This window comes from Mycobacteroides sp. LB1, assembly GCF_013449725.1.
Classification (GTDB): Bacteria; Actinomycetota; Actinomycetes; order Mycobacteriales; family Mycobacteriaceae; genus Mycobacterium.
Genome location: NZ_JACCFF010000001.1, coordinates 1,995,431 through 2,110,773, shown reverse-complemented (window position 1 = coordinate 2,110,773; position 115,343 = coordinate 1,995,431). Strand labels below are relative to the sequence as shown.

Sequence of the window (115,343 nt, the reverse complement as noted above, 5' to 3'; positions counted from 1 at the left end):
CGTCGTTCGATGACCTGACCGCCAAAACGCCGCTGAAATACCGGTTGGCGTACACCGCGGATCTGGAAGCCACCTTCACGCCGGTCTTCAAGCTGATGCTCGACCATGACGACACCCTGTTCGCGCCGGGAGACGATCGCGTCGCCTCGTTGTTCCTGTGGCATTTCGTCGAGGAGGTCGAACACCGAAGCTCGGCGCTGATCATCTACGACGCGGTGGCCGACGATCCCTGGTACCGAATGCGCATGGCTCCGTCGATCTTCAAACATGTGTGGGCGGTGCTGCGCATCGCGTGTGAAGGGTTCAACAAGCATGTTCCCCTCGAAGACCGCAAGGTAGACGCCCTGTCGATGTTCGGCATGCAGGCCCGCAAAAAGGCGTTGCTGCAACGCCTCCCGTTTGGAGATGCGCCCAATGACGGGCCCGTCGAGAACGCATTCAGCCACCTGCCGGTGCGAGAGGTGATAGTCGCGCTGTCGGGCGCGGTGCGCAGTCAGATCCCTGGGCACAATCCGGAACATGAGAAGCTGCCCGTCCTGGCCGACGAGTGGTTCGCGCGCTATGAGGCCGGGTACGAAGTCACCCAGTGGTACACGGCCAATCAATCAGCACAGGTGGGAGTCTGAGCATGTCTGATCTGTGTGCACCGACATTCGCCGATCTCGCGTCCCGCCTTGGGTTCTCTTGTGACACAGCGGGAGGGCTCGTCGCGTTTCGCAGTCCGTTCTCTCTAGAGAACTGGACGCTGCCTGTCCTGGAGCTGACCGTGATCGCCGGTGCCGTTTTGGCGCTGGTGTACGCGATCGTCCGGCTGCGCCGCCACAATGATCCGACGAACATCGTGGTCTGGTTCGGGGCGATCGCCTATCTGTTGATCATCGAACCGCCGCTGTACTTTCCCGGGCCGTTCGGCATCAGCGAGCATGTCGACACGATGTTCGCGCACAACGTATTTACCGTGGACTTTCTTTGGGGCCGGTTGCCGCTGTACATCATCGCGATCTACCCGATGATGGCCACCGTGGCCTTCGAGATCGTGCGGACGCTGGGAGTCTTCCGCCGCTACGGAGTCCTGGTAGGGGCGACCTGTGTCGGCCTGGTACACCACGTGTTCTATGAGATCTTCGACCATCTCGGACCGCAATTGCAATGGTGGGAATGGACTCTGGACAACCCGATGAACAAGCCGTTCTTCGACTCGGTGCCGATGGGCAGTGTGGTCGTCTTCGCCGCGCTGTGGCCGATGTCGCTGGCATTCTGTGTGCAGCTGTTCGTCGGCCGCCAGGTCGATGATGGCCGCACCTTCAGCGGTGGCCAACTGCTCTGGCGCACAGTCGTTATCGGTGTAATGGCTTCGATCGGAACCGCAGTCTTGCCACTGCCCGCCACCATCGCGGGGGCCGTATCGGGTAGCACCACCGCGGTCGGTGTCGTCTATGCGCTGGAGCTGATCGCCGTGGTGGCGGTGGCTGCACCCGTACTCATCAAACAATGGCTCGGTGTTCGCCGTGGCGGCACGGACGGTTACACCACCCATCCGGCCATCCTCATCTACGCCGCGATCTACCTGGCGGTGATGACGGTGCTGTGGGCGACCGCACTGTCCGACTACTTCGGCGCGACGAATGGACTTACCTCCAACGGCGATCCGATCGGAAGTCTCTGGTACACCGTCCTGTGTCTCGTTGTCGCGACGGCGAGTGTGGGGGCGGCAGCCGGCGTTGTCGCCCGCACCCGCCATGTGTCTGAAACAGTCACGGTTACTTCATAAGTTCCGTGCCGACGAGGAGATCCTCGATGACGGAGCTACGGAACTCGCCGGTGGCCTCGGTTCCGTCGATGTTCATCAGTAGTACGACTGCACGGCTATGGTCCGCGCTGAGCACGCCCGCATGCGGTCCTGGACCCTCGATTCGAACTCGCGGCGCCAATCCTCGAATGACCGGTCGGCCGCACGGCGCCCGCACCCCGAGAGCGCGTCGGGGATAAGTAGCGCGGTCAGACCCACCTTGAGCATGGTGCGCCGCGTGAAGGGCACCATCAGGAGTCCTTCACGGTGAGCACGGTGTGTGGCGGCAGCTGTAGGGACATGTAGTAGTGCTCACATCTTGATCGACGGCAGCAGCCTCGTCAGATTCCACAGTTGATTGCGCCGAGCCGACAGACTCGTGATCAGGAGCCCACCCAGCGCGATACAGAGCAGTGTGATTGCCGCCTGCCACAACCGGCCATCGATACCACCCAAGATCAGCTGACGTAACCCGTTGACCCCGTACGTCATCGGGTCGTACTTGTGAAGGATCTGGAACGGTTTCGAGGTGGTTTCCACGGGGTACATGCCGCCGGCACTCACTAGCTGCAGCATGAGCAGCGCCATGATGAGGACGCGACCCACTGCCGGGCCGACGAGCGCGTTGATGGCCTGCGTCGCGGCGACGAAAGCGAACGAGATCAGCACCATGAACGCCAGCATGGCGACGGGATGTGCGGCCTGCATTCCGAGGCCGAACCGCACCACGCAGTACAGGATGACCGCCTGGAAGATTCCGATCACGGCGGCGGGTAGATAGCTGGACAGCGCCACCCGTAGGGGCAGCACCTCCGCGGCGATCGCGCGGGTTTGCAGGGGCCGCAAGATCATCCACAGCACCAATGCTCCGAAGAACAACGCGAGCGTGAGGAAGAACGGTGCCATGCCGGTCCCGAAGTTTGGTGCGGCATTCTCGTGTGAGGTCTCCAAATGGACGGGGCCGCCGATGGTATCGGCGATGGCGTCCTTTTGTTGAGTGCTCCAGTGGGGCGCCTGCCTGGCCCCGTCGGCGAGCTTGGTCGCCAATTCGGCCGACCCGGATCGCAGTTGCGCGGTACCCGATTTCAGTTGTTGCGCACCGTCATCCATTTGGGCGATACCGCTGGCCAGTTGCGCGTTTCCGGTGGCGAGCTGCTGCGCCCCGCTACGCATCTGGGTGAGCTTGTTGGTGAGGTCCTGCCCCTTACCGCCGACGCGGTCCAGCGCGGATCGCAGTGGGCTACCGGGGCCCAGCGTCTCCGTCATCGCGATGGCCGCATTCTCCGCGTCGGTGAGCTGCTGACGGATCTGTGGCGAGAACTGATGCCCGCGAAGCTGGTCCTGAATATCGCGCAGGGTGTTCGCGGCCGGATCTTGGCGTGCCGCAAGCTGATCGATGACGGACGTGAGCGAGTTCGCGGCGGTGTCCTGTGCCTTTGAGATGCCATTGATCTGGTCGTTGGCCTGCCGGAGTGCCTCCGTCCCCTGCTGTAGTTTGTCGGTGCTTCCGCCGATTGTCGCGACCGCCTTGGTCACCGTCAGTAAGGGATCGGTGGCCTGGTTGATGCCGTCGGACAGCTGCTTGGCGCCGGTGGCCAATTGCGCGGACCCGGGCCGGGCCGTGTGCAGCCCGGTGGCCAGCTGCCCCGCGCCGTCGTCAACCTTGGCCGCGCCATCGGCTAGTTGTTGGGCACCGTCGGCTGCCTGTTGGATACCCGCACCCGACGAAACCACCACGGAAAGAACCTGATTAACGGCCTGGCCGGAGATCCGCGTCGAAACGGCGTTGAGCACCTGGTCGATGGCGGTGCGGCCGATACTCGACGAGATGTAGTTGTTTGCGTCGTTGTAGACGGCGACCAAGTTGGCCTGTTTCGGTTGTCCGGTCAGCGGTGACGCGATGGCCTCGCTGAAATCGGGAGGCAACTCCAACATGAAGTAGTACGTGCCGTGGTCCACCCCGTTGCGTGCCTCGTCGAGGTTGACGACGTGCCAGTCCATGCTGCCGTCGGCGGTGAGGCTCTTGGAGATCTCCTCGCCGATGTTCACCTGTTGGCCGGAGACGACGGCGCCCTTATCGGCGTTGACCAGTGCCACGGGCATCTTGTTGACGTGGCCGAAGGGATCCCAATACGCCCACAGGTACAGCGCGCCGTACACCAACGGCAGCAGCATGAGCACCACGATGGCGGCGCGGGTCATTCGGCTACGGCCGAAACGCTTGATCTCCGAACCGAATGCAAGTCCAGCGAGCATGGTCATTCCTTCCCGGTCAATATCCGGTGATCGTGCAAGTCGTGGATGGGTGCGTCGGTGCCCAGCGGGTTGGTCACCCCGACGATGACGGTGCGTTGTTCGGCGATGATGCCCAGCCGTTCCACGGCCGTCGTGCGCCGCAGGTTGTCCCGGACCTGTTCGAGGTCCCCCACAACGAGGATCGGGCGCTCCGAGAGCAGCGCCAACGTGATCCTCAGCAGGAACAGCTCGAGATCGGAGAGTTCGACGATGTAGGTGCCTCCCGACGGTGGCGGGAGCTCACCGAACACCTCGGCCAGTTTGTCGCGTCCGGTGTCGGCCGGGACTCGCGAGAACCACGGTGCCAGCCAGCGGACCTGTTCGGCGAGCACGGTCTGGACGGTCACGGTCTCTTCCAGCTCGTCGATATCGGCGAACGCGGCGATGGCGCAGTGCCGGCGAATCGCACGGGGGTCGGTGTCGCCCATCACGGTGACGGTGCCGTGGCTGGGCTTGAGCCGGCCGGCCAGTGCCAGCAGCAGCGTGTGCTGTCCGGGTCCGCCGGGCATTTGGATGGCGTGAAACCCGGACGTGAGCTCCAGATCGATATCGGCGAAGAGCGGTCCGTGCTCGCCGTCCACACCCAACCCGGCAGCGGTGATGAGCGCCGGGGTGGTCTCCGTCTCCTCGCCCGGCTTCTCGGGTAGGGCGATATCCGATTCGTCCGGCGTGGTGCCCGGTTCGTCCTGTGCGTCCATGGGTTGCTCGTTTCAGATCGCGGACTGACGCGTCTATTCGATCAAACACCAGGCTGCCAGGGGAAATCAGTGTGACGTCGCATATTCACGCCGTCAGGAGTGATGCCTCCGGGTTCCCCTGGTCACAGCCGGCGGGCACATTCAGTCGTTCGCAGGCGAGAAAGGGTCCCCGTCGAAGCGTTCGAGGGTTACGAACTCGTCGATGTTGTTGCGTCTCAGCCTGGTCAGTTGCTTGACCGGCTTGCCGATGGGTAGCACCGCGGCCACCGCATACGTATCGGGAATGCCCAGCAGTTCACGCACTTTGGGCTCCTGTGCCACGGCCATCGTGGTGAGGGTTCCGCCGAAGCCCTCCGCGCGCGCGGCCAGCAGAATGTTCCAGACCAGCGGATAGATCGACGCTCCGCTGATCACGCCGACACGATCCAGATCCTGATCAGCCGCGGCGACGAGACGCAGGTCCAGGCATACGACAAGGACCACGGACGCGGTGCGCAGCGGTTCGACGACCGACTCGGGGACCGTGGTCGCCGCGATGGTCTCCGGGGCAACCTGTGTGGGGATGACCGGATTCCACGGTGTCTCACCCGCCGTGATCTGTGCGTAGTAGCGCTGCGCGCCCGGCTTGGTCGCCTCGGCGAGAGCCTCACGCGTCCCGTGGTCTCGGACCACGATGATGTGACCTGCCTGTCGGTTGCCCCCGCTCGGTGCGAACCGCGCGTTGTCCAGGATGCGGTCTAAGACCTTGTCGGGCAGTGGTTCCCCGGTGAACTCGCGTGCCGCGAATGTCGTGCGCATGACGTCGTAGAGCTCCATGTCGTCACACTAGTCAGCGCGATGGGTTCAGACGCCGCTTGATCTCGTTCTGGAATGACACGATGACACCGCGGACCGCCGATTCGGTGACGACCACCGGGGTGAGCACCGACTCGGCGAGGCCGACGATGCGCTCGACGCGGGTCATGACGTTCTCCATCCGCTCGACGACGAGCATCATCCGTGGCGTGAGTTCACCGATGACGCCGAGTGTCTCGTTCATATCGACGAGAACAGCGGACATATCGGTCAGCACGGTGTCGAGTTGTTCCATGGTGACGTCGGCGTTCAGCGCCGCTCGGGCGAGCTTCTGGATGCGCTCACGCCCCGTGCGAGAGCCGGGTTGGCTGCCTTTTTCCTGGGTGTCGTCGACCGCCACGGCGCCAGTATTACAGGTGGGAACGCTTACTCGTGGTGATGTTCCAGCAGATCTGCCTGATTGATTCTGTACCGCGGCATACTCAACCACCTGCGTGTCTGCTCGTGGGCGCGGCCGATCAGCTCAGCCGAATGAGAGAAATCCGCCGGTGAGGTACGGACCGGGCATAGCGGCGGGACCACCCGTAGGTCGACTGTGCTCTCGAACCGGATGACATCGGTCGTCAGTCGTTGATTGATGGCGAGAGTCAGCGCATGAAGCACCATAGCCATTGCCCCCCTTGGGGGTTCGGATAGTGCGCACGCATATCCGGTGGGCAGCACCCAGATTTCGGTGGCGCCCAATGCGACGGCGTGCGAGAGCGGGGTGTTGTTGACGATGCCGCCGTCCATGAGATCTCGTCCGTCGATCGTGACTGGTGGCAGGATCGCCGGAACCGCGGCGCTGGCCGCGATGGCGTCGATCGGGTTACCACGGGACAGCAGCACGTCCTGTCCGGTCAGCACGTCGGTGGCGACGACGTGCAGCGGGGTGGGAGCGTCTTCGAGCCTGGCGAACCGCAAGTGTGTCCGCAGCAGCCGGCGTAAACCCGAGTCCGACACCAGGCTGCGGCGACGGCCTATAAACCCCAGGAACCCCGTCGACAGACTGGTGGGGAAGACATCGTTGCGGGATAGCGCTCGCCATACCGCCGCCAGTGCGTCGATACCGTCGGTGTCGGACCGCGCGGCTACCCAGCCGCCGTTGAGGGCACCCACCGAAGTTCCGACGATCAGGTCGGGGCGGATACCGGCCTCGGCCATCGCCAGCAGCATCCCCACTTGGATGGACCCGAGGCTGGCGCCACCGGACAACACGAACGCCGTTGTCATGAAACGACACTAGCGAGCTGAAGCGGCACGCTTGCCGAGGCTCTCGCACCGGAACATCTGAAAAGTCGTTCTGGACAGGTGTCTGGTTTTCCGGGACAGTAGACGCGGTAAGCGTGTCAGTCTGGAGCGGCCACGGGCGGCTAATTCCGTCGAAACTGCTGACAAATCGGCATTCAGTCTCACTGTGGGCTCGATTCGGCGTCGGCTAGTTGGCTAGACACCTGTCTATTTGGAGGTTGATGTGACCAGCGATCGTGTTGTGGTGACCGGCGCGTTCGGGTTGGTCGGGTCTGCTGTGGTGGCGGTTCTCGCGGCACAGGGTTACGCGGTGGTTGCCACGGACCTGCGCACCCCGGCGAACCTCGCAAGTGCACAGGGTCTTCCGCCCGAGGTGCAGGTTCGGTGGGCGGACCTCACGTCCGCCACGGAGGTTACGTCGTTGGTCGCGTCCACTACGCCCGCCGCGATTGTTCACCTGGCCGCGTTGATTCCGCCGTTCTGTTACGCGAATCGGCCGTTGGCGCAGGCGGTCAATGTCGAGGCGACGGGTTCCCTGCTCGCTGCGGCCGCGGACCTGGCGTCGCCACCGCGGTTCGTCCTAGCCTCCAGCGTTGCCGTGTACGGCGCCCGGAACCGATATCGCGACCAGGGATTGCTCACCGCGGGCACACCGGTCAATCCGAGCGACCTGTACGGCGCCCACAAGGTAGCGGCGGAAAACCTCGTGAAGTCCTCGAGTCTCGAATGGGTAGTGCTCCGGCTCGGTGGGGTGCTTACGGCTGCTCCTCGTTGGAGCATCGATCCCAACCTGCTGCGATTCGAAGCAGTACTTCCGTCGGACGGGCGGATCCAGACCGTCGATGTGCGCGACGTCGCGCGTGCCTTCTGTGCCGCGATCACGACAAGCCACGTAGATGAGGTCTTCCTCATCGGCGGTGACAGTTCCCATCGCACCACGCAGTCGGCCGTCGCAGCGGAAACGGCCGCGGCCATGGGGCTTGCCGGCGGCATTCCGATAGGACGACCGGGCGATCCCGACGATGACCGCAGCTGGTTCGTCACCGATTGGATGGATACCGGACGCTCCCAGCAGGTCCTCGACTTCCAGAGGCATGCGTTGCCTGCGATGCACGCCGAGACCAGCGCCGCGGTGGGGTGGAGGCGCGGGCCGCTGCGGCTGGCAGCGCCCATCGTGCGGACCGTGCTCAAAACCCAGTCGCCGTACCGCGGGATGGGTGGGCGGTTCGCCGATCCTTGGCGCGCGATCGAACGGTGTTGGGGCGATCCGCAATACTGAGGCGATGCGAAAGGTCGATGGATGAGTGACATTGAGCGGCTCGTTACCAGCGGAACTTTTGAGCTCGACGGCGGCAGTTGGGAAGTCGAGAACAACATTTGGCTGGTCGGCGACGGCGACGACGTGGTGGTCTTCGACGCCGCTCATTCGGCTCAGCCGATCATCGAGGCGGTAGGCGGCCGCAACGTGATCGCGGTGGTGTGCACTCATGGTCACAATGACCACATCACCGTCGCCCCCGAGTTGGGCCAGGCTCTGGATGCGCCGGTGCTACTACACCCGGCAGATGACATGCTGTGGCGAATGACGCACCCGGACAAGGAGTTCCGAAGTGTCGAGGATGACGTGGTGCTGAGGGTGGGCGGTCTGGAACTGCACGTCCTGCACACACCGGGACATTCCCCGGGCTCGGTGTGCTGGTACGCGCCCGACCTGCGTGCGGTGTTCTCAGGCGATACCCTTTTTCAGGGTGGACCGGGTGCCACCGGCAGGTCGTTCTCCGATTTCCCGACGATTCTGCAGTCTATTTCGGGACGGCTCGGGCCGCTGCCCGCAGACACGGTGGTCTACACCGGGCATGGTGACACGACCACTGTCGGCGACGAAATCGTGCACTACGACGATTGGGTGGCGCGCGGCCACTAGCGCGCGGCGGTGCGGAATCGGTCGCGATAGGTCTTCGGTGAGACGCCCAGCTCGTTGATGAAGACCCGACGCAGCGTTTCGGGGCTCCCGAACCCGGCGATCCGTGCGGCTTCGGCGACCGTGCTTCCCGCGTCCAGGGCGCCGCGGGCTGCATCGATTCGAACGATCTCCACGTATCGTGCTGGGGTAGAACCTAATTCAGTGTGAAAGAGCCGAGTGAGCTGGCGGGTGCTCAGCGCCGCCCGCGAGGCGAGCTTGGCGACGCTGTGATCGGCGGCGGGGTCGGCGGCTATCGCGTCGGTTGCCGGACGAAGCGTGGAACCGGCGGGCGGTGCGGATTCCACAAGGACGGAGAACTGGGACTGGCCACCCGCGCGTTTGAGATAGACGACCAGCGACCGCGCTACCTCCCGGACGATGTCTGATCCGTAGTCATCCTCCACCAATGCCAGCGCCAAGTCGATACCCGCGGACACCCCGGCAGAGGTGAAAACATTTGCGTCCCTGACGAAGATTGCGTCGGGATCGACGGTGACGTTCGGGTATGCGCGTTGCAGCAGACCCGCGTGACGCCAGTGGGTCGTGGCACGACGACGATCGAGCACGCCGGCCTGAGCCAACAGGAAGGCTCCCGTACAGATGGACGCGATCCGACGGCAGCGCAAGGGAATCCGGGCTAAGGCGGCTACGAGCTCGGGGTCGAGTGGTCGGCCGATCAGCACATCCCCACCGGCCACCAGCACGGTGTCCGCGGACTCGATCGAGTCGATTGTCGCAGTTACCGTGAAGGATGATCCGATGGACGTCGCCACGTCACGGCCATCGACCGAAGCGACCACCAGTCGATAGTGCGCGCCGAATCGGTTGGCCTCCGCGAACACTTCGGCAGGCCCGGCCAGGTCGAGCAGCTTCATGCCGTCGAACACCACGATGGTGACGAGCCGCTCATCGGTCATGCTCTCAGGATCGCAGATGCGCGCCCGAACACATGTCCGGATCTGTGGGATGGACGGCGGATACGCACCTCTCGCCAAACTGCTGGTGCGCCACAGACTCGGGAGTGACCGAGTTCCCAGGAAAGAGGAAACGCCATGACTGAGATTGCCGGAATCGAGATCCCCGATAGCCCGCTGGTCCGGGAGATCACCGAGTACATCCGCGATACCGAGGACGATCTGCTGTTCCACCACTCTCGCCGGGTGTACCTCTTCGGCGCGCTGCAGGGGCAGCGCCGCGGTGTGAAACCCGATCTGGAGCTGCTGTACGCCGGCGCAATGTTCCACGACATCGGGCTCACCGACGCATACCGACAGTCCGACCTGCGGTTCGAGGTCGACGGCGCGAATGCCGCCCGCGACTTTTTGACCGAACGCGGAGTGAGCGCCGAGGACGCCCAGAACGTGTGGCTGGCCATCGCGCTGCACACCACGCCCGGGGTTCCCGAATTCCTCAGCCCGGAGGTGGCTCTGGTGACGGCAGGTGTCGAGACGGACGTGGTTGGTATTGAGCGGAATGCGCTGTCTGCCACAGATTTAGATTCGGTGACTGCCGCTCATCCGCGTCCCGACTTTAAGAACAGGATTCTGAAGGCCTTCTTCGAGGGCAATCGGCATCGGCCGCGCAGCACGTTCGGCAACATGAACGCCGATGTGCTCGCGCATTTCGACCCGTCATTCATACGGGATGATCTAGTGGAGCTGATCCGAGCCAACAGCTGGCCGGAGTAGATCAGCGCCTAGAAGGGCGGTGGGTCTTTGGCGGCGAGTGTGGCCAGGGCTGCTTCGCGTTGTAATCGTTCTTGGTGGTTCAGGTTTCGTTCTGCCTGACGCCGACATGCACGTTCCTGTTTTCGGGTGCGCTGGCGGGTAAGGGTGGGGAAGAGGAACCAGCTGGCGGGGCTGGTGGCATAGGTGTGCCCCGTGGGCGCCTTCCACACCACGGTGCCGTCGGGTTCTTGGACCTCGGTCCAGTTGCCGAAGGTCTTCAGGAGATGGTGCTTGCGGCACAACGCCTTCAGATTGGAGCCGGTGGTGAGCCCACCGGAGGCCCAGGGCACGGTGTGGTCGATATCGGTGCGGTCGGCGGCGGCTTCGCAGCCGGGGAATCGGCACAGCTGGTCGCGGGAGCGCACGAAGGCAGCCAGCCCGCTAGAGGGGCGGTATCCGGCGCTGCGGGAATCGGTGAGCGTGCGAGTGCGGCCACCGACGGCCGCGGCACGGGCGTGCTCGGCGGCTAGCACCCCGAAGCCCGGAACATGTGCCGGTACATCATCATGGCCGTCGAGGGTGGATTGATTGACGACCACGTTGACGAGGACCGCGACATCGGCGACATCGCGGCCGGCGCAGTCGGGACGTCCACAGGTGCAGCGCATCTGGTCAAGGCCGCGAGTCAATGCGCCTACGGCATCGGCTCGGCGCTGGGCCTTAGTACGTGGGTCTGCCGGGCACACGCTGTCGGCTAAAAGATCGAGGCGCTTGTCCAGTGCCACGGCGTGGGTGGCCTGCAAGGTGCCCCAGATTTCGGCGACCGGTTCTCCGTTACCGAGGGGGCGGATCTCGACATGCCGGCCCTCGTTGGCGGACTTGCTGCGCCGTACAGCGTCCCGATCGAAGCGAAGCACCAGCGCATCCAGCGCCGTGATGATGCGTTTGTGTGACCAGCGTGCCCAGCGGGGCAGGGCCTGGACGATGGCAGCATCTACTTCAGCCACCACCGCATCGTCGTCGACGAGTTCGGTGCGATTGACGATCAACGCGACCGTTCGAAAGTCGAGATCGCCAGCGGCGAAGCGTTCGGCGACTGCTCTGAGCCGGTGCCGCAGAACCTGGGCGTAACGCATCTGGCTGGAGGCCAATGCCTGCGTGATGCCCTGAGCCGCGGCAATTTCGGCGGCAACCCGATCCCAGCGATCAAACGGGTGACGGTCACGCTCGTCGGGCTTGTCGAGGTCAGCGTGCCGGTCTACCAGCACACCGATCGCGTCCAGTCGCCGGGCACACGCCTGCGCCTCGGCACGCTGTGCCGACGTGACCACGTCGATCAGATCTGCGTCAGGCAACGAATCGAACACGTGTTTGAATGTAGCGGAGTTCCCTGTACCGCACCTGGCGCAGGACCATCGTTGTGGATAGATCGCGGATTGTGGATAAGCCGCAGGGCCAGGTGCCGGTGGCGGGCTAGTTGGTGTTCGCGTATGCGTCGAGAGCGGTAGCGGCACAACGGCGCCCGACCTCGATGACCTCAGTGGCACGATGAAAGTCGAGACTGCGGCTGACACTGCGGGGCACCTCGATAAGGACATCCGGCGGGTGTGCCGCGAGCTGCATGCGGGCAAGTGCCGACTGCATGACCTCGATGGTCCGGTTCATCACTTCGAAGCTCGTCAGTTTGGCGGCGGGATCTGGTTGGCCGGCTGCCTCGGTGTCATCGGTTTCGAAGAGCGCCGAGGTGCTCCGCAACAGTCGGTTCAACCACTCTGTCGTCACGCGCGGTTCACGAGGCTCGGGGTCAAGGGGCGGCGCCGGAGTGCGTAATTCGTCGCCTCCGCTGAGGCTTACCGCCACCCGCAGCTCGGCGTGTACCCCGGCCAGGGGTGCCACCGCCATCAGGTCCAGAACGCCGCCGTCTGCCAGCACTCGGCCGTCGAGCACGTGCGGAGAGATCATCCCGGGAATCGCGATAGAAGCACGGATTGCGGAGGACAACGACCCGCGCTGTAGCCATACCGATTTTCCGGCGATCAAGTCGGTCGCGACGGCGGTGAACGGGATCGGCAGGTCTTCGATCGCGACGTCGCCGAGCAGCTCGCGCACCACGTCGAGGATCTTCTCGGCGCGGAAGAAGCCGGGGCTGGTCCATGTCGGGTCCAACAGCCGGAGCACCGCACGCTGGGTCAGCGACGTTGCCCACGAGGTGAATTCGTCGAGTGCTCCGGCCGCTTCCAGGCCGCCCACCAGTGCACCCATTGACGAGCCCGAGATCCCGGAGATCTGGAACCCGCGCTCGTGCAACTCTTGGATCACACCGATATGGGCATAGCCGCGTGCGCCGCCGGCGCCCAGCGCCAGCGCGATCTTGGTGCCGGGCGTGTTTGCACCCACCTCGTCAGTCATCGACTCAATCTTTGCAAGAGCGAGGCCAGGTATCCAGGTGAGGTGCGCGACACCCGGCTATTGGCGAGCGTGGGGGTCGAATGCGTTGAGCGTCGCGACCACTTCGTCGTAGTCACCGCGCGCCTCGCCGTAGCGTAGGAACTTCACCCGCTCTACCTGAATCTCGGCGGCATCGGGCTGGGTCTCCAGCAGGCTAACCACTTCGTTGACGAAGTCCTTCAGGGGCATCGCGAAGCCACTGTCTTGCTGTCCCGGCATGAGGTCTGTGCGAACCGCAGGTGGCTGGAGTTCCTTGACCGTGACCCGGGTGTCCGCGAGCTGCAGCCGGATCGACTCACTGAGCATGTGGATCGCGGCTTTGGACGCGTTATAGCTGGGTGTGACCTTCAGCGGCGCGAAAGCCAACCCGGACGACACCGTGATGATGGTGGCTTCGGGTTGTGCCTGTAGGTGCTCGATGAAATTGGCGATCAAGCGAATCGGACCGAGCACGTTCGTGGTGACGATTTCCTCGGCCGACTGAAGGAACGACTCTGGGTGATGCCAGTCCTCGACGCGCATGATCCCGGCCATCGCGATAAGGACATTCACGTTGGGATGGTCGGCGAGTACCTGTTGTGCAGCGGTGCGAATGCTCGCCGGATCGGCGATGTCGATCTGGACGGCCGAGATGCCGGGGTACTCAGCGCTGATTTGCTCCAATAGCTCGGTGCGGCGGCCGCCGACTATCACGGTATTTCCTTTGGCCTGCAAGGCCAGGGCGAGTTCCAGACCGATCCCGCTGGTGGCTCCTGGGATGAACACTGTGTTACCCGAAATTTTCATCAGCGACCCTTCGATTGATGATGTGTACGGATCGTACATATACCGTAATGTACGGTACGTACACATAGTTGGCAAGGAGTGCGAGACGATGATGACTGCGGCAGGGGATGAGGTGAAGCAGCCGCGGCGAGGGCGTCGGCCGGCCGACGAGGTGCGCGAGGAAGTGCTTCAGGCCGCGGGCGACCTGCTATTCGCCGAGGGGATGAACGGATTCACCATCGACAAGGTCGCTGCCCTTTCCGGTGCCAGCAAGATGACGATCTACAAGTGGTGGCCATCCAAAGGGGCTCTTGCGCTCGACGGTTACTTCCGAAAGGTCGAACCGGAGTTGGAGTTCCCCGACACCGGGGAGATCGAGCGTGACCTCCGGACCCAACTGCGCGCTTTCCTTGGCATCATTCGGAACACTGTTGGGGGCGGAATCATCGGCGAACTCATTGGTCAGGCCCAAGTGGATCCGGAACTCAAAGCGGCCTTTCTGCAACGGTATTCAGGTCCCCGTCGAGCTCTCGCGGTGACGGCGATACGTCGGGCACAGGACCGCGGCCAGCTTGGTGCGAACGTGGACCCGGAGGTCGTCGTGGACCAACTGTGGGGCGCGTGCTACCACCGGCTACTGATACCCGACCAGCCGCTGACAGAGGATTTTGTGGACGCCGCGTTGAACAACCTGTTCGGTGGGATCAGAGCCTGAGATGTGCGGTTCGGGAATAAGCCCGGCAGATCCGCGGGTTTGACGCGGTATGCCACGTCAGTTCACCGAAGCCGAACGCCAGGAATTTCTCGCGGACAAGCACATCGCTGTGCTGTCAGTTGCCGCCGGTGATCGTCCGCCGGCCAGCGTGCCGATCTGGTACGACTACGCGCCCGGTGGAAACATCCGAGTCAACACCAGCGCAGGGAACCGCAAGGCGCGTCTTATCGAGGAGGCCGGGGCGGTGACTTTGACGGTGCAGCGTGAAGAGCTGCCGTACCAGTACGTAGTCGTCGAAGGCACCGTCGTTGACACAGCGCGGCCGGCTCCTTCAGACGCTCGCGAGGCCATCGCCATCCGCTATTTCGGCGAAGAGGCCGGGCGAGAGTTCGCGAGCGCCTATGACGATGCCGACACGGTCCTGTTCACGATTCGCCCAGACCGTTGGTTCACCGCGGACTTCGCGGGCGACTTCTAGGTAGGGCCTGACGGCCAGAGTCACCGTGTTATGCCAGGGCGAGGAACAGTTTCTCGAGTTCAGCCTCGGTCATGGGTGCGGTGTCTCCGTTGCGATCGGCGGTAATGCATTCCCGCAGGCCGGTGGCGACGATTTTGAATCCGGCGCGGTCGAGCGCTCGTGATACGGCAGCCAGCTGAGTCACGACGTCTTTGCAGTCGCGCCCGTTTTCGATCATGTTGATCACGCCGCCCAGCTGGCCCTGGGCCCGGCGCAGTCTGCTGAGGATGGCAGTGATGCTGTCTTGATCGTCGATCATGTATCTACCTTTCGAGGGCGCCTAGCTACTAGCACTATACCCTCCTGGGTATATGGCATGCCGTCTGCTGTGCCCGGCCGCCGTCCCGGGCGCTTGCGGACTTTCAGCGGCCACCAGAACCATGGGCCGAGCAGCCCGGCAATGGACGGGGTCATCAGTGAGCGCACGATGAGTGTGTCGAACAGTAGGCCCAAGCCGATGGTGCTTCCGGCTTGGCCGATCGAGCTCAAATCGCTTGCAGCCATGGACATCATGGTGAATGCGAATACCAGTCCTGCGGACGTGACGACTCCGCCGGTTTCTCCCATTGAGCGGATGATGCCGGTCTTGAGTCCCGCACCGATCTCTTCCTGGAATCGCGATACGAGCAGCAGGTTGTAGTCCGAGCCCACGGCTAGCAGGATGATCAGTCCGAAGACGGGTGCGATCCAGTTGAGTTCGAGACCGAAAATGTGTTGCCACACCAGCACCGAGAGACCGAATGCGGCGCCGAGAGACAGCAGCACGGTGCCGACGATCACCAGCGAGGCGACCAGTGCCCGGGTGATGATCATCATCACGGCGAAAATCAGTGTCAGGGCCGCGATTCCGACGATCAGAAGGTCGTAGCGAGAACCGGATTGGATGTCGCGGTAGATCGCGGCGGTACCGGTGAGGTAGAACTTGGCGTCGGTCAGGGTCGTTCCCTTGACGGCTTGATGGGCGGCCTCCAATTCCGGCGTGACCGAGGAGATTCCGGCTGGGGTGGCCGGGTCCTTGTCGTGGGTGATGATGAAGCGCGCGGCTTTGCCGTCGGGGGATAGGAATAGCTTCAGGCCGCGCTGAAAGTCGGCATTCTGGAATGCTTCTGGCGGTAGATAGAAGTAGTCGCCGCTTCGGGAGGCGTCGAAGGCTTGCCCCATCGCGCCGGCGGTGTCGGTCATCTGAGCCATCTGCGTCACCAGGTTCGAGAAGCTGCTGTGCATCGTGAGCAGGGACCCACGCATGGACTTGGCCACGGCGATGATCGGTGGGAACTGCGCGCTCATTTGAGGAATGACCGCGTCGACGTTTCCGACGTCCGCGGTCAGTGCGCGCATCTGATCGCTGAACTTATCGACGCCGTCGAGAGCATCGAACACCGACCTTGTGGCCGAACATGCTGGGATATCGAAACAGTGCTGTTCCCAGTAGGAATAGTTGCGCAGCGGCCGCATCACGTCGTCGAAGTCGGCCAGATGGTCCCGAATTTCGTCCAGCGTTGCCTTCGCCTCTGTCATATCGCCGGTCATGCGGTGGGTCGCGTTGCCTATCTGGCCAAGCAGGGCCTGCATGCGCTCCATGGAGCCGATCGTGGCGCCGAGATCTTCGCTCATGGTGAGAATGTCAGCTGTGCGGTCCTTCATGAATTGAAGGTTTTGTTGGATGGGAATCGACTGGGCGCTGATCTGAAACGGTATCGACGTATGCTCGATCGGACCGCCCAAGGGGCGGGTGATGCTTTGCACCATCGCGATTCCCGGCGAACGGAACACGTCCTTGGCGATCTTGTCGAGGATGATCATGTCCCCGGTGTTGCGCATGTCGTGGTCGCTCTCGATCATCAGTATATCGGGATTCATTGTGGCGGCGCTGAAATGGCGCTCCGCGGCCGCATACCCAACGTTGGACGGTAAGTCGTCGGGTATGTAGAAGCGATCGTTGTAGCTGACCTTCATGGTTGGCATGATGGCGATACCGATGAGCGCGATTGCCAACGAGGCCGCGAACACTGCGCCGGGCCAGCGCACCGTGGCGGTGCCGATACGCCGCCACCGGCGGACCTTCACAGTCCGTCTGGGGTCGAGCAGCCTGAACCGGCTTGCGAGCGCGACGACGGCGGGCGCAGCGGTTAATGCGCCGGCGACAACGACGAGCAGCCCCAGTGCGGACGGGACGCCCAGTGCCTTGAAGTAGGACAGCCGCGCAAGATGCAAACACAACGTGGCCCCGGCGATTGTCAGACCTGAGCCCAGGATGATGTGGAAGGTGCCCCGGAACATCGTGTAGTACGCCGCTTCCCGATCTTGGCCGGCTTGGCGCGCCTCCTGGTAGCGACCGATGAGAAAGATGGCGTAGTCGGTGCCGGCTGCGATCGCTAACGACGACAACATGGCCACCACGAATGTCGAGAATCCCAGTAGGTCGTAGTTCCCGAGAATCGCGACAACACCTCTGGCGGTGCCCATCTCAAAGCCGACCATGACCAAAACCAGCAACATAGTGCTGACGGAACGGTAGGTGATGAGGAGCATGATCATGATGACGGCGCCGGTCACGCCCATCATGATGAGCATGCTCTTATCAGCGGCATCGTTCATATCCGTGGTTAGCGCTGCAGGGCCGGTGACGTAGACCTCGAGGCCCGGCGGCGGGGAGGAGTTGTCCACGATTTCGCGGACCGCTGCCACTGACTTGTTGCCTAGCGTGCTGCCCTGGTCACCGGCCAGATTGAGCTGCACGTAAGCGGCTTTACCGTCGCGGCTCTGGACACCGGAAGCCGTCAGTGGGTCACCCCATACGTTTTGGACGTGCTGCACGTGGCTGGTGTCTGCCCGCAGCGCGCGCACCAAGTTGTCGTAGTAGCGGTGGGCCTGTTCGCCGAGCGGGTTGTCGCTTTCCAGCACGATCATCGCGATGCTGTCGGAGTCGGATTCGTGATACTTCTGGCCGATGTGTTTAGCCGCGATCATCGCCGGCGCATCGTGCGGCGACATAGTGACCGCATGCTCTCTTGCTACTGACTCGATCGGTGGCACAAGCAGATTCACTGCCACGGTCAGTATCAGCCAGCCCAGCACAATGGGGACTGCGAATCTGCGGATAAGTCGCATGAAGGCCGGACGTTCTTGAGCGGAAGGGTTCATGCGGCTTTCACCAGACAGGAGGTCTGGGCGCGGTGCCCCTCCGTGGACTGCTCATCTTTGATTTGTCCGTTCACGGTGATCCGACACCCTATGGCGGCGCTATTGCCTTGCGCCACAACGCTGGCGATCACTGCCGGTACGGTAGTTTCGATCGTGTACGTCCAGGGCAAGCTAGTGAAATCAGCCAGTTGCGGCTGAGCGTTTTTGTCCAGGTAGCTCACCGCACCCGTGGTGCCGCTGGGACCGTAGATCTCGTATCGCACCTGCTTGATCGTGGATGACGCGAGTGGTTCTGCGCTGCTGCCAGTGGTCGAAAATATCGGTTCGGAGCCGAATGTGCCGCGCAGGTGATTCACGGCGATCACGCCGAGACCAACCGCGCACGCAACAACTATCGGGACCCATGCCCGCTTCAGCGCGGTAACTATCGACGTGCGCATACGGCCACCTTCCTGCTGTAGATCAAAACGTTTGTGGACAACGACATCCGCCCTCTTGACCTGCGCCGTGTGACCGCGGGCTGCCCGGGTGAGCCAATCGCGGGGCCGAGCCCCATTCAATAAATACCATACCCCCTACGGTATATTTCAGCGTCCCTCCTTCCTGAATCCGACTCCTTATATACCGTAGGGGGTATGGTATAAAGGGAATCGCAATGGACCTGGGGCCGACACCGTTGTGATCGCGGTTCTTGATGCCGGCCCCGTTCGAAAGTGATTGGAGATGCCCCATGTCCACAGATAACGTTGCTGCGCAAGGCGATACGTTCGACGTAAGGATATGGCTCGACCCGGTGTGCCCATTCTCTTGGAATACCGCGCGGTGGCTGGATACGGTCGCGGGTCAGTCCGGCCTGTCGGTCGATTGGCAGCTGATGAATCTGGCTATGTTGAATGAGGGCAGGGAGCTGCCGCCCGCACAGCAGGCACGCATGGATGACTCGCGGCAGGTGGGTCGGCTGATGGCCGGCGTCCATCGCGAGCTGGGCCAGCGGGGCCTGCACACCGCGTATTTCACCTTCGGCGAGCTGTATTTCGATGAGTTGGTGCCCGTCGGCACCAATCTGGTCGACCGGGTGCTGGCAGCAGTCGCGCCCCTGCGGACATCACGCGAATCGTTATCGGACACCTCCCTCGACTCCCCGGTCCGTTCCTCTCACGAGGCCGGGCAGCGGGCGTTGGGAGATGTTGGCGGCAGCCCGCTGTTGCAGGTGAAGGGCCGCACGTTCTTCGGCCCCGTCTTGACGGCGTTGCCGGAGCACAGCAACGCGCGAGCGCTCTTTGACGCGATTACCGTGCTTGCGTGGGTGCCGGAGTTCACGCAGCTGCAGCGTCCGCGCCCGGCGCACTAGGGGCCGGTCATGTGCCATGCAATGAAGTGCCCCGTCTGTTCAAAGACCACGTGGTCTGGCTGTGGCCACCACGTCCAATCCGTGAAAAACAAAGTCCCCGAGGACCAATGGTGTGGCGGACACGGCACACCACCATCTGCTCCTGTCTACAGGGGCCTGTTCAGGAAGAGGTCGCGCAGAATATGAAGAAGATTGTCATCCTGGGTGCCGGAATCGGCGGCCTGAGCGTGATCAACGAAATACGCCAGTCCGGCGTACCGCTCGATGATCTCGACATCACGGTTGTGGACGAGGACTTCTCACACTTCCTGGGATTCACCCTGCCCTGGGTCATGCGGGGTTGGCGCGACGCGGCGAGTGTGCCGATTCGGCCCAGCGCTGAGGCATTGGCGGGGATAAACACCGTCACGGGCTCTGTCACCGGCATCGATCCCAACGCGAGGACCGTAACGCTGTTGGACTCGTCGACGCTGCACTTTGACGCCCTGGTAATCGCCACGGGCGCCCGCAATGCCCTGGACCAGGTTCCCGGGTTGAGCGAAGTAGCTGCCCGGGGTGACGCGGTGCACTACTACAGCGTTGCCGCTGCTGATACTGCCCGTCTCGCACTGGAGAACTTCTCGGGAAACAAGCTTGTATTCCTGGTGACATCACAGCCCTACCGCTGTCCGGTGGCTCCCTATGAGGGAGCCCTGCTTGCCTCGGACTTCTTGAACGACAAGGACATACGATCGGGTGTCGAGATCAGCGTCTACACCCCCGAGAAACACCCCATGCCCTCGGCGGGGCCCCATGCGGGTCCGCAGCTGGTGCAGTTACTGAGGGACAATGACATCGCCTTCTACGGTGAACGCACCGCCGAACGCGTTGATCCGGACGGGAAGGCTGTCGTGTTCAGTGACGGGACCTCAGTGAGCTTCGATCTGCTGGTGTTCGTGCCGCCGCACGTGCCGTCGGTCACCATCGACGGGCCGGGGTGGATCGTCGTCGATGCCGCGACCATGCAAACCCCATACGAGGGGATATGGGCAATCGGTGACACCGCATCGGTGACATCGCCCTCCGGAAGGCCCCTGCCGAAGGCCGCGATCTTCGCCAAGAACGGCGCAAAGGCCGCTGCCGAAAACGTACTGCACTATCTCGGTAGGTCGGACCGGGCTGCAGCGCTCTCTGGAATTGGGTACTGCTACATCGATACGGGCCGGCACCGCGCGGCTCAGGGCAAGGGCGACTTCTTCGCCTTGCCGCACCCGGCAATCACGCTCACCGAACCTTCCACTGGCCAGCATCACGATAAGCGGGTTGAGGAAGCCGAATGGCGTGGCATGTGGGAGTCGCGTTCCAGTGCTTGATATCTCGTGCGAGTCCAACCCGGATTTATGCTCGCGTAAGGTGGGAAGGCGTGACCGCGCCCAGTAAGAACGCCACACCGGAGACCACTGAGGAATTCTCTGAGCGCCTCACATCGGCCATAGATAACGCCGGGTTGGTGTTGTTGATGAGTATCGGCCACCAGACCGGCTTGCTGGATGCCATGGCCGCGTCGCCGTGCTCGACGAGCAGCCAGATTGCAGATGCCGCCGGTCTCGACGAACGATACGTTCGCGAATGGCTGGCCGGGATGACCGTCGCGCGGGTCGCGGACTATGACCCGATTACCTCGACGTACACGCTGCCGAGCCATCGCGCCGCAGCGCTGACCCGTGAGGCCGGCTTGGGCAATCTGGCTCGCTTGGCCCAGTACGTGCCGCTACTGAGCGAGGTCGAACAGAAGATCCTCGGCTGCTTCCGCACGGGAGGCGGCCTGCAGTACAGCGACTATCCGCGATTTCACGAGGTGATGGCCGAACGCAGCCGCGAGGTTTTCGATAGCGCCCTGATCCAGACTGTGCTGCCCTTGGTTGACGGGCTGCCCGGACGCCTGAGGAACGGGATGGATGTCGCCGATTTCGGTTGCGGCAGTGGATATGCCCTCAATCTGATGGCGCAGGCATTTCCCGCCAGCCGGTTCACGGGTATCGATTTTTCGGACGAGGCGATCGCTACCGGGGCTGCCGAGGCCGCCCGACGTGGACTGGCGAATGCGACGTTCACGAGTGCCGACGCGGCCACCTTGGATGCGTCCGCATCCTATGACCTCATCACGGCCTTCGACACGATCCATGACCAGGCTCGCCCGGCCGACGTGCTCGCGAACGTTCACCGCGCACTGCGCCCGGGCGGGACCCTGCTGATGGCCGATATCAAGGCTTCCAGCCGACTGGAAGACAACGTCGGCGTCGCCATGAGCACCTACCGCTACACCGTGTCCCTAACCCATTGCATGCCGGTGTCGCTCGCTCTGGAAGGTGCGGGGCTGGGGACCATGTGGGGTAGGCAGCTGGCCGAGTCGATGCTGGCCGATGCAGGATTCGCCGACGTAACGGTCCGTGAGATCGAGTCGGACTCGTCCAACTATTACTACATCGCCAGAAAATGATCGCGACAGCGGCTGCGGGTTCGGTAGCGTTCCGTCGGCGCAGAATTCGCAAAGACTCCCGCCGAGTCCTGGCCGGTGTCGTTCTCGTGCTTGTTGGTGTCCTAATCTCGTTGTCTCTCGTCCATTGCCCCAAAGGCATTGCGGCACTGACTAAGACGGCATCTCCGCAGAGCAGTCAGGTGCGCAGCGGTCCGCTGGCCGCACCCGGTACAGACACCGTCGGCGAGGGTAAGGCGAGTGCCGGGCAGGCGGGTGGCACGTGCGCGAACGCAGATGTCGTTGTATCTGACGGTGCTGGACACGGTGCCCGGCCGCTGATGGCAGCGCCGACGGCCGCTATCGCGTTCGCCGACCCGCCCGGCCTAGGCGTTATCGACGGCACACGGCGCCCACCCGGAAATGTGAATCCTCTCGGAGCGCCGGACGGCAGCTCACTGCTGTACCGCCTCAACGTGATCCGGCGCTGAGCCCAGGCACTGGCGCTGCCCCGTCGCTTCCCGGGGCAGCGCATGCGCCTGTCATCAGCTGGAACCAATCCGCAGATTTGAGGTCGATTCCCATGACTAACGACATTTCCGTGAACACCAAAGACAGCAGCGGCAGCTGGCGCGATGGCGCCGGGCTGGTCGTGCTTCCCATCCGGCTTGTGGTCGGCTGGACCTATTTCTCCGCGTTCTGGAGAAGAGTCGCACTCGAGAACAAGTTGGACCCAGATGTCCCAGGCTATGTAGGGGAGAAGTTCAATCATTTCCTTCCGCAGGCCCTCGGCATCAAGCCCGCCATCGCCTTCCTGGTCGAGCACCCAGACCTTCTGAAGTGGGCGATGCTCATTTTCACTGTGGTGGAAGGCATCACGGGGTTGTGCGTGATGGTGGGGTTTTTCACCCGGACGATGAGCGTCAGTGTCTTTCTGCTCGCACTGGGAATCCTGCTGGGCTCGGGCTGGCTGGGCACCACCTGTCTAGATGAATGGCAGATCGGCATTCTCGGCATCGCCTCGGGGTTGGTGCTGTTTCTGGCCGGTGGCGGGGTGTACTCGGCCGACCACTACGCGGCGGTGCGCAATTTCCCGTTCACACGGCGGCGATGGTTCACCTGGCTGGCATCCGGCCCTCTCGATATTCACCGCCGTGTGGTGCTCGGCGGTGCCATCGCGATTTTCGCGATCGCGCTGTTCACCAACCAGTACTTCCACGGAGGGCTGTACGGACCGTTGCACAACAAATCGGTGGCACCGGTCATCGAGATATCGAATGCGTACTTATCCGATCAGAGCCTGCGGTTCACGGTGTATCGGACCGAGGGTGTCGATGTCTACGGATCATTCCTCGTGGGCGTCACGGTCACCGAAAGTGAGACCGGCCGGGCGATTGTCGATCTACAGGCGGATCAGCTGAGCAGGCTGTCCGCGCACTCCATCACCAATCGTCACATCGCGGCGGTGAAAACCGGCGCGCACGGCGTGATCGTGCCGCTCGGAGCCAAGGCGGAGTTGCACATCGAGGGCCAGCACACACGGATCGATCCGCGTCACCACTACACCCTGGCGCTCATCGATGTCAGCGGAGCCGTGTGGGAGCACGCAGTGCGGATCGGCAGCTGACTACCAGACCCGTATCCAGTCGACGAGCATCTCCGCGGGGTAGGTGCCGCCGCGCGGGTCGCCACCGCCGGATCCGGCCACCGCCAGATTCAGCACGGGAAAGACTCGATGGCCGGGATTGTTGAACGGCCAGTCCGCCAGGGAGTTGGCCGCGACCTCGAAGTATGGGGCGGCGCCGTCCGTGTAGTCCCGCCAGAAGCGAATCCCCTTGTCATCCCACTGGGTGCGCCAGGTGTGCCAGGCGTTGTCCAGGGACAGGTTGTGGGTCTTCCATTCCGAGCCGTTTGCCTTGGCGTGCACGGTGGTTGCGGCCGGCCAGCTGCCATTGCCATACCACTCGACGATGTCGATCTCACCGTCTTGGTCGCTGCCGAGCCAGAACGCGGGCCACGCGCCTGGGGTCAGGCAGTTGAACTTAATGCGCGCTTCCCAGGTGTAGCCGATACCGAGTTCTGTCGTGCTGTAGATCTTGCCGCCGTAGTAGGTGTTGCCTTCTTTTGCGGCCTTGATGACCAGATTCGAGTTGCCATCGAGGAAGACACTTTTGCGATCGTCACGGTATTGGCCGACATTTTCGGGAAGCTCCCAAAAAGTCGGGTCCTTCATGGACTCGCGAGCCTTCGAGATTGCCCACTTGGATCCGTCGGGCGCCGACCCGGCTGGGCCGTCGAACTCGTCGACGAAGACGTACTTGCCGGTGGGGGGTGCCGCGGGAGGCCGGTTGGGCGGGTTCTGTGGCAATTGTGGGCTGGCGGGCTGCGCCCACGCCTCCGGCATAGAAACCGCTGCCGCCAACATGCCAAGTCCTGAGAACGCCATCATGCGGCGCCGATCCATGTTCACCATCGACGCCGACGATAACAGGATTCGCCCGAAGCGGTCCGGGTGCGCAGAGGCCGCCGCTAAGGGTGGGTGCGCAGCGAGTCGCGGTCAGGCGCCAACATTGCCGAGGTCAGGCCTCGGGTGGCTAGATCACCCGGGATGGGGTTGCCTGTCGCCAAGGCCGCCCCCACCCGGGCAAGAGTCGGCGCCATCTGGATGCCGAACCCGCCTTGGGCGGCGCACCAGAAGAAGCCCTCGACGTCCGGGTCTTCGCCCACGACGGGCGTGCGATCGGCGGTGAAGGAACGCAGCCCCGCCCAGGCCGAGTTCACTGTCCGGATATCCAGAGTGGTCGCCGTGTTGATCATCTCGATGGCCCGCGCGATCTCCAGCTCATCGGGTCGGGGGTCTCCTGGTTGTTGGAGTGTTTCGTCGGCCGGTGAGCAGAGAAATTGGGCACCGTCGGGTTTGAAGTAGAAGGTGTCCGAGGCGTCCAAGGTCATGGGAAGTGAGCCGCCGGATGCCTCCTGAGGAGCGGGCACCATGAAGGCGGTGCGTCGCAGGGGCTGAATCCCGACCGGTCGCGCGCCCAGGGCTTGTGCGAGATCGTCGCACCACGCGCCCGCCGCATTGACGACGGTTGACGCTTGGAAGGTGCGACCCGCCGAGTCGTGCAGTGCCCATCTGTTGTGGCTGCGGGTACCGCTCACGATTCCGGCCGACTTCACGATTGTGCCGCCGCGCCTTCGTAAACCGCGTACATAACCTTGGTGCAGCCCATGGACGTCGAGCTCCATCGGAGTGTGATCAAGCACTGCCACTCGTGTGTGCCCAGGGCGCAGGAGGGGATTGATCTGCTCGGCGGCAGCGCCATCGAGCAGCTCGGTGTGACTCTGCTGGTGACTGTCCCGCTGGTACAGCGTCCGCAGCGCTTCCTCGTGTGCCTCATCGGCGATGATCAACAGCGATAAGGGCTTCGTGAGTGGACCGTCGAAACCCTCTCGCGGAGCAGTGAAAAAGTCGCGGCCGGCCGCCGTCAACATCCGGATGACGGGATTTCCGTAGTTCTCGATAAAGGTGGCCGCCGAGCGGCCCGTGGTGTGGAAGGCGAGGGTCGATTCCCGTTCCAGTAGTGCAACGGTGTGGTGCTCGGCCAGCTCGTAGGCGATCGATGCACCCGATATTCCGCCCCCGACGACGATGACGTCGACAGAGAGTTCGGCATCGATGGATTGGCTCACATGTTCGAGGGTAGGTCTTTGATATCGCCGTATTGTCGGACTGAGTCGCAGAAACACGCATAGGGGGAGGCCGGATGACGATCACGCTGCCCGACAACTGGGCCGACACCTTGGGTGATTTGGCCGACTTCTACCGCGATCTGCATCAGCATCCGGAGCTGTCATTTCAAGAACATCGAACCGCGCAAAAGGTCCAGGAGGCCGTCGCGCCGCTCGGGCTAGAGGTGACACCGCGTATCGGTGGTACCGGAGTGGTTGCCGTGCTGCGCAATGGATCTGGCCCGGTTGTCTGGTTGCGGGCCGACTTCGACGCGCTTCCGGTGCAGGAGCAGACGGGCCTCCCTTACGCGAGTACGGCCCGCGCCACGAACCCCGATGGCAGGGACGTTCCCGTGATGCATGCGTGTGGGCACGATATGCACACCACCGTGTTGGTGGGCACTCTTCGGTTGCTGCACGAGCTCAAGGAGGCCTGGTCGGGGACGGTGGTCGCGGTCTTCCAGCCCGCCGAGGAAGTCGGCGGCGGCGCAAACGCGATGATCGCCGACGGCATCCTCGATCGGTTCCCCAAGCCCGAGATCGTCCTTGGCCAGCACGTCGGTCCGCTACCGGCGGGGATGATCGCGTACAAGACGGGTACGGCACTCGCCGCCTCGGACTCGCTCAAGATGCAGCTGTTCGGGCGGGGTGGCCATGGCTCGCAACCGGAATCGACAATCGATCCGGTGGTGATGGCGTCGAACGTGGTGCAGCGGTTGCAGACCATTGTTTCGCGCGAACTGTCCCCGTTCGAGCCCGCTGTGGTCACCGTCGGCTACCTGCACGCCGGGGCGAAGGACAACATCATCCCCGACGACGCGGAGCTCGGTATCAACGTCCGCACCTTCAACGAGGACGTCCGGAGCAAGGCGTTGGCGTCCATCGCGCGGATCGCTCAGGCCGAATCGACCGCCTCGGGTGCCGACAAGGAACCGACGGTTACCTCGATGCACACCTTCCCGGTCACCGTCGTGGACGATGCGGTGATGCGCGCGATCGCCGCCGTGTTCCGTGAGCATTTTGGTGCCGACCGGGTGGTGGAGTCGCCCAACCCGCTTGCCGGGAGCGAGGATGTCGGAATTTTCGGAACCACCGCCGGGGTGCCCACCGCATTCTGGTTCTGGGGTGGGTACGAGCAGCAGCGCTTCGAAGCCGCTGCGGCGGCCGGAAAGCCGGTGCCGTCCAATCATTCTCCGGAGTTCGCGCCGGTGCTGGAGCCCACGCTGAGTACGGGGATCGAGGCACTCACCGTGGCGGCGTTGTCACGGCTTAAGCCGTAGCACCTCGTATCACCGCGGAATTTTGTTGAGCCAGTTGGATTCTCCATCGACAGGTTGACCGCCGATGACAACCATGGGGACGCCGGATTTGGGGAAGGCCCGCAGCAGCGGCAGGTTGTTCGCCGCGATGACGCGGGCGTCAAAGGGGATCGGCAGACCGACTCTGATCAGATCCTGCGCGCCCTGAGGTGCGTTCACACGGCCGGCCAGCTCTGCCAGCTGGTCGTTACTCAGATCCGAGTCGCCTTCCTCCTCCGGCTGCTGATCCTTCGCATAGATCTGCTGGATGAAGCGCCAGGTGGTGTCACTCGACCGCGTCTGATCGGCAACCACAAAGCTGGCATAGATCGCACGGCTGTCGTAAGTGCCACTGGCCGAATACTTATCGAGAAAGTCGACAAATCGGAGATTGATATGCAGCTTGCCGGACTCGATACGGCGCCCGATCTCCTCTCCTTGGTCTTGAACCATCTTCCCGCTATAGGGGCAGAGCGGATCTAAATAGAGGTCAATCTGCCCGGGAGCCGCGGGGTCGCCGAGGGCGAGGACATCCCCGGCCGGCGCCGCGTCGGCCGCATGGGCCAACCCGACGTTGGGACCCCAGACCAGGACGGCGGCGAGTAGACCGATGATCGTTGCGAATCGCTTCACTGCATGCACCGCTCCATCATGGCGTAAGCGGCTACACCTTCCGGTTCTCGGACTTGATCAGCCAGGCCAGCTTCTCCAGACCGTCGATGAGCTGATGCAGGATGTCGGCAGTGGTGGGGTCCTCGTCATCGACTCCGTCATGCACCGCGCGCAGGGTGTTCACCGCGGCGTAGGTGCGGGTGGTGATCAGGTCGACGATGTCACCGGTGCTGTGCTCGTAGGGCGGGAATTCCGGCAGGGTGGTGCTGGCGGCCACGGTGTCTGAACGGCCGTCGGGCAGTCCGTCGAGCGCGCGCATCCGCTCGGCGATGGTGTCGCTGGACTCACGGGCGAAGTCGACGAGCTCGTCGAGCTGCAGGTGCAGATCGCGGAAGTTGCTTCCCACGACATTCCAGTGGGCCTGTTTGCCTTGCAGATGAAGTTCGATCAGGTCGACCAGGACCTGCTGAAGGCTCGCGCTCAGCGCCGGTGAGGCCTGGAAATGTGTGATATCGGTTTCGGGTGTGCGGGCTGAAGTACTCATGCTTACTACAATCCCACCTAATTTGGATCTATTCCAGATTGGGTGCAGAAGCTCACACGTCGATTCGCGAGCCCATGACGACCGTGCGATCCCGGGGGAGACCGAAGTACTCGGCCGCGTCAGCGGTGATATGCGATGTCGCAAGGAACAGCTGCTTGCGCCACCGAGCCATCGTCGGCGCCGTGCCTTTCTGCAGCTCCAGTTTTGAGAGGAAGTAGGTGGCTTCGTCGATCGGGATCGGTTGTCCCTCGGTCTGCTCGGGGTCGAGTAGCTGCAGTGCGTGGGGGACGTTGGGTGTTTCCATGTACCCGAATCGTGCCGTGACGTGGATGATCCCGTCTTCGGCGTAGCCGAGATTGTCGATGGTCGTCCGCTCGGCGTCCTCCACGCGGGGAACCGGGGATGTCTCGATCGAGAGAATGACCACGTGCTCATGCAGTACGTGGTTGTGCTCGACGTTGGCCCGCATCGCCAGCGGCGTGGTGTCCTTGCTCCGGTTGAGGAACACCGCGGTTCCGGGTACGCGCACCACGCGCGCCGTGTCCTCGTTGAGCTGGTCGACGAACTCCCGCAGCGGACCCTCGGCCTGCTCACGGGCGGGGGTCACGATGGTGCGGCCGCGCTCCCAGGTTCTCATCACGGTGAATGCGATCAATGCGATCAAGAGCGGCAGCCACGCGCCATGAACCAGCTTGGTCATGTTCGCCGCCAGGAACAGCAGATCCACGGTCAACAGCGTGCCCGCGCCAAGGAGTAGCAGCCAGAGCGGGGTGTTCCAGCGAATGCGGGCGACGTAGAAGAACAGCAGGGTCGTGATGGTGATGGTGCCGGTCACCGCCATACCGAAGGCGTACGCCAATGCGGCCGAGGTTTGGAATGCGAAGACCAGCGTCAGCACGGAAACCATCAGCACCCAGTTGATCCACGGCACGTAGATCTGGCCGATCGTCGATTCCGAGGTGTGGGCTATCCGCAGCCGTGGCAGGTAGCCGAGTTGTACGGCCTGCGATGCCACCGAATAGGCGCCGGTGATCACCGATTGGGACGCGATCACCGTCGCCGCCGTGGCGAGCAGCACCATCGGCAAGCGGGCCCACTCGGGTGTCAACAGGAAGAACGGCGCGGTGATGGCGGATTGATCACCGAGGATCAGGGCGCCCTGGCCGAAGTAGCTCAGGGTCAGCGCGGGGAGCGCAAGGCCGAGCCAGCCGTAGGTAATGGCCTTGCGTCCGAAGTGACCCATATCGGCGTACAGCGCCTCGGCTCCGGTCACCGAGAGCACCACTGCCGCAAGTGCGAAAAAGGCGATGTGAAAGTGCCCGACCATGAAACCGACTGCATAGGTAGGCGAGAGCGCCTTGAGGATCTCCGGATGTTTGACGATGCCGGTTACCCCACAAGCACCGATCGCCGTGAACCACGCGATCATGACCGGCCCGAAGAACCGCCCTATCAAGGCGGTGCCGTGGCGTTGCACCAGGAACAGCCCGATGATGATCACCGCGGTGATGGGAACGATCCACGCTTCGAGATCTGGCTGAATGACCTTCACGCCCTCGACCGCCGACAGCACCGAGATGGCGGGGGTGATCATGCTGTCGCCGAAAAACAGGGCGGCGCCGAAGAGTCCGACACCTGCCAGCACCAGGGCGGCCCGACGGCCTTGTTTCCCACCCCATCGTGTCAACAGCGTGATGAGCGCCATGATGCCGCCCTCACCGTCATTATCGGCGCGCATCACCAGGGTGACGTACGTGAACGTCACGATAGCCATCACCGACCAAAAGATCAGCGACACAATGCCATACACGTTATCCGTGCTGACTGGTACGGGATGTGGGTCAGCCGGATTGAATACCGTCTGAATGGTGTAGATCGGGCTGGTCCCGATATCTCCGAACACCACCCCCAACGCTCCGACGACGACCGCCAGGCGCACGGTGTTGGCCAGTCCGGCGGGGCTGTGTGGTGACGCGGTCGCAGAGTCTTGTTGCACGGTGCGGTTCTCGTTTCTGCATCGCCCAACGCGGCATCCGGTGTGGCTGGTTGTGGCAGCCAGATATTAGCCCGAGCTTGGGCCGGCGGCCCGCTCATAAGCGGCGGTCAATTCGGCGAGTACACCGTTGACGGGTTGAGATTGCCTGTCCAGATGTGTGGTGCGTAGGTCGTCCATGAACCGCTCCCAGAGGGGCGGCCCTCCCGCGGCCAAGAGTTCGGCGCGTACCGACAGTTCCCGCGAGGCGGGCAACCACTGTGCACCCCAGGCGCCGAGGTGTGCCATCAACGGGACAAGCTGAATCGCGGCCTCGGTGAGGTGGTACTCCACCTTTTGGAGGTGGGTGGGGTCGTCGTCGCGGGTGAGCAGCCCGGCGCCGACCAGCTTGGCCAGCCGGCTGGCGAGCGTGTTCGACGCGATGCCTTCTTCCGAGGCGGAGAGCAGTTCGCGAAAATGGGTATTGCCACTAAACATAATGTCGCGCAGGACGATAAGGCTCCACCTGTCTCCCAGCAGCTCCATCGTCAGGTTGATGGGACAGCCCGACTTGCCCGGTGCCACGGGCAGCCGATCCGTGTCAACTGGTTGCGTCATGCAATCAGTCTAGGGTAGCTTTCAAAACCGATTGCAGATTGCAATCGGAAGGGATTTCGGAATGACTCAGCGCGTCCGCGTCCAGTGCTTCAGTGTCACCGCCGATGGCTTCGGTGCGGGAGAAGGTCAATCCGAGGAACGGCCCTTTGGGCACGCAGATCCGTCGCAGCTCATGTCATGGGCCGGAGCCACTGCCAGCTGGGTCAATCGCACCGATGCGGGCGGCACCCGCGGGCTCGATGACTACTTCACCCGGGACTGGGCGCGAAACATCGGGGCAGAGATCATGGGGCGCAACAAATTCGGTCCAGTGCGTGGTCCGTGGCAGAACCATGACTGGCAAGGCTGGTGGGGTAGTGAGCCCCCCTTCCGGACCCCGGTGTTCGTGCTTACCCACCACGAACGTCCTTCGTTCACCCTGGGCGACACTACCTTTCACTTCCTCAATGTCTCGCCGCACGAGGCGTTGGCACGTGCCTTCGAGGCCGCCGACGGGAAGGATGTGAGGATCGGCGGTGGTGTCGCCACGGTCCGCGCGTTTCTTGATGCGGGCCTCGTTGACACCATGCACGTGGCGGTCGCCCCGGTGGAGATCGGACGCGGTGAGCGGTTGTGGGACAGTCCCGACGAGCTCACCGACCGCTTCCACCTGGAGAAAATTCCCAGCACGAGCGGCGTTGTGCACCATCTGTTCTGGCGCCGCTGATATCACTACGGCGCGTTGGAACGCCAGCTAGGGTGTTGCCCGCTGGCGGTCGACTGAATGCCTACCCGCGGTGGCTCTGTCCTGGGCCGCGCGCTGTTTAGCCTTGTACATCTCTGCGTCGGCGGTGATCAGCAGATGGTGCACAACCGTCTCCAATGTGGGGGAATGTGCGGTGATGGTGGGAGGCATCGGTATCCAGGCCCCGCCCATGCTGGAGGTGACCGTCGGAAAATCGTCGTTCATGGCGAGGGCTTCGGAGACCATCCGCGGAATTCCGAGATGCACCGGCGGGTAAACGATTGCAACAAAGGCGAATTCGTCGCCCCCTAGGCGGGCAAGCAGGGTGTCCAGCCCGGCAACGGTGAACAACCGTTGTGCCGTTCGCCTGAGTACCTCGTCGCCGATGTGGTGGCCGTACGTGTCGTTGATCGCCTTGAACTCATCGAGATCGATGACCACCGCGACGACGATCTTGTTTTCGGTTGACCTCGGCCATGCTGCGCAGGCCTCCTGCAGGCCGCGCCGGTTGAGTACACCCGTGAGGGGGTCATGCCGGACCAGGTGATCGCGGGTTGCGATATACCTGGTCAATTGCCTTTTGCCTGTATACACCACCCAGCCGGCGGTGACGGCCGCCAGCGCGATCGTCACAACCGCGATGACAAGTTCGGGGTAGGACATGTCCCCGCGCGGTACCGCGCCGCCGACGGTAACCACGAACCCAGCCGTCAGCACCATTGACTGGAACTGCATGGCGCGGCGTCCGTGCACCAGGAAGACGTATCCGCTGACCGCCACGAGCCAGGCCATCTTGACGAAGGCGACTCCAGAGCTGGTCACCACAAGCAGCCCTATCGTGATCGCCGCATCGCAATACAGCACCCACGCGAGTGACTGGGGGTACGTCACCGGCCTCCGCATGGCAAACCGCACGCCCCACGCGAACGTGGGTAGCGATACGGCCAGACAGAGCATCGGGATGGTCGACATCCCCTCGAAAGCCAGCGTGATCGCGGCTGCTCCGATGGCGATGGAGCCGACCGCGGTCAACAGGGCGAGGGCTCGACGCACCCGGGCTTGTTCGAGGATGCGGATGTTTGTCTCGAAGATCTGGCTGCCCGAGGGCCGCGCGTAGCCGTACATCACCGGTGCGGTGTCCTTGTCATCGAACACTCCGATCAAGATTCTGGTGTCTGGGGTGACCACATCTGTCCTGGCGAACATAGCGCCTAGCGCCCCCACGCCGCAGCTTTGGGGGCCACGGGTCAGCCGAACCTCTACGCAGCACGCAGCCGGTGTGTGCTGGCGATAATCGCGTCGCACAGCGCCTGCTCGGGTTCTGATAGCACGCTGCGGCGGCGTAGCAGCACGAATTCCAGCTCGCCCAGGTCGGGTAGGCCGTTGTCGGCGACGGTGACAAGTCCTGCGGGCAGTAGTGATTCGGCGTGCGCCACCACACCCATACCTGCCAGTGCCGCCGCCCGCAGCCCCAGCTGGCTGTCACTGACGCAGGCGATTCGCCACGTGCGACCCTCGCGCTCCAGCGCTCGCAGCGCCGCATGCCGGGTCAGACTCGGCGGCGGGTAGGTGACGATCGGGACCGGGTCGCGCACGTCCAACGTGCCGGGCCGTCCCGCCCACACCAGCCTGTCGCGCCAGAGCAGTTCCCCGTGCTTCTCTCCGGGGAGACGCTTGGCCACCATCAGGTCCAATTCGCCTGCCGCCATGCGGTTTTTGAGGTACTCACTCAGCCCGACGATGAGTTCGAGGTCCACGCCCGGATGCGAATTCTGAAACTCGACGAGGACATCGGGCAGCTGGCGGGCAACCAGGTCATCGGAGGCGCCGAGCCGGATGAGCCCGGTGAGCTGAGAATGCGCGAAGTACCGATCGGCCTGCGCGTGGGCGTCCAGGATGGCGCGGGCGAAGCCGATCATCGCGGCGCCGTCGGCGGTCAACGCCAGATTGCGGGTATCGCGCCGGAACAGCTCCCGTCCGATGGATTGCTCCAGCCGCGCGATATGCCCGCTCACCGTGGACTGGCGCAGCCCGAGTATCCGTCCGGCCGCGGTGAACCCACCGGCGCGTTCGACCGTCAGGAACGTCCGAAGCTGCTCGGGGTCCAACATATCAATCACGATACTCGTTGAGAGATATCACTTCTATCGGCTTTCGTAATCAGTATCGGGCTCATTACGGTGGCGGGGTGAGGTGGCTGGCGAAACTGCGCATCGATGGATTCCTGCTGGGGTTGTTCGCGGCCATGGGCGTCGGCCTGCTGATCCCCGCGCGCGGCGGTGCCGCCGACGTTCTCGACTGGGCCACCAAGATCGCCATCGCGGTGCTGTTCTTCCTGTACGGAACACGACTCGAACCGCGCGAAGCGCTCGAGGGTCTACGCCATTGGCGGCTGCACACCACGGTGCTGGCCGCGACCTACGTGCTGTTCCCGTTACTCGGGCTGGCCATGAAGTTGTTGGTGCCCTCGGTGCTGACAAACGACCTCTACACCGGTGTGCTCTACCTGTGCCTGCTGCCGTCTACGGTGCAGTCCTCGATAGCGTTCACGTCCATTGCCCGAGGCAACGTGGCGGCCGCGGTGGTGAGCGCCTCGGTGTCTAACATGTTGGGCGTCTTCATAACTCCCTTGCTGATCGTGCTGCTGATGCAAACCACGGGGGAGGCTACCGTCTCACCCACCGCGATCCTGGAGATCGTGGTGCAGCTGCTGGTGCCCTTCGTCGCCGGTCAGCTCTTGCGGCCCAAGCTGTATCGGGTGCTCTCACACACGACGCTCACCAAGGTGGTCGATCGTGGTTCGGTCTATCTCGTGGTCTACGCGGCCTTTAGCGCCGGGATGGTCGAACACGTCTGGCAGGGCATGGAGATCTCCCGGCTGATGGCGGTGGTCGCGGTCAGCATCGTGCTGCTGGCGGTGGTACTGGGCGTCACGGCAGGAGTCGCGCGGCTGTTTCGTTTCGACAGGGCCGATCGCATCGTCGTGATCTTCTGCGGATCCAAGAAGAGTCTGGCAACTGGGCTGCCCATGGCCACGGTGCTGTTCGCCGGACATCCGGTGGGCCTGATCGTGCTGCCGCTGATGATCTTCCACCAGATTCAGCTGATCACTTGCGCCGCGCTTGCCGGGCGGTGGGGGCGAGCCGCCGAGGCAGCCGAAACCGCGGAGGTTCCGGCGGGCGCCCGGCCGTAAGCAGGCACCGCCTGGATGTCTGTGGCCTGCTTTAGAGTTCGTCGTGTGATGCTGCGACGGTGGAGACGTAAGGCGGTTCGTGCTCGGCGTCGCCTGTCGCGCGCGTTGATCGCACTCGCCGTCGTGGTGCTCGCCGGGCCGGTCCTCGTGATGGTCATCTGGCCGGCCGTCGTCGTGTATCGGAACACGGGTGACGCGCTGCTCGCCGCGTTGGCGCAGGTGGCCTATCTGGCGGCACCTTATGCCGTGTATGTGCTGCTGCGGGCCGCGGGATGGGGTCTGAGAGGTCTCGCGGACGCCGCCGCCCGTCGTCGGTATGATGCCCGATTGCATAGGTACACAACACTATCCGGACTAGCCGAGGTCGACGAGATGTCCGGCGTTGATTTCGAGACGTTCGTCGCGGCCCGCATGTATGGTGCCGGCTGGCATATCGAGACCACACCGGCAACCGGCGATTACGGTGTTGACCTGATAGCCACCAGTCGGCGTGATGTCGTTGCCGTGCAATGCAAGCGCTACTCCAAGACGGTGGGCGTCAAAGCCGTTCAAGAGGTGGTAGCGGGCGCAGTGCACTACGGCTGCCCGCGCACCATGGTGGTTAGCAATCAGGACTTCTCCCGCCAGGCGTATGCACTCGCGGCGAGCAGCAACTGCGAGCTCATCGGACGCGATCGGCTACCAGGGTGGCTGAACCAGCGCTGAGGCGCCTCTTTGAACGGCGCACGGCCCAGACGGCGACCAGCAGCGCCACCCCCAAAAGTGGGTAGCCCATGGCGATACGTGCGAAGGCCAACCATCCGACAGCGTCCTCGGTGTACAGCCATTCCTGCACAACAAATCTGGATAGGAAGACGGCCGCGATGGACAGGGTTGCCACCGCGTAGGCGAATCGCGACGGCCTGTCGTCGCGCCAGCGCTGCCCGCTGCCGGTGAGGCCGTGCCAGAGCACCCCGGCGAGCGGCCAACCCACCAGCACCGACGCCAGGAACACCACCGCGGCAAGGAGGTTAGTCCAAATGCCCATGAGGAAGAAGCCCTTGGCTGACCCGATCTGATAGGCGATTACCGCCGAGATCGCCACCCCGAACAGCCCGGAGACGGCAGGCTGCAGCGGCTGGTTGCGTAACCATCGCCACGCGGCGATCGCCAGCGCGGTGGCCACGGATATCCAGATCGCACCGGACAGGCCAAAGGTGCTGTTGCCCAAAGCAAACGCGACGCTGGGAAGCCCGGCATAGACCAGTCCGGACAGACCTCCGGCCTGTTCGAGCACTGTGGGCCTGCGTCCGGAGGTCTCGGTCACGTCACCCGCCGTCCACCCAGATGCCGGCCCAGGAACCGCTCCGTCGCCCGGAACAGATCGATCTGGTTCTCGGGATTGAGGAAGCCGTGGCCCTCGTCCTCCTTGACCATGTACTCGACGTCCACCCCGCGGGCGCGCAACGCTGCGACGATATTGTCGGACTCGGCCTGCACCACACGTACATCGTTGGCGCCCTGCACAACCAGCAGAGGTGTGCGTATCTGGTCCACCCGGGTGATGGGTGAGCGGGCCAACATATCGGCTTCCTGCTCGGGGTCGGCGGGATCGCCGACGTACAGGTACCAGTTGTTGGTCAGGTTCGGTCGCACGAATGGCGGGAGGGTCCGCATGAAGTTAGCGAGATTGGAGATCCCCACATAGTCGATGGCGGCTGCGAAGACGTCCGGAGTGAAGGTGACTCCGACGAGCGCGGAGTATCCGCCGTACGAGCCGCCGAAGATCGCGACTCGGCTCGGATCCGCGTAGCCCTGTTTGACGGCCCAGTCGACGGCATCGATGAGGTCGTCGTGCATCTTGCCGGCGAACTCGCCGATGGCGGCCTTCGTGAATGCCGTGCCGTACCCGGTGGATCCACGGAAGTTAACCTGCAACACGGCATATCCGCGGTTGGCCAGGAACTGCACCGACGGATCGAATCCCCAGCTGTCGCGGTGCCATGGACCGCCGTGGACCAGCAGCACCAGCGGCAGCCCGGCGGGTTCCACACCGACCGGCAGCGTCAGATATGAATGCAGACTCAAGCCGTCACGCGACGGGATGGTCACCGGAGTCATCGGTGCCAACGAGGCGGGGTTCAAGTGTGGATACGGTCGGAACAATTGTCGGCTCTCACCGGTGGTGTGGTCGTAGAAGTACGTGACGCCGGGATCCCGATCATGCGCGAAGCTGACCACCCAGCGTTGGCCGTTTTCGTCGGACGAGATCTCGCCCAGATCACCGTCCGACAACCCTGTCAGCTTGTCCAATACGGCGGCAAAGGACGGATCAAGCGCCCGGATCACCTGGCGTTCGCCGAGGTACCGGACTCCCAGCAGCTCACCGGTCTTCCGATGACGAATCAGGGCCGGCGCCAGGCCGAGCGCCGCCGAGAGGTCGAAGGCGGGGTGGCTATCGACTTCGGTCTCGTCGCCGGTGGCCAGATCGAGCCGAACCAGACGTGTGTGGTCGGAGTCGCGACTGGAACCCAGCCATAGCCCGGTGCCATCCGGTGTCATCTGGGTCGGGTGCATGCCCACCGGATAGTCCGCGCCGTTGTAGACGGCTAGGGATTCCAGCGCCCCGGACTTGAATCGAGAGAACTCGATGTTCCCCTCAGATGTCAGCGATTGCGTGAACACCCCGTGATCCGGGCTGCAGAACCAGGCCATCACGCCACCGGGATTCTCGGCCAGCATGGTGAGCTCACCGGACGCGATATCGAGCTCGTAGAGGTCGATTTGGTCGATCTTGCGGTGATTCAGCTGGATGAATGCTTTGCCGGGACGACCGTGGGGCTGCTCCAGTCCCAGCAGTCGCACCCCCGGAAACGGCGTCAGATCAACGGCCGGCCCGTCGGGGTCATCCAGGTCCACTCGGTACAGATGCCAGTTCTCGTCGCCGCCCGAGTCCTGCACGTACAGCAGCCAGCGCGGATCATCGGCCCAGAAAAAGCCGGTGACGCTTCGGGTTTCGTCGCGGGTGACGCAGTGTGCGTCGTCTGTGCTGTCACTGCCGACGGCTTGCACCCATACGTTGAGACGGTTCTTCCGCGGTGCCAGGTATGCGATCTTGGTTCCGTCCGGAGAGATCGATGCGGATGCGCGGCTGGGTGGATCGAAGAATTCTTCGACCTTGATGAGCTCGGAGAGTGCCATGCATCCAGGAAAGACTGTGCCGCTACGGCATACTCAAGGGATTCCGGAGTGAGGTGGGTCACGGTCAGCCAGGGCCGGGGTTGACCGTGCCGTAGCGGCATGGTGTCGAGTGGGGTTATGTCAGCGGATGTAGGAGGAGTGACGGTGGGCTGGAGCACTCGAGAGCTCGCCGAGCTCGCCGGCACGAGCCTGCGCACGGTGCGTCATTATCACGATATTGGCCTGCTCGACGAGCCCGAACGCCGTTCTAACGGTTACAAGAGCTACGGCGTTGCGCACCTGGTGCGGGTCCTGCAAATCAAACGCCTTGCCGGACTCGGTCTTTCCCTGCAACAGATCGCCGACATGGACGTGGCCAACGAGGATCCGCACGTAGCGCTGCGCGCTCTCGACACCGAGCTGGCGGCCACCATCGAGCGTCTCCGGCGGGTTCGCGCGGAAATTGGACAGATTCTTTCCAGTGCCGCGGTGGCGGATCTTCCGCCCGAGTTCGCCTCTGCCGCAGTCAATATGGAGCTGTCCGAGACAGACCGCTCAATGGCCTATGTCATGTCGCGGCTCCTCGGGCCGGAGGGGCTGCGGGTGTACATCGGCATGTTCCTGGATCAGCAGGACCGTGACCTCGACCGTGAGCTTGAAGATCTCCCCGCCGATGCCGATGAGCCGACGCGCGCCGACCTCGCCGCACGACTAGCTGTGCAGGCCCGCAGGCTGTACACCGAACACCCCGGAATGCTGGCATCAACGGCAGACGCGCCGCGTGGCCAGCAGTTCGTCGAACGCACCATTGCCCAAGCGCTGCTTGATCTTTTCAATCCGGCGCAGCTCGACGTACTGGTTCGGGTGGGTGTGGCGGTGAAGTCCTCCTGAGCGGTTCAGCCCGGATGTCAGGAGCTGGGTTGGGGGATGTTGCAGTGCGCGACTGTCGGATTGACCCCGGCGTAATTGAGCGGCCCGGCGATAACGGTCAACGCAATGGTTCCCGCGCTGGCACAGGTTTGCGGGCTATCGGTGAAATACCCGCGTTGAGCGACGGCGATTGCCCCGATTATCAGCCACACGGCCAGGAGCAGTCCGGCATAGCGCATGGTTTTCTCCTCAGTAGTAGTGGGAACGGCCGCCAATGGCGTGCCCCATGCGGCCCGCGACCATCAGGACCAGCCCGATGACCAGGAGTACGACCCCAATGGTCCACAAAAGCCCGATATTGAGTAGGAATCCGGCGGCCAGCAGTATGACGCCGAGGATGATCATGGCGCTCACCTAGTTTCAGTGCAGACGTGTACGCGGGTGGGTTGCTTACGCTGTCAACATTACGCCGCGCGGCGCACTTCAGGGAGTGGTTCGCGATACACGGGGAACCGCAGGGGCGTATTCCCGCGCTAGGGAGCCTAGCGGCGGTTCGCATGACGGCCTGGCCCGCTAAACGACGTAACTGCTGAATGGGCGGTGGTGCGTCCGCGAAGGAGGGTGCGATCGAGGGGGTTGTTGAGTGATTCGGTGTTGCCGCGCCAGCCGGCTGTCTCGACGTTTCGTTTGAGGCCGAAAGCATTGCCGACGTTGACCGATGACTGGACAGTCGGATCAGCCGAGCTGGGGAGCTCGGCTGATGGCAGGGGCCGAAAGTGGCAAGGTGATGGCAACAGACTTCGATCTGCACTCGCTGGTTCGGGTCACGGAAACACCTGATCCGGCCCAAGCAGTCCCGGAGTGGACGTCGCTTCAGAAACTGGGTTTCCGAATGCTTCTCACCATTGGTGGCGGGATGCTGCTGATCACTGGTGCTGTCATTCTGGTGGCCACGGTGTACGCCATTGTGGGGAGCGCCAATGTGGGCTCTTACCCACTTGAACCGGTGATCTGGCTGCTTGCGCAGATCGGCAGCTATCTGACTCGAGGTCGCGGTGTCGAGATCGCCGTGTCGGCCGGCTCAGACATGTTGTGGACATGGTGCTTTCATCTCGGTTGGATTGTGGTGGCGCTGCTGATCACCGCGTTATGGACCGGCATGGATCGGCGGCGCCGCAACTATCGGAGTCTGGCCGCGTCGCTGATTGTGTTCGCGCGCTTCGGGTTGGCGTTGGCGATGATTCTGTACGGGGTGTGCAAGGTGATTCCCGTCCAGATGGGGTACATGGCGCTGCCGGATCACCAGCTGCAGTTGGTGGGCGATACCAGCCTGTTCCATACGCTGTGGGGTTTCATGGGCGCCTCCGAGCCGTACTCGGTCGTTACCGGGCTGGTTGAAGCGGTGTCGGGAGTGCTGCTGTTGTGGAATCGTACGTGGCTGCTCGGGGCGCTCGGGTCGGTGATTGCCATGGCACAAGTGTTTCTGCTGAACATGTCCTACGACGTGCCGGTCAAGCTGGTTTCCGGCGAATTATTGTTCGTGGCAATCGGTATCACGTCGCCGTATTGGTCCAACATGGCGCGCGTCGTGCTCAATCGGGGTGAGACTCGCCCGATTGTGCTCTGGTCGCCACTCGGGGCGAGTAGACCCTGGTTGCGGCGAACCGGCGTGGTCGCCAAGTTTGGCGTCGCTGCGATGGTGCTGGCGTTCGCCGTGGTGCAGGGCGCGATGGGATACACCGTCTATCACACCCCGACCTCAACTCTCGACGGGGTTTGGCGCGCAACGTCATTCACCGTCGACGGGCGCGAAGTAATGTTAAACGGGAGGAGCCCGCGGCCGTGGACCAATGTGGCGATCACCGACCGCAACAAGGTGCCCGAAGCCGGCGTGGTCCGGTTTGTTGGCCAGACGCCGGAGGGTTACACCACCAGGTGGCTGCTCAAGATCGACGGGGATCGCCTCGAGTTACGCAAGCGAGAGTCGGATTCGGCCCAGGTTGTGCTACGCGCGCACCAGCCGGACAAGGACCGGCTGGTGTTGGCGGGCGAGTTGGACGGCAGGCAGATCGAGGGCACATTCGAGCGCCGGTTCATGGAACGCAGCAGAGCGGGTTTCCGGCTCATCAGCCCGCCGATGCCGGTGGATTCGTTACGGTAGTCCTCGACGTCGTGAACCTGGCCCTGCACTGTCGATCCGCAGCGTAATTCACGGATCCCTTACCGAAGATGTTTGAGTGCGGCATTCGCGGCATGCACACCGCACATTCCGTGTGCGCCCGGACCGGGGGGAGTGGCCGCGGAGCAGATATACATGCCCGGGGTGCCCAAACTGTAGGGTCCCAGTGAAATCCGCGGGCCGAATACCAGCTGGCGGATGTCCTTGGCGCCGGTCATGATGTCGCCGCCCACATAGTTGGCGTTGTATGCGGACATCTCGGTGGTCGAGCGCACGGCCATGCCGATGATGCGTTCACGGAACCCGGGCGCGAACCGCTCGATCTGCCCGATGATCGCCTCGGTGGCGTCTCCGCTGTAGCCAAAAGGCACGTGTGCGTAGGTCCACAGCGGATGGATATTGCCCGCGGAGCGCTGCGGATCGGCCAGATATTGCTGGCCGACTAGGACGAAGGGCTGCGCCGGCATGGCACCGGCGTGGATCTGCCGTTCGGTGGCGGCCACCTCGGCGTAGGTGCCACCGAGGTGCACGGTGCCGGCGCGGTGGGCGTTGGGGTTGGTCCAGGGAACTCCACTGTCGACAGCGAAGTCGACCTTGAAAGCGCCCGGGCCGTGGCGGAACTTCGCGAACGCACGGCTGACTCGCGTGGGCAGCAGATCGCCGAGAATGTCTGCGACAGCGCCGGGTTCGAGATCGAAAAGAGTCAGATCGGCGTCTGGAAGTTGAGCGGCGTTCGCCACCCGAACCCCCGTGTGGACCGTTCCGCCCAGCTCGGCGAGAGATGCGGTCATGGCCCTGATGAGGGAACCGGTGCCGCCCGAGACGACGGGCCAGCCGTGCCGGTGCCCGGCGGTCATGATCCCCAGGCCGACCGCCGCCGTCATCGGGTAGTGCAACGGCCGGAAGGTATGTGCGGCGACGCCGCCGTAGAGTGCGCGGGCGGGCTCGGTGCGGAACAGCCGCGCGATCGTCGAGGCGGGTAGTGCTGCGGGTAGTCCGAATCGCGCCAGCTGGATCGGGTGGTGGGGCACATGCAATAACGGTGCCGTGATGTCTTCCGAGAGGGTGTCGAAATGCTCTGAGGGGTAACCGAATAGTGCGTGCCATCGGTTACCGTCGCGCCCCATCCGAGTGGCCGTGTCGTCGACCGACCGGTACAGCACACCGGCCGTGCCGTCATCGAGCGGATGCACACAGTCGATCTCGGGCAATAGCCAGCGCACACCGTGACGAGCCAGGTCCAGACTCGTCAGGAACGAGGACCCGATGGCCATCGGGTGCGCCGCGGCGCAGTGGTCATGGATCAATCCGGGCTCGAGCATCTCCGAGGAACGGCATCCGCCCCCGGGTTCATCAGTGGCCTCCAACACTGTGACCGAGATCCCTGCACGTGCCAGGGTAATTGCTGCGGCCAGCCCGTTGGGTCCGCTGCCGACGACGGTCGCCGTGCTCATGCAGTCTCCATACCGTCTGCGCAGTTGACGCGAAAGGCCAAGGCAACCAACGAATTACAGACGATCTGCACCGCGACATCCACCTCCGTCGTGTCTGACACCACAGTCTACAAACCGGTGCGGCGTGTTCTTGGCTGGCTGGATATTGTGCCCGTCGGGCCGGTTGACGAAAGTATGAACGGTGTGCAAATTTTGTCCCTGTGGCGGTAGTCGGCAAGCAGGCAGGTATCGGTGATCTTGTGGATCAGCTACAAGGTCGATATCCGAGCTTGACTCGCGACGTCGTGGAGGCGGTGGTTCGTGCCGAACACTCCCGCTTCGACGAGAGCCGATTGCGCGACTACGTTCCGCTCCTGGTGGAGCGGCGTGCACGCGAGGAACTCGCGCTGCTCAGCGTGTAGCGATCTACCTGTCGGGCAGCACTCCGGATCCGTGGATCGCGGCGCGAATCGCGGGTTCCGCGGTGCTGTTGGCAATGAACAGCATCTCGTCGCCGGCCTCCAAAACGTCTTCGGGTTTAGGCAGCACGACCGTCCCTCCCCGAAGCACGGTGACCAACGCGGTATTGGGCGGCAGCGCCAATTCCTCCACGCGTCGTCCCACCAAGGGGTTGTCTTCGGGCAGAGTCAGTTTTGTCAGATCCGCCCGGCCCTCGCGGAGTCCCATGAGACGAACCAGGTGACCGACATCGATCGCGCCCTCGACACCCGCCACCATGGCGCCTGGTGTGGAGACCGCGACATCGACACCCCACGCCTGACTGAACAACCACTGGTTGCGAATGTCATTGATGCGGGCCACTACCCTGGGCACGCCGAACTCGGATTTGGCCAGCAGGCCCACGACGAGGTTGGCTTTGTCATCGCCGGTGGCGGCCACCACGACATCGCAGGTTTGGATCCCCGCGTCCTCCAAGGTTTCCAGTTCGCAGGCGTCGGCGTTGAGCCAGTCCGCCGCGGGCACCGTGTGCGGCTCGAAGTTACTGCGTTCGCGTTCGATCAACAGGATTTTGTGGCCGTAATCGAGTAGCTCGCCCGCGACAGAACGGCCGACCTTGCCCGCGCCGGCAATCGCGACCCGCATCTTCCGTTCCGCCACCCCGCTATCGTGCCCTATTAATCGAAGTCAACCGACGGGAACCACGTGAGCTTGCACCAGCTGTACCTGGCCTTGCTCATCGGTGGCCTCGTGCTGCTCGCCAGCATCGTCGGTACTCGCGTGGCCACGCGGATCGGATTTCCCAGCCTTTTGTTCTTCCTGCTGGTGGGGGTCGTTCTCGGCGAGGACGGGCTCGGTGTCGAGTTCGACAACGTGGAATTGGCTCGGAATGTGTGCACCGCTGCGCTTGCGGTGATCCTCGTCGAGGGCGGTTTGACCACACGGTTCTCCGATATCCGCAAGGTCCTCGCCCCTGCCGGTGCGATGGCCACGGTCGGTGTCGTCATCAGCACCGTGGTGACCGCGGTCGGCGCGCATGTGCTGTTGCGGATGGATTGGCAGCTGGCATTGCTGCTCGGCGCCATCGTGTCCTCCACAGACGCGGCCGCGGTTTTCTCGGTCTTGCGGGTGCTGCCGCTGCCACGCAGGGTGGCCGGACTGTTGGAGGCAGAGTCCGGTTTCAATGACGCGCCTGCGGTGATCCTGGTTCTGATGTTCAGTGTCATGCCCTTCGTGTTCGAGCCGAAGAGTGCGGTGATTCAGATCGTCTACGAGCTGCTGGCTGGTTCGGCGATTGGTCTCGGGTCTGGCTTTCTCGGGGCGATGGCCCTGCGTCGCGTCGCGCTGCCCGCGTCGGGGCTGTACCCGATCGCGACGTTCGGGCTGGGGCTGGTGGCGTTCGCCGCCTCGGGCAGCGTCCATGCCAGCGGCTTCATCGCCGCCTACCTGGCCGCGGTGGTGCTGGCCAATTCTGGTCTGCCGCACCGGTCTGCCACGCGATCATTCGCCGAGGGACTCGGTTGGCTGGCGCAGATCGGCCTGTTCGTCCTGCTTGGGCTGTTGGTTAACCCGACCGAGCTGGTGCATGACATCGTTCCGGCGATCCTGATCGGCTTGGTTCTCCTACTGATTGCCCGGCCGCTCTCCGTGGTGGGATCGCTTCTCGGATTTGGTATCCCGTGGCGGGAGCAGGCCTTTCTCTCGTGGGCGGGCCTACGCGGCGCGGTGCCTGTGGTGCTTGCAACCTTTCCCATCGTGGAGGGCGTGCCTAACAGTTACCGCCTTCTCAACATCGTGTTCGTCTTGGTGGTGGTTTTCACCTTGGTACAGGGACCGAGCCTGCGGCCCGTCGCGCATCTCCTGGGGCTGATCTCCCGGGAGGCCACCCGTGAGATCCAAGTCGAGGCAGCTCCTTTGGATGTGCTCGACGCCGAGCTGCTCACCATGAAGGTGCAGCCGGGATCTCGGCTGTGCAATGTGACCATCCTGGAGCTGCGGCTGCCCGATCCGGCCGTCGTCACCCTGGTCATCAGACAGGGCAATACCTTCGTTCCGCTACCCGACACCCGAATCGATTCGGGCGATGAACTCATGATTGTGACCACCAGTAAGACCCGGGCGTTGACGGAGTCGCGGTTGCGCGCGGTGAGCAGGCGCGGCAAGCTCGCGCACTGGTTCGATGAGTACGGCGAAGTCTGACCGATCCGCCGCGGATGCTGTCAAGCCGCTGTGAAGAATGGGTGTTGCGTTGACGCGCACCGTTTCTCAGGCATACAGTACCGATGTTCAGCACCTCGCTAGGTGAGGCTCCTGCACGAACACAGGCCACTGATCCGACGACGTCGAGAGACGCCCAGGGTTAGGACAGGTCTCCCCGGCCTAAGGGGTGACCCGAAGTGGCTTCCCACCAGGGATTACGTCGTGCAGTGCCGAAGCTCTGACGAGAGAGGTGATTGGGTCGTCCGATGTCGGGCGCCTGTCCTCCCGTTCGAGTGCCGCCTGGCTTGCGCTGATATGACGACCGATGCGGCATGGCCGCCCTGGCAGCAAGGAGGTGAGGGGACGAGATGAAGTCCGGCGATAGTCCGTATTCCAGCCCGGATCGAAAACCTGGAGTAATCCAGCACGTTTACATGTTCCCAGCCTTCCGCTGCGACACCGTTCACGCCTGACCTGACGCGAAAACATATGCGCCAGGCTTACTTTGGCATGCCCGGAATCCCCTGCGCAGCGGACAAACCCCTGAAGGGCGGCAACTGCAATGGCATTCTTCAACGGCGTACCTCGCCGAAACCATCGACCCGCGGAGGCCCAGCCCATCGGGAGTTCCACCAACGGCCCGGCCTCCCAGACAGTGGGGGCCGTCATGGACAGTGCGCATATCGGCGACATCGTCGGTGCGTTGGGCACAATCGGCCAGCACGAGACGACGGATGGCCGCGGTCGGTGGCAGCGCTTCCGGATGTTGTTGGCAGTACTCGGCCCCGGTCTCATCGTGATGGTCGGCGATAACGATGCCGGTGGAGTCGCGACCTATGCCCAAGCGGGCCAGAACTACGGCATGGCCCTGCTATGGACGCTGGTGCTGCTCATCCCGGTGCTGTACGTCAACCAGGAGATGGTCGTCCGACTGGGCGCGGTCGCCGGAGTCGGGCACGCTCGCCTCATCTTCGCCCGGTTCGGGCGGTTCTGGGGTGCCTTCAGTGTCGGGGACCTGTTCGTCGTCAACGCCCTGACAATCGTCACCGAATTCATCGGGGTGGCAATGGCATTGAGCTACTTCGGGTTGCCCCGGGTAATCTCCGTACCGCTGGCGGCGGTGTTGCTGTTCGCGGTGATCGCCGGGGGTTCGTTCCGGCGATGGGAGCGGTTCCTGTTCGCGCTCATCGCGATCAACATCGTCATGATCCCGATGGCGATCCTGGTGCACCCGTCCCTTACCACCACGGCGTCCGGTTTCGTGCCGTCATTCCCGGGCGGTCTGAACGCCGAACTACTGCTGCTCGTCGTCGCGATCGTGGGTACCACTGTCGCGCCATGGCAGCTGTTCTTCCAGCAATCCAATATCGTCGACAAGCGGCTGACACCACGCTGGATCCGTTATGAGCGAATCGATCTCGCCGTCGGCATCGTCCTGGTGATGGCGGGTGCCATCTGCATCATGGCGGCGGCCGCATTCGGCCTGGCGGGCACCGACGCGGTCGGCAATTTCACCGACGCCGGTGCGGTGGCACGGCTGCTGCATGATCATGTGAGCCCCGCGGTGGGTGCCTTGTTCGCCGTGCTGTTGCTTGATGCCTCGCTCATCGGTGCCAACGCCGTCGGGCTGGCCACCACGTACGCCTTGGGCGATACGTTTGGCAAGCGCCACTCGCTGCACTGGAAGATAAACGAGGCGCCTGCGTTCTACCTCGGGTACGGGCTGCTGCTGGGCATCGCCGCGGCGGTGTCGTTCAGCCCGGACCCGGTGCTGGGTGTCCTCACACAGGGCGTACAGGCGCTAGCCGGCGTGCTGTTGCCCTCGGCGACGGTGTTTCTGGTACTGCTGTGCAACGACAAGGCGGTGCTCGGCCCGTGGGTTAACTCCATGCGCCAGAACCTTTTTGCGGGGGTCATTGTCTGGGCGCTGGTGCTGCTCTCGCTGTCACTCACCGCGGCGACCTTCTTCCCTGACCTGACGACGGGACAGCTCAAGGCATTCTTCGCCGCAGGCGCAGGTGTCGGCGTCCTGGGCGGGCTTGCGGTCGTCGTCGGGAAGAAGTGGACCGATCGTCGGGCTGCCGTACAGACGGCGGCGCAATTCGGCGGCCTGGACCCCGATGAGGTTCAGGATCTGGACTCGCTCCCGCAGGACCGCGCATTGCGGCGCGATCTCCTGCGCCAGGAGCGTGACTCCTGGCGCACCCCGGCGCTCGACACGCTGGGCCGCCCAGCCTGGTCGCCGCTGCGGACGGCGGGAATGGTTGCGCTGCGCGGGTATCTGCTGCTGGCGGTAGTACTTGTCGCCGTGAAGATCGCCCAGACCATCATCGGGTAGCGATATGAAGTGGCTTGAGTGGGCGCGTTGCCGCGGCATGCCGACCGACCTGTTCTTCTCACCGGATCACGAGCGGGGGAGGGCTCGGACCCTGCGGGAGGCTCGAGCCAAACAGATCTGTCGGCACTGCCCGGTACGGGAGCCATGCAGCAGGTATGCCATCGCGGCGGGCGAATTATTCGGGGTGTGGGGGGCGACCACACCGCGGGAAAGACGCGACCGGAGCCGGGTGCCGCCTCGAGTGCGAGCACTAGACGTGGTTAGTGGAAACGAATAATATAGTTCGGTGAGCCGAAATTCTCCGCTGGGCCGGGACAGCATGAATGCGTCATGGTGCGAGACGGTTGCGATTGCTCAAGCGATCGCCCTGGGCGACAAGGTTTCCGCGGCTCACATCCTGCGGACCAGCCAGCGCCGGCTCACGGTTTCCGAGGGTCTGTTGCATCTACTCTCGGTGCTGATGCGTGCGGCTCCGGTCGGTGCTACGAGTCGGCTACTCGATACCGCCCGGGCCTGCACGCCGCCACCACCTATACCGAATCTTGTTTCAGTACAACCATTCCAGGAGGTCGCGTTCACAATGCCCACGCTCACCGATGAGATGAAGCGGATGCTCGGTTCCCAACTGGCGGTCCTGGCGACGGTGACCGACGGCACGACCCCCAACATCGGGCCCAAACGCTCGCTGCGGGTGCGCGATGAACGGTCTCTAATCTTCAATGAGAACACCGGCGGGCAGACACTGGCCAATATCCTTGCCGGATCAAAGGTTTCCGTTGCCGTGATCGACCGCGATGCGCTGGACGGGTACCGGTTCGTCGGTTCTGCCCGCATCCACGATTCGGGGCCGGCATTCGATGATGCCGTTGCCTTCGCAGAGGAGCGGGGACTGAAGTACCCGCGCTGTGCCGTCGTCATCGCCATCGAGGGCATCTACACACTTAAGCCGGGCGTTACTGCGGGGAAGCCCGTGTAGACATGGATCATGACGAAGCCCTTCCCGGCCTCTGACGAGGTCGTCGTGTACTGGCGGCCGGGTTGCCCCTTCTGCATCAAGCTGCGGACGCAGCTGCGCTTCACTCGGCTGCGCTACACCGAGGTGAACATCTGGGAATCGCCCGAGGCTGCCGCGTACGTGCGTTCCGTTGCCGACGGCAATGAGACGGTGCCGACCGTCAGCGTCGCGGGGCATCCGTTGGTGAATCCCTCGCGACAACAGCTGCTGGCGGCAGTGCGTAAACATGCTCCGCACGCATTGCGACAGTGACGCTCCTCACGCCGAGATGACGTTTGTGCGGGACTTCTCCGGCCTAGACCAGCATGAATGTCCACTCGGTGGGAGGGCCGCACCGCCACCCACAGGGAATAGTTAGCATAGGTATGTACTTTTCTACTGTGGGCGTAATCGCCCGTTCAAAGCAACGCGGACCGATCCCGAGGTATCTGGCATGACACAAACGATTTCCACACCAGCCGCAACGACCAGCCCTGATCTCAGGGAAGATCAGGCACTCGAGCGCCGCGTCGCGGAGGTCGTGTCCAACGACCCGCAGCTGCAGGCGCTGTTGCCCGATGACGGGATTGCCGAGGCGGTCAATGAACCCGGCTTGCCGCTCGTCGAGGTGATCCGGCGACTACTGGAGGGTTACGGGGAACGCCCGGCGCTTGGGCAGCGAGCCATCGAATTTGTCACCGATGACAACGGCGCGACCTCCGTTGTGCTGAAGCCCGAGTACACCACCACCTCCTATCGCGAGCTGTGGAATCGCGCCGAGGCCATCGCCGCCGCGTGGTACGACCAGGGAATTCGTGACGGTGACTTTGTCGCTCAGCTCGGCTTCACGAGCACGGACTTCGCCTCGTTGGATGTCGCGGGACTACGCCTCGGGACGGTGTCGGTGCCGTTGCAGACCGGCGCATCGGTGCAGCAGCGCAACGCGATCTTGGAGGAGACGCAGCCCACGGTGTTCGCGGCCAGTGTCGAGTACCTCGATGCGACGGTGGAATCCGTGCTTGCGTCGCCGTCGGTGCGGCTGCTGTCGGTCTTCGACTACCACCCCGAGGTGGACAGCCATCGCGAGGCGTTGCGTGCGGCGCGCACTCGGCTCGATGATGCCGGTCGGGCCATCACCATCGAGCTCCTCGGCGAGGCCATCGCACGCGGACGCGAGCTCCCCGCGGCCCCACAGCCCAGCGTGGACCCCGATGCGCTGCGGCTGCTCATCTACACCTCCGGCAGCACCGGCACCCCCAAGGGCGCGATGTACCCGCAGTGGATGGTCGCCAACCTGTGGCAGAAGAAGTGGCTCACCACCGCGGTGATTCCGTCCGTGGGCGTCAACTTCATGCCGATGAGCCACCTGGCAGGCCGCCTCACGCTGATGGGCACGCTTTCCGGCGGCGGCACGGCGTATTACATCGCCTCCAGTGACCTGTCGACGTTCTTCGAGGACATCGCACTCATCCGTCCCACGGAGGTGCTGTTCGTACCTCGTGTGGTGGAGATGGTCTTTCAGCGCTACCAGGCCGAGCTGGATCGCTCGCTTGCCCCCGGTGAGAGCAACGTGGATATCGCCGAGCAGATCAAGGTGCGCATCCGTGAGGAGGATTTCGGTGGGCGTGTGCTCAGCGCCGGATCCGGTTCTGCACCGCTGTCTCCCGAGATGAACGACTTCATGGAATCGCTGCTGCAGGTGGCGATGCTCGACGGCTACGGTTCCACCGAAGCCGGGGCGGTGTGGCGCGACGGCATCTTGTCGCGTCCGCCCGTCACCGAGTACAAGCTTGTGGATGTTCCCGAACTCGGTTACTTCACAACGGATTCCCCGCATCCTCGGGGTGAGCTGCGCATCAAGTCGGAGACCATGTTCCCCGGCTATTACAAGCGCCCTGAAACCACTGCCGATGTCTTCGACGAGGACGGCTATTACATGACCGGCGATGTGGTCGCCGAGCTGGGAGCCGACCACCTCAAGTACCTCGACCGCGTCAAGAACGTCCTCAAGCTCGCCCAGGGTGAGTTCGTCGCGGTGTCCAAACTGGAAGCCGCCTACACCGGCAGCCCGCTGGTTCGGCAGATCTTTGTGTATGGCAACAGCGAGCGTTCGTTCCTGCTGGCGGTCGTGGTGCCCACACCGGAAGCCCTTGAACGGTATGTGGATTCGCCCGATGCGCTCAAGCCGCTGATCCAGGACTCTCTGCAGCAGGTCGCCAAGGACGCCGAACTGCAGTCCTACGAAATCCCCAGGAACTTCATCGTCGAGACTGAACCGTTCACCGTTGAGTCGGGCTTGCTGTCGGATGCGCGCAAGCTGCTGCGCCCCAAGTTGAAAGAGCACTACGGCGAACGGCTGGAGGCGCTGTACGCGGACCTGGCCGAAAGCCAGAACGAGCGGTTACGTGAACTCGCCCGGGAGGCGGCCGGCCGGCCGGTACTGGATACGGTGACCGACGCCGCGGCGGCCCTATTAGGTGCCTCCGCCACCGATCTGGCCCCCGATGTGCGATTCATCGATCTGGGTGGTGACTCGCTGTCGGCGCTGTCGTACTCGGAGCTGTTGCGCGATATCTTCGAGGTGGACGTTCCGGTCGGCGTGATCAACAGCGTCGCGAACGATCTCGCCGCGATCGCCCGGCATATCGAGGCCCAACTGGCCGGTGACGCCACCCAGCCGACATTCGTGACGGTGCACGGCAAGAACGCGACCGTCATCAACGCCGCCGAGCTCACCCTCGACAAGTTCCTCGACGAGTCGTTATTGAAGGCGGCCAAGGATATTGCGCCCGCGACCAGCGATGTGAAGACCGTGCTGGTAACCGGCGGCAACGGTTGGCTCGGACGCTGGCTGGTGCTCGACTGGCTCGAACGGCTGGTCCCCAAGGGCGGAAAGGTGTACGCGCTCATTCGCGGCACCGGCGTCGACGCCGCTCGGGCTCGGCTGGATGCGGTCTACGAATCGGGTGACCCGGATCTGTCGGCGCACTACCGTCAGCTGGCAGACCAGGGCCTCGAGGTTATCGCCGGTGACTTTGGTGATTCGGATCTTGGTCTGACACGAGATGTTTGGCAAAAGCTCGCCAGTGATGTGGATCTGATCGTGCACTCCGGTGCGTTGGTGAACCACGTCCTGCCGTACAGCCAGCTGTTCGGTCCGAACGTGGCAGGTACCGCCGAGATCATCAAGCTGGCGCTATCCGAACGGCTCAAGCCGGTCACCTACCTGTCGACGGTGGGCATCGCCGACCAGATCCCGGTAACCGAATTCCAGGAGGACTCCGACGTTCGCCTGATGTCGGCCGAACGCGAGATCAACGACGGCTACGCCAACGGGTACGGCAACTCCAAGTGGGCAGGCGAAGTGCTGCTGCGGGAGGCCCACGATCTGGCCGGTCTGCCCGTCCGGGTGTTCCGCTCCGACATGATCCTGGCGCACAGTGACTACCACGGCCAGCTCAACGTCACCGACGTGTTCACCCGCACCATCCAGAGCCTGCTGCTCACCGGTGTCGCACCGGCCAGCTTCTACGAACTGGATGCCGACGGCAACCGCCAACGGGCCCATTATGACGGTGTGCCAGGCGATTTCACCGCCGCGTCGATCACCGCGATCGGCGGCGTGAAGGTGACGGACGGCTACCGCAGCTTCGACGTGTTCAACCCGCACCATGACGGTGTCTCACTGGACACCTTCGTGGACTGGCTGATCGAGGCCGGGTACAAAATCGTGCGGATCGACGATTACGGTCAGTGGCTCGCCCGATTTGAGACGGCGCTCAAGAGTCTGCCGGAGCAGCAGCGACAGCAGTCCGTGTTGCCGCTGCTCAAGATGTACGAGAGGCCGCAGCCGGCGATCGACGGATCTGCCCTGCCGACCGCCGAATTCAGCGGTGCGGTGCGGACGGCCAAGGTTGGTGACGCAGGCGAGATCCCGCATGTCACCAAGGACCTGATCCTCAAGTACGCCGCCGACATCAGCCTGCTGGGGATGATCTAGCCGATAGAATCCCGCCTGTGACCGGTGCAGGCGGGGAGCAGCGTCTGCATGACCTCGCGCGGCTACGCCGGGTGCGCGACCGGATCGACCGCGAGTACGCGCAGCCGCTGAACGTCGAAGCGTTGGCACGCGATGCGCATATGTCGGCGGGCCACCTGAGCCGGCAGTTCAAGAGCGCCTATGGAGAGTCGCCGTACTCCTACTTGATGACACGACGTATCGAGCGGGCCATGATGCTGCTGCGCCGCGGCGACCTGAGCGTCACCGAGGTCTGTTTCGCGGTCGGCTGCTCATCACTCGGCACCTTCAGCACCCGGTTCTCCGAACTGGTGGGTGTGCCGCCCAGTGTCTACAAGGAACGAACCGCGGAGCACATCGTGGGCATGCCCTCCTGTGTCGCCAAGCGAGTCACCAGACCGATCAGGAATCAAGAAGCATCCCCTTCCGGGCGGCGGCTAGCGTGACCGTCATGGACATCACGATCAATGCGAGCTTCCTTCCACACACCGACCCCGAGGCCTCCCTGGCGTTCTATCGCGACGCCCTCGGATTCGAGGTCCGCAACGATGTCGGGTACGAGGGGATGCGGTGGATCACCGTGGGACCGGCCGGACGTCCCGATATGAACATCGTGCTCACACCGCCCGCCGCCGACCCGGGTATCACCGACGAAGAGCGCCAGACGATCACCGAGATGATGGCCAAGGGCACCTACGCCAGCATCATGCTGGCCACCGACGACCTCGACGGACTCTTCGAGCGTGTGCGGGCCACCGGTGCCGAGGTCATGCAGGAGCCCACCGATCAGCAATGGGGTTCACGAGACTGTGCCTTCCGTGACCCCGCCGGCTGCACCGTCCGGATCCAGGAGCTGTCCTGAATGGCCAAGAGCGCCAAAGTTACCCAGAATCATCCGGCTGACAACCATGACCTGATCCGGGTGCACGGTGCCCGGGTCAACAACCTCAAGGACGTCAGCGTCGAGCTGCCGAAACGCAGACTCACGGTGTTCACCGGCGTATCCGGCTCGGGTAAAAGCTCTTTGGTGTTCGGCACGGTCGCCGCCGAATCCCAGCGCCTGATCAACGAGACGTACAGCGCCTTCGTACAGGGATTCATGCCATCGCTGGCGCGGCCGGATGTCGACGTGCTCGACGGGCTGACAACGGCGATCATCGTCGACCAGGAGCGCATGGGGGCCGATCCGCGGTCCACGGTTGGCACGGCCACCGACGCCAACGCAATGCTGCGCATCCTTTTCAGCCGACTCGGCAAACCGTATATCGGTTCAGCTCAAGCCTTTTCGTTCAATGTCGCGTCGATAAGCGGCGCGGGAGCGGTCACCGTTCAGCGTGGGTCACAGTCCACGAAGGAACGTCGCGAGTTCAGCATCACCGGCGGCATGTGCCCGCGATGCGAGGGCAGGGGTTCCGTCAACGATATCGACCTCACCGCGCTCTATGACGAGAACAAGTCGCTCAACGAGGGCGCTCTCACCGTGCCCGGCTACAGCATGGATGGGTGGTACGGGCGCATCTACCGCGGCTGCGGATTCCTCGATGCCGACAAGCCGATTCGCAAGTACACCAAGAAGGAACTGCATGACCTGCTCTACAGGGAGGCGACCAAGCTCAAGGTCGACGGGGTTAACCTGACGTATCTCGGCCTGATCCCACAGATCCAGAAGTCGTATCTGTCCAAGGACATCGACGGCATGCAGCCACATATCCGCGCCTTCGTGGAGCGGATAGCCACCTTCACCACCTGTCCGGATTGCCATGGGACCCGGTTGTCGGAGCTGGCCAGGTCCTCGAAGATCAAGGGCAAGAACATCGCCGAGGTCTGCGCGATGCAGATCAGCGATCTGGCCGAGTGGGTGGGAGGGCTCAAGGAGCCTTCGACCGCCCCGCTATTGGACAAGCTGAGGCATTCTCTCGACTCGTTCGTGGAAATCGGTCTTGGATACCTCTCCCTCGATCGACCCGCCGGGACGCTATCCGGGGGAGAGGCGCAGCGCACCAAGATGATCCGCCATCTCGGCTCATCGCTCACCGATATCACGTACGTATTCGACGAACCAACAATCGGCCTGCATCCTCATGACATTCAGCGGATGAACAATCTGCTGCTGCAACTGCGCGACAAGGGCAACACCGTCCTGGTGGTGGAGCACAAACCGGAGGCCATTCAGATCGCCGACCATGTCGTGGATCTGGGACCCGGTGCGGGCGCCGCGGGCGGGACTGTTTGCTTCGAGGGCACCGTAGCGGAGCTGCGGTCCAGCGATACCGTGACCGGGCGTCATCTTGACGACCGTGCCGCGCTGAAAGACTCGGTGCGAGAGTCGGATTCCTCCTTGGAGATTCGCGGCGCGAACACTCATAACCTGCAGAAGGTCGACGTCGACATTCCCCTCGGTGTGCTGGTGGTCATCACTGGGGTCGCAGGCTCCGGTAAGAGCTCTCTGATCAACGGTTCGGTGTCCAAGCTCGACGGAGTGGTCGCCGTGGATCAGGCCCCGATACGCGGTTCACGTCGCAGCAACCCGGCCACCTACACCGGTCTTCTGGAACCGATCCGCAAGGCATTCGCCAAGGTCAATGGAGTCAAGCCGGCGCTGTTCAGCGCGAATTCGGAGGGGGCTTGCCCCAACTGCAATGGTGCGGGTGTCATTTACACCGACCTGGGGATGATGGCAGGTATCGCCACGACATGTGATGTGTGCGAAGGCAAGAGGTTCGATGCCGCCGTGTTGGACTATCACTTGGGTGGACGCGATATCAGTCAGGTGCTGGCGATGTCGGTCGCCGACGCCCAGGCTTTCTTCGGCGATGCCTCCTCGGACAGCAATGTGAAAGTTCCCGCTGCTCATAAGATCCTCACCCATCTGAACGATGTCGGCCTGGGGTACCTCAGCCTGGGGCAGCCCCTCACGACGCTTTCCGGCGGCGAACGGCAGCGCCTCAAACTCGCCACCCATATGGGCTCCGATGGTGGTATCTACGTTCTTGATGAGCCCACCACCGGCTTGCACCTAGCCGATGTCGAACAGCTTCTCGGCCTGTTGGACGGCCTGGTGGATTCCGGGAAGTCTGTGGTCGTTATCGAGCACCACCAGGCTGTCATGGCGCACGCCGACTGGATCATCGATCTGGGCCCCGGTGCCGGGCACGATGGTGGCCGGATCGTCTTCGAGGGCACACCGAGGGATCTCGTCGCCGAGCAGTCAACCCTGACCGGGGAGCACCTCGCGGAGTACGTCGGCGTCTAGCGGCGCCCTCGCACCAGTCTGGTCGACTTTCCCACTACATCTGTTGTGAAGGCGAATTGTCTACGCTGTCCTGGACGCAGGAGGTAGCGCATGGCAACGAAGCCCGTAGCTGTTCTCGGTGGTACCGCATTGGCTGGGGTGGGAGCGGCGGTGGCAGGGATCGCCGGCACCGCGACCGCTTTGCGCAGTCCCTCGGTGGTGCGGCGGCTCAACAGCTGGGCGGCGCGCAGGCTGACTGCTGCGCAGCGTGCCGATCGCCATGCGGCCATTCTCCCCACCCCGATCCCGGGACCCGGCTTCTACTCCGATCCGGGCGATCTCTCCGACCGCGCCAACGGGGAAATTGTCCGCAAGCAGTATGTGCGGCCGCGTGTTCCGATTCCGGGTGCCACGATCCACCGGTTCATGGTTCGCTCCACCGACACCGCGGGAAATGCGGTGCCCGTGACGGCCACCCTCATCGAGCCGAACCGTCCCTGGCGAGGCGCGGGTGCGCGACCGGTGGTGGTGCGCAACCAGCCGATCAACTCGCTAGGCCTCAAGGCCGCACCGTCCTACCGCATCGAACGGGGCTTGTATGTCGACGTGCCCCCGCTGTTGCCATTACTGCTGGCCAAAAACTATGCGGTGCTGATACCCGATCACGAGGGGCCGCGGATGGCGTACTCGGCGGGCATCATGGCCGCACACGCGGTTCTGGACTCGGTGCGCGGGATGCGAAGAATAAGCGCGGATCTCGTCGAATCCCCCATGGTTATGGATGGGTACAGCGGCGGCGCCATTGCGACCGTGTGGGCCGCACAGGAGCAGCCGGCATATGCGCCGGAGCTTCGTTTCCGCGGAGCGGTAGCGGGAGGAACACCAACGGATTACGCCCTGTTGTATCGAAGAATGAATGGCGCCTTGGGATCTGGGCTGTTCGCCGCGGCGACGATCGGGCAAGCGCGCGAGTACCCGAGTATGGTGGAACTCTTCGACGATTTCGCGTTCTATGTGACGACCCTGATCAAGGATCTGCCGCAGCCGCCTCTGGCGGCCGCCGGGATTGCACGAATCGACTTGGATGTGTTGGCGGCCATTCCGGAGCCCTTCGAATCGGAGATCGCCCAGGATGTGATTGCCGCGAATAAACCTGGCGCCACGGCACCTACCATGCCGATCCTGCTGTACCACGGCACCAAGGACAAATTCCTCGGCGATCAGTTCATTCCGGAGGAGGGTGTTCTCGAGCTCGCCGCCAGCTGGCGGTCCAAGGGAGCGACGGTGGACTACCTGCCTGTGCCCGGTGAGCATCTGATCGCGGCCGGATGGGCGATGCCGAGTGTTCTGCGTTGGATGCGGAGCGCTCTCGGGGATTAGTAATCCACGAATCAGGATGTGAGTCAGGGTTTTCCCGGAGGCGGAGGCAGCCGCCGAATCGCTACGCTCGTTGACATGACGATCGCCGCGCCCGAACTATCCGGCACTGCTGAAGACGAGGGACCCGAGCCGACAGCTCGGTGGACTCCACTGCAGAAGCTCGGATTCCGCCTGCTCTTCACCATCGGCGGCGGCATCCTGGTGCTCTCCGTCTACGGCAACCTCGGGCTGTCCGATCTGTTCGAGCCGGTGCTCTGGCTGTCGGCTCAGATCGGGAGTTTCCTCATCCGTGGGCGCGGCATCGAATTGACCGTGTCCGCCGGCGGTGACCTGGTGTGGATGTGGTGCTACCACCTGGGATGGATTGTGGTGGCCCTGCTGATCACCGCACTGTGGACGGCGCTGGACCGCCACCGCCCGAACTACCGTCGCCTGGCCGCCTCGCTATGGGTCTTCGCGCGGTTCGGTCTGGCCATGTCGATGATTACGTACGGGATGGCCAAAGCCATCCCCACACAGATGGGATTCATGGCACTGCCCGACCGGCAACTTCAATTGGTCGGTGATACAAGCCTATTCAACACGCTGTGGGGATTCATGGGGGCCTCGGAGCCGTACTCGATCGCTACCGGGCTCGTGGAATTGGTCTCAGGGCTGCTGCTGCTGTGGAACCGCACGTGGGTGTTGGGGGCGTTGGGTTCGGTATTCGCGATGGGGCAGGTGTTCCTGCTCAACATGACTTACGACGTGCCGGTCAAGCAGGTGTCCGGCGAGCTTTTCTTGATCGCAATTGCCGTCACCGCACCGATGTGGCCAAACCTTGTGCGGGTGGCGTTCAACCGCGGGACGCAACCAGCGCAGCTTTGGCGGGTGCTCGGTGCGGACCGACGGTGGCTGCTAAAGACAGGCATCGTGCTCAAATTCGGGTTGGCATCGGTGATGACGGTGCTCATTGCCTTTCAGAGCCTTGTGGTGTCCTCGACGTACAAGACACCCACTTCCAGCCTCGATGGTGTATGGCATGCAACGTCATTCACCATCGATGGGCGTGAGGCAACGCTGAACCAGGTTGAACCCGCACCTTGGCCCAACGTGGCCATTTCCCACCGTGACAAGGTGGCGGAGTTCAGTGTGATGACGTTCGTCTCCCAGACGCCCGACGGTCGCACCTCGTCGTGGACGCTCAAAATTGACGGCGACCGGTTGGAGTTGCGCAAGCGCGAGTCCGATCCTCCACAGCAGATACTGAATGTGCGGCAGCCGTCTCCCGATCAGCTGGTACTCACCGGGGAGGTCGACGGCAAGAGGGTCGAGGGCACCTACGAGCGCCGGTTCATGGAACGGAGCCAGTCCGGATTCCGTTGGATACAAACGGAAATGGACCCAGAAGCCGCGCACTCCCGGGACTAGCCGGGGCGGCTGCTAGCGGCACAGCGTATCCGTCCACGCCCTGCCAATGAGTAGAACGATCACGAGATACACAAGAGCACTGGATATTTCGCAATAGCGGGAGGGCTCGCGTGATGTGCTGTGGGCGATATGGCTGACGATGGTGGCGAAGAAGCGAGAAGCGGCCCTGCTCCCCGGAAGCCGAATGGGGTTTGGCTGTAACCAGATACGGTGCGAGGCAGGTCCGGGGGATAGATTTCTGGACGAGCAGTCCATTACCAAATCAAGGTGGCCGTCGGCCTAATCATCAAGGCATTGAGGCGTTTCCGGCCAAGATCTCGGTTTGTGTCGTTCGTGACGCACCAGCATGATTTACTCGTCGGAATCGGGTCGCGCGCAACGTGGCGTGCCGTACGTAGGCGGTGCTTCGCACGACCGAGCCTGGAGTGCAATCGCATTCGAAGTTCGGTTATCTGTTGTGTTCACATCCGATCTGGAGACGCATGTTTGTGCAGCTGACATGCTGCCGGGCACGCATACAGTCGGAGGGACTTGCGATTTTCAGGATTTTGAAGCGGCTGTGGATTCCGTTGGTGCTTGTGGTGGTAGCAGTTGCAGGCGGATTCACCGTGTCGCGGTTGCACGGTGTCTTCGGCAACGAGCGTCGGCCCGCGTACGCCAGCACCGAACGTGAGGAGAAGCGGCCGCACGACCCCAAGTACCTGGTCTATGAAGTGTTCGGTCCGCCGGGCACGGTGGCAACCATCAGCTATTTCGACGCCGACGCTGAGCCGCAGCTCATCAGGGACGCGACGCTGCCGTGGTCGGTGGAGTTCCCGATCACCGAGGCGACGGCCATGGGAAACATCACCGCGCAGGGCGACACCGACAGCATCGGATGCCGCATCGTCGTCGGCGATAAGGTCAAAGACGAGAAGATCCGGCACGGTGTAAGCGCATTGACCTTTTGCATGTTGAAGGCCGCATGAGCACTGCCGTCGAACCTCGCACGGAGCCGTTGCAGGTACAAAGCCGCCCGCCGTTCGTAGCGCGGATGATCCGTCGGCTGTCGGTGCCGATCATCCTTGGCTGGTTGGCAATCGCCGTAATTTTGAGTATCAGCGTTCCGTCGCTTGAGCAGGTCGAAAAAGAGCACGCGGTTGCGATGAATCCCGCGGCGGCGCCGTCGTTCCAGGCGATGCAGCGCATGGGCGAGGTGTTCGGCGAATCTAATTCCAGCTTTGTGGCGATGATCGTCCTGGAGGGGCAGCAGTCCCTGGGCGACGACTCGCACCGCTATTACGACGATTTGATTCGCCAGCTGAAGGCCGATACCACGCACGTGCAGCACGTCCAGGATTTTTGGGGCGACGCGATCACCCAGGCCGCTGCGCAAAGTGTCGACGGTAAGGCCACGTATGTACAAGTGGCCCTTGTCGATCCCCGAGAGGGGGCGTCGGCGAACCAATCCGTGGAAGCCGTCCGGGGCATCGTGGCGCGGACGCCATCGCCGCCGGGGGTCAAGGCCTATGTCACTGGCCCGGCAGCGTTCGCTGCAGATTTGGGCCCTGCCGGCAACAGGACGGTCCTCCTGGTCACAGGGCTGAGCTTCCTGGTCATCTTCACTATGTTGCTCTTGGTCTATCGATCGGTCATTTCCGTCATTCTCATGCTGGTGGTCGTCGGAATCGAGTTGACGGTCGCCCGAGGATTCGTGGCCTTACTTGGTGGTCTCGGGCTTATCGGAGTTACCACGTTTGTCGTCAATCTGCTGGTGGCGCTTGCCATCGCGGCCGGAACCGATTACGGCATATTCTTTACCGGGCGATATCAGGAGGCGCGTCAGGCCGGCGAGGATCGGGAAACCGCCTTCTACACCACCTTTCGCAGTGTTGCGAAAGTGGTCTTGGGTTCCGGCTTGACGATTGCCGGCGCGGTTCTCTGTCTGCACTTCACCCGGCTGCCCGTGTATCAAACTCTGGGTGTCGCCACCGCCGTCGGTATGGTCGTCGCGGTCGCGGTGGCCATCACTCTGGTGCCGGCTGTTATCGCCATAGGTAGCCGTTTTGGGCTGTTTGAGCCCAAGCGGAAAGTCATGGTCCGTCGATGGCGTCAGATCGGCACGGCAATCGTTCGGTGGCCCGCACCGATTCTCGTCGCGACATGCGCAGTGGCGCTTATCGGGATATTGACGCTGCCCGCATACCAACCAAGCTATAACGACCAGAAGTACATCCCGCAGGACATTCCCGCCAATGTGGGCTACGCGGCCGCTTCACGACACTTTCCGCAATCGTTGATGATGGCGCCGGACGTACTGCTGATCGAGGCCGATCACGATATGCGCAATCCGATCGATTTTCTGGTGCTGAACAAACTAGCCAAGGGCGTCCAAGCCGTCCCGGGCGTTTCCAGGGTTCAAGCGGTGACTCGCCCCGGTGGAGAGCCTCTTAAGCACACCACGATCCCGTTCATGCTCAGCATGAGTAGCGCGAGTCAATCGCATTTGATGCCGTTCCAGAAGAATCGGATGGACGACCTGCTGGTCCAGGCCGACGACATGCTGAAGACGATAGCCGTCATGAAGCGCATGCAAGCGTTGACGGAGCAGATGGTGGGCACAACTCATGACATGGTCGGAACAACACATGAGCTGCAAGAAATCATGAACGAGTTGCGGAATCATGTGTCGAATTTCGATGACTTCATTAGGCCGATTCGAAATTATCTTTACTGGGAGAAGCACTGCTACGACATTCCGGTTTGTCAGGCGATTCGATCAGTCTTCGACACACTCGACGGCGTCGACGAGGTCTCCGATAGATTGGGCGATCTAGTCGCAAACCTCGATCGACTGGACGAAGTCCTGCCGCAAATGGCCGAGCAATTTCCAGTGATGATCGAGACCATGGAATCCACGCGGAAAATGATGTTGTCCATGCACAGCACCATGTCGGGAATCTTGGATCAGATGGAACAGTCGACCAATAACTCCACCGCGATGGGTAAGACTTTCGATGCCGCCCAAAACGACGACTCGTTCTATCTGCCGCCAGAGGTTTTCGAGAACGAGGACTTCAAACGCATGATGGACATCTTCCTGTCACCGGACGGGAAGGCGGCCCGTATGTTGATTTCACAAAGGGGCGACCCCGCCACCACCGAGGGCATGTCGCTGGTAGAACCGATTGAAACCGCGGCCGCGGAAGCGCTCAAGGGCACTCCGCTACGCAACGCCACGATCTATCTCACCGGCACCGCAGCATCGGTGAAAGACGTGGTGGACGGCTCCAAATACGATCTCTTGATCGCGGCAACCGCGGCGCTCTGTCTCATTTTCGGGATCATGCTGGTCATGACGCGCAGTTTCATTGCGGCGCTGGTTATCGTTGGGACAGTGGCACTTTCGTTGGGTGCGGCGTTTGGGCTCTCGGTGCTCATCTGGCAGAACATCCTCGGCATCCCGTTGAACTGGGTGGTGCTGGCGATGTCCGTGATCATTCTTTTGGCGGTCGGTTCCGACTACAACCTGCTGCTGGTGTCACGGATGAAAGAGGAGATAGGCGCCGGCATTAATACCGGCATCATCCGGGCGATGGGTGGAACCGGCAAGGTGGTGACATCCGCGGGTCTCGTCTTCGCGTTCACCATGTTGTCGATGGTGGTCAGCGACCTCGTCACCATCGGGCAGCTGGGTTCGACCATCGGTATCGGTTTGTTGTTCGACACGTTGGTGGTGCGCGCGTTCATGACTCCCGCGATCGCCGCGCTGCTGGGGCGCTGGTTCTGGTGGCCACAGCAGGTACGCCAGCGTCCTGCCAGTGCATTACGTCGCCCGGCAGGCCCCCGTCCGTTGGTGAGTTTCCTTCTGCAGAAGGAAGAGCGCTAACCGTAATGAATGCGTTTACCTTCTGCCGGGTGAGGGCCGCGTGAGCACCCACCGGTTGGCCAATCGGAGGCCGTTCGTAGCCGGGTTGATCCGTCGGCTGTCGGTACCGATCATCCTTGGATGGTTGGCGATCATCGCCGTCGTGACCTTCGCCGTCCCATCGCTGGAGCGTGTCGGGCGGGAAAGCTCGGTGTCGCTGGTTCCCAAGGCGGCGCCGTCGTTTCAAGCGATGCAGCGTATGGGCAAGGTATTCGGGGAGTCTGATTCCGACAGCGTGGCGATGATTGTGTTGGAAGGTCAGCAACCCCTCAGTGACGACGCGCACCTCTACTACGACGATTTGATTCGTCAGTTGAGAGCCGATACGACGCATGTGCAGCACGTCCAAGATTATTGGGGGGACCCGCTCACGGCGACGGGTGTGCAGAGCGCCGACGGTATGAGTGCCTACGTTCAGCTGAATCTTGCGGGTAACCAAGGCCAAGCCCTGGCGAACAAATCCGTGGACGCCGTCCGGGGAATCGTGGAACGGACGCCACCACCGCCGGGGGTCAAGGCCTATGTCACGGGCCCGGCGCCGTTGGTGGCGGATATGAACCACGCGGGCGACACATCCATTGTCAAAATCACGCTCGTGACGTTCGTGGTGATACTCACGGTGTTGCTTTTTGTATACCGCTCGATTGTCACGGTGGTTCTTCTGCTGATCATGGTGGGAGTACAAGTGCAGGCGGCGCGGGGCATCGTCGCGCTCCTGGGCGACCATGGTGTCATTGGACTTTCGACCTTCGCGGTCAACCTGCTGGTGTCACTCGGGATCGCCGTCGGCACGGACTACGGCATATTCTTCATCGGGCGATATCACGAAGCGCGTCAGGCCGGCGAGGATCGCGAAACGGCGTTCTATACCACCTATAGCAGCGTCGCCAAGGTGGTCGTGGCCTCCGGGCTGACGATTGCGGGAGCAATTTTCTGTCTAAGTTTTACCCGGCTGCCCTATTTTCAAACCATGGGCATTCCCGCCGCGGTGGGAATGGTTGTTGCGGTTGCCGTGGCTGTCACGCTGGTTCCGGCAGTTATTGCGTTAGGCAGCCGTTTTGAGCTGTTCGAGCCTAAGCGGAAGATGATGGTCCGTCGATGGCGCTGGGTTGGCACGGCGATCGTTCGGTGGCCCGTGCCCATCCTCGCCGCGGCATGCGCTGTCGTGCTTATCGGCCTGTTGGCGCTTCCGGGATACAAGACCAGCTATGACGATCGACTGTATGTGCCCCAAGACATTCCAGCCAATGTGGGCTATGCGGCCGCCGAGCGGCACTTTCCCGAGTCGCGAATGACGCCCGACGTTCTGATCCTCGAGGCGGACCACGATATGCGCAATCCGGCAGACTTCGTGGTTCTGCACAAACTGGCCAAGGGCCTCTACGCCGTGCCGGGTATTTCGATGGTGCAGAGCATCACTCGACCCGAGGGCAGCCCGATCGAACGTACTTCGATTCCGTTCCAGATCAGCCTGCAGAGCGCCGGCATGCTCCAGATCCTGCCGTTTGGGAAAGACCGCATGGAAGACATGCTGAAACAGGCCGACGGCATGGCGAAGATGATCAATCAAATGCAGCACACCTACGATCTGATGCGCAACATCTCCGGTATCACCCACGAGACGGTCGTCATGAACAGGGAACTGACGGCGACCGTTGACCGGTTGCGGAACTACATTGCAGACTTCGACGACTTCTTCAGACCGCTTCGCAATTACCTGTATTGGGAGAAGCACTGCGAAACCATTCCGATGTGCTTCGGGGTCAGATCCATATTTCAGGCACTTGACGGTACCGACCAGCTGAGTGATCAGACGCACCAGATCCTCGCGCGCGTAGAGCAGATGGACGGGCTTCAACGGGAGTTGATTGCCCTGTTCCCGCCGATGATCACGACCATGAAGGCAATGCGCGCCATGATGCTGACCATGCACAGCACCATGTCGGGGATGTTTGCGCTGATCGACGAAACGGCGGCCAACGCCACCTCGATGGGAAAGATCTACGACGGCGCCCAAAACGACGACTCGTTCTATCTGCCGCCAGAGGTTTTCGAGAACGAGAGCTTCAAACGCGCCATGTCCTTGTTCTTTTCACCGGACGGGAAGGCTGTACGTCTGATCCTGACGTATCGAGGCGATCCTGGGACGCCGGAGGGCCTTTCGCGGGTGGATGCGGTGCGGTCGGCGGCCGAGGAGGCGCTCAAGGTGACGCCGCTGGAGAACGCCAAGATTCACCTTGCCGGGACCGCGGCGACATTCAAGGACCTACGCGACGGGTCTGCCTACGATCTCTTGATTGCCGGCGTTGCGGCGCTCTGTCTCATTTTCGGGATCATGCTGATCATGACGCGAAGTTTCGTCGCGGCGCTGGTTATCGTTGGGACAGTGGCACTTTCGTTGGGTGCGGCATTTGGGCTCTCGGTGCTCATCTGGCAGAACATCCTCGGTATGGAATTGCACTGGCTCGTGCTGGCGATGTCCGTGATTATTCTTCTGGCGGTCGGTTCCGACTACAACCTGCTGCTGGTGTCACGGATGAAAGAAGAGATAGGCGCCGGTATCAATACCGGCATCATCCGGGCCATGGGCGGAACCGGCAAGGTGGTGACAACCGCGGGTCTCGTCTTCGCGTTCACCATGTTGTCGATGGTGGTCAGCGACCTGCGCGTCATCGGACAGGTGGGTTCGACCATCGGTATCGGTCTGTTGTTCGACACGTTGGTGGTGCGCGCGTTCATGACTCCCGCGATCGCCGCGCTGCTGGGGCGCTGGTTCTGGTGGCCACAGCAGGTACGTCAACGCCCTGCCGGCGGATCGCAGGATTCGGCGGCCCCTGGTCTTCTGGTTACGCAAGATGCCTAAGTTCTTGTTGGAGTTGACTTATGACGGACCGGGTAAAGCGCGGGTGACATCAAGTTTGGCCCATTAGGGTCGGAATGGTTGAGAAGTATCAGTAGGAAGGATCTGTGCATATGTTTCGTCCGTCAATGGTCAACGTGGCCGCCGGACTTGGGGCACTGGCGTTTTCGCTGAGCGCCGGTGTCGGGATCGCCTCCGCGGACCCCGATCTGGATTTGGCCATCAACACAACATGCAGCTATCCGCAAGTGGTGGCTGCGCTCAATGCGCAAGACCCGCAGTTCGGTAAGGCATTCGCTCAATCACCGATACTGCAACGCGGCCTGCGTGAGTTCCTTGCGGCCGGGCCGGACAAGCGGGCACAGACTGCCCAAGATGTGGCGAACGCCCCAGCCTTCCAGCCGTATCTGGGAGTAATGGAACAGGCCTACAAGACCTGTCACAACTTCTGACCAGATTGGGCGTGAGCCTCTTTGGCTGCGTCCGATTGGTCAGTGGATCTCGCCGGTCAGGCCGAAATCGGCCAGCGTGAGCCCGGCCAGCTCACATAAAGCGGCTTTCGTATTGGTCGCGCCCGGTTGGTAGGCGCCGACGCTGATGAAGATCTTCCCGTTGAGGCGCCCGGACAGTATGAACATTCGACCGCCGGTTCGTTCAAGCAACTGTCGTCTTTCGCGTTGCCCGGTCGCACGTGCATTTTGGAAGTCGGCCATGGTGCCCGCTGGGTAGCCGATGAACGTGCTGAGATCGCCGAGGTAAGAACAAAACACAGACTGATCGGGGTCGGCGGGGATTCTGGTCACCATCCGCTTCAGCGTTCGCTTCGGCGCGAACGAGGGCAGCCACAGGAGTTGCTTCGAATCGTCCGACGTCTCCTTCAGGGTGGTCAGCGTCTGTTTGACGGCGGCTCGAACGTCACGCAGATCCGTTGTGAGCGAAGCGGGGTCGATACTGACGCGGGCATACGACAGCGCCATCGCACGGGTGTCTTCCTCTGTGCGGTCGCTGATGGGGATTTGCAAGGTGACTGCGCCGTCAGCTGAGCGTCGACGCCCGATCCGTTCCCCGAGCTTGGCGGCAAAGGCCGCAGCGAGCGTATGACTCGCGCCGCCAAGAGCTTCCGCACGGGCATCCCAATTGTCTAGCTCGACATAGATTGTGATGGCCGGTACGAGCACAGTGTCATCGGCGACGGCCGCGTTGAAAGCGGGTGGTTGCGGTGCCGGTGAATGCTCGTTCCCACTCTTGTCACGCGCCTGTTTCCGGGCCAGTTTTACTGCCGTCACAAGCGCCCGGGCGACCTTGGGTACGTCACGCGCCGTTTGCCGGGCGTCCTGGCCCACTGCGCGCAGTCGAGTGCGTGACAACGGTGACGGGTAACCAAGATCGCGTGTCTTGCCCAGGGCCGCTTCGACTATCACGAGCGCGAGCCCGAGGCCGTCGATCAGGTTATGCGAAAGCACCAGGCTGATCGCGGTTGTGCCGTCTTTTAAGGGAAGGACGCCGATATGCCAGCCGGGCCCGGATTCGGGGTCGATACGCACCTGTGAGCGTTCATCGACCCAGTCGCTGAACTCGACCCGTGGACGGGCATGCTGAGCGATCTCGATATCCGATTGCCCATGATCTGCCACCCACCGATGCCGGGCGATCGGAAGTGCTGGACGCTCGATGCGCCGGCCCAACAAACCTTGACCGAGATTGCGATGAAAGCGCCGCAGCGCATCGAGGTCGACATCGTGCCCGTATAGCCACGTAACCTGAATGATCACGTTCATGCCGGCGGCGCGATGCTCAGCCACTAGTGCTTCATCCGCCAAGGCGAGTCGGTTATCCGGCTGCGCAGCAGCTTTCGAAGCGCGACGTTTGTTCAGGGTTTCGCGCACACGACGTATCTGCCCAGGCACCGATCAGACTCCTTCGTTCTCTACGCGCGTTCACGGTGTCACGCTGCGGTTGCTCAGTGGCCGGTGAGTCGGCGCGGTGCCGCGGAAGACTCGAGCGAGGAAGTCCAGGAGTCCAGCCCAGCACCGTCGGGCCCACATTGATCGAATAGGTCGGGAGCCTAGCCGCTCGGTGGAGATGTCGTGGTGGAATCTTCCTCACCGCGGCCGCATGCTGTTCTGGTTGACGGGTGGACCCAGATCTGCGCCACCACAATCAGTTTCGCTGCTTTGAATTGTGACCGCCGTGTTTGATTTTGTGACTGTCGTGTCGAGCGGCACCGCCATGATCCATGATGTTCTACGTGGATAGCAGAGCCCGCGACATTTCGAGCATGCCTCGGGGTGGCCCGAACGCTTCGTGGCTGGACCGGAGGTTGCAGACCGATCGGCTGGAATACCTGGACCGCGACGACGTCGACGAGCTGAAGCGCAAGGTCATGTACTCGCTCGACCGTGCCGGGCGGCGACGATGGATCGGCGTCCATGAAAAATGTGCCCGGCTGGCGCTTCGCGAGGTGGCCGATGTGCGCTCTCCGAAGATCTTGGAACTTGGTGCCGGCCTTGGCGGGTTGTCACGCAAGTTACTGGAGATGCACCCCACTGCGCAGCTGACGATCACCGATATCGATCCCACTTTTGTGGCCACGGCGATCGCGGGCGATCTCGGCAGTCACCCGCGCGCAACAGTGCGAGAAATGGATGCCACCGAAATCGATGCCCCGGAAGGGCATTACGACCTCGCGGTATTTGCGCTGTCGCTGCACCATCTTTCGCCTGAACTCGCCGCCCAGGTGTTCGCCGCGGGGACGAGGGCGGCGAGGAAGCTGTTGATCGTCGACCTCCCCAGGCCGCCGGTGCCGCTCCACATCGCGTTGTTGGCGGTGGTGCTGCCGCTCACCAGGCTCTCGCCGCTGCAGCACGACGGGTTTATCAGCTCCCTTCGCGCCTATAGCCCGTCGGCGCTGCGTGCGCTCGCTCAACATGCCGATCCAGCCATCACCGTCGAATTCCGGACCCGGCGAGGGCTGGCTCCGACGGTGGTAGTTGCCAGCCGTTCTCGGCAAACCGGTTGAGAGGCCGATCACCGCGATGTCATCACATGTGTTACACACGCATGATTCAATGTGCGACAGTCCATTACGCCGCGCAACTCGTTCTGGTCGGGTGTACTGCCAGGACCAGACCGGTCTATCGCTGGAGGATCTCATGGTGCAGCACGACGCTCCTGCGCGGTGTGTGACATCGAGTGCAAAGTTGTGCTCGTGACCTCGGATAAGCAGGGCCGCCCTGTTGTTCTGTTCGTATTGGGCATGGCCCGGTCCGGAACCTCGGCGATTACCCGAGTTCTCTCGCTGTGCGGTGGCGCCCTCCCGTCGGCGCTCGCGGGCGCCAACCCGGCCAATCCGCGTGGTTATTGGGAGCCACGCAAAGCAATCATCCTCAACGAGAGGATCCTTCATCGCAACGGCAGCTCGAGGTTTGATACGACATTGCGTCTACAAGAGGAAGGTGCGTTTGACGCAGACGAGAAGGCCGCGTGCATCGACGAGATCCGGGCCTTTCTGACAACGCTGCCGCCCGCGCCACTGGTGATCATCAAAGACCCGCGAATAAATCTGCTGTCCGGCATGTGGTTTGAAGCGGCACGCTTGGCGGGATTCGATGTGGCGACTGCAATAGCGGTGCGCCACCCGACCGAGGTCATCGCCTCGGTTGCGGCGCAGGCCGCAGCCTCGTCGGAGTTCTCGAGTGCGCTGTGGCTGAAATTCAATCTGCTGGCCGAGGCAGACACACGCGACGTGCCGCGCGTATTCGTGGGGTACACGAACCTCCTTGAGGACTGGCGTCGCGAAGTGAAGCGGATTTCAGTAGCGCTCGGGGTCAACCTCGATACCCAGGATGAGGTGGCGATCGAGGAGTTCCTCGAAACAGATCTACGGCGCCAGAGATACTGCGGCCCAGTGACAGAGCCTTTCGGCACTGACTGGATTTCCGTGGTCTATGAGGCACTGTGCGCAGCCGCGCGCGACGAGTCCTGGGATCAAGCTGCACTGGATCACGTTCTCGAGGCGTATCGGATAAGCGAACGCGGTTTCCGCACGATGTTTGAGGATTACCAGCGATTCCACAAACTCAGCCGGCGTACCCGGCCGTCGATGATGAAGCTGATCTACGAGATCATGGCGACCGCCAACGGGCGCCGTGGGACGTGGGCCTGACCGGCCACTCAGGCAATGCCGTTGACTACCTGAATGAGCCCGGCGACTGAGAAGATAGTGATCAGCATCTGCCGACGGTGAACCAGCGCCCAGTCGTGCAGCGGTCTTAGTACCGCAAGAGTTTTCGCGGGCGCGGCCAGATAGCTGACCAGGGTGATCTCGACAATCGCAAACATCCCGAAGACAAATAGGATGACGGCGATGATCTGTGTGCCGATCGGTGTACCCGAGGCCACGACGGGAGTGAGTACGAAGAGTACCAACATGGGTGGCGGAAGCCCGCAGAGCCCGAACACGAAGGCGACCCACAGTGCCCCGTTCTCCCAGGCATTTTGGAGGTGGCGGAGCAGCCGCCGAAATACAGACCCGCCCTCTGCTGCCGCGTCCTGCGGGTTACCAAACGGCGATGTTATGAGATTCGATGTATCCGAATCCTGCGTCAGGGCAGCGGTGTTGCTGGCCGATACCGGTATGCGCGACCGTTGGCGGGCTGAGCGCACTGCCATCACCGCGGCGATTGACAACATGAGAAGGCCCATACCGAGGTTGAAGAACCGAGTAGTGGGGCTCTTGCCCGGCGTCGCCAAATCCTCCACAAAAGAGCGAAACGATGGCGCTATGTGCAACACCATCAGCGGTATCAGCAGACCGGCAAGACTCACGATCATGCTGCCGAGCCAGTAGGCCGCTAGGTTCTGGACCGGCCGAGGCCGCGAGATCATCAAGACGATGATGGCAAGTAGTACCGGATTGACCGCGAACATGATCGCCATCACGAGTAATAGACCCCACACGGCCCGGAACACTACCCATGTGACCGCGCTTTCTTGGGGAATTCAGAACCAAAGCCATCAGCAACATCGATCGCCAATTTGGCGAACCCTTGTGCCCGAATGGGTTTCGTGTAGACAACTGGGCTTTGAGAGTTAGATGCCGCCGATGCCGTGGATCAGAAGCGATATCCCAGCCACTATGCACATGGCTATCAGAATCTTTCGACGGTGAGTCAAGGCCCAGTCATGTAGCAGTTGCACGACCGCTTGGGTTTTCGTCGGCGCGACCAGGTAACTGATCAACGTGAGTTCGACAATCGCCAGTACGCCGATGATGAATACGATGGCGACGGTGATCTGTGTCCCGAGTGTGGCGCCTGAGGTCACGATGATGGCGATGAGGAACAGACCCGCATCGGGTTCGATTCCGCCAAGTGCCAAGCCGATCAGGAACGCGACCCATAGGGATCCGCTTTCCCACGCGCTGGTGGCCCGGCGCAGCAGCCGGCGGAACACGGAACCGCCCTCGGTCGCAGTGCCTTCCGGGTGACCCAGCAGTCGCGTAATTGGGTCCGGTGTCTGCTTATCTGGCTCCGCGGTCAAAGCATTGGCGCTCGACGCTCGCCGCGAGCGTGCTGCTATCAGCGCTGCCACCGATAGCGCCAGCACACCCATGCCGAGTTGAATATGCCGAATGGTGGGGCTGTCCGCCACCCCCTCGGCGAATGATCGGACCATCGGTGTGACATGCAGCAGCGTCAACGGAACCACCACAGCGGGGATACAACCTATGAGACAGCCCGCCCAGTAGACGAGCAGATTCTGCACGGGCCGTGGCCTCGAGATCACGAGGAGGGTGATACCGAGACGTATCGGGTTGAGAGCCACCAGTACCACGAGTGCCAGTACTGAACCCCACACGTCCGGAGACTCTACGCGGTAGGTTCGTTGTCTGTGGTTCGTTTGAAAGTTGTTCTGTGGCCACCGGTCACAGGCACTTGGCCGGTATAGGGGTGTCGACTGTTGCTCGCGCATACGCGGTTCGCGTTCTCCGGCCACAAATTCGCGTAGAGGAGTTTTTGAATGACGGCGGTTACCAGTGAGTGCCGGCTATGCGAGTCGGTCGGCCCCCATCAAACGCTTGAAGTTCGCGAGATGATGTTCGGAACCCGTGAGCTGTTCGAATACTTCAGCTGCGCCGCGTGCGACACGTTGCAGGTTGTCCGGCCGCTCGAGGGTGAAGAGCTCATGCGGCACTACCCGTCGACATACTATTCTCACAATGGTTCGGCTCAGCCGAGGGCATTTCAATGGCTGGTCACACAACGAGATCGATTTAAATTACAAAGCGGCGGAAGGATATTCGGGTCCCTCCTAACGTCGCCCGTGCCGGAAGGCATCTTCCGGGTCTTGCTCGGCGGAGACGTTGTCGGAATGCTCGCTCAGCTGGGCGTGGCGCGAGATGCGCGGATCTTGGATGTGGGCTGTGGAAGCGGTGCACTGCTGGACCGGTTGGCCAGAGTCGGCTTCAACAGCTTGGCCGGTGCTGATCCATTCATCGCAAGCGATGGCGAGTCACGTGAACGCATTCCGTTGATGAAGCGGTATTTGGGTGACGTGACAGGCGAATTCGATCTCATCATGTTCAATCATTCGTTTGAACACATGCCCGATCCGGTCGCCACTCTCGAGGTGGCAGCCAAGAAGCTCGCTGCCGGCGGAATGTGCCTGGCTCGGGTGCCCACGACATCATCTGAAGCGTGGTCTATCTACGGGGCTGATTGGGTACAGGCGGATGCCCCTCGGCATATGGTCATTCCCTCGCGGAACGGGATGGCGCTGGCCGCGGAGCGAGCCGGTCTGCGCGTCGAGCAGACGTTTGATGATTCAACTTTTGGTCAGTTCACCGGGAGTGAAGCCTATCGAGGTGACGTTCCGGTAACCGACCCCAAAATCCTTACGATGTTCCGGCCCAAGCAGATCTGGGCATGGGAGAAGCGATCGAAACGACTCAATCAGCAGAACCGTGGTGACCAGACCGGTTTTGTCCTACGGGCCAAGGAACACTAAATCTGCACGGGGTGTCTAAGGGTAGAAGCGTATTCCTTTGCTCCCCAAATGATTCGCCATGACCGAAGGTCGCCGACGAGCCCTGATAGTGGTGAATGGGCGCCAAGATCCCGTCGCTGGGGAAACCCGATAATGCGACTGAGGACGGTCGACGGGTTCCCCTGTGCTTGTCGGAGCACTCGGTCCTTTGCCCAAAACTCTTGAATTTCAAGTTAATAGCGTGAGTATCGCGTTATGCTCCCGCTTCATTCCGCAGGACCACGGGAAGTGAAGGGCTGAGATCCGCGATGAAATTCGTACTGTCATTCTATGGAACACGCGGTGATGTCGAGCCCGGTGTCGCCGTTGGCCGTGAGCTGTTGCGCCGCGGCCACGATGTACGGATGGTCGTCCCGCCCGACCTTGTTGGCTTCGCCGAGGAGGCCGGGCTTGCGGCGATTGCCTGCGGACCGGACGTGCGCGTGTGGCAGGACGTGAACCGCGATTTCTGGGCACGATTTTTGCGGAACTTTTGGAAGAACTTCTGGAGGATCGGGGATCTGCGGGAGCTGCTGCGCGAAGATTGGCGGTTTTTGACTCAGTGCTGGGAGGACGTCAGCTCGACGCTGAAGTCGCAGGCGGAGGACGCCGACCTGCTCTTCACCGGTGTCCTCGGAGAGGAGGCAGCCGGCAACATCGCGGAGTTTCACGACCTCCCGTTCGCCACGCTGCATGTGTTTCCGATTCGTGCCAACGGCCAGCTCGTACCGGGAATGCCGGCGCGGTTCGGCCGCTCCCTTATGAGGCTTTCGGAGTGGTTGGGTTGGCCGCTGTTCAAAAGGCTCGAAGACCCGCAGCGGCGTGGATTAGGCCTACCGAAGGCCACAGCGCCCTCGCCGTGGCGGATCACCGAGCGCGGCTCGCTGGAGGTCCAGGCGTACGACGAGGTGTGCTTTCCCGGGTTGGCCGATGAGTGGGCGGAATTTGACGGCCGGCGGCCCTTCGTCGGTGCGCTGACATTGGACTTACCAACGGATTCCGATGACGAGGTAGCTTCGTGGATTGCCGAAGGAACGCCGCCCATTTGCTTCGGCTTTGGCAGCATGCCGGTCGAATCCGCAGCCGACACGCTCGCCATGATCAGCTCCGCTTGTGATCAGTTGGGCGAGCGGGCTTTGGTGTGCGCCGGCGGGAGTGACTTCAGTCATGTACCACTTTTCGAGAACGTCAAAGTGGTGGCCGCGATGAATTATTCGGCAGCCTTTCCCGTCTGTCGCGCGGTCGTGCATCACGGCGGCGCGGGTACTACCGCGGCGAGTCTGCGGGCGGGGGTTCCCACCCTGGTCCTTTCGACGGATCTCGATCAGACGCTGTGGGGTGCTCGCGTCAAACGTCTGAAAGTAGGCACCGCTCGGCGTTTTTCGGCCACGACCGAGGAGACGTTGGTGGCAGACCTACAGACCGTCCTCGATCCGCGATGTGTGGCCCAGGCCCGCGAGGCCGCCACCCGAATGACCAAACCCGCCGAAAGCCCTGCGACCGCCGCCGAGCTGTTGGAAAACTTCGCCCGCCTCAAGCGGGTTGGCTGATGGCAGAACACGCATCGGATGTAGCAGGCCAACAGCCGCGATGAAATTTGTGTTGGCAAGCTACGGGACGCGCGGCGATATCGAACCGTGTGTCGCCGTCGGCCGCGAGCTGCTGCGTCGTGGGCACGATGTGCAGATGGCCGTCCCGCCCGATCTCATTGGCTTTGTCGAGGCGGCCGGGCCTACGGCGGTTCCGTACGGACCGGATCTGCAGGCCGTTCTGGACGCGCACCGCGACTTCTGGTCGCATTTCTTCCGCAATTTCTGGAAGATCCGGGATTTGATCAGGTTGCGGCGCGAAGTCGTGGAGCCCTTTCTCCAGTGCTGGAAGGACATCGTCGCCACGCTGACATCGTTGGCTGAGGACGCCGATCTGCTCTTCACCGGCGTGAATTTCGAGGACGCCGCAGGCAATGTCGCGGAGTGCTACGACATTCCGTTGGCCACGCTGCACTTCTTCCCATTGCGGTCGAACGGCCAGTTCGTGCCATTCCTGCCTGCGCCACTGGGTCGTTCGACAATGAAGGTGGGCGAGTGGCTGGCTTGGCAGAACGCGAAGAAAGTGGAGGGCATCCAGCGCGGTGAGCTGGCCCTACCGAAGGCCACGGCGCCCTCGCCGTGGCGGATTACCGAGCGGGGATCGTTGGAGGTTCAGGCGTACGACGAGGTGTGCTTTCCCGGGTTGGCCGACGAGTGGGCGGAACACGATGGCCTACGCCCCTTCGTCGGTGCGCTGACATTAGACTTACCAACGGATTTCGATGACGAGGTGGCCTCGTGGATTGCCGAGGGAACACCGCCGATCTTCTTCGGCTTTGGCAGCTTGCCGGTCGAATCCGCCGGCAAGACGCTCGCCATGATCGGCTCCGCCTGTGACCAGTTGGGCACTCGGGCATTGGTGTGTTCCGCCGGGTCTGACTTCGGCGAGGCCCCCTATGCCGAGAACATCAAAGTGGTCGGTGCGATGAAATATTCGGCAGCCTTTCCCGCCTGTCGCGCGGTCGTGCACCACGGCGGCACAGGCACCACCGCCGCGGGCTTGCGCGCGGGGGTTCCCACGTTGATCCTTTCGACGGATCTCGATCAGACGCTATGGGGTGCTCGCGTCAAACGTTTGAAAGTCGGTACTGCCCGGCGTTTTTCGACCACGACCGAGAAAACGCTGGTGGCAGACCTGCGGACCATCCTCGACCCACAAATCGTCACCCGGGCTCGTGCGGTATCCACCCGCATGACCAAACCCGCGGAAAGCGTGCAGGCCACAGCCGATCTCGTGGAGAGTCTTGCCGGCCGCGGTCGGCCGCGACCGAGGTCGAATTAGCGTCGGGTGTCCTACCGCCGCGAGTCGCCCGACCGTGTCGTGCCATGAGCGCCGGCGGGGCATCCCGGCATCGCGGCTGCCTGCACGCAGTTCCTGATCGCCCGAACTTGGACAATCCCCCCACGATGCGGCACGAAGGTGACGTGTTTCGCCTGCTGCTTTTCATCGGGTGCGGTGGTGATGCTCAACTCGACCCGACGCAGGATCTCACGCAGCACGATCCGTATCTCGACCATGGCAAAGGTGGCACCGAGGCAGCGGCGGTTGCCGCCGCCGAATGGTAACCAAGTGGTAGGGCTCAGTGTGGTGCCGAGCATCCGATCCGGATCGAAACTACCCGGATCCGGGTACACGGCGGCGCTCGCGTGCACGAGTCCGATCGCGGGGTCGACCATGATGCCTGCCGGTAGTCGATAGCCGCCCACCTCGACAGGCGCCTTCAGGACCCTGCCCGAGCTGAAGATCACCGGACGAATTCGCAGGGTCTCCTTCGCCACTGCATCGAGGTACTCGTCGCCGGCCGGATCGCCCTCCGCGCTCGCATCGGCGGCCCGTACCGCCTTGGCCAGCGCAGACGGATGGCGGGTCAGCCGCTCGAGCACCCAGGACAGCGCTGTCGCGGTGGTCTCGTGTCCGGCCGCGATGGACGTCAAGAGGTGATCGCGTAGTTCACGGTCGGACATGGCGCGGCCGTCTTCGTCGGTGGCGCGGACCAGCATGGCCAGAATATCGGTGCGGTTGGCGAGGTTTGGATCGGCGCGACGGTCGGCGATCTCCGCGTAGAGCAAGGCATCGGTTTCAGCCATTCGCCTGCCCACTCCTCGCCACGGGCGATGGCGCCGCAGGCTTGGTTTCGTAATCGCCGGGGTTTCCCACGGTTTCATGTAAAGGAGCCGCGGTACGACCCTGCGCAGCGCGGCCAGCCGCACCGGGTCGGTAGCACCGATAACAGTTCGCAGGATTACCTCGAGCGTGATCTCGGTCGTCATGGGGGCAACGGGGAAGGCCTCGCCGACAGGCCAGTCGGCGATGTTTGCGGCGGCGATCTCGGCCATCTGAGCGGCTTGGTGCGCGACTGCGTCGCGATGAAAGGCCGGCATGAGCAGACGACGCTGGTCGTGGTGTTCGTCCTCGTCGAGTACGAACAGAGAGCTGTCACCAAGGAGCCCGCGAAAGAACCAGTGCGCTTCGCCGGAATGATAGACCCGCGGGTCGCCTGCATACACCGTCTTGATGTCAGCAGGATCCGCAAGATATACGACCTTGCCCGACAAGGGAATACGAAGTGTGAACACGTTGCCGTATCGGCGTTGACATCCAGCCAGGAAGCGCAGACCTAAGGCCGCCATCAATACGGACTGCACCACCAGGGGAAGCGGAGGCCCGGGTGGCAGTGCGATTTTCGGGGCTTTGCTCACTTTGCATGATCCTCAGTGCTAGACGGTATGACAGCTCACATGTCGACCACTCCGGCTGCAACTGGGGCGAGTTTGCCTGTCGCAGATGGACACTCACTCCGGGGTTCTACGGTCGGTTCCACGGTACGAGTGTCGGGGCGGGCGCGCGAGCACTTTCGGTAGTTGGGCATGTTGCAGATGGGAATCCGGTCGGTCGAGCGGGCCGCGGTGTCCACGGGACGAATCTGATCACGGTGTCTACTGAACTAATCTGGTCACATTCGGTACCCCGTCGAGTGGCGCACGATACGTGCCACAGCCCATACAGCAAAGTCTAACCTCATCAGCATTGCCGGAGTGGCGACCAGGGCCGCGGGCTGCTCACGCGCGGTTTGGTAACGGCTAGCAGCCAATTAACCGTTCAAGAGCCGATCATGCCGGGCAATCTGGTACCGCTCATCACCCGCTCGGCTGCGACTCAGCAAGTATTGGCGATTTTTCTAAAAACACGTACCGTCGACGAATTCTCGGTTAGTTTTAGAACAGGTTCCACTTATCGGGTGTGGATGGTTTCGGGAGAAGTGTTGAGTATCAATCCATTTGACGATGACAGCGGCAGCTTTTTCGTTCTGGTCAATGACGAAGAGCAGCACAGCTTGTGGCCCGCCTTTGTCGATGTACCAGCTGGTTGGCGGGTGGCTTACGGCGAAGCGGACCGCGCTGCCTGCCTGGACAACATAGAGCGACACTGGGCCGACATTCGGCCGAAGAGTCTGCGCGAGAGGTTGGCACAGGGTCGGACTGTTGATTAGTAAGCGGCGGGTGGGGACCGATGGAATGTGATCATGGGGGGCTTCCGCTTACGCGGGGTCAGCTGGATATCTGGCTTGCCGAAGAGGCCGGGCGCTCCGGTGTCAAATGGCAGCTGGGCATGCTTGGGCGGATCGAGGGCGTCATCGAGCATGCCCTCCTCGAACGGGCGGTGCGTCATGTGGTGCGCGAGGCAGAACCTCTCAGAGCTGCCTTCTCTGAGGTAGACGGCCAGGTTTTCCAGACGGTGGTTGATTATCCGGACGTTGAGGTTGCTCGCCATGACCTGACGGGTTCATCGGATCCTGTGCGTGACGCTTATCGGGTGGCGTCTGCAATCCGACGAACGCCGATGTCGCTGAGTGGCCCGTTGTTCAAGTTTGCGCTGATGCAGGTGCGGGCCGATGATTTCTACCTTTTCGTGTGCTGCCACCACATCGCGACCGACGGAATTGGCATGGGACTCCTCTGCCATCGGATCGCCGCCGTCTATTCCGCGATCGCTACCGACGCGCCGATTCCTCCCCCCATCTTTGGGTCGTTGAGGAATCTCGTCGATTGCGAGGCGGAGTACGAGGCCTCCGACGAGTACCTCGACGATGAGGCCTATTGGACCAAGAGCGGTCCGCTCGAGAACGAGCCGCATTTTGGTGCGTCACGCGTTGCCGCGCGCCGCACCAACGAGTATGAGCCTTCTGCGCCAGTCCAACTGGCCCCTTCTGTCGTTGCCAAGGCCCGTGAGTTGTCCCACGCGTTGGGGGTGCGTCGAGCCTCGGTGATCACTGCGGCCTGCGCGCTGTTGGTGCACGGCGAGCTCGGGGGCACTGAGGTCGTACTCGATTTCCCGGTGAGTCGACGGGTGCGCCCGGAGGCGCTGATGGTGCCCGGGATGAGCTCCGGGGTCGTGCCGTTGAGGTTGACGACGTCACCGGGGTTCACGGTGGCCGGCTTCTGCGAACATGTCGATCGGCGGATACAAGAAGCGTTGCAGCATCAGCGTTTTCCGCTACGTGCTATCGAGAGCAAGACGGGCTTCCAGCGCGGTGGGCAGGCGTCGAATCGTGCAGCCATCAACTTCATTCCGACCACCCGGTTGGCAGATTTTGCCGGTGCCGCTGGATCGGGGACCGTGACCCACACGGGCCTCGTGGATCAGTTTGGGCTGGTCTTTATCAAGAACGACGAGGAGCTCTTCCTCAGTACCTCGGGTGTCGGGCAGTTGTTCGCCGACTGCGATGCCCGTGCTCTAGCGGACCGGTTCGAGCGAGTGTTGTTGGCGATGACCGCCGCCCCAGCGCGGCCGCTTTCGGCGATCGATGTGCGCGATGAAGAGGAGCGCCCCCAGGTCGAGGTGTGGGGTAATCGGGGAGCGTTGGTCCGACCCGGGCCCCGGCCGGTGTCGATTCCGAAGTTGTTCGCCGAGCAGGTGGCCCGTGAGCCGGGGGCGGTGGCGGTCAGTTTCGGTGATAGTTCGATGACGTATCGCGGGCTGGATGCGGCCGCGAATCGTCTGGCGCACTTGCTTGTTGGACATGGCGTGGGTCCTGGCGAGCGGGTGGTGCTGCTGTTCTCGCGTTCGGTCGAGGCAGTCGTGGCAATTCTGGGGGTGCTGAAAACCGGTGCGGCGTATGTGCCGGTCGATCCTTCGGTACCTGATGCGCGGTTGGAATTCGTGCTGGCCGATGCCGGGCCGGTAGTTGCGGTGACTACCGCCGATCTGGTGGATCGGTTGGGTGGTCGCGGATTGACGGTTGTCGATATCAACGACCGTGCGGTGTACGGCCGGCCGAGTACTGCGCTACCTGTGGAGCCCGAGCCTGACGATATCGCGTATCTGATTTACACCTCGGGCACCACCGGCGTACCCAAAGGTGTTGCCATTCCGCACCACAACGTGACGCGGTTGATGGAGGCAATCGACGCCGAGCTGGAGTTGTCGCCGGGACAGGTGTGGGCGCAGAGCCATTCGTTGGCGTTCGACTTCTCGGTGTGGGAGATCTTCGGCGCCCTGCTCCATGGGGGGCGGCTGGTGGTGGTTCCCGATTCAGCGACGCGCTCACCGGAAGAGTTCCACGCCTTACTCGTCAACGAGCGCGTCAGCGTGTTGAGTCAGACACCGTCGGCGTTTTATGCGCTGCACGCCGTGGATACGGTCCTTCCCGAATGTCGGCAGCTCGGTCTCAAGGCGGTGGTGTTCGGCGGGGAGGCCTTGGAGCCACAACGTCTTGGGGCATGGTTGACCGATCATCCGGGGTTGCCGAGGTTGATCAATATGTATGGGATCACCGAAACGACGGTGCACGCCTCATTCCGTGAGATCACCGCTGCTGATGTGCAGAAGACGGTCAGCCCGATCGGAGTTCCGTTGTCCGATCTGGCGTTCTTTGTGCTCGATGACTGGTTGCGGCCGGTTCCGCTGGGTGTGGTGGGCGAGTTGTATGTCGCAGGCGCGGGTTTGGGCTATGGCTATGTCGGCCGGGCGCCGCTGACGGCGACGCGATACGTGGCCTGCCCGTTCGGCGGGTCGGGAGTGCGGATGTATCGCACTGGCGACCTGGTGTCCTGGGATGTCGCTGGACAGTTGCAGTACCTGGGACGGGCTGACGAGCAGGTAAAGATCCGTGGCTATCGCATCGAGCTCGGCGAAATCCATTCGACGTTAACGGCTCTCGACGGAGTCGAACAGGCGGTGGTTATCGCTCGTGAGGATCGCCCGGGCGATAAGCGTCTAGTCGGCTACATCACCGGCACCGCCGACCCCGCTGAGTTGCGTGCGGCGTTGGCCGACAGGCTGCCGTCCTACATGGTGCCCGCGGCGATCGTGGTCCTGGCTGCCTTGCCGTTGACGGTCAACGGCAAGCTCGACAAAGGAGCCTTGCCCGCGCCGGAATACCAACACATCGACCAGTATCGGGCCCCTACCACCACCACCGAGGAAATCCTGGTCGGTATCTACGCTCACATTCTGGGCCTGAACCGTGTCGGTATCGACGACTCGTTCTTTGAACTCGGTGGGGACAGCATCTTGTCGATGCAGGTGTCCTCGCGAGCGCGTGCCGCGGGCCTGGTATGTCGCCCGCGTGACATCTTCGTCCAGCAGACGGTGGCGCGACTGGCCCAGGTAGTTGCGGCGACTGGCAGTGCGGATGAGCCGGTCGATGAGGGTCTCGGGCCAGTGCTGCCGACCCCGATCATGCGGTGGTTGAAGAGCCTGGAGAGCGCAAACGGGTCGATCGACGAGTTCAACCAGACGGTGCTGGTGCAGGCCCCCGCGGATGTTACCGAGGACGACGTCGTAATCATGTTGCAGGCCTTGCTAGATCGGCATGCCATGTTGCGGCTGCGTGCCGAGGGCGACGGCGCAGGCGGGTGGTCCTTGACTGTGCCTGAGGCAGGGTCGGTTGATGCCGCTGGATGCCTGCGCGCCGTGAACGTGCTCTCCGATGAGGCGCTGGTGGCGGCGCGGTCGCGGTTGAACCCGGCGGAGGGGGAGATGGTCAGCGCGCTATGGGTTACCTCCACAGGCCAACTGGTGTTGATCATTCATCACTTAGCCGTTGATGGGGTGTCGTGGCGAATTGTGTTGGAAGACTGCAATATCGCCTGGGCGCAGCATCGTGACGGGCAACCCGTAATTCTGCCGGGAGCGGGGACGTCGTTCGCGCGGTGGGCCGAATTGCTGTCTCAGTCTGCGCAGCACCCACAAGTCGTGGAGCAGGCTCAGGTGTGGCGGCAGGTGGCGGCGGTCCCGGCGGTGTTGCCGGAGGTGCGCGTCGACGTGGATACCTACGCGAGCGCGGGGCAGTTGTCGGTATCGCTGGATGCCGAGACGACGCACATGCTGCTCGGTGAGGTGCCTGCAGCGTTTCACGCGGGGCCGCAAGACATTCTGTTGATCGCCTTTGGGCTGGCGGTGGCCGAGTTCGCAGGCACCGGCCGTGCGCCGATCGCGATCGATGTGGAGGGTCACGGGCGCCAAGAAGGCCTCGCCGCCGAGGTTGACCTCTCGCGCACGGTGGGCTGGTTCACCACCAAGTACCCAGTGTCGTTGGCGGTCGGTGGGTTGCGTTGGACGCAGGTGGTGGGCGGTGACGGCGCGCTTGGTGCGGTGATCAAGGACGCCAAGGAGCAGCTTCGTTCCCTGCCAGACGGCTTGACTTATGGTCTGCTGCGCTATCTGAATCCCGATGTGGATCTGACTGAATCCGACCCGATGATCGCCTTCAACTACCTGGGCCGCCTGGGTGGGACCGCGGGCGGCGGGTCTGGCGATGCATGGCGGATATGTCCTGAAGGCTTGTCGTTGACCCGCACCGCCGGGGTGGTGTCCACGCCGCTCGGACATACCGTGGAGCTCAACGCCGCCACCGTCGACACCGATACCGGCCCATGCCTGAACGCAGACTGGACGTGGGCGCTCTCGGCGCTCGATCACACGCAAGTCGGTCGGCTGAGCCAATTGTGGTTCGAGGCCTTGACCGGCATCTGCGCGCATGTGCGAAGGGGCGGGGGCGGATTGACTCCGTCGGATATCGCCCCTGCCGAGTTGAGTCAGCGGCAGATCGATGAGCTGAGCCAGCAGTCCCGCATCGCCGACGTGCTGCCGCTAACCCCCTTGCAGCAGGGCCTGCTCTTCCACGCAGGCACCGCGCAGGGCTCGGACGACGTGTATGCGATGCAGCTGAGTATTGCGTTGAGCGGCTCGCTCGACGCCAACCGGCTCCGCGATGCGGTGCAGGCCGTGGTCAGCCGGCATCCACACCTGGCGGCCCGCTTCTGCGAACGGTTCGACCAACCGGTGCAGATCATTCCCACCGAGCCCGTAGTGCCCTGGCAATACATCGAACTGGACACCACCGCCAGCGCCAACACCGACGCTGAGGAACAGATCCGGGGGATTTGCGCCGCCGAACGCGCCGCGGTCTGCGATCTGAAGAACCAGCCCGCTATCCGGGCCGCCCTCATCCGCATCGCTGACGACCGGCACCGGTTCGTCCTGACCACCCATCACATCGTGCTCGATGGCTGGTCGATGCCGATCCTGGTACAGGAGATCTTCGCCGGCTTCAGTGGGCAACGGCTGCCCCCGGCCGCGTCGTATCGCAGCTTCGTGACCTGGCTGTCCGAACGGGATCGAGCTGGCGCCCAAGCGGCGTGGCGCGAGGCGTTGGCTGGTTTTGACACCCCCACATTGGTGTGTCCGACTGGCCGAGAGGTACTGGGGCAGCGAGGCATTGAATCTTTCCAGCTCTCCGAAGAGGTCACGCTGTCACTCGGCGTGCTGGCACGTTCGCATCACACCACCGTCAACACTGTGCTCCAGGGTGCCTGGGCATTGCTGCTCAGCTCGGTGACCGGTCAGCATGACGTCGCATTCGGCACGACCGTTTCGGGGCGTCCGTCCGAGGTCCTCGGCGCGGAATCGATGGTGGGCCTGCTGATCAACACGGTGCCGGTACGGGCGACGTTCCGGGCGGCCACCACCACCGCAGACCTGTTGCATCAGCTGCAAAATGCGCACAATGACACGCTCGAGCACCAGCACGTGGCGCTCAGTGACATTCACCGCATGACGGGTCAGGACAATCTGTTCGACACACTCTTGGTGTTCGAGAACTACCCGATCGACACCACGGCGCCATTGGGCGTCGACGGCCTGGCCGTCACCGAGTTCGATTTCCGTGAATCCAATCACTACCCCCTTGCCGTACAGGCTCTGCCGGGCCGCGAGTTGGGCCTTCGGGTTGAATACGACGCCGATATCTTCGACCTTGCGACCGTTGAGTCCTTGATCGAGCGGTTGAAGACGGTTTTGGTGGCGATGACCGCTGATCCGGGGCGGCCGTTGTCGTCGATCGATCTGCTCGACGAGGCCGCGCGTGCTCGCCTGGATGAGTGGAGCAACCGGGCAGTCTTGACTAAACCAGCGACGGCGGAGTCGATTCCGATGTTGTTCGCCGAGCAGGCGGCACGCACTCCCGATGGGGTGGCGGTGACCTTCGAGGGTCGGTCGATGACGTACCGAGAACTCGATGAGGCCGCCAATCGGTTTGCGCACTTGTTGTCCGGCCAGGGGGTCGGTCCGGGCGAGGTTGTGGCACTGCTGTTTTCCCGGTCGGCGGAGGCCATCGTGGCGATTCTGGCCGTACTGAAAACCGGTGCGGCCTATGTGCCGGTAGACCCGGCGTTGCCGGTTGCCCGCATCGAGTTCATGTTGGCCGATGCCGCGCCGATCGTCGCGGTCACCACGGCCCGGGGGCGGTCGCGCCTAGACGGGTTTGACCTACCCGTCATCGATATCAATGAGACTGCTGCCGACGCCCAGCCCAGCACGGCGCTGGCCGGTCCGGCCACCGATGACATCGCCTACATCATCTACACATCGGGCACCACCGGTGTCCCGAAAGGTGTTGCCATCCAGCACCACAACGTTCCTGAGCTATTTGGCTCACTCGACGCCAACGTGCCCTCAGGCCCGGGGCAGGTATGGGCGCAGTGGCATTCGTACAGCTTCGACGTGTCGGTGTGGGAGATCTTCGGCGCACTGCTGCATGGGGCGCGCCTGCTGGTGGTGTCCGAACCGGTTGCCGCATCACCAGATGACTTCCATGGGCTGCTTGTCGCTGAACACGTCAGCGTGTTGAGCCAGACCCCGTCGGCAGCGGGCATGATCTCGCCGCAGGGTTTGGAATCGACGGCGCTGGTGGTGGCAGGCGAGGCTTGTCCACCTGAGCTCGTGGACCGCTGGGGCCCCGGGCGAGTGCTGATCAACGCCTACGGGCCTACCGAGGCCACGGTGTACGCCTCGATCAGTGCACCGCTCACCCCGGGGGCCGCGGTACCGATTGGCGCGCCGGTGGCGGGTGCGGCGTTGTTTGTGCTCGATGCCTGGTTGCGTCCGGTGCCGCCCGGGGTGGTCGGCGAGTTGTATGTGGCCGGTCGCGGTGTCGGCGTGGGTTATTGGCGCCGGTCGGGTTTGACGTCGTCACGGTTCGTGGCCTGCCCGTTCGGCGTGCCCGGTACTCGGATGTATCGCACCGGCGACCTGGTGCGGTGGGGCTTCGACGGCCAAGTGCAATACCTTGGGCGGGCCGACGAGCAGGTCAAGATCCGCGGGTACCGCATCGAACTCGGTGAGGTCCAGGCCGCTCTGGCCGCACTCGACGGGGTAAGCCAAGCAGTGGTGATCGCCCGCGAGGACGAGCCCGCCGCCCTGCGTCTGGTCGGTTACGTCACCGGCACCGCAGACCCAGGCCAGATCCGCGCCCAGCTGGTCGAGCGGCTCCCGAGCTACATGGTGCCGGCTGCGGTGGTCGCGATCGATGCGGTGCCACTGACGGTCAACGGAAAACTCGACAGACGCGCCTTGCCCGTTCCGGACTACGTCGACGGCGATCACTATCGCGCCCCGGCCAACCCGGTCGAGGAGATCCTGGCCGATATCTACGCTCGTGTACTCGGACACGTGCGCGTCGGGGTCGACGACTCGTTCTTCGACCTGGGCGGGGATTCACTGTCCGCGATGCGTCTGATCGCTGCGATCAACAATTCGTTGGACGCTGGCATTGCGGTGCGCTCCCTGTTCGACGCGCCCACGGTGGCCCAATTGGCCGGCCGTATCGGCGGGGAAGCGGCGCGGCTGGAACCGTTGGTGGCCGGCGAGCGGCCCGCCGTGGTTCCGCTTTCATTTGCCCAATCGCGGTTGTGGTTCCTGGACCAATTGCAGGGGCCTTCACCGGTTTACAACATGACGGCCGCGTTCAGGATCGACGGAGCACTGGATGTCGAAGCGTTGGGTGTGGCGCTGGTCGATGTGGTGTCCCGTCACGAGAGCCTGCGCACTGTTTTCGCTGCTCCCGACGGCATCCCCGGCCAGGTGGTGATGGACCCGGCAAGTGTCGAATTCGGTTGGGCCGTTGTCGACGCCACCGGCTGGACAGCCGGGCAGCTGCAGGAGGCCATTGACACCGCCTCGCGGCACGCCTTCGATCTGTCTACCGAAATACCCTTGAGAGCAAGACTTTTCCGTGTCTCCGAGGATGAGCATGTGCTCACCGCGGTGGTGCACCACATTGCGGCCGACGCCTGGTCCATCACTCCACTGGTTGCTGATCTGGGGATGGCCTATGCCGGTCGGTCCGCCGGGGAGGTTCCCGGCTGGGAGCCGTTGGCCGTCCAGTACGCGGATTACACATTGTGGCAGCGCGCGCAGTTCGGCGATCTTCAGGACAGCGGCAGCCGAATCGCGGGGCAGCTGAGCTACTGGCAGGACGCGTTGGCTGGGATGCCGGAGCGCATCGCGCTGCCCACCGATCGGCCGTACCCGCAGATGACCGATCAGCGCGGCGCGATGATCGCGGTGGACTGGCCCGTCGAGTTACAGCGGCAGGTTGCCCGGGTGGCCCGTGAGCACAACGCGACCAGCTTCATGGTGATGCAGGCGGCTCTGGCGGTGCTGCTATCCAAACTCAGCGCGAGTTCCGATGTGGCGGTGGGTTTCCCGATCGCCGGACGCCGCGATCCAGCGCTCGATGAACTGGTCGGCTTCTTCGTCAACACCTTGGTGCTGCGGGTGGACCTGGCCGGAGATCCGACTGTTGCCGAGGTCCTGGCCCAGGTGCGCGCGCGCAGCCTGGCCGCCTTCGACAACCAAGATGTGCCCTTCGAAGTGCTTGTCGAGCGACTGAACCCGACCCGGTCTCTGGCTCACCATCCACTGATCCAGGTGGCGCTGGCATGGCAGAACATTGCCGGACTCGACATTGATGATTCAGCTACCGGGATGGCGTTGGGCGATCTGCGCGTCACCCAGATGCCGGTGGATACCCACACGGCCCGAATGGATCTCAGCTTCTCGATGGCCGAGCGCCGGACGGAGGCCGGTGAGCCGGCCGGAATCGGCGGGACGGTGGAATTCCGCACCGACGTGTTCGACGCCGACACCATCGAAACATTGATCGCTCGGCTACAGCGAGTACTGACGGCCATGACTGCAGACCCGATGGTGCGGTTGTCGTCGGTGGACCCGCTCGATGACGATGAACATGCCCGCCTTGCTGTGCTGGGCAACCACGCGACGCTGACTCGTCCGGCGCCCAGGCCGGTGTCGGTTCCTACGTTGTTCGCCGAGCATGCGAGGCGCTCTCCCGAGGCGGTCGCCGTAGTCTGCGGCGAGAGTTCGTGGACCTACCGGGAGCTCGATGATTCCGCGAACCGGCTGGCGCACTTGCTGCTCGAGCGAGGGGCAGGCCCCGGACAGAGTGTCGCGCTGTCATCCAAAAGGTCCGCCGAGGCGATTGTGGCGATCCTGGCCATCCTCAAAACCGGGGCGGCATATCTGCCGATCGATCCCGCGATTCCCGATGCGCGGTTGGAGTTCGTGCTGGCCGATGCCGGACCGATTGCTGCGGTCACCACCGCGGATCTGGCCGATCGGCTGCAGAGAGATGGCTTGGCGGTCATCGATATTGGAGATATCTCGGCCGCCGACAGTCCGCCCGGTGGTGCGCTGCCCGCGCCTAATGCGGACGATATCGCCTATCTGATCTACACCTCGGGTACCACGGGTGTGCCCAAAGGCGTTGCGGTCACCCACCGCAACGTGACTCAACTGTTGGAGTCACTCGATGCCGGGCTGCCGCGCGGTGGCGTGTGGACCCAGAGTCATTCCCTGGCCTTTGACGTGTCGGTGTGGGAGATCTTCGGGGCACTGCTTCGTGGTGGGCGGGTGGTGGTCGTCCCCGAGGATGTGACGGGCTCGCCGGAAGACTTCCATGCACTGCTGGTACTGGAAAATGTTGACGTTCTCACCCAAACACCCTCTGCAGTAAGGGTATTACCGCGCGATGGCTTGGAGACGACGGCGTTGGTGGTGGTCGGTGAGGCCTGTCCGCCTGAGGTGGTTGCTCAGTGGGCGCCCGGTCGGGTGATGATCAACGCTTACGGTCCCACGGAGACGACGATGTGTGTGGCGATCAGTGCGCCACTGAGTGCCGGGCAAGCGGGACCGCACGCCGTTCCCATCGGCTCGCCGGTCCCCGGAGCCGCGATGTTCGTGCTCGACGAATGGTTGCGGCCGGTGCCGGTCGGTGTGATCGGCGAGTTGTATGTGGCCGGTGCGGGTTTGGGCTACGGATATGTGGGCCGGACAGGTTTGACCGCCTCGCGGTTTGTGGCGTGTCCGTTCGGGGGGCCCGGGGTGCGGATGTATCGCACCGGTGACCTGGTGTGCTGGGGACCGGATGGGCAGCTGCAGTATCTGGGGCGCGCAGACGAGCAGGTCAAGATCCGCGGCCATCGCATCGAACTTGGCGAAGTGCAGGCCGCTTTGGCCGGCCTCGACGGCGTCGAGCAGGCGGCGGTGATCGCCCGCGAGGACCGACCCGGTGACAAGCGTCTGGTCGGCTACATCACCGGGACCGCCGATTCCGGTGAGCTGCGGGCCGCGATGGCCGAGCAGTTGCCGCCATATATGGTGCCCGTCGCGGTGGTGGTGTTGGACGCGTTTCCGTTGACAGTCAACGGAAAACTCGATACCCGAGCGCTTCCCGCTCCCGACTATGTCGACGGCGATCGGTACCGTGCTCCGGCAGACGCCGTGGAAGAGGTGCTGGCCGGGATCTACGCCCAGGTTCTCGGGCTGGAGCGGGTAGGCATTGACGACTCATTCTTCGACCTTGGCGGCGACAGCATCCTGTCCATGCAGGTAGTGGCCCGAGCCCGGGTTGCCGGCCTGGTATGCCGCCCGCGTGATGTCTTCGTCGAGCAGAGCGTGGCCCGACTGGCGCGGATAGTCGAGGTAGCCGCAGGCTCGCGTGGCCCGGTCGATGAGGGTCTCGGGTCGGTGCTGACCACTCCAATCATGCGGTGGTTGAAAGGCGTGGAAACCACCAACGGCCCGGTCGATGAGTTCAACCAGACGGTGCTGGTGCAGGCTCCCGCGGGTGTTACCGAATCCGATGTCGTAACCATGTTGCAGGCCTTGCTAGATCGGCATGCGATGTTGCGGCTGCGCGCCGAAAACGACGGCGTGTGTGGGTGGTCGTTGATGGTGCCCGAGGCAGGGTCGGTCGATGCACGTGCGTGTCTCCAATCGATGGACACATTGACCGATGAGGCAGTGGTGGCGGCACGGTCGCGGTTGGATCCGGCCGTCGGGGTTATGTTGCGCGCGCTGTGGGTGACTTCCACGAGCCAGCTGGTGTTGATCGTTCACCACCTGGCTGTCGACGGGGTGTCGTGGCGAATTGTGTTGGAGGATCTCAACATCGCCTGGGCACAACACGGTGGTGGACAACCCGTGGTCCTGCCGGCGCCGGGGACGTCATTCCAGCGGTGGGCCGAACTCCTGGCCAGCCACGCTGGCGATCCCAACGTGGTTGGCCAGGCTCAGGTGTGGCGGCAGGTGGCGGCGGTCCCGGCGGTGTTGCCGGCGGCGCGCGCCGACGTGGATACCTACGCGAGCGCGGGGCAGTTGTCGGTATCGCTGGATGCCGAGACCACTCGCATGCTGCTCGGTGAGGTGCCTGCAGCGTTTCACGCTGGGACACAAGACATTCTGTTGATCGCCTTTGGGCTGGCGGTGGCGGAGTTCGCAGGCACCGGTGGTGTGCCGGTCGGCATCGACGTCGAGGGCCATGGTCGGCAGGAGGAGTTGTCCGCCGAGGTCGACCTGTCGCGCACGGTTGGGTGGTTCACCGCCAAGTACCCGGTGTCATTGGCAGTTGGTGGACTGTCCTGGTCCCACGTGGTGGCCGGTGACGGCGCGCTGGGTGCGGTGATCAAGGATGCCAAGGAACAGCTGCGTTCCCTGCCCGATCCACTGACCTACGGTCTGCTGCGCTACCTGAACGCCGACGTTGACCTGGAGACGGCCGACCCGACGATCGCCTTCAACTACCTGGGCCGCCTGGGTGGCGCGGCCACCGAGTCATCCGATGATCTGTGGCGGATATCCGCGGAAGGCCTGTCATCGACCGGTGCTGCCGCGGCGATTTCGATGCCGTTGACACATACCGTGGCACTCAACGCCGGCGCCCTTGATACCGATACCGGTCCGCATCTGCAAGCCAACTGGACGTGGGCTTCCTCGACAGTCGATCACGCCCAGATCAGCCGGCTCAGCCAACTGTGGTTCGACGCCCTGGCTGGCATCTGCGCGCATGTGCGACATGGCGGAGGCGGATTGACCCCGTCGGATATCGAGCCTGCCCGGCTGAGCCAGCTGCAGATCGACGAATTGCAGCGGCAATACCGGATCGCAGACGTGCTGCCGCTCACCGCATTACAGCAGGGGATGGTCTTCCACAGCGGCAGCGGGAATGGCCCCAACGACGATCTATACGTGGTGCAGTTGGACATTACGGTCGACGGCCCGCTCGATCAGCACCGGTTGCGGGATGCCGTGCAGGCGGTGGCCAACCGCCATCCACACCTGGCGGCCCGATTCTGCGCACAATTCCATGAGCCGGTACAGGTCATCCCGGCTGACCCCGTGGCGGGGTGGCAGTACATCGATTTCAACACCGACGAACCCGAGGAGCAGGTCCAGCGGTTGTGTGCCGCTGAACGCGCTGCGGTCTGCGATCTAGCCCACCCGCCGGCCTTCCGGGTGGCGTTGATTCGGACCGGACCAGACCGGCACCGGGTCGTGCTCACCAATCACCACATAGTCCTCGACGGCTGGTCGCTGCCGATCCTGCTGCAGGAGATCTTCGCCGGGTACCGGGGGCAACGGCTGCCCGCGGCCACGCCGTATCGCAGCTTCATCAGCTGGCTGGCCGATCGCGACCTTGCGGCCGCGCGCGCGGCCTGGCGTGAGGTGCTGGCGGGTTTTGACGCCCCCACCCTTGTCAGCCCGTCGCAAAAGTCTGAGTCGGGGCGCCGTGGTGTGCGGGCGCATCGGGTGTCCGCACAAACCACCCGGGCGCTGGGCGAGCTGGCGCGCGCGCAACGCACCACCGTCAACACCGTGCTGCAGGGGGCTTGGGCGCTACTGCTCACCTCGCTGACCGGCCAGCATGACGTCGCCTTCGGCGCGGTGGTCTCCGGCCGGCCGCCGGAGGTCCCCGGTGCGGAATCGATGGTGGGCCTGCTGATCAACACTGTGCCGGTACGCGCGGAGATCACCGCGGTAACCACCACCATCGACCTGCTGGATCAACTGCAGCGCGCTCATACCAAGACCCTTGAACACCAACATGTCTCGCTCAGCGAGATCCACCGCATCACCGATCACGACCGACTGTTCGACACCCTCTTCGTGTTTGAGAACTACCCGGTCGACACGAGCGCGTTATCGGGCATCGACGGGTTCACCATCACCGAAGTCACCACCCACGAATCGACCGATTATCCGCTGACGATGCAAGCCATACCCGGTGACGAACTGCGCCTGCGTATCGAATACGACACGGCAGTTTTCGACGAGGCCGGTATCGAGGCGCTCACCACACGGATTGAGGCGGTGCTGGAGGCGATGACCGCCGACCCCGGTCGGTCGCTGTCGGCGGTGGAGATACTCGACGAGACCGAGCGAGCACGCCTTCAGCGGTGGGGCAACCGGACCGTGCTGGCCAGCCTGCCGGTTCCGGCGTCGGTGCCGGAGTTGTTCGCTGTGCAGGTGGCGCGTGCTCCGGAGGCGGTGGCGCTGGTCTGTGGGGATCGGTCACTGACGTATCGGGAGCTGGAGGAGCAGGCCAACCGGTTGGCGCACCTGCTCGTCAGTCATGGGGTAGGCCCCGGCGAGCGAGTGGCGTTGATGTTCCCCCGGTCGACGGAGGGGATCGTCGCGATCTTGGCGGTGCTCAAGACCGGCGCGGCCTATCTGCCGATCGATCCGGCGCTGCCGGCGGCCCGTATCCAGTTCATGCTGTCCGATGCAGCTCCCATCGCTGCCGTCACCACTACGACGTTGGTCGACCGGTTCAACGGCCATGACCTGAGAGTCGTCGATGTCGGCGACCCCGCCGTCGCCGCCCAACCCAGCACGGCATTGACGGCTCCGGCCCCGGATGACATGGCCCACATCATTTACACCTCGGGCACCACCGGGTTACCCAAGGGCGTCGCGGTCACGCAGCGCAACGTGACTCAGCTGTTCGACTCGCTGCAGATCGGGGTGCCGCTGGAGCCGGGACAGGTGTGGACGCAATTCCACTCGTATGCGTTCGACTTCTCGGTGTGGGAGATCTGGGGTGCGCTGCTGCACGGTGGACGGCTGGTGGTGGTGCCCGAGCTGGTGGCCCGTTCACCGCAGGACTTCCACGAGCTGCTGGTGCGCGAACAGGTGACGGTGCTGACGCAAACCCCGTCGGCGGTGTCGATGCTGCCGACGGATGGTCTGGAGGCGGTGTCGTTGGTGATCGGCGCGGAGCCCTGCCCGCCGGAGTTGGTGGATCGCTGGGCGCCGGGTCGAGTGATGGTGAACGTCTATGGCCCCACCGAGACCACGATGTGGTTGTGTGCCAGCGCGCCGCTTGCCACGGGAGCGGGATCACCGCCGATCGGCTCGCCGACGGCATGGTCGGCGTTCTTTGTGCTGGATGAGTGGTTGCGTCCGGTGCCCGCGGGCGTGGTCGGTGAGTTGTACCTAGCCGGTGCGGGAGTCGGTATGGGGTACTGGCGTCGCGCGGGCTTGACGGCCTCGCGGTTCATGGCCTGTCCGTTCGGGGAGCCCGGTACCCGTATGTATCGCACCGGCGACCTGGTGCGCTGGCGCGCTGACGGGCAGCTGGACTACTTCGGCCGCGCCGACGAGCAGGTCAAGATTCGCGGGTATCGCATTGAGCTCGGAGAAATCCAGTCAGCGCTGACTGCGCTGGAGGGAGTGGATCAAGCGGCAGTGATCGCTCGCGAGGATCAACCGGGCGATAAGCGCCTAGTCGGCTACATCACCGGGACCGCCGATCCGGTCAAAGCGCGCGCGGCGCTGGCCGAACGGCTGCCGGGCTACATGGTTCCGACCTCGGTGGTGGCCTTGACGGCGCTGCCCATGACGGTTAACGGCAAACTCGACGCCCGGGCGCTACCAGCGCCGGACTACCGGGATGCCGACCACTACCGTGCGCCCGCAGGCGCAGTCGAGGAGATCCTTGTCGGAATCTTCGCTCGAGTGCTGGATGTGGAGCGCGTCGGAGTCGACGACTCGTTCTTCGATCTCGGTGGGGATTCCGTGTCGACAATGCGTCTGGTCGCCGCGATCAACGCCAGCCTGGATACCGACCTTGCGGCGCGCACGTTGTTCGAGGCGCCGACAGTTGCCCAGTTGGCGCCGCGTATCGGTGAGGGCGCGGGTCGCCTGGAGCCGCTGGTGGCGGTGGATCGGCCCGCAGTGATTCCACTGTCGTTTGCCCAGAACCGGTTGTGGTTCGTCGATCAGCTGCAGGGGCCCTCCCCGGTTTACAACATGCCGGTGGGCTTGCGGCTGCATGGACGAATCGATGCCGCCGCGCTGGGTGCGGCACTGGCCGACCTGATCGGCCGTCACGAAAGCCTGCGCACGCGCTTCGAAGCACCCGAGGGCACACCTCGGCAGGTGGTGGAGTCCGATGACCGGGTCGACTTCGGCTGGGATGTCGTTGACGCCACGGCCTGGCCGGCGAGTCGGCTGGATGAGGCGATTACTGCCGCGGCCTGCCACAGCTTCGACCTGTCGTCCGAAATCCCCTTGCGGGCAAGTCTTTTCCGTGTCGCCGCGGATGAACACGTGTTGGTGGCCGTGGTGCACCATATTGCCGCCGACGGATGGTCGCTCACTCCGCTGGTGCGCGATCTGAGTGTGGCGTACGCCAGCCGGTGCGATGGCCATGCTCCGGACTGGGAGCCCTTGGCTGTGCAGTACGTCGATTACACGCTGTGGCAGCGCGCGCAGCTGGGTGATCTCGATGACAGTGACAGCCCCATCTCAGCGCAGCTGGCCTATTGGGAAGACGCGCTGTCCGGACTCCCAGAACGTGTGGCGCTGCCCACCGATAGGCCCTACCCGCCGGTTGCCGACCAGCGCGGCTCCACCGTGGACGTGGATTGGCCGGCCGAGTTGCAGCAGCAGTTGCGCGCGGTGGCCAGTGAGCACGGCGCGACCAGTTTCATGGTGATGCAGGCCGCCTTGGCGGTGCTGCTGGCCAATCTGAGTGGGAATTCCGATGTGGCGGTGGGTTTTCCGATTGCGGGACGCCGGGACCCAGCCCTGGACCAGCTGGTGGGCTTTTTCGTCAACAATTTGGTGCTGCGCGTCGACCTGGTCGGGGATCCCACCGTGGCGGAGCTGCTGGCCCAGGTGCGGCAACGCAGCCTGGCCGCCTACGAGCATCAGGACGTGCCCTTTGAAGTGCTCGTCGAGCGGCTCAACCCGACTCGAAGCCTGACCCATCACCCGCTGGTGCAGGTGGCGTTGGCCTGGCAGAACCTGCCGTGGCAGGACACCGGTCCCGCCGACGGGCTGAGCCTGGGTGATCTGCAGGTCACTCCGCTGTCGGTGGACACCCAGACCGCCCGCATGGATCTGACCTTCTCCCTTGGGGAACGCTGGACTCAGGCCGGTGAGCCCGCCGGGATCGGCGGTGCGGTGGAGTTCCGCACCGATGTGTTCGACGCGCACAGCATCGAAACGCTGATCGCTCGGTGGCGGCGAGTGTTGGCGGCGATGACTGCCGATCCCACTCAGCGACTTTCGTCCATCGATCTGCTCGACGAGGCTGAGCACTCCCGCGTGGATGGGTGGGGCAACCGGACGGTATTAACCACCCCGGCACCGGCCTCCCGATCAGTTCCGGCATTGTTCGCCGAACAGGTTGCCCGTGTGCCGGAGGCGGTCGCGATCAGCTTCGACGGCCGCTGCATGACCTATCGGGAACTCGACGAGGCCGCAAATCGGTTGGCGCACAGGCTCGCTGCCCATGGTGTGGGCGCGGGTGCATGCGTGGCGTTGCTGGCCGAGCGTTCCGCGGAAGCGATCGTGGCGATGCTCGCGGTGCTCAAAACCGGGGCCGCGTATCTGCCGATGGACACCGCGCTGCCGGACGCGCGGATCGAATTCATGCTCGCCGACGCCGTGCCGATCGTCGCGATCACCACCGTGGGCCTGGCCGATCGGCTGGCCGGGTGCGGCCTGCCGATCATCGATGCCGGCGATATCGCGGCCCCCGGCATCGAGAGCCTTTCCGGCACCGAACTATTCGTGCCGGGCCCGGACGATATCGCCTACATCGTCTACACCTCGGGTACCACCGGTGTCCCCAAGGGTGTGGCGATCACCCATCGCAACGTGACCCAGTTGTTGGGGTCGCCGGATACGTTCCTGGCGGGGCGGGCGTGGACGCAGTGGCATTCCTACGCGTTCGACGCCTCGGTGGAAGAGATCTGGGGCGCGCTGTTGCACGGGGGACGGTTGGTCGTCGTGCCCGAGTCGGTGACGCGCTCGCCGGCGGACCTCAACGCCTTGCTGGTTGCTGAACAGGTCAGCGCGTTGAGTCAAACCCCCTCGGCGGTAGCGGTGCTCTCGTCCGAATCTTTGGGATCGGTGGCGTTGTTGGTGGCCGGTGAGCCGTGCTCGGCCGAGCTGGTGGACCGCTGGGCGCCCGGACGGTTGATGGTCAACGCGTACGGTCCGACCGAGACCACGATTTGTGCCGCGAGGAGCGCGCCCTTGGCTGGTGGGTCGGGGGCACCGCCAATCGGTGCGCCGGTGTCAGGGGCGGCGTTGTTCGTGCTGGACGGGCTGTTGCGTCCGGTGCCTGCCGGTGTGGTTGGCGAGTTGTACATCGCGGGCCGCGGTGTGGGTGTCGGATATTTGGGTAGGACGGGTTTGACCGCCTCGCGGTTTGTGGCCTGCCCCTTCGGGGGCGCCGGAACAAGGATGTATCGCACCGGGGACCTGGTGCGGTGGGGCGCCGATGGGCAGCTGCGGTACGTGGGGCGCGCCGATGAGCAGGTCAAGATCCGTGGGTATCGCATCGAGCTCGGGGAAATCCAGGCGGTGCTGGCCGGGCTGGACGGGGTCGAGCAGGCAGCGGTGATTGCTCGCGAGGACCGCCCCGGCGACAAACGCCTCGTCGGCTATGTCACCGGGACGGCGAACCCGGCCAAGTTGCGAACCCAGCTGGCCGAGCAGCTGCCGGTCTATATGGTTCCGGCCGCCGTGGTGACATTGTCGGGACTTCCGTTGACGCCCAACGGAAAACTGAATACTCGTGCCCTGCCGGCACCCGAGTATCAGGACATTGATCATTACCGCGCACCGGGCACCCTCACCGAGGAGATCCTGGCCGGAATCTACGCGCGGGTGCTGGGTGTGGAGCGCGTCGGCGTGGATGACTCGTTCTTCGATCTGGGTGGGGATTCGCTGTCCGCGATGCGTCTGATCGCCGCGGTCAACACCGATCTGAATGCGAGTCTTGCGGTGCGCACCGTGTTCGAGGCGCCGACGGTGGCCCAGTTGGCGCCTCGTATCGGTGGGGAGTCGCGCACGCTTGGCGCGTTGGTGGCAGGCGAGCGGCCCGCGGAAATTCCGCTGTCATTCGCCCAATCCCGGTTGTGGTTCCTGGACCAATTGCAGGGGCCCTCACCGGTTTACAACATGGCGACAGCGCTTCGAATCAGCGGGGCGCTGGATGTCGAGGCGTTGGGTGTGGCGCTGGGCGACGTGGTGGCCCGCCACGAAAGCCTGCGCACCCTGTTCTCGGCAGTCAAGGGAGTGCCGCAGCAGTTGGTCGTGCCATCCGAGAGGACCCGCTTTGGCTGGGAGGTCGTCGATGCCACCGGTTGGACGGCGGCGCAGCTGCAGGAGGCCATCGGGGACGCGGCGCGCCACACATTTGATCTGGCCACTGAAATCCCTTTGCGGGCAAAACTTTTCCGTCTCACCGGCGACGAGCATGTGCTGGCGGCGGTGGTGCACCATATCGCGGCCGACGCCTGGTCGATCACCCCGCTGGTGACCGATCTAGGGGTGGCTTACGCCAGCCGGTGCGCGGGCCAAGCCCCTGGTTGGGCGCCCTTGGCGGTGCAGTACGTCGATTACACGCTGTGGCAGCGCGCCGAGTTCGGTGATCTTCAGGACGGCCACAGCCGTGTCGCGACACAGGTTGCCTACTGGCAGGATGCGCTGGCCGGACTCCCCGAACGCGTGGCACTGCCCACCGACCGGCCCTACCCGCCGGCCGCCGACCAGCGCGGTGCCACGATGGCCGTGGAGTGGCCCGCCGAACTGCAGCAGCAGGTGGTCCGAGTGGCACGCGAGCACAACGCGACCAGCTTCATGGTGCTCCAGGCCGCCCTCGGAGTGCTGCTGGGCAAGCTCAGCGGAAGTACCGATATCGCCGTCGGGTTCCCGATCGCCGGGCGCCGCGACCCTGCGCTCGATGAGCTGATCGGGTTCTTCGTCAACACCTTGGTGCTGCGGGTCGACCTGGCGGGCGATCCCACCGTGACGGAGCTGCTGGCCCAGGTGCGTGCACGCAGCCTCGCCGCCTACGAACACCAAGACGTGCCTTTCGAAGTGCTCGTCGAGCGGCTGAACCCGACCCGATCCCTGACCCATCACCCCCTGATCCAGGTGGCACTGGGTTGGCAGAACGTCCCCGGACACGACAACGCTTCCGGTGCCGGACTGGCGCTGGGTGATCTGGAGGTCACCCAGATGCCTGCGGATACGCAGACCGCCCGCATGGATCTGAGCTTCTCTCTGGCTGAACGTCGAACCCACGCTGGTGAGCCCGCTGGAATCGTCGGGACGGTGGAGTTCCGCACCGACGTATTCGACGCGGCCGGCATCGAAACACTGATCAACCGTTTCGAACAGGTGCTGATGGCGATGACCTCGGATTCGGGTCGGCACCTGTCATCGATCGACTTGCTTGATGCCGAGGAACACGACCGCCTCGACGATATGGGTAATCGTGCGGCGTTAAGCGCCCCGGCCCCGGCCAAGTTGTCGGTCCCTGCATTGTTCGCGGCACGGGTCACCCACTCCCCGGAGGCGGTGGCGATCACCCACGGCGAGCGTTCAATGACCTATCGGCAACTCGACGAGGCCGCAAACCTGTTGGCGCACATGCTCATCGTGCAGGGCGCGGGCCCGGGAGAATGCGTTGCGCTGCTGATGGAACGCTCCGCGGAGGCGATCGTCGCCATGCTGGCGGTACTGAAGTCCGGGGCGGCGTATCTCGCGATCGACCCGGCGGTACCCGCGGCCCGGATTGAGTTCATGCTGGCCGATGCCGCGCCCATCGTCGCGATCACCACCAGCGGTCTGGCCGAGCGGCTGGACGATCGTGGGTTGGTGATCATCGATGTCGGTGATCTGTCGGATATCGATGACTCCGTGGTGGACTACCAACTCGGCACCGCACTCCCGGCCCCGGCCCCCGAGGACATCGCCTATCTCATTTACACCTCCGGAACCACCGGTGTGCCCAAGGGTGTGGCCGTCACCCATCACAACCTGACCCACGTGGCGCGATCAACACCCGAGCACCTGCCGCAGAACCAGGTCTGGACCCAGTGCCATTCCTATGCCTTCGACTTCTCGGTGTGGGAGATATGGGCGGCGCTGCTGGGCGGCGCACGCCTGGTGGTGGTGCCCGAGTCGGTCGTGAGTTCACCCGACGATTTCCATGCCCTGTTGGTCAGCGAGCGGATCAACGTGCTCACCCAAACCCCTTCGGCCGCTGGGGCATTGTCCCCACAGGGGCTGGAGTCGGTGTCATTGCTCCTCGGCGGTGAGGCCTGCCCGGGCGAGGTGGTTGATCGTTGGGCGCCCGGGCGGACGGTGATCAACGCCTACGGACCCACCGAGATCACGGTGTACGCGTCGATGAGTGCGCCACTCATGCCGGGGTCCGGGGCCGCGCCCATCGGTGCGCCCGTCTCGACCTCGGCGCTGTTCGTGCTCGACGAGTTCCTGCGACCGGTGCCGGTCGGGGTGGTCGGCGAGCTGTACGTTGCCGGTGACGGGGTGGCGTGCGGGTATCTGGGCCGGTCGGGTCTGACGTCGTCTCGGTTCGTGGCGTGTCCGTTCGGGACATCCGGGGCGCGCATGTATCGCACCGGCGATCTGGTGAGCTGGCGCGCCGACGGACAGCTGCAGTATCTGGGTCGAGCCGATGACCAGGTCAAGATCCGCGGATACCGCATCGAACTCGGCGAAGTTCAGGCCGTGCTGGCCGCTCTGGAGGGAGTCTCGCAGGCGGTGGTGATTGCCCGCGAGGATCATCCCGGCACCACACGCCTGGTCGGCTACGTCACCGAATCAGTTGCCGGCGGGGCGAACTCGGCCGGGATGCGCAGCGCGATGACCGATCGTCTGCCCTCGTACATGGTTCCGGCAGCGATCGTGGTCCTGGACGCGTTGCCGTTGACGGTGAACGGCAAGCTCGACACCCGCGCGCTACCGGCACCCGACTACCAGGACGCCGATCGGTACCGCGCCCCTGCAGACGCCATCGAGGAGACGCTGGCCGGTATCTACGCCCAGGTCCTCGGGCTCGATCGGGTCGGGGTCGACGACTCGTTCTTCGATCTGGGCGGAGACAGCATTCTTTCCATGCAGGTGGTGGCCCGGGCACGGGCGTGCGGCGTGACGTGTCGGCCCCGCGATATTTTCGTCGAGCAGACCGTGGCCCGACTGGCTCAAGTGGTCGGGGTGGCCGGCGATGACGGTCCGGTGGACGAGGGTATCGGTGCGGTGGCCGCGACCCCGATCATGCGGTGGCTGTATGACGTGAAACGCACAGGCGGCCCGATCGACCAGTTCAACCAGACAGTGGTGGTCCAAGCCCCGCCGGGAGCCACCCAGTCCGATGCTGAGATGGTCTTGGGTGCCCTGCTTGACCGGCACGCGATGTTGCGGTTGCGGGTCGAGGACCCGAGTGGACCTGCTGGGGATGTCGGAGATTGGTCGCTTCTCGTACCCGAGAAGGGTTCGGTGCCAGCGCATCTGGATTCGGTGGACACGTTGTCCGATGAGGCCTTGATGGGGGCCCGATCGCGGCTGAACCCGGCTGCCGGGGAGATGGTCAGCGCCCTGTGGGTGGTGTCCACCGGTCAGTTGGTGTTGATCATTCATCACCTGGCCGTCGATGCGGTGTCCTGGCGGATCCTGCTCGAAGATCTCAACATCGCCTGGGGCCAGCATTGCCATGGTCAACCCGTGTCATTGCCGACGACCGGAACCTCATTTGCACGATGGGCGTCGCTGCTCGGCGAACACGCTTACGCCCCAACCGTGGTGGATCAGGCCGATGGCTGGCGACGAGTGTTGGCGACCCCGTCCGCGCTGACGGCGGCGCGACCCGAGCTGGACACGTATGCCACCGCCGGCCACCTCACGGCGTCACTGGACAGCGAGACGACCCGCGCACTGCTCGGTGAAGTCCCGGCCGCGTTCCACGCTGGGGTTCAAGACATTCTGTTGATCGCCTATGCGCTTGCATTGACACAGTTCCTGGGCATTACCTTGCCGGTCGCCATCGATGTCGAGGGCCACGGTCGCATCGAGGATCTAGGGGACCTTTCCGACCTCCCCGACCTCTCCGCAAGAATCGATCTGTCCCGCACCGTGGGCTGGTTCACCACCAAGTACCCGGTGGCCTTGAATGTCGGCAGGAATGTCGGGAGGCCGCACGGTGGGTTGCGTTGGGACCAGGTGGTGGCCGGCGATCCGGCACTCGGCCGCGTGATCAAAGACGCCAAGGAACAATTGCGCTCTCTGCCAGAGGGAATGACCTACGGACTGATTCGGTACCTCAACTCCGATATCGACCTGTCGGGATCCGATCCGACCATCGGATTCAACTACCTCGGCAGGCTGGGTGCGACCGGCGCCGCCCAGTCGGAATCCTTCGCTGGACTGTGGCAGGTCAGCCACGATGGAGCGGCGGTGTCCGCTGCTGCCGCGTCCATACCTATGCCACTCGGGCATACCGTGGAACTCAACGCAAGCACGATCGAAACAGAATCCGGCCCAAGCCTTTACGCCACCTGGACGTGGGCTCCCTCGATACTGGACGATACCCAGATCAGCCGCCTAAGCGGGCTGTGGTTCGACGCCCTGACCGGGATCTGCGCACACGTCCGTGAGGGCGGCGGTGGTCTGACACCGTCCGATATCACCCCCGCCCGGCTCACCCAGCAAGAGATCGATGAGCTCAGTCGGGACCATCCGATCGCCGACGTGCTGCCCTTGACGCCCCTGCAACGTGGACTCCTGTTCCAGGCCAATGCAACTCGCGGCAACGACGATGACGTATACGCCATGCAACTCGATGTCACCGTCACCGGCCCACTGGATGCCGACCGGCTGCGCGAGGCGGTACGCACGGTGATCAACCGCCACCCCAACCTGGCTGCCCGATTCGACAAACGATTCGACGAACCGGTACAGATCATCCCGGCCAACCCCAGCGTGCCCTGGCAGTACCTCGAAATATCCACGGAACAAACGAATATCAACCAGCGGATGCGGGAGTTGTGCGCCGGTGAACGCGCATCGGTCTGCGACCTGGTCCACCAATCGGCGTTCCGTTCGGCGCTGATCCGCGTGGCCGATAACGAGCACCGGTTTGTGATGACTTATCACCACATCGTGCTCGACGGTTGGTCACTGCCGATCCTGCTGCAGGAGATATTCGCCAGCTACTACGGGCAGCGCCTCCCTGCCGCCGGGTCGTATCGCAGGTTCGTGACATGGCTGGCCGACCGGGACGCCGATGCTGCTCGCACAGCCTGGCGTGAAGTTCTCGCCGGATTCGACACCCCGGCTCTGGTCGCTCCGAAGGGCCGGGTACCAGGACGACGCGCTACCGAGTCCTTCCGATTGCCCGCCGAGACCACTCGGGCCATCAATGAGCTGGCCCGCGCGCAACACACCACCGTCAACACCGTGCTGCAAGCCGGCTGGGCGCAGGTGCTCATGTGGCTGACCGGCCGGCACGATGTCGCCTTCGGCGTCGCGGTCTCGGGCCGATCGGCAGAGGTGCCGGGCGCAGATTCGATGGTCGGCCTGCTGATCAACACCGTGCCGGTGAGGGCCACCATCACTCCGGCCACCACCATCGCCGACCTGCTGGATGACCTACAGCGCCGTCACAGTGACACCCTCGAACACCAGCACCTGGCTCTCAGCGAGATCCACCAGGCCGTCGGTCACGAGCAGCTGTTCGACACCCTGTTCGTCTACCAGAACTATCCGGTGGAGTCGGTGGCGTCATCGATGGCCGACGGATTGGCCATCACCGAGGTCAGCGGCCGGGAGTACAACCACTATCCGCTGACCTTGCAAGCAATGCCCGGCACCGAACTGGTGCTGCGTGTCGAATTCGATACCGGGGTATTCGGCGTGAACCGAGTGCAGAAAGTAGTCGAGCGTTTCCAGCGAGTGCTGGAGGCCATGACGGGGGAGGTACTGCAGCAGTGACGGCCGATGTCACCAGGCGATTGGTGTCGATGGATCTGGGCAACACAGATGAGCACACGGAGCTGGACGTGTGGGGTAACAGGGCGGCCTTGGACCGGCCGGTGACGTCGGTGTCGATTCCTGAGTTGTTTGGTGCGCAGGTGGCTCGTGAACCGGGGGCGGTGGCGATTGGTTTCGGCGACAGCTCGATGACCTATCGCGAGCTGGATGAGGCTTCGAATCAATTGGCGCACTTACTTTTTAGGCATGGTGTGGGCCCGGGTCGGCGGGTGGCCTTGCTGTTTTCGCGATCGGTTGAGGCGATCGTTGCGATCCTGGGGGTACTCAAAACCGGTGCGGCCTATGTGCCGATCGATCCGTCGGTGCCTGATGCGCGGTTGGAATTCGTGCTGGCTGATGCCGGGCCGGTAGTTGCGGTGACTACCGCTGATCTGGCTGACCGGCTGGACGGTCGTGGGCTGGTGGTCATCGATATCGGTGATATCGCGGTGGACGGACCTGCTAGCGCGCCGCTGCTGGTGCCGAGCGGCGATGATGTTGCCTACGTTATCTACACCTCGGGCACCACCGGCGTGCCGAAAGGTGTTGCCATTCCGCACCACAACGTGACCCGATTGATGGAGGCAATCGATGCCGAGGTGGGGCTGTCGGCCGGGCAGGTGTGGTCTCAGTGTCATTCGTTGGCTTTCGATTTTTCGGTGTGGGAGATTTTCGGCGCGCTGCTGCATGGTGGGCGGCTGGTGGTGGTTTCGGATTCGGTGGTGCGGTCACCTGAACAGTTCCATGCCTTGCTCGTTGATGAACACGTCAGTGTGTTGAGTCAGACGCCCTCGGCGTTCTATGCGCTGCAAGCCGTCGACTCGGTGCATTCCCAGCCCGCACATCAGCTCGGTCTTGATGTGGTGGTGTTTGGTGGAGAGGCGCTGGAGCCTCAGCGTCTGAGGGAGTGGTTGGCTGATCATCCGGAATCACCGCGGTTGATCAACATGTATGGGATCACCGAGACCACGGTGCACACCTCCTTCCGCGAGATCGTTGCCACTGACGTAGACGGCACGGTGAGTGCGGTCAGCCCGATCGGGGTGCCATTGGGGCATCTGGCGTTCTCGGTTCTCGACGAGTGGTTGCGACCGGTATCGGTTGATGTGATCGGCGAGTTGTATGTGGCCGGTGCGGCTTTGGGCTACGGCTATCTGGGCCGTGCACCGTTGACCGCCACGCGATTTGTGGCCTGTCCGTTCGGGGCGCCGGGTACCCGGATGTATCGCACCGGAGATCTGGTGTCCTGGGGGTCCGACGGGCAACTGCAGTATCTGGGGCGCGCCGATGAGCAGGTCAAGATCCGCGGACATCGCATCGAGCTCGGCGAAATCCAATCGGTATTAACGGTTTTAGACGGCGTCGGGCAGGCGGTGGTGATCGCCCGAGAGGATCGTCCCGGCGATAAGCGGTTAGTCGGCTACATCACCGGCACCGCCGACCCTGTGGAGTTGCGTACCGCGCTGGCCGACAGGCTGCCGCCCTATATGGTGCCTGTCGCGGTAGTGGTTCTGCGGAGTTTTCCGTTGACGGTCAACGGAAAACTTGACAAAAATGCCTTGCCTGCACCGGAATACACCGATATCGATCACTACCGTGCCCCGGCCACTCCCGCCGAGGAAATCGTGGCCGGGATCTACGCCCAAGTCCTGGGCCTAGACCGCGTCGGTCTCGACGACTCCTTTTTCGACCTCGGCGGGGATTCACTGCTGGCAATGCGCCTGGTCGCCGCGCTCAACCGGTCCATGGATGCGGGCCTTGAGGAGCGTGCTGTCTTCGACGCTCCCACGGTCGCTCAATTGATGCTCTGTATCGGTGGTGATGAACGTCGGCTGGAGCCATTGGTCGCGGGAGAACGGCCCGCAGTGATGCCACTGTCGTTCGCTCAAAGTCGATTGTGGTTCATCGACCAATTGCACGGGCCATCAACAGTTTACAACCTAACGGTGGGGCTGCGCCTGCAGGGGCTCCTTGATGTCGATGCGCTGGCAGCTGCGTTTGCGGACGTGCTGGATCGCCACGAAAGCCTGCGCACGCTGTTCCCGTCGGTCGAGGGGATACCTCAGCAGTCGGTTGTCTCGGCCGAGCAGGCCGAATTCGGCTGGGAGGTTGTTGATGCCTCCGGATGGCCCGCAAGCAGGTTGGAGGCATCCGTCGAGGAATCAGCCCAGTACAGCTTCGATCTGTCGTCCGAGATTCCGATTCGAGCAAGGCTTTTCAGCACCGCTGAGTACGAGCACGTGTTAGTGGCCGTGGTGCATCACATCGCTGCCGACGGTTGGTCGATCACCCCGCTGGTGGCCGATTTGGGTGTGGCCTATGCCAGCCGGTGCGTGGGGCAGGCCCCCGATTGGAAGCCGTTGGCGGTCCAATACGCCGATTACACGCTGTGGCAGCGCGCACAGCTGGGCGTACTCGACGACAGCGATAGCCGTATCTCCCGGCAACTGGCCTTCTGGGAGGACGCGCTGGCCGGGATGCCCGAACGTTTGGCGCTGCCGACCGACCGTCCCTATCCGTTGGTGGCCGACCAACGTGGCTCCAGGGTGGATGTGAGCTGGCCGGCGGATCTGCAGCACCGGATTGCTCGCCTGGCTCGCGAACACAACGCGACCAGCTTCATGGTGATGCAGGCGGCGCTGTCGGTGCTGCTGGCCAAGCTCGGTGCGAGTTCAGATGTGGCGGTGGGTTTCCCGATCGCGGGACGACGTGATCCTGCGCTCGATGAACTGGTGGGCTTCTTCGTCAACACCTTGGTGCTGCGGGTCGACCTAGCAGGGGATCCCAGCGTTACCGAAGTGCTGGCTCAGGTACGGGCACGCAGTTTGGGTGCTTTCGAGAATCAGGACGTGCCGTTCGAGTTACTCGTCGAGCGGCTGAACCCGAGCCGATCCCTGACCCATCACCCACTGATTCAGGTGATGCTGGCTTGGCAAAACGTGCCCGGGCAGATCGCCGATTCTCGCGGTGGATTGGCGTTGGCAGATCTTCAGCTCACCCAGCTACCGCTGGACACCCACTCGGCCCGGATGGATCTGTCGTTCTCGCTGTCCGATGGGTGGACCGAAGCGGGTGAGGCCGCGGGGATTTCGGGGACGGTCGAGTTTCGCACCGATGTGTTTGACACTCACAGTGTTGTGACCCTGATCGATCGGTTACGGCGGGTGCTCGAAGCGATGACTGCCGACCCAAACCGGCTGTTGTCAGCGATCGAGGTAATGGATGCCGAAGAGCTTGCCCGGTTGGATGGGTGGGGTAATCGGGCCGAGTTGGCTCGGTCCGTTACATCGGTGTCGATTCCGGCGCTGTTCGCGCAGCAGGTGTCCCGTATTCCGGGAGCGGTGGCGGTCTGTTCCGATGGTAGCCATTTGTCGTACCGGGAGTTGGATGAGTCATCGAATAGGTTGGCGCACTTACTTGTTGCGTATGGCGTGGGCCCGGGTAAGCGGGTGGCGCTGCTGTTCTCGCGGTCGATTGAGGCGATCGTGGCGATAATGGGCGTGCTCAAAACCGGTGCGGCCTATGTGCCGATCGATCCGGCCGTGCCTGATACGCGGTTGGAATTCGTGCTCGATGATGCCGATCCGGTTGTCGTCGTGACCACCGCCGATCTCATGGATAGGTTGAATAGGTGCGGGGTGGTGGTTATCGATGTTGATGATCCGGCCGTCAACGTCCAGCCCGTTAGTGCGCCGCTGGTGGGGCCGAGCTCCGACGATATTGCGTATGTGATTTACACCTCCGGTACCACGGGTGTGCCCAAAGGTGTTGCCATTCCTCATCGGAATGTGGCCCGCCTGCTACAAGCGCTTGAGGCCGATCTGGAGCTATCGGCGGGACAGGTGTGGGCACAGAGTCACTCGTTGGCGTTCGACTTTTCGGTGTGGGAGATTTTCGGCGCGTTGCTGCACGGTGGGCGGTTGGTGATCGTGTCAGATTCGGTAGTACGGTCGCCCGAAGATTTCCATGTCTTGCTGGTCGATGAGCAGGTCAGTGTGTTGAGTCAGACGCCGTCGGCGTTCTATGCGTTGCAAACTGTGGATGCGATGGCCACCGAGCCGGCAGGCCAGCTCGGTGTCGAGGTGGTGGTGTTCGGCGGTGAGGCGTTGGAGCCACACCGTTTGAAGCCGTGGTTGGACCGGCATCCGGTGTTGCCGCGGTTGGTCAATATGTATGGGATCACCGAGACAACGGTGCATGCCTCGTTCCATGAGATCGTCGCTACCGATCTCGAGGGCACGGTCAGCCCGATCGGTGTGCCACTGGCCCATCTCGCGTTTTCCGTGCTCGATGGGTGGCTGCGGCCGGTTCCGGCCGGGGTGGTCGGCGAATTGTATGTGGCTGGTGCGGGTTTGGGATATGGCTATGTGGGCCGGACAGGCCTGACCGCCTCCCGGTTTGTCGCCTGCCCATTCGGGGTGCCGGGATCGCGGATGTATCGCACCGGGGATTTGATGTGTTGGGGTGCTGATGGGCGATTGCAGTATGTGGGGCGTGGCGATGAGCAGGTGAAGATCCGCGGACATCGCATCGAGCTCGGTGAAATCCATTCGGCATTAATGGCTTTGGATGATGTCGAGCAGGCGGTGGTTATCGCCCGAGAGGACCGCCCGGGCGATAAGCGGCTGGTCGGCTACATCACCGGCACCGCCGACTCCGGCCACATTCGCGCTCGGCTGGCCGAGTGTCTCCCCAACTACATGGTGCCGGCCGCGGTGGTCGCCTTGACGGCGTTGCCGTTGACAGTCAACGGGAAACTCGACAAAAAGGCCCTGCCTGCACCGGAATACACCGATATCGATCACTACCGCGCCCCCGCGACCCCTGTCGAGGAGATCCTGGCCGGCATCTACGCCCAAGTCCTGGGCTTGGACCGTGTCGGCGTCGATGACTCATTCTTCGACCTCGGCGGTGACAGTATTTCGGCCATCCAGGTGGTGTGGCGGGCCCATGGCGCAGGCTTGGCCGGTCGACCGCGCGACATCTTTGTCCAGCAGACCGTGGCCCGGCTGGCACGGGTGGTCAGGATGGTCGACAGCACCGACGGCGTGATCGACGAGGGTCTCGGCCCAGTAGTTTCGACCCCGATCATGCAGTGGCTGAAGGGGATCGACGGTCCGATTGGCGAGTTCAACCAGACGGTGGTGCTGCAGTCTCCCACCGGTGTCACCGAGGCGGCTGTTGTCATTCTGTTGCAGGCCTTGCTGGATCGGCATGCGATGCTGCGGCTACGCGCCGAGGACGATGGCGCCGGCGGGTGGATTTTGACGGTGCCCGAGGCGGGGTCGATCGATGCACATCGATGCCTGCAATCGGTGGACGTGTTGTCCGATGAGGCACTGGTGGCGGCGCGGTCACGGTTACATCCGGCCGCCGGGGTGATGCTGAGCGCATTGTGGGTGGCTACCACGAGCCAGCTGGTGTTGATAGTTCACCATCTGGCCGTGGATGGGGTGTCGTGGCGGATTCTGTTGGAGGACTTGAGCATCGCCTCGACCCAGCTGCGCGGTGGGCAAGAGGTGCTGTTACCGCCGGCGGGAACGTCGTTCCAGCGGTGGGCCGACCGGCTGGCTGAATACGCACGCCATCCCGATGTGGTCCGCCAGGCGGATTCCTGGCGACAGGTGGGGGCGATCCCTTCGGGCTTGGCGGCACCGCAACCGACTGAGGATACGTTCGCCACAGCTGGAAACTTGACGGAGTTTCTGGATGCCGAGACTACGCACATGCTGCTCGGCGAGGTGCCTGCGGCGTTTCACGCTGGGGTGCACGAGATCCTGTTGATCGCCTTCGCCTTGGCGTGGGCACAACACTTGGGGACCGGCGGTGCACCGATCGCCATCGATGTGGAAGGTCACGGGCGCCAAGAGGAATTGGCGGAGCTGGATGGGGCTGCCGATCGCAATGTTGACCTCTCGCGCACGGTGGGCTGGTTCACTACCAAGTACCCGGTGTCGTTGGCGGTCGGTGGGTTGCGTTGGACGCAGGTGGTAGGTGGTGATGCGGCGCTTGGTGCGGTGATCAAGGATGCCAAGGAACAGCTTCGGGCCTTGCCCGACGGACTGACCTACGGGCTGCTGCGCTATCTCAACCCCGATGTGGATCTACCGGAATCCGATCCGGCGATCGGGTTCAACTATCTTGGGCGGCTGGGCGCCCCGGCAGCCTATGCGTCCGGAGATGTATGGCGTTTCAGTCAGGAAGGCGTGTCCTTGGCGGGCGCCGGGGCTATGCCCATTGCGCTGCCGCACACCGTGGAGCTCAACGCGGTCACCATCGACACCGACACCGGCCCACATCTGAACGCCACCTGGACGTGGGCGCCCACGGCACTGGATCGTATGGCGGTCACCCGGATCAACCGGTTGTGGTTTGACGCGCTGGCCGGTATCTGCGCGCATGTGCGAAGGGGCGGAGGCGGATTGACCCCGTCGGACATCGCCCCAGCCAGGCTCAGTCAGCAGCAGATCGATGAGCTGCAGAGTCAATCCCGGATCGCCGACGTGCTACCGCTGACCCCCTTGCAACAGGGCCTGCTCTATCACGCCGCCATCGCTAACTGCTCCGGCGACGATGTGTATGCGGTGCAGTTCGATATCGCGTTGAGCGGCGCGCTCGACGCGAATCGGCTCCGCGATGCGGTGCAGGCCGTGGTCGGCCGACATCCGCACCTGGCGGCCCGCTTCTGCGAACAGTTCGAGCAACCGGTGCAGATCATTCCCGCCGATCCCGTGGCGCCCTGGCGATACATCGAACTAGCCACCGCAGGTGCCGATGTCGATGAACAGATCGAGCAGATCTGCATTGCCGAACGTGCCGCTGTCTGCGATCTCGCCGAGCAGGCGGCATTCCGGGCTGCGCTCATCCGCATCGCGGACGACCGGCACCGGTTCGTACTCACCAATCACCACATCGTGCTCGATGGCTGGTCGATGCCGATCCTGATGCAGGAGATCTTCGCCGGCTATCACGGGATGAGGCTGCCCCCAGCCGCGTCGTATCGCAGCTTCGTGACCTGGCTGTCCGAACGAGACCACGACGCCGCTCATGCAGCGTGGCGTGAGGCGCTGGCCGGTTTTGACACTCCCATGCTCGTCAGCCCTCCGCAGAAGTCGCAGTTTGGGCGCCGAAGCGTTGACATGTTTCGGGTGCCTGCGAAGACGACACGCGCGCTTACCAAACTGGCGCGCGCGCAGCACACCACCGTCAACATTGTGCTGCAGGGTGCCTGGGCATTGCTCCTCAGCTCGCTGACCGGCCAGCATGATGTCGCCTTCGGCGCTGTCGTCTCGGGTAGGCCAGCTGAGGTGCTTGGTGCGGAATCGATGCTGGGCCTGCTGATCAACACAGTGCCGGTACGGGCGACGATCACGCCGACCATGACCACGGCCGATCTGTTGGATCAGTTACAAAACGCCCACAACGACACCCTCGAGCACCAGCATGTGGCGCTCAGCGACATCCACCGGATCACCAGCCAGGAAAGACTCTTCGACACCGTTTTCGTGTACGAAAACTATCCGACCGACACCGGAACGCAGTCGGGCGTCGACGGATTGACCATCACCGGTTTCAGCAGTCGCGACTACTATCACTACCCGATCGCGGTGCAGGCCGGGCCGGGCCGGGAATTGGAACTTCGCGTCCAATACGACACCGATGTGTTCGATGCGGAAAGCATTGAGGAGCTGATCGAGCGGTTCAAGCAGGTGCTGGCGGCGATGACCGCGCACCCGGGCCGCCGGTTGTCGTCCTTAGATCTGCTGAACCGGATCGAGCGAGAACGATGGAGTGGGTGGAGCAACGGGGCGGTATCGGCCAGGCCGGCCACCACGGCGGCGGTGTCCGCACTCGATGGTAATTATCGCCCACCGACCACCCTGGTCGAGCAGATCCTGGTCAGCATCTTCGCCCATGTGCTGGGTGTGGACCGTGTCGGAGTGGATGAGTCGTTCTTCGAACTGGGCGGCAATTCGCTTGGGTCGATGCGTGTAGTCGCCGCGATCAACACCGCCCTCGATGCCAACCTCACGATGCTTGCACTGTTCGATGCGCCGTCAGTCAGGAGTTTGGCCCAGCAGCTGGGCGAAAGCTCAGCGGATGAAGGCCCGGCCGTGTGCGCGGTCGGCGATCCGTAGGCCGCGACGCCCGCCACCCGGTGGCGGACATTCGATGCTGCGAAGGATGACAGGAGAATCCGTGAAAGCCATTGCAAAAGTGTTGGCATTCGGGCTCGTTGAGCTCGTTGTCTTCGGCTTGGTGCTGTTCCTGCTCGCCGGAACGTTCAACTACTGGCAAGCATGGGCTTTTCTGGCGGTATTCGCACTTTCGACGTGGATCCCCACCATGTACCTGCAGCAGGTAAACCCCGCTGCGCATGAGCGGCGTAAGCACGCGGGGCCGGTGGCAGAAACCCGAACGGTGCAAAAGGTTCTTATCGGCGGCTGGTACTTGTCGCTGGCAGCAATGGTGGTGATCAGCGCCCTTGACCACCGCTTTGGCTGGACGTCGGCGCCGGCGGTAATCTGCGTGGTTGGTGAGGTTTTGGTGGCAGTTGGGCTGGGTGTGACGAGCCTGGTGGTCATTCAGAACAGCTTCGCGGCCTCCACCGTCCAGGTGGAGACAGGCCAGACTCTCGTCTCCACCGGTCTGTACGGGCTGGTACGCCACCCCATGTACACCGGCAATGTGGTCACGGTAATCGGCTTCCCCCTTGCGCTCGGCTCCTATTGGGGGCTCGTCTCCGTCATACCTGGCCTGATCGTGCTTATCGTGCGCATCCGCGACGAAGAAAAGCTGCTTGCCGAAGAGTTGGACGGATACCTTGAGTACGCGCAGAAAGCTCGCTATCGCCTGGTGCCATATATGTGGTGACCGCTGCGCGGGCTGTCACGAGAACCATTGGGCACGTATGAATCCAGCGAGCAGTACTGCGAATCCGCCTGTCTCTCCGGCGATGAGCAGCGCCATCGCCAGGTACAGTCCAGCGCTGGGCTTTTCGAGCTGATTGGTGGTGTCGCGCAACGCCCCGTGGACGATGTAGCTCACGATGGCCGCCACGAAAAAGAACACCAGCACCATCGCGGCCGTGAGATTCACCCAACCGGGCCAGGCGCTCAGCTCGACGAAAACTGCGGTGAGCAACGTGGCGAACGCGTAGAGCAGTGCGGCTCGATGCGCGATATCGACATAGGGATGAGCGAGATGGTTAGGACTGGTGATCATTTGTCGGTACTTCCAGACGCCAAGTCCGAGCGAGAGAAGGAAGATGAGCCCCGCCGCGAGCAGTGTTATGGCGGTGTCGGAGCTGAGCACATATCCGGCAGTGGTCATCGCACCTGTCCTTCTTCCACAAGTTTGGCGGGTCGTCCTGCGACGTGTCGTCGGTACCAACGGCGGCCATGCCAGCGCTGGTAGTGCCATACGGCGGTCGGCAGAGCGCCGCGTTTGTGTAACCAAAATCCTTCGGGTACTGAAAGAGTGGGTTGAGCCCGACCAATCGCTACTTCGGCAAGAACTATCCCGGGCCCGTCGGCGGCGCGCCGTTCGGCCAGTATTTCGCCGGTAGGCGTGGCGATCAGCGTTGAGCCTTCGAAGTGGCCCCGGTATGGCATGGGCAGCCACGGCATTGCACATGTCAGCGGGCCCGCATGGGCAGCATGTACCACCGGCGCACCGATGTACTGAGCGAATGATGCGGCTGCGGCTCGGGCAGTGGCGGCATTGGTGCGCTCGATGCGATCGAAGAGCGTGCGAGGTGTCCAGGACGGCACCGACCACCAGCCCGAGCCCGTCATGGCGAGGTCTACTCGGCCGCGGAGGCGGCGAGCGGTCTGGGTGCGCATCAGCTCCCAGCACACGGCGGCACCGATCTGGTGCTGACCGGCGGTGAGCACACCGTCGTCCGTGCCGCCCACATAGAATGCGTTCTCCCACATGGTGGGTAGGTCCTTGTCATGCCGTCCGACGACGCCACTCGGATCGGCGAGAAGATACGCGTTGCGGACCTCGCCATCGGGATCGCGGCACAGGAAGGAGCCACCGACGAGGGCTTGATACCGCCGGGCGAGCGTGCTGAGCAGTGTGGTTGCCGCTCCTTCCGGAGGCAGTGCGGCATCGATCAGTGCCTCGGTGAAACCGATTCCGGTAGAGAAGAACTCGGGGAGGGCGATGATCTTGGCACCCCGCTGGCCGGCCTCGTCGGCCAGTCGTTCGCACGCAGAGAGATTGGCTGGAATGTCGCCGAGTGTCGCGTCGAGCTGTATCGCGGCCACAAGAGGCATGATGTCTGATCCGTCCGCCGTTGGTACGTATCGAGGAGCGTATCGCCAGCCCTCAACGCCGAGGCGTTGAGCCCTGCTCTGTATACCTTGTGGACATTCATGGAACGTGCACACTGCAGGACGGCGGTCCGAATCGGCCCGGGAGACGGTTCGCGACCACTTCCACGATGAGGTCGAGCAGAACTGGGACGCCGTGCTCGCAACGTTTCCACACCCGCGGTACGAGCTGATTTCCGCTCGGTGTGGTGTACGACGGCCATGACGAGGTACGGCAGTACTACATCGACACCCGGATCGCGTTTCCGGATCAGCGGCACGTAATGATTCGTCTCCGCCACACCGATGACGCGGTGGTTTGCGAGTTCTATCTCTTTGGGACGCACAGGGGGCCGTTCGGTGCGGTACCCGCGACGGGCAGCAGTTTCAAGGTGCGCATGACCGCCTACTTCATCTTCGACGGCACTACCTTGATCTGCGAGCGCATCTACTGGGATGTGTTGACCATGCTCAAACAACTACTCGGAGGACTCGACTTCGCCAGTCCGGCTAGCTATCTGGTGTTGGCGAAGGCGTTGTGGGGGATTCGTGCGTTGTCCTCGGCCCAACCCCAGGATGATGTCCACCGAATTCCGGACTGAGTCCCAGGCCCTATCGAAGCAGCTCGTCGACGACACGGACTACCTGCGCCGCACCGTCCTCGGCAGTCAGTACTTCGGCGATTTGCCGGGTACGTTCCTGGAGCTCCTCGTCGGAGACTGCGGTGTGGATCGCGGTGGCAAGCCGTTCGACCGTTAGAGACCGTTGCGGGATGGTGGCGGCGCTGAGCCCGAGCTCATCGAGGCGCCGAGCCCAGAATGGTTGATCGCCGAGGCCGGGCGCGGCGATGGTCGGGACTCCGGCGCGAAGCCCGGCTGCGGTCGTCCCGGCACCGCAGTGGTGCACCACCGCTGCCGTCTGTGGGAAGAGCCAGCTGTGAGGTACCTCGCCCACCGTCAGGATGTCGTCGGCGGATGCGTCGAGTCCCGCCCATCCGGATTGGACGATGCCCCGAGTACCGGCCCGGTGCAAGGTTTCCCGGGCGATCTCGGATATGCGCACGGCCTGTTCGGTCGATGTCATCGTGCTTCCGAGGCCGATGAACACCGGAGGATCACCCGCGGCTAGAAAGTCGATCAGTTCGGTCGACGGCTGCCACCGCGGATCGGCGGCCGGCCACCAGTAACCGGTGACGTCGAGGCCGGATCGCCAATCCGATGGGCGCGGCACGATATGCGGTGAGAAGCCGTGCAGAACTGGCCAGCTCGCTGCGGTGCGCCTTCTGCGGAGCGATCTGGCGGCCACGCTGGGTAGACCGAGATCTCGCCGGAAGCCGGTCACCACCCCGCCGTAGAGGCGGTCGATAAGCCAGGCGCCGGTATGGGAGGCGAGACGGTTGCCAGCAGAGCCCGCCGACCAGGCGCCGAGTGCCGCCGGGGGAAACGCGGCCGTGGGAGAGAATGGTTGTAGCCGGATCCCAACGGAGGGAATGTCTTTCGCCTCGGCGAGTGGATGCCCGGCCAGCTCCGAGAAGGGTGACAGCAGCAGTATGTCGGCGGGTTCGTCGCGTAGCGCGGTCAGCAGCGCGGTGCCGAGCATCCTCATGCCACGTGGCGCGAGGAAATCGGCAAGGCCCTTCATGACGTTGACGTCGGTCTCCTCGGGCTGCGCCCCGGGTTCGTCAATAGCCCGAAAATCCAAGCCGCAGTTGGTTATCAAGGAGGAAAAACGGCCATACGCTGCGATGGTCACATGATGGCCCGCTTGTTTGAGGCTTGTGCCGATCCCGGTCATCGGCGCGACGTCGCCGTGACTGCCGATGGCGGCGATGATTACTTGGGCCATCACACTCTCCTGACCACTCGGGTGTACATCTTTACCAGGTCCTCGGCATAGCCGAGCGCATCGAATTGGGGATCGTTCAGGATCTTCTCGACCACGGCGTTGACCGCTCCTCGCAACGCTATCGAAGTGGAATCGACTGGAAATGAGCCGAATTCGCCGGATTTCTGGCCCGCGCGGAGAATAGCTGATGGATCGAGCGCGGTCATTTGTTCGGCGAGTTCAGGTGTCTGTCCCAAGTCGCCCAAGCGCCGACCATCGCTGGGTTTGTAACTCGTCCCCAGTTGGGTGAGTGCCGTCAGTTGCACGCGGTGGGTATCGAAATAGGTGATGCTGGAACGGATATACGCGGAAAGCTGTTGGGTGGGGGTACTCGCGGCGTCCATCGCGGGCACCACGATGGTGAGCGCCGACTGGTACATCGCGGCGATCACCGCCTCGACGAGTCCGTCCTTGGATCCGAAGTGATACAGCACCACGCTCATCGCGATCCCGGCGCGTTCGGCGATCTTGCGGATGGAGGTCTGTGGATAGCCCACCTCCGCGATGACTTCGATCGCGCACGCGACGATCTGCTCGCGGCGCGCGACCTCCGTGAAGGTCGGTGGGCGGTCCGAATTAGATCGCATGATCGAAGTGTAGATCAATTGATCTAATCCTGGGAATGTTACCCCGGGTTAACGGTAGGTAAACGGCTATATATCATCTTTCCCAGACCCTAACCCCCATGGGGTACTCTGAGATTTAGCTGAGAATCAGCCGAACATCTCATAAGTTGGGAACTGGGTGACCTCTGAAGCCGTTGAACTGGGTGAATGCATCAACGTTGATGTCTTCGGCAAGTGACATTCACTTCCCGGGCCATTAGCAATTTGACCGAGCGGAAGGAAACACCACATGAAGAAGTCCCTCACTGCAATCCTCGGCGGCGCCGGTATCGCGCTCGCGGTCGGCATCATGGGCGCACCGATAGCGTTGGCGGGTCCGACGCCTCCCCCCGTGTGTTACGCCAGCGAGACCAGCGTCAACGCCACCGAGCTGCGCCCGTGCGTGGCGCCCGGGGACGTGGTCTACGAGCAGGGTGTGCACCAGCCGACTTACGAAGGTGCCAACCCGCTGGTCCCGCTGGGCACCAACCCGCACGTGCCGTATGGCACCAACAAGAACAACGGTTAGTAACCACGTCTAGTGGCTTCATCTTCGAAGACGCAGAAGGAGCACCACCCATGAAGAAGATCATGACCGCGACGCTCGCAGTAGTTGGCGCCGCAGGACTGTCCTTGGCGACAGCGGCCGCTGCATTCGCAGGACCCACGTCGGATACGGACGCCGTCATCAGCGACCTCAAATCCAACGGGTACCGGGTGATCGTCACCAAGGTGGGGTCGGACCATCCGGCGGAGTGCACTGTCCAAGGAGTGACACGGCAGTCCGGGGTCTCGAATGTGCAACCGGGACGGAACATGCGGAACCAGCCGACGACGGTTCCCAGCGCCGGGCAGAAGGTCGCGTACGTCACGTTGGCCTGCTAGCCGCCCGGCGAGTGGTGGCGACACTTGGTAGTGAGCGATCTGCTAACGATCCTCACTTGGTGTCGCCACTGCCCT

Annotated in this window: 80 protein-coding genes, 1 pseudogene and 1 riboswitch (1 of these 82 cut by a window edge); of the genes and pseudogenes, 46 read left to right on the top strand and 35 right to left on the bottom strand. The window is 63.2% G+C overall.

Going from position 1 to position 115,343, the window contains the following annotated elements; genetic code table 11:
- Positions 1-626: the 3' portion of a metal-dependent hydrolase gene (locus MLB1_RS10125; protein WP_180749493.1), read on the top strand. It extends 310 nt beyond the left edge of the window; only the last 626 of its 936 coding nucleotides appear in the window; its start codon lies beyond the left edge, outside the window; it ends in the stop codon at positions 624-626.
- Positions 627-628: 2 nt separating this feature from the next.
- Positions 629-1,771 carry a hypothetical protein gene (locus tag MLB1_RS10120; protein ID WP_180749492.1) on the top strand — a complete coding sequence of 381 codons (1,143 nt, stop codon included), beginning with the start codon at positions 629-631 and terminating at the stop codon, positions 1,769-1,771.
- Between the two features lie 75 nt (positions 1,772-1,846).
- On the opposite strand, the gene MLB1_RS10115 is transcribed toward MLB1_RS10120, so the two are convergent.
- The 6 genes from MLB1_RS10115 to MLB1_RS10090 all read right to left on the bottom strand — a co-directional run bounded on the left by MLB1_RS10115 (position 1,847) and on the right by MLB1_RS10090 (position 6,849).
- Positions 1,847-2,041 (bottom strand): hypothetical protein, encoded by a 195-nt coding sequence (locus tag MLB1_RS10115; RefSeq protein WP_180749491.1) that lies wholly within the window; start codon positions 2,039-2,041, stop codon positions 1,847-1,849.
- A gap of 60 nt (positions 2,042-2,101) precedes the next feature.
- Positions 2,102-4,045: a YhgE/Pip domain-containing protein gene (locus MLB1_RS10110; RefSeq protein ID WP_180749490.1), complete on the bottom strand. Its 1,944-nt coding sequence runs from the start codon at positions 4,043-4,045 to the stop codon at positions 2,102-2,104.
- A gap of 2 nt (positions 4,046-4,047) precedes the next feature.
- Complete coding sequence (locus MLB1_RS10105) at positions 4,048-4,782, bottom strand: hypothetical protein (protein ID WP_180749489.1); 735 nt, start codon at positions 4,780-4,782, stop codon at positions 4,048-4,050.
- 141 nt (positions 4,783-4,923) lie between these two features.
- Positions 4,924-5,598, bottom strand: a complete 675-nt coding sequence (locus tag MLB1_RS10100; RefSeq protein ID WP_180749488.1) for a nitroreductase family protein — start codon at positions 5,596-5,598, stop codon at positions 4,924-4,926.
- 13 nt (positions 5,599-5,611) lie between these two features.
- Positions 5,612-5,977: an ATPase gene (locus MLB1_RS10095; RefSeq protein ID WP_180749487.1), complete on the bottom strand. Its 366-nt coding sequence runs from the start codon at positions 5,975-5,977 to the stop codon at positions 5,612-5,614.
- Positions 5,978-6,003: 26 nt separating this feature from the next.
- Complete coding sequence (locus MLB1_RS10090) at positions 6,004-6,849, bottom strand: patatin-like phospholipase family protein (RefSeq protein ID WP_180749486.1); 846 nt, start codon at positions 6,847-6,849, stop codon at positions 6,004-6,006.
- 241 nt (positions 6,850-7,090) lie between these two features.
- Between MLB1_RS10090 and MLB1_RS10085 the strand changes: the two genes are divergently transcribed.
- Both MLB1_RS10085 and MLB1_RS10080 read left to right on the top strand, forming a co-directional pair.
- Complete coding sequence (locus tag MLB1_RS10085) at positions 7,091-8,146, top strand: NAD-dependent epimerase/dehydratase family protein (RefSeq protein WP_358148810.1); 1,056 nt, start codon at positions 7,091-7,093, stop codon at positions 8,144-8,146.
- A 21-nt stretch (positions 8,147-8,167) separates the two neighbouring features.
- Positions 8,168-8,791: an MBL fold metallo-hydrolase gene (locus MLB1_RS10080; protein ID WP_180749485.1), complete on the top strand. Its 624-nt coding sequence runs from the start codon at positions 8,168-8,170 to the stop codon at positions 8,789-8,791.
- On the opposite strand, the gene MLB1_RS10075 is transcribed toward MLB1_RS10080, so the two are convergent.
- Positions 8,788-9,747, bottom strand: coding sequence for a DJ-1/PfpI family protein (locus tag MLB1_RS10075; protein ID WP_180749484.1), 960 nt, complete (start codon positions 9,745-9,747; stop codon positions 8,788-8,790). The two genes, MLB1_RS10080 and MLB1_RS10075, sit on opposite strands and share 4 nt — an antisense overlap.
- 135 nt (positions 9,748-9,882) lie before the next feature.
- Between MLB1_RS10075 and MLB1_RS10070 the strand changes: the two genes are divergently transcribed.
- Positions 9,883-10,518 carry an HD domain-containing protein gene (locus tag MLB1_RS10070; RefSeq protein ID WP_180749483.1) on the top strand — a complete coding sequence of 212 codons (636 nt, stop codon included), beginning with the start codon at positions 9,883-9,885 and terminating at the stop codon, positions 10,516-10,518.
- 8 nt (positions 10,519-10,526) lie between these two features.
- Here the strand turns inward: MLB1_RS10070 and MLB1_RS10065 are convergent, their stop codons facing one another.
- From MLB1_RS10065 to MLB1_RS10055, 3 genes are all read right to left on the bottom strand, one after another.
- Complete coding sequence (locus MLB1_RS10065; RefSeq protein WP_180749482.1) at positions 10,527-11,864, bottom strand: HNH endonuclease signature motif containing protein; 1,338 nt, start codon at positions 11,862-11,864, stop codon at positions 10,527-10,529.
- Positions 11,865-11,970: 106 nt separating this feature from the next.
- A complete protein-coding gene (locus MLB1_RS10060; RefSeq protein WP_180749481.1) occupies positions 11,971-12,906 on the bottom strand; it encodes a patatin-like phospholipase family protein in 936 nt (311 codons plus the stop codon).
- A 57-nt stretch (positions 12,907-12,963) separates the two neighbouring features.
- On the bottom strand, positions 12,964-13,731 hold the full coding sequence (locus MLB1_RS10055; RefSeq protein ID WP_180749480.1) for an SDR family NAD(P)-dependent oxidoreductase: 768 nt from the start codon (positions 13,729-13,731) through the stop codon (positions 12,964-12,966).
- Between the two features lie 91 nt (positions 13,732-13,822).
- Between MLB1_RS10055 and MLB1_RS10050 the strand changes: the two genes are divergently transcribed.
- Both MLB1_RS10050 and MLB1_RS10045 read left to right on the top strand, forming a co-directional pair.
- Positions 13,823-14,425 (top strand): TetR/AcrR family transcriptional regulator, encoded by a 603-nt coding sequence (locus MLB1_RS10050; protein WP_180749809.1) that lies wholly within the window; start codon positions 13,823-13,825, stop codon positions 14,423-14,425.
- Positions 14,426-14,474: 49 nt separating this feature from the next.
- Positions 14,475-14,903, top strand: coding sequence for a pyridoxamine 5'-phosphate oxidase family protein (locus MLB1_RS10045; protein ID WP_180749479.1), 429 nt, complete (start codon positions 14,475-14,477; stop codon positions 14,901-14,903).
- A 28-nt stretch (positions 14,904-14,931) separates the two neighbouring features.
- Here MLB1_RS10045 and MLB1_RS10040 read toward each other — a convergent pair whose 3' ends face one another.
- Genes MLB1_RS10040 through MLB1_RS10030 form a run of 3 tightly spaced genes read right to left on the bottom strand, consistent with a single transcriptional unit; the run spans position 14,932 to position 18,526 of the window.
- Positions 14,932-15,201: a metal-sensitive transcriptional regulator gene (locus MLB1_RS10040; RefSeq protein WP_078328654.1), complete on the bottom strand. Its 270-nt coding sequence runs from the start codon at positions 15,199-15,201 to the stop codon at positions 14,932-14,934.
- Positions 15,198-18,086, bottom strand: a complete 2,889-nt coding sequence (locus MLB1_RS10035) for an RND family transporter (protein WP_255485634.1) — start codon at positions 18,084-18,086, stop codon at positions 15,198-15,200. The genes MLB1_RS10040 and MLB1_RS10035 overlap by 4 nt, the downstream gene beginning before the upstream one ends.
- The gene (locus MLB1_RS10030; RefSeq protein ID WP_180749478.1) at positions 18,083-18,526 is read right to left on the bottom strand and encodes an MmpS family transport accessory protein; all 444 of its coding nucleotides are present in this window, start codon (positions 18,524-18,526) and stop codon (positions 18,083-18,085) included. The genes MLB1_RS10035 and MLB1_RS10030 overlap by 4 nt, the downstream gene beginning before the upstream one ends.
- 290 nt (positions 18,527-18,816) lie before the next feature.
- On the opposite strand from MLB1_RS10030, the gene MLB1_RS10025 reads away from it, so the two are divergent.
- The 5 genes from MLB1_RS10025 to MLB1_RS10005 all read left to right on the top strand — a co-directional run bounded on the left by MLB1_RS10025 (position 18,817) and on the right by MLB1_RS10005 (position 23,519).
- Entirely contained in the window at positions 18,817-19,437 is a 621-nt protein-coding gene (locus MLB1_RS10025; RefSeq protein ID WP_180749477.1) for a hypothetical protein, read from the top strand.
- A gap of 182 nt (positions 19,438-19,619) precedes the next feature.
- Complete coding sequence (locus MLB1_RS10020) at positions 19,620-20,789, top strand: FAD/NAD(P)-binding oxidoreductase (RefSeq protein WP_180749476.1); 1,170 nt, start codon at positions 19,620-19,622, stop codon at positions 20,787-20,789.
- Between the two features lie 50 nt (positions 20,790-20,839).
- The gene (locus MLB1_RS10015; RefSeq protein ID WP_180749475.1) at positions 20,840-21,916 is read left to right on the top strand and encodes a class I SAM-dependent methyltransferase; all 1,077 of its coding nucleotides are present in this window, start codon (positions 20,840-20,842) and stop codon (positions 21,914-21,916) included.
- Positions 21,913-22,383 (top strand): hypothetical protein, encoded by a 471-nt coding sequence (locus tag MLB1_RS10010; protein WP_180749474.1) that lies wholly within the window; start codon positions 21,913-21,915, stop codon positions 22,381-22,383. Before MLB1_RS10015 ends, MLB1_RS10010 begins: the two co-directional genes overlap by 4 nt.
- Positions 22,384-22,475: 92 nt before the next feature.
- On the top strand, positions 22,476-23,519 hold the full coding sequence (locus tag MLB1_RS10005; RefSeq protein ID WP_180749473.1) for a TQO small subunit DoxD: 1,044 nt from the start codon (positions 22,476-22,478) through the stop codon (positions 23,517-23,519).
- Here the strand turns inward: MLB1_RS10005 and MLB1_RS10000 are convergent, their stop codons facing one another.
- Positions 23,520-24,365 (bottom strand): glycoside hydrolase family 16 protein, encoded by an 846-nt coding sequence (locus MLB1_RS10000; protein WP_180749472.1) that lies wholly within the window; start codon positions 24,363-24,365, stop codon positions 23,520-23,522.
- A gap of 56 nt (positions 24,366-24,421) precedes the next feature.
- Positions 24,422-25,582 (bottom strand): FAD-binding oxidoreductase, encoded by a 1,161-nt coding sequence (locus tag MLB1_RS09995; protein ID WP_180749471.1) that lies wholly within the window; start codon positions 25,580-25,582, stop codon positions 24,422-24,424.
- Positions 25,583-25,656: 74 nt separating this feature from the next.
- Between MLB1_RS09995 and MLB1_RS09990 the strand changes: the two genes are divergently transcribed.
- A complete protein-coding gene (locus tag MLB1_RS09990) occupies positions 25,657-26,901 on the top strand; it encodes a M20 family metallopeptidase (RefSeq protein WP_180749470.1) in 1,245 nt (414 codons plus the stop codon).
- Between the two features lie 9 nt (positions 26,902-26,910).
- Here the strand turns inward: MLB1_RS09990 and MLB1_RS09985 are convergent, their stop codons facing one another.
- The 4 genes from MLB1_RS09985 to MLB1_RS09970 form a co-directional block, all read right to left on the bottom strand.
- Positions 26,911-27,561, bottom strand: coding sequence for a thioredoxin domain-containing protein (locus MLB1_RS09985; RefSeq protein WP_180749469.1), 651 nt, complete (start codon positions 27,559-27,561; stop codon positions 26,911-26,913).
- A 22-nt stretch (positions 27,562-27,583) separates the two neighbouring features.
- Positions 27,584-28,075 (bottom strand): DNA starvation/stationary phase protection protein, encoded by a 492-nt coding sequence (locus MLB1_RS09980; protein ID WP_180749468.1) that lies wholly within the window; start codon positions 28,073-28,075, stop codon positions 27,584-27,586.
- Positions 28,076-28,127: 52 nt separating this feature from the next.
- A complete protein-coding gene (locus tag MLB1_RS09975; protein ID WP_180749467.1) occupies positions 28,128-30,071 on the bottom strand; it encodes a potassium transporter Kup in 1,944 nt (647 codons plus the stop codon).
- Between the two features lie 66 nt (positions 30,072-30,137).
- Entirely contained in the window at positions 30,138-30,665 is a 528-nt protein-coding gene (locus MLB1_RS09970) for a helix-turn-helix domain-containing protein (RefSeq protein WP_180749466.1), read from the bottom strand.
- Between the two features lie 61 nt (positions 30,666-30,726).
- On the opposite strand from MLB1_RS09970, the gene MLB1_RS09965 reads away from it, so the two are divergent.
- The gene (locus MLB1_RS09965) at positions 30,727-31,371 is read left to right on the top strand and encodes a dihydrofolate reductase family protein (protein WP_180749465.1); all 645 of its coding nucleotides are present in this window, start codon (positions 30,727-30,729) and stop codon (positions 31,369-31,371) included.
- A gap of 27 nt (positions 31,372-31,398) precedes the next feature.
- On the opposite strand, the gene MLB1_RS09960 is transcribed toward MLB1_RS09965, so the two are convergent.
- Both MLB1_RS09960 and MLB1_RS09955 read right to left on the bottom strand, forming a co-directional pair.
- Positions 31,399-32,595, bottom strand: a complete 1,197-nt coding sequence (locus MLB1_RS09960; protein ID WP_255485633.1) for a GGDEF domain-containing protein — start codon at positions 32,593-32,595, stop codon at positions 31,399-31,401.
- A gap of 53 nt (positions 32,596-32,648) precedes the next feature.
- The gene (locus tag MLB1_RS09955; protein ID WP_180749807.1) at positions 32,649-33,506 is read right to left on the bottom strand and encodes a LysR substrate-binding domain-containing protein; all 858 of its coding nucleotides are present in this window, start codon (positions 33,504-33,506) and stop codon (positions 32,649-32,651) included.
- 71 nt (positions 33,507-33,577) lie between these two features.
- Here MLB1_RS09955 and MLB1_RS09950 point away from each other — a divergent pair, with 71 nt between their 5' ends.
- Positions 33,578-34,582 carry a bile acid:sodium symporter family protein gene (locus MLB1_RS09950; protein WP_180749464.1) on the top strand — a complete coding sequence of 335 codons (1,005 nt, stop codon included), beginning with the start codon at positions 33,578-33,580 and terminating at the stop codon, positions 34,580-34,582.
- A 48-nt stretch (positions 34,583-34,630) separates the two neighbouring features.
- On the top strand, positions 34,631-35,287 hold the full coding sequence (locus MLB1_RS09945) for a restriction endonuclease (RefSeq protein ID WP_180749806.1): 657 nt from the start codon (positions 34,631-34,633) through the stop codon (positions 35,285-35,287).
- Here MLB1_RS09945 and MLB1_RS09940 read toward each other — a convergent pair.
- Positions 35,244-35,888, bottom strand: coding sequence for a DUF3159 domain-containing protein (locus MLB1_RS09940; protein ID WP_180749463.1), 645 nt, complete (start codon positions 35,886-35,888; stop codon positions 35,244-35,246). The two genes, MLB1_RS09945 and MLB1_RS09940, sit on opposite strands and share 44 nt — an antisense overlap.
- The gene (locus tag MLB1_RS09935; RefSeq protein WP_180749462.1) at positions 35,885-37,762 is read right to left on the bottom strand and encodes a S9 family peptidase; all 1,878 of its coding nucleotides are present in this window, start codon (positions 37,760-37,762) and stop codon (positions 35,885-35,887) included. The genes MLB1_RS09940 and MLB1_RS09935 overlap by 4 nt, the downstream gene beginning before the upstream one ends.
- Before the next feature lie 117 nt (positions 37,763-37,879).
- Between MLB1_RS09935 and MLB1_RS09930 the strand changes: the two genes are divergently transcribed.
- Positions 37,880-38,632, top strand: coding sequence for a MerR family transcriptional regulator (locus MLB1_RS09930; protein WP_180749461.1), 753 nt, complete (start codon positions 37,880-37,882; stop codon positions 38,630-38,632).
- A gap of 17 nt (positions 38,633-38,649) precedes the next feature.
- Here the strand turns inward: MLB1_RS09930 and MLB1_RS09925 are convergent, their stop codons facing one another.
- Complete coding sequence (locus tag MLB1_RS09925; protein ID WP_180749460.1) at positions 38,650-38,850, bottom strand: hypothetical protein; 201 nt, start codon at positions 38,848-38,850, stop codon at positions 38,650-38,652.
- A gap of 10 nt (positions 38,851-38,860) precedes the next feature.
- Positions 38,861-39,016, bottom strand: a complete 156-nt coding sequence (locus MLB1_RS09920; protein WP_219602940.1) for a DUF6131 family protein — start codon at positions 39,014-39,016, stop codon at positions 38,861-38,863.
- 382 nt (positions 39,017-39,398) lie between these two features.
- On the opposite strand from MLB1_RS09920, the gene MLB1_RS09915 reads away from it, so the two are divergent.
- Positions 39,399-40,772, top strand: a complete 1,374-nt coding sequence (locus MLB1_RS09915) for a hypothetical protein (RefSeq protein ID WP_371750601.1) — start codon at positions 39,399-39,401, stop codon at positions 40,770-40,772.
- Between the two features lie 59 nt (positions 40,773-40,831).
- Here MLB1_RS09915 and MLB1_RS09910 read toward each other — a convergent pair whose 3' ends face one another.
- On the bottom strand, positions 40,832-42,244 hold the full coding sequence (locus MLB1_RS09910) for an NAD(P)/FAD-dependent oxidoreductase (RefSeq protein WP_180749459.1): 1,413 nt from the start codon (positions 42,242-42,244) through the stop codon (positions 40,832-40,834).
- A gap of 200 nt (positions 42,245-42,444) precedes the next feature.
- Here MLB1_RS09910 and MLB1_RS24055 point away from each other — a divergent pair, with 200 nt between their 5' ends.
- Entirely contained in the window at positions 42,445-42,645 is a 201-nt protein-coding gene (locus MLB1_RS24055) for a three-helix bundle dimerization domain-containing protein (protein WP_180749458.1), read from the top strand.
- Between the two features lie 4 nt (positions 42,646-42,649).
- On the opposite strand, the gene MLB1_RS09900 is transcribed toward MLB1_RS24055, so the two are convergent.
- On the bottom strand, positions 42,650-43,327 hold the full coding sequence (locus tag MLB1_RS09900; RefSeq protein WP_180749804.1) for a TrkA family potassium uptake protein: 678 nt from the start codon (positions 43,325-43,327) through the stop codon (positions 42,650-42,652).
- A gap of 60 nt (positions 43,328-43,387) precedes the next feature.
- On the opposite strand from MLB1_RS09900, the gene MLB1_RS09895 reads away from it, so the two are divergent.
- From MLB1_RS09895 to MLB1_RS09825, 15 genes are all read left to right on the top strand, one after another.
- Positions 43,388-44,881 carry a potassium/proton antiporter gene (locus MLB1_RS09895; protein WP_180749457.1) on the top strand — a complete coding sequence of 498 codons (1,494 nt, stop codon included), beginning with the start codon at positions 43,388-43,390 and terminating at the stop codon, positions 44,879-44,881.
- Positions 44,882-44,968: 87 nt separating this feature from the next.
- A riboswitch (M-box (ykoK) riboswitch) is annotated at positions 44,969-45,138 on the top strand.
- Between the two features lie 410 nt (positions 45,139-45,548).
- The gene (locus MLB1_RS09890; protein WP_180749803.1) at positions 45,549-47,219 is read left to right on the top strand and encodes an NRAMP family divalent metal transporter; all 1,671 of its coding nucleotides are present in this window, start codon (positions 45,549-45,551) and stop codon (positions 47,217-47,219) included.
- A 4-nt stretch (positions 47,220-47,223) separates the two neighbouring features.
- Complete coding sequence (locus MLB1_RS09885; protein WP_180749456.1) at positions 47,224-47,496, top strand: WhiB family transcriptional regulator; 273 nt, start codon at positions 47,224-47,226, stop codon at positions 47,494-47,496.
- Positions 47,497-47,799: 303 nt separating this feature from the next.
- Positions 47,800-48,195 carry a pyridoxamine 5'-phosphate oxidase family protein gene (locus MLB1_RS09880; protein WP_180749802.1) on the top strand — a complete coding sequence of 132 codons (396 nt, stop codon included), beginning with the start codon at positions 47,800-47,802 and terminating at the stop codon, positions 48,193-48,195.
- Positions 48,196-48,204: 9 nt separating this feature from the next.
- Complete coding sequence (locus tag MLB1_RS09875; RefSeq protein WP_180749455.1) at positions 48,205-48,486, top strand: glutaredoxin domain-containing protein; 282 nt, start codon at positions 48,205-48,207, stop codon at positions 48,484-48,486.
- 181 nt (positions 48,487-48,667) lie between these two features.
- Complete coding sequence (car, locus tag MLB1_RS09870) at positions 48,668-52,213, top strand: carboxylic acid reductase (protein ID WP_180749454.1); 3,546 nt, start codon at positions 48,668-48,670, stop codon at positions 52,211-52,213.
- 17 nt (positions 52,214-52,230) lie between these two features.
- A complete protein-coding gene (locus MLB1_RS09865) occupies positions 52,231-52,677 on the top strand; it encodes a helix-turn-helix transcriptional regulator (RefSeq protein ID WP_180749453.1) in 447 nt (148 codons plus the stop codon).
- Positions 52,678-52,682: 5 nt separating this feature from the next.
- Complete coding sequence (locus MLB1_RS09860) at positions 52,683-53,093, top strand: VOC family protein (protein ID WP_180749452.1); 411 nt, start codon at positions 52,683-52,685, stop codon at positions 53,091-53,093.
- Complete coding sequence (locus MLB1_RS09855) at positions 53,094-55,484, top strand: excinuclease ABC subunit UvrA (RefSeq protein ID WP_180749451.1); 2,391 nt, start codon at positions 53,094-53,096, stop codon at positions 55,482-55,484.
- A gap of 90 nt (positions 55,485-55,574) precedes the next feature.
- On the top strand, positions 55,575-56,843 hold the full coding sequence (locus MLB1_RS09850) for a lipase family protein (protein ID WP_180749450.1): 1,269 nt from the start codon (positions 55,575-55,577) through the stop codon (positions 56,841-56,843).
- Positions 56,844-56,918: 75 nt separating this feature from the next.
- Complete coding sequence (locus MLB1_RS09845; protein ID WP_180749449.1) at positions 56,919-58,253, top strand: hypothetical protein; 1,335 nt, start codon at positions 56,919-56,921, stop codon at positions 58,251-58,253.
- A 557-nt stretch (positions 58,254-58,810) separates the two neighbouring features.
- Positions 58,811-59,221, top strand: a complete 411-nt coding sequence (locus tag MLB1_RS09840) for an MmpS family transport accessory protein (protein WP_180749801.1) — start codon at positions 58,811-58,813, stop codon at positions 59,219-59,221.
- A complete protein-coding gene (locus MLB1_RS09835) occupies positions 59,218-62,121 on the top strand; it encodes an RND family transporter (RefSeq protein ID WP_180749448.1) in 2,904 nt (967 codons plus the stop codon). The genes MLB1_RS09840 and MLB1_RS09835 overlap by 4 nt, the downstream gene beginning before the upstream one ends.
- 40 nt (positions 62,122-62,161) lie before the next feature.
- Complete coding sequence (locus MLB1_RS09830; RefSeq protein ID WP_180749447.1) at positions 62,162-65,023, top strand: RND family transporter; 2,862 nt, start codon at positions 62,162-62,164, stop codon at positions 65,021-65,023.
- A 110-nt stretch (positions 65,024-65,133) separates the two neighbouring features.
- The gene (locus MLB1_RS09825) at positions 65,134-65,472 is read left to right on the top strand and encodes a hemophore-related protein (RefSeq protein ID WP_180749446.1); all 339 of its coding nucleotides are present in this window, start codon (positions 65,134-65,136) and stop codon (positions 65,470-65,472) included.
- 39 nt (positions 65,473-65,511) lie between these two features.
- On the opposite strand, the gene MLB1_RS09820 is transcribed toward MLB1_RS09825, so the two are convergent.
- On the bottom strand, positions 65,512-66,927 hold the full coding sequence (locus MLB1_RS09820; RefSeq protein WP_180749445.1) for a hypothetical protein: 1,416 nt from the start codon (positions 66,925-66,927) through the stop codon (positions 65,512-65,514).
- Positions 66,928-67,259: 332 nt separating this feature from the next.
- On the opposite strand from MLB1_RS09820, the gene MLB1_RS09815 reads away from it, so the two are divergent.
- Both MLB1_RS09815 and MLB1_RS09810 read left to right on the top strand, forming a co-directional pair.
- Positions 67,260-68,039 carry a methyltransferase domain-containing protein gene (locus MLB1_RS09815; protein ID WP_180749800.1) on the top strand — a complete coding sequence of 260 codons (780 nt, stop codon included), beginning with the start codon at positions 67,260-67,262 and terminating at the stop codon, positions 68,037-68,039.
- 189 nt (positions 68,040-68,228) lie between these two features.
- Complete coding sequence (locus MLB1_RS09810; RefSeq protein WP_180749444.1) at positions 68,229-69,185, top strand: sulfotransferase family protein; 957 nt, start codon at positions 68,229-68,231, stop codon at positions 69,183-69,185.
- An 8-nt stretch (positions 69,186-69,193) separates the two neighbouring features.
- Here MLB1_RS09810 and MLB1_RS09805 read toward each other — a convergent pair whose 3' ends face one another.
- Together MLB1_RS09805 and MLB1_RS09800 are read right to left on the bottom strand one after the other, a co-directional pair.
- Positions 69,194-69,979: a GAP family protein gene (locus tag MLB1_RS09805; RefSeq protein ID WP_180749443.1), complete on the bottom strand. Its 786-nt coding sequence runs from the start codon at positions 69,977-69,979 to the stop codon at positions 69,194-69,196.
- Between the two features lie 132 nt (positions 69,980-70,111).
- The gene (locus MLB1_RS09800) at positions 70,112-70,879 is read right to left on the bottom strand and encodes a GAP family protein (RefSeq protein ID WP_180749442.1); all 768 of its coding nucleotides are present in this window, start codon (positions 70,877-70,879) and stop codon (positions 70,112-70,114) included.
- A 162-nt stretch (positions 70,880-71,041) separates the two neighbouring features.
- Here MLB1_RS09800 and MLB1_RS09795 point away from each other — a divergent pair, with 162 nt between their 5' ends.
- The 3 genes from MLB1_RS09795 to MLB1_RS09785 all read left to right on the top strand — a co-directional run bounded on the left by MLB1_RS09795 (position 71,042) and on the right by MLB1_RS09785 (position 74,917).
- The gene (locus MLB1_RS09795; RefSeq protein ID WP_180749441.1) at positions 71,042-72,028 is read left to right on the top strand and encodes a class I SAM-dependent methyltransferase; all 987 of its coding nucleotides are present in this window, start codon (positions 71,042-71,044) and stop codon (positions 72,026-72,028) included.
- Positions 72,029-72,315: 287 nt separating this feature from the next.
- Complete coding sequence (locus MLB1_RS09790) at positions 72,316-73,596, top strand: glycosyltransferase (protein ID WP_180749440.1); 1,281 nt, start codon at positions 72,316-72,318, stop codon at positions 73,594-73,596.
- 40 nt (positions 73,597-73,636) lie between these two features.
- Positions 73,637-74,917, top strand: coding sequence for a glycosyltransferase (locus tag MLB1_RS09785; RefSeq protein WP_180749439.1), 1,281 nt, complete (start codon positions 73,637-73,639; stop codon positions 74,915-74,917).
- An 11-nt stretch (positions 74,918-74,928) separates the two neighbouring features.
- On the opposite strand, the gene MLB1_RS09780 is transcribed toward MLB1_RS09785, so the two are convergent.
- Positions 74,929-76,335 carry a cytochrome P450 gene (locus tag MLB1_RS09780; RefSeq protein ID WP_180749438.1) on the bottom strand — a complete coding sequence of 469 codons (1,407 nt, stop codon included), beginning with the start codon at positions 76,333-76,335 and terminating at the stop codon, positions 74,929-74,931.
- A 563-nt stretch (positions 76,336-76,898) separates the two neighbouring features.
- Between MLB1_RS09780 and MLB1_RS09775 the strand changes: the two genes are divergently transcribed.
- From MLB1_RS09775 to MLB1_RS09760, 4 genes are all read left to right on the top strand, one after another.
- Positions 76,899-77,126, top strand: coding sequence for an MbtH family protein (locus tag MLB1_RS09775; protein ID WP_180749799.1), 228 nt, complete (start codon positions 76,899-76,901; stop codon positions 77,124-77,126).
- A 20-nt stretch (positions 77,127-77,146) separates the two neighbouring features.
- The gene (locus tag MLB1_RS09770) at positions 77,147-101,536 is read left to right on the top strand and encodes a non-ribosomal peptide synthase/polyketide synthase (RefSeq protein WP_180749437.1); all 24,390 of its coding nucleotides are present in this window, start codon (positions 77,147-77,149) and stop codon (positions 101,534-101,536) included.
- A complete protein-coding gene (locus tag MLB1_RS09765) occupies positions 101,533-109,713 on the top strand; it encodes a non-ribosomal peptide synthetase (RefSeq protein ID WP_180749436.1) in 8,181 nt (2,726 codons plus the stop codon). The genes MLB1_RS09770 and MLB1_RS09765 overlap by 4 nt, the downstream gene beginning before the upstream one ends.
- Positions 109,714-109,774: 61 nt before the next feature.
- Positions 109,775-110,449, top strand: a complete 675-nt coding sequence (locus tag MLB1_RS09760; protein WP_180749435.1) for an isoprenylcysteine carboxylmethyltransferase family protein — start codon at positions 109,775-109,777, stop codon at positions 110,447-110,449.
- Between the two features lie 15 nt (positions 110,450-110,464).
- Here MLB1_RS09760 and MLB1_RS09755 read toward each other — a convergent pair whose 3' ends face one another.
- The gene (locus tag MLB1_RS09755; RefSeq protein ID WP_180749434.1) at positions 110,465-110,908 is read right to left on the bottom strand and encodes a hypothetical protein; all 444 of its coding nucleotides are present in this window, start codon (positions 110,906-110,908) and stop codon (positions 110,465-110,467) included.
- The gene (locus tag MLB1_RS09750) at positions 110,905-111,858 is read right to left on the bottom strand and encodes a carbon-nitrogen hydrolase family protein (RefSeq protein WP_180749433.1); all 954 of its coding nucleotides are present in this window, start codon (positions 111,856-111,858) and stop codon (positions 110,905-110,907) included. The genes MLB1_RS09755 and MLB1_RS09750 overlap by 4 nt, the downstream gene beginning before the upstream one ends.
- A 106-nt stretch (positions 111,859-111,964) precedes the next feature.
- Here MLB1_RS09750 and MLB1_RS09745 point away from each other — a divergent pair.
- Positions 111,965-112,496: pseudogene (locus MLB1_RS09745) on the top strand (ester cyclase).
- 10 nt (positions 112,497-112,506) lie between these two features.
- Here the strand turns inward: MLB1_RS09745 and MLB1_RS09740 are convergent.
- Both MLB1_RS09740 and MLB1_RS09735 read right to left on the bottom strand, forming a co-directional pair.
- Positions 112,507-113,739 carry a glycosyltransferase gene (locus tag MLB1_RS09740; protein WP_180749432.1) on the bottom strand — a complete coding sequence of 411 codons (1,233 nt, stop codon included), beginning with the start codon at positions 113,737-113,739 and terminating at the stop codon, positions 112,507-112,509.
- Positions 113,739-114,383 (bottom strand): TetR/AcrR family transcriptional regulator, encoded by a 645-nt coding sequence (locus MLB1_RS09735; RefSeq protein WP_180749431.1) that lies wholly within the window; start codon positions 114,381-114,383, stop codon positions 113,739-113,741. Before MLB1_RS09735 ends, MLB1_RS09740 begins: the two co-directional genes overlap by 1 nt.
- Before the next feature lie 250 nt (positions 114,384-114,633).
- On the opposite strand from MLB1_RS09735, the gene MLB1_RS09730 reads away from it, so the two are divergent.
- Together MLB1_RS09730 and MLB1_RS09725 are read left to right on the top strand one after the other, a co-directional pair.
- Positions 114,634-114,912 (top strand): hypothetical protein, encoded by a 279-nt coding sequence (locus MLB1_RS09730; protein WP_180749430.1) that lies wholly within the window; start codon positions 114,634-114,636, stop codon positions 114,910-114,912.
- A 50-nt stretch (positions 114,913-114,962) separates the two neighbouring features.
- Positions 114,963-115,268: a hypothetical protein gene (locus MLB1_RS09725; protein ID WP_180749429.1), complete on the top strand. Its 306-nt coding sequence runs from the start codon at positions 114,963-114,965 to the stop codon at positions 115,266-115,268.
- The last annotated feature ends 75 nt before the right edge of the window (positions 115,269-115,343 follow it).

Coding starts and splice junctions, on each gene's coding strand:
- MLB1_RS10120 (WP_180749492.1), top strand. CDS start 629: ATGTCTGATCTGTGTGCACCGACATTCGCCGATCTCGCGTCCCGCCTT.
- MLB1_RS10115 (WP_180749491.1), bottom strand. CDS start 2,041: ATGGTGCCCTTCACGCGGCGCACCATGCTCAAGGTGGGTCTGACCGCG.
- MLB1_RS10110 (WP_180749490.1), bottom strand. CDS start 4,045: ATGCTCGCTGGACTTGCATTCGGTTCGGAGATCAAGCGTTTCGGCCGT.
- MLB1_RS10105 (WP_180749489.1), bottom strand. CDS start 4,782: ATGGACGCACAGGACGAACCGGGCACCACGCCGGACGAATCGGATATC.
- MLB1_RS10100 (WP_180749488.1), bottom strand. CDS start 5,598: ATGGAGCTCTACGACGTCATGCGCACGACATTCGCGGCACGCGAGTTC.
- MLB1_RS10090 (WP_180749486.1), bottom strand. CDS start 6,849: ATGACAACGGCGTTCGTGTTGTCCGGTGGCGCCAGCCTCGGGTCCATC.
- MLB1_RS10080 (WP_180749485.1), top strand. CDS start 8,168: ATGAGTGACATTGAGCGGCTCGTTACCAGCGGAACTTTTGAGCTCGAC.
- MLB1_RS10075 (WP_180749484.1), bottom strand. CDS start 9,747: ATGACCGATGAGCGGCTCGTCACCATCGTGGTGTTCGACGGCATGAAG.
- MLB1_RS10070 (WP_180749483.1), top strand. CDS start 9,883: ATGACTGAGATTGCCGGAATCGAGATCCCCGATAGCCCGCTGGTCCGG.
- MLB1_RS10060 (WP_180749481.1), bottom strand. CDS start 12,906: ATGACTGACGAGGTGGGTGCAAACACGCCCGGCACCAAGATCGCGCTG.
- MLB1_RS10055 (WP_180749480.1), bottom strand. CDS start 13,731: ATGAAAATTTCGGGTAACACAGTGTTCATCCCAGGAGCCACCAGCGGG.
- MLB1_RS10050 (WP_180749809.1), top strand. CDS start 13,823: ATGACTGCGGCAGGGGATGAGGTGAAGCAGCCGCGGCGAGGGCGTCGG.
- MLB1_RS10045 (WP_180749479.1), top strand. CDS start 14,475: ATGCCACGTCAGTTCACCGAAGCCGAACGCCAGGAATTTCTCGCGGAC.
- MLB1_RS10040 (WP_078328654.1), bottom strand. CDS start 15,201: ATGATCGACGATCAAGACAGCATCACTGCCATCCTCAGCAGACTGCGC.
- MLB1_RS10035 (WP_255485634.1), bottom strand. CDS start 18,086: ATGAACCCTTCCGCTCAAGAACGTCCGGCCTTCATGCGACTTATCCGC.
- MLB1_RS10030 (WP_180749478.1), bottom strand. CDS start 18,526: ATGCGCACGTCGATAGTTACCGCGCTGAAGCGGGCATGGGTCCCGATA.
- MLB1_RS10025 (WP_180749477.1), top strand. CDS start 18,817: ATGTCCACAGATAACGTTGCTGCGCAAGGCGATACGTTCGACGTAAGG.
- MLB1_RS10020 (WP_180749476.1), top strand. CDS start 19,620: ATGAAGAAGATTGTCATCCTGGGTGCCGGAATCGGCGGCCTGAGCGTG.
- MLB1_RS10010 (WP_180749474.1), top strand. CDS start 21,913: ATGATCGCGACAGCGGCTGCGGGTTCGGTAGCGTTCCGTCGGCGCAGA.
- MLB1_RS10005 (WP_180749473.1), top strand. CDS start 22,476: ATGACTAACGACATTTCCGTGAACACCAAAGACAGCAGCGGCAGCTGG.
- MLB1_RS10000 (WP_180749472.1), bottom strand. CDS start 24,365: ATGGTGAACATGGATCGGCGCCGCATGATGGCGTTCTCAGGACTTGGC.
- MLB1_RS09990 (WP_180749470.1), top strand. CDS start 25,657: ATGACGATCACGCTGCCCGACAACTGGGCCGACACCTTGGGTGATTTG.
- MLB1_RS09980 (WP_180749468.1), bottom strand. CDS start 28,075: ATGAGTACTTCAGCCCGCACACCCGAAACCGATATCACACATTTCCAG.
- MLB1_RS09970 (WP_180749466.1), bottom strand. CDS start 30,665: ATGACGCAACCAGTTGACACGGATCGGCTGCCCGTGGCACCGGGCAAG.
- MLB1_RS09965 (WP_180749465.1), top strand. CDS start 30,727: ATGACTCAGCGCGTCCGCGTCCAGTGCTTCAGTGTCACCGCCGATGGC.
- MLB1_RS09960 (WP_255485633.1), bottom strand. CDS start 32,595: ATGTTCGCCAGGACAGATGTGGTCACCCCAGACACCAGAATCTTGATC.
- MLB1_RS09945 (WP_180749806.1), top strand. CDS start 34,631: ATGCTGCGACGGTGGAGACGTAAGGCGGTTCGTGCTCGGCGTCGCCTG.
- MLB1_RS09935 (WP_180749462.1), bottom strand. CDS start 37,762: ATGGCACTCTCCGAGCTCATCAAGGTCGAAGAATTCTTCGATCCACCC.
- MLB1_RS09930 (WP_180749461.1), top strand. CDS start 37,880: ATGTCAGCGGATGTAGGAGGAGTGACGGTGGGCTGGAGCACTCGAGAG.
- MLB1_RS09925 (WP_180749460.1), bottom strand. CDS start 38,850: ATGCGCTATGCCGGACTGCTCCTGGCCGTGTGGCTGATAATCGGGGCA.
- MLB1_RS09920 (WP_219602940.1), bottom strand. CDS start 39,016: ATGATCATCCTCGGCGTCATACTGCTGGCCGCCGGATTCCTACTCAAT.
- MLB1_RS09915 (WP_371750601.1), top strand. CDS start 39,399: ATGGCAACAGACTTCGATCTGCACTCGCTGGTTCGGGTCACGGAAACA.
- MLB1_RS09910 (WP_180749459.1), bottom strand. CDS start 42,244: ATGAGCACGGCGACCGTCGTCGGCAGCGGACCCAACGGGCTGGCCGCA.
- MLB1_RS09900 (WP_180749804.1), bottom strand. CDS start 43,327: ATGCGGGTCGCGATTGCCGGCGCGGGCAAGGTCGGCCGTTCTGTCGCG.
- MLB1_RS09890 (WP_180749803.1), top strand. CDS start 45,549: ATGGACAGTGCGCATATCGGCGACATCGTCGGTGCGTTGGGCACAATC.
- MLB1_RS09885 (WP_180749456.1), top strand. CDS start 47,224: ATGAAGTGGCTTGAGTGGGCGCGTTGCCGCGGCATGCCGACCGACCTG.
- MLB1_RS09880 (WP_180749802.1), top strand. CDS start 47,800: ATGCCCACGCTCACCGATGAGATGAAGCGGATGCTCGGTTCCCAACTG.
- MLB1_RS09875 (WP_180749455.1), top strand. CDS start 48,205: ATGACGAAGCCCTTCCCGGCCTCTGACGAGGTCGTCGTGTACTGGCGG.
- car (WP_180749454.1), top strand. CDS start 48,668: ATGACACAAACGATTTCCACACCAGCCGCAACGACCAGCCCTGATCTC.
- MLB1_RS09860 (WP_180749452.1), top strand. CDS start 52,683: ATGGACATCACGATCAATGCGAGCTTCCTTCCACACACCGACCCCGAG.
- MLB1_RS09855 (WP_180749451.1), top strand. CDS start 53,094: ATGGCCAAGAGCGCCAAAGTTACCCAGAATCATCCGGCTGACAACCAT.
- MLB1_RS09850 (WP_180749450.1), top strand. CDS start 55,575: ATGGCAACGAAGCCCGTAGCTGTTCTCGGTGGTACCGCATTGGCTGGG.
- MLB1_RS09845 (WP_180749449.1), top strand. CDS start 56,919: ATGACGATCGCCGCGCCCGAACTATCCGGCACTGCTGAAGACGAGGGA.
- MLB1_RS09835 (WP_180749448.1), top strand. CDS start 59,218: ATGAGCACTGCCGTCGAACCTCGCACGGAGCCGTTGCAGGTACAAAGC.
- MLB1_RS09825 (WP_180749446.1), top strand. CDS start 65,134: ATGTTTCGTCCGTCAATGGTCAACGTGGCCGCCGGACTTGGGGCACTG.
- MLB1_RS09815 (WP_180749800.1), top strand. CDS start 67,260: ATGTTCTACGTGGATAGCAGAGCCCGCGACATTTCGAGCATGCCTCGG.
- MLB1_RS09795 (WP_180749441.1), top strand. CDS start 71,042: ATGACGGCGGTTACCAGTGAGTGCCGGCTATGCGAGTCGGTCGGCCCC.
- MLB1_RS09790 (WP_180749440.1), top strand. CDS start 72,316: ATGAAATTCGTACTGTCATTCTATGGAACACGCGGTGATGTCGAGCCC.
- MLB1_RS09785 (WP_180749439.1), top strand. CDS start 73,637: ATGAAATTTGTGTTGGCAAGCTACGGGACGCGCGGCGATATCGAACCG.
- MLB1_RS09770 (WP_180749437.1), top strand. CDS start 77,147: ATGGAATGTGATCATGGGGGGCTTCCGCTTACGCGGGGTCAGCTGGAT.
- MLB1_RS09755 (WP_180749434.1), bottom strand. CDS start 110,908: ATGACCACTGCCGGATATGTGCTCAGCTCCGACACCGCCATAACACTG.
- MLB1_RS09750 (WP_180749433.1), bottom strand. CDS start 111,858: ATGCCTCTTGTGGCCGCGATACAGCTCGACGCGACACTCGGCGACATT.
- MLB1_RS09740 (WP_180749432.1), bottom strand. CDS start 113,739: ATGGCCCAAGTAATCATCGCCGCCATCGGCAGTCACGGCGACGTCGCG.
- MLB1_RS09730 (WP_180749430.1), top strand. CDS start 114,634: ATGAAGAAGTCCCTCACTGCAATCCTCGGCGGCGCCGGTATCGCGCTC.
- MLB1_RS09725 (WP_180749429.1), top strand. CDS start 114,963: ATGAAGAAGATCATGACCGCGACGCTCGCAGTAGTTGGCGCCGCAGGA.